The 113,308-nt window shown below is 77.3% G+C and carries 103 protein-coding genes, 5 tRNA genes, 1 other RNA gene, 3 pseudogenes and 1 riboswitch (2 of these 113 only partly in view); of the genes and pseudogenes, 49 read left to right on the top strand and 63 right to left on the bottom strand.

The annotated features are described in order from the left end of the window. Positions 1 to 27 carry the 3' portion of a phage holin family protein gene (locus Q0848_RS05810; protein ID WP_299035971.1) on the top strand. Its footprint begins 378 nt before the window's first position, so the window shows 27 of its 405 coding nt (coding positions 379–405); its start codon lies off the left edge, out of view; the stop codon is at positions 25 to 27. Between the two features lie 122 nt (positions 28 to 149). Further along, positions 150 to 1,124 carry an alpha/beta fold hydrolase gene (locus Q0848_RS05815; RefSeq protein ID WP_299035972.1) on the top strand — a complete coding sequence of 325 codons (975 nt, stop codon included), beginning with the start codon at positions 150 to 152 and terminating at the stop codon, positions 1,122 to 1,124. A 12-nt stretch (positions 1,125 to 1,136) separates the two neighbouring features. Here Q0848_RS05815 and Q0848_RS05820 read toward each other — a convergent pair whose 3' ends face one another. From Q0848_RS05820 to nth, 3 genes are read right to left on the bottom strand one after another with little or no spacing between them, the layout of a single operon-like run. Next, positions 1,137 to 2,402: a MarP family serine protease gene (locus tag Q0848_RS05820; protein WP_299035974.1), complete on the bottom strand. Its 1,266-nt coding sequence runs from the start codon at positions 2,400 to 2,402 to the stop codon at positions 1,137 to 1,139. Next, entirely contained in the window at positions 2,399 to 3,172 is a 774-nt protein-coding gene (locus Q0848_RS05825) for a CoA pyrophosphatase (protein WP_299035976.1), read from the bottom strand. Before Q0848_RS05825 ends, Q0848_RS05820 begins: the two co-directional genes overlap by 4 nt. Next, positions 3,169 to 3,885 carry an endonuclease III gene (gene nth / locus Q0848_RS05830; RefSeq protein ID WP_366146453.1) on the bottom strand — a complete coding sequence of 239 codons (717 nt, stop codon included), beginning with the start codon at positions 3,883 to 3,885 and terminating at the stop codon, positions 3,169 to 3,171. Before nth ends, Q0848_RS05825 begins: the two co-directional genes overlap by 4 nt. Before the next feature lie 200 nt (positions 3,886 to 4,085). Between nth and Q0848_RS05835 the strand changes: the two genes are divergently transcribed. Continuing rightward, positions 4,086 to 4,607, top strand: coding sequence for a hypothetical protein (locus Q0848_RS05835; protein WP_299035980.1), 522 nt, complete (start codon positions 4,086 to 4,088; stop codon positions 4,605 to 4,607). A 61-nt stretch (positions 4,608 to 4,668) separates the two neighbouring features. Continuing rightward, a complete protein-coding gene (locus Q0848_RS05840; protein WP_299035982.1) occupies positions 4,669 to 5,343 on the top strand; it encodes a Crp/Fnr family transcriptional regulator in 675 nt (224 codons plus the stop codon). 35 nt (positions 5,344 to 5,378) lie between these two features. Here Q0848_RS05840 and Q0848_RS05845 read toward each other — a convergent pair whose 3' ends face one another. From Q0848_RS05845 to Q0848_RS05870, 6 genes are all read right to left on the bottom strand, one after another. Continuing rightward, positions 5,379 to 6,161, bottom strand: a complete 783-nt coding sequence (locus Q0848_RS05845; RefSeq protein ID WP_299035984.1) for an MBL fold metallo-hydrolase — start codon at positions 6,159 to 6,161, stop codon at positions 5,379 to 5,381. Positions 6,162 to 6,241: 80 nt separating this feature from the next. After that, positions 6,242 to 7,123 (bottom strand): hypothetical protein, encoded by an 882-nt coding sequence (locus Q0848_RS05850; protein WP_299035986.1) that lies wholly within the window; start codon positions 7,121 to 7,123, stop codon positions 6,242 to 6,244. A gap of 87 nt (positions 7,124 to 7,210) precedes the next feature. Beyond that, complete coding sequence (locus tag Q0848_RS05855; protein WP_299035988.1) at positions 7,211 to 7,714, bottom strand: RidA family protein; 504 nt, start codon at positions 7,712 to 7,714, stop codon at positions 7,211 to 7,213. Positions 7,715 to 7,719: 5 nt separating this feature from the next. Beyond that, a complete protein-coding gene (locus Q0848_RS05860; RefSeq protein ID WP_171203742.1) occupies positions 7,720 to 7,875 on the bottom strand; it encodes a hypothetical protein in 156 nt (51 codons plus the stop codon). 106 nt (positions 7,876 to 7,981) lie between these two features. Then, the gene (locus tag Q0848_RS05865; RefSeq protein WP_299035989.1) at positions 7,982 to 8,842 is read right to left on the bottom strand and encodes an Fpg/Nei family DNA glycosylase; all 861 of its coding nucleotides are present in this window, start codon (positions 8,840 to 8,842) and stop codon (positions 7,982 to 7,984) included. A 494-nt stretch (positions 8,843 to 9,336) separates the two neighbouring features. Continuing rightward, the gene (locus Q0848_RS05870; RefSeq protein ID WP_299035991.1) at positions 9,337 to 11,166 is read right to left on the bottom strand and encodes a bifunctional UDP-sugar hydrolase/5'-nucleotidase; all 1,830 of its coding nucleotides are present in this window, start codon (positions 11,164 to 11,166) and stop codon (positions 9,337 to 9,339) included. 240 nt (positions 11,167 to 11,406) lie between these two features. On the opposite strand from Q0848_RS05870, the gene Q0848_RS05875 reads away from it, so the two are divergent. Together Q0848_RS05875 and Q0848_RS05880 are read left to right on the top strand one after the other, a co-directional pair. After that, positions 11,407 to 12,483 (top strand): ArsA-related P-loop ATPase, encoded by a 1,077-nt coding sequence (locus Q0848_RS05875; RefSeq protein ID WP_299035992.1) that lies wholly within the window; start codon positions 11,407 to 11,409, stop codon positions 12,481 to 12,483. Beyond that, a complete protein-coding gene (locus Q0848_RS05880; RefSeq protein ID WP_299035994.1) occupies positions 12,480 to 13,715 on the top strand; it encodes an ArsA-related P-loop ATPase in 1,236 nt (411 codons plus the stop codon). The genes Q0848_RS05875 and Q0848_RS05880 overlap by 4 nt, the downstream gene beginning before the upstream one ends. Positions 13,716 to 13,727: 12 nt before the next feature. Here Q0848_RS05880 and Q0848_RS05885 read toward each other — a convergent pair whose 3' ends face one another. Beyond that, positions 13,728 to 14,060, bottom strand: coding sequence for a WhiB family transcriptional regulator (locus tag Q0848_RS05885; RefSeq protein WP_366146454.1), 333 nt, complete (start codon positions 14,058 to 14,060; stop codon positions 13,728 to 13,730). Positions 14,061 to 14,433: 373 nt separating this feature from the next. Between Q0848_RS05885 and Q0848_RS05890 the strand changes: the two genes are divergently transcribed. After that, positions 14,434 to 16,764, top strand: coding sequence for a transglycosylase domain-containing protein (locus tag Q0848_RS05890; protein ID WP_299035998.1), 2,331 nt, complete (start codon positions 14,434 to 14,436; stop codon positions 16,762 to 16,764). A gap of 90 nt (positions 16,765 to 16,854) precedes the next feature. Here the strand turns inward: Q0848_RS05890 and Q0848_RS05895 are convergent, their stop codons facing one another. Then, on the bottom strand, positions 16,855 to 17,361 hold the full coding sequence (locus Q0848_RS05895; RefSeq protein ID WP_299036000.1) for a GatB/YqeY domain-containing protein: 507 nt from the start codon (positions 17,359 to 17,361) through the stop codon (positions 16,855 to 16,857). 26 nt (positions 17,362 to 17,387) lie between these two features. On the opposite strand from Q0848_RS05895, the gene Q0848_RS05900 reads away from it, so the two are divergent. From Q0848_RS05900 to Q0848_RS05910, 3 genes are all read left to right on the top strand, one after another. Continuing rightward, positions 17,388 to 18,347 carry a metallophosphoesterase gene (locus Q0848_RS05900; RefSeq protein ID WP_299036003.1) on the top strand — a complete coding sequence of 320 codons (960 nt, stop codon included), beginning with the start codon at positions 17,388 to 17,390 and terminating at the stop codon, positions 18,345 to 18,347. 128 nt (positions 18,348 to 18,475) lie between these two features. Further along, positions 18,476 to 18,549: transfer RNA gene (locus tag Q0848_RS05905), tRNA-Pro, on the top strand. 179 nt (positions 18,550 to 18,728) lie between these two features. Next, on the top strand, positions 18,729 to 19,757 hold the full coding sequence (locus Q0848_RS05910) for a PHB depolymerase family esterase (RefSeq protein ID WP_299036006.1): 1,029 nt from the start codon (positions 18,729 to 18,731) through the stop codon (positions 19,755 to 19,757). Between the two features lie 73 nt (positions 19,758 to 19,830). Here Q0848_RS05910 and Q0848_RS05915 read toward each other — a convergent pair whose 3' ends face one another. Next, entirely contained in the window at positions 19,831 to 20,952 is a 1,122-nt protein-coding gene (locus Q0848_RS05915; protein WP_299036008.1) for an aspartate-semialdehyde dehydrogenase, read from the bottom strand. Beyond that, positions 20,949 to 22,214 carry an aspartate kinase gene (locus Q0848_RS05920; RefSeq protein ID WP_299036010.1) on the bottom strand — a complete coding sequence of 422 codons (1,266 nt, stop codon included), beginning with the start codon at positions 22,212 to 22,214 and terminating at the stop codon, positions 20,949 to 20,951. Before Q0848_RS05920 ends, Q0848_RS05915 begins: the two co-directional genes overlap by 4 nt. 127 nt (positions 22,215 to 22,341) lie before the next feature. On the opposite strand from Q0848_RS05920, the gene Q0848_RS05925 reads away from it, so the two are divergent. After that, entirely contained in the window at positions 22,342 to 24,459 is a 2,118-nt protein-coding gene (locus Q0848_RS05925; RefSeq protein ID WP_299036012.1) for a methyl-accepting chemotaxis protein, read from the top strand. Positions 24,460 to 24,564: 105 nt separating this feature from the next. On the opposite strand, the gene recR is transcribed toward Q0848_RS05925, so the two are convergent. The 3 genes from recR to ffs form a co-directional block, all read right to left on the bottom strand. Further along, on the bottom strand, positions 24,565 to 25,164 hold the full coding sequence (gene recR / locus Q0848_RS05930; protein WP_299036014.1) for a recombination mediator RecR: 600 nt from the start codon (positions 25,162 to 25,164) through the stop codon (positions 24,565 to 24,567). A 70-nt stretch (positions 25,165 to 25,234) separates the two neighbouring features. Next, positions 25,235 to 28,492: a DNA polymerase III subunit gamma and tau gene (locus tag Q0848_RS05935; protein WP_299036016.1), complete on the bottom strand. Its 3,258-nt coding sequence runs from the start codon at positions 28,490 to 28,492 to the stop codon at positions 25,235 to 25,237. A 97-nt stretch (positions 28,493 to 28,589) separates the two neighbouring features. Then, positions 28,590 to 28,686, bottom strand: an RNA gene (ffs, locus tag Q0848_RS05940) — signal recognition particle sRNA small type. Between the two features lie 141 nt (positions 28,687 to 28,827). Here ffs and Q0848_RS05945 point away from each other — a divergent pair. Next, positions 28,828 to 28,910 (top strand) — tRNA-Ser (locus Q0848_RS05945). 148 nt (positions 28,911 to 29,058) lie between these two features. Next, positions 29,059 to 29,274, top strand: a complete 216-nt coding sequence (locus tag Q0848_RS05950; protein ID WP_299036018.1) for a hypothetical protein — start codon at positions 29,059 to 29,061, stop codon at positions 29,272 to 29,274. A 31-nt stretch (positions 29,275 to 29,305) separates the two neighbouring features. Here Q0848_RS05950 and Q0848_RS05955 read toward each other — a convergent pair whose 3' ends face one another. Then, complete coding sequence (locus tag Q0848_RS05955) at positions 29,306 to 30,316, bottom strand: 1-aminocyclopropane-1-carboxylate deaminase (protein WP_299036020.1); 1,011 nt, start codon at positions 30,314 to 30,316, stop codon at positions 29,306 to 29,308. A gap of 271 nt (positions 30,317 to 30,587) precedes the next feature. Between Q0848_RS05955 and Q0848_RS05960 the strand changes: the two genes are divergently transcribed. From Q0848_RS05960 to Q0848_RS05970, 3 genes are read left to right on the top strand one after another with little or no spacing between them, the layout of a single operon-like run. Further along, complete coding sequence (locus Q0848_RS05960; protein ID WP_299036022.1) at positions 30,588 to 30,887, top strand: type II toxin-antitoxin system VapB family antitoxin; 300 nt, start codon at positions 30,588 to 30,590, stop codon at positions 30,885 to 30,887. Position 30,888: 1 nt separating this feature from the next. Next, the gene (locus Q0848_RS05965) at positions 30,889 to 31,542 is read left to right on the top strand and encodes a LytR C-terminal domain-containing protein (protein ID WP_299036024.1); all 654 of its coding nucleotides are present in this window, start codon (positions 30,889 to 30,891) and stop codon (positions 31,540 to 31,542) included. A gap of 8 nt (positions 31,543 to 31,550) precedes the next feature. Further along, a complete protein-coding gene (locus Q0848_RS05970) occupies positions 31,551 to 32,021 on the top strand; it encodes a hypothetical protein (protein WP_299036026.1) in 471 nt (156 codons plus the stop codon). Positions 32,022 to 32,144: 123 nt separating this feature from the next. Here the strand turns inward: Q0848_RS05970 and Q0848_RS05975 are convergent, their stop codons facing one another. Then, on the bottom strand, positions 32,145 to 33,353 hold the full coding sequence (locus Q0848_RS05975; protein ID WP_299036028.1) for a calcium/sodium antiporter: 1,209 nt from the start codon (positions 33,351 to 33,353) through the stop codon (positions 32,145 to 32,147). A gap of 174 nt (positions 33,354 to 33,527) precedes the next feature. On the opposite strand from Q0848_RS05975, the pseudogene Q0848_RS19010 reads away from it, so the two are divergent. Both Q0848_RS19010 and Q0848_RS05980 read left to right on the top strand, forming a co-directional pair. Then, positions 33,528 to 33,662: pseudogene (locus Q0848_RS19010) on the top strand (DUF6338 family protein); the annotation flags it as partial. 17 nt (positions 33,663 to 33,679) lie between these two features. Then, positions 33,680 to 34,213: a DUF6338 family protein gene (locus tag Q0848_RS05980; protein ID WP_299036030.1), complete on the top strand. Its 534-nt coding sequence runs from the start codon at positions 33,680 to 33,682 to the stop codon at positions 34,211 to 34,213. Between the two features lie 232 nt (positions 34,214 to 34,445). Here the strand turns inward: Q0848_RS05980 and Q0848_RS05985 are convergent, their stop codons facing one another. After that, the gene (locus tag Q0848_RS05985) at positions 34,446 to 35,813 is read right to left on the bottom strand and encodes a PLP-dependent aminotransferase family protein (protein ID WP_299036031.1); all 1,368 of its coding nucleotides are present in this window, start codon (positions 35,811 to 35,813) and stop codon (positions 34,446 to 34,448) included. Between the two features lie 80 nt (positions 35,814 to 35,893). Between Q0848_RS05985 and Q0848_RS05990 the strand changes: the two genes are divergently transcribed. Further along, on the top strand, positions 35,894 to 36,622 hold the full coding sequence (locus Q0848_RS05990) for a pyridoxamine 5'-phosphate oxidase family protein (protein WP_299036033.1): 729 nt from the start codon (positions 35,894 to 35,896) through the stop codon (positions 36,620 to 36,622). A 66-nt stretch (positions 36,623 to 36,688) separates the two neighbouring features. On the opposite strand, the gene Q0848_RS05995 is transcribed toward Q0848_RS05990, so the two are convergent. From Q0848_RS05995 to Q0848_RS06020, 6 genes are all read right to left on the bottom strand, one after another. After that, positions 36,689 to 37,285, bottom strand: coding sequence for a hypothetical protein (locus Q0848_RS05995; protein ID WP_299036035.1), 597 nt, complete (start codon positions 37,283 to 37,285; stop codon positions 36,689 to 36,691). After that, a complete protein-coding gene (locus tag Q0848_RS06000) occupies positions 37,282 to 37,506 on the bottom strand; it encodes a hypothetical protein (RefSeq protein ID WP_299036037.1) in 225 nt (74 codons plus the stop codon). The genes Q0848_RS05995 and Q0848_RS06000 overlap by 4 nt, the downstream gene beginning before the upstream one ends. Positions 37,507 to 37,677: 171 nt before the next feature. Further along, a tRNA-Ser gene (locus Q0848_RS06005) sits at positions 37,678 to 37,767 on the bottom strand. 89 nt (positions 37,768 to 37,856) lie between these two features. Continuing rightward, positions 37,857 to 39,044, bottom strand: coding sequence for a winged helix DNA-binding domain-containing protein (locus tag Q0848_RS06010; protein ID WP_299036039.1), 1,188 nt, complete (start codon positions 39,042 to 39,044; stop codon positions 37,857 to 37,859). 10 nt (positions 39,045 to 39,054) lie between these two features. Next, positions 39,055 to 39,552, bottom strand: a complete 498-nt coding sequence (tadA, locus tag Q0848_RS06015; protein ID WP_299036041.1) for a tRNA adenosine(34) deaminase TadA — start codon at positions 39,550 to 39,552, stop codon at positions 39,055 to 39,057. A gap of 65 nt (positions 39,553 to 39,617) precedes the next feature. After that, positions 39,618 to 40,232 (bottom strand): hypothetical protein, encoded by a 615-nt coding sequence (locus tag Q0848_RS06020; protein ID WP_299036043.1) that lies wholly within the window; start codon positions 40,230 to 40,232, stop codon positions 39,618 to 39,620. Positions 40,233 to 40,268: 36 nt separating this feature from the next. On the opposite strand from Q0848_RS06020, the gene upp reads away from it, so the two are divergent. Further along, positions 40,269 to 40,904, top strand: coding sequence for a uracil phosphoribosyltransferase (upp, locus tag Q0848_RS06025; RefSeq protein ID WP_299036045.1), 636 nt, complete (start codon positions 40,269 to 40,271; stop codon positions 40,902 to 40,904). A 72-nt stretch (positions 40,905 to 40,976) separates the two neighbouring features. Here upp and Q0848_RS06030 read toward each other — a convergent pair whose 3' ends face one another. From Q0848_RS06030 to Q0848_RS06050, 5 genes are all read right to left on the bottom strand, one after another. Continuing rightward, positions 40,977 to 41,747, bottom strand: a complete 771-nt coding sequence (locus Q0848_RS06030) for a 1-acyl-sn-glycerol-3-phosphate acyltransferase (RefSeq protein WP_299036047.1) — start codon at positions 41,745 to 41,747, stop codon at positions 40,977 to 40,979. A 121-nt stretch (positions 41,748 to 41,868) separates the two neighbouring features. Then, entirely contained in the window at positions 41,869 to 42,396 is a 528-nt protein-coding gene (locus Q0848_RS06035) for a MarR family winged helix-turn-helix transcriptional regulator (protein ID WP_299036049.1), read from the bottom strand. 62 nt (positions 42,397 to 42,458) lie between these two features. Next, positions 42,459 to 44,606: an acyl-CoA dehydrogenase gene (locus Q0848_RS06040; RefSeq protein WP_299036051.1), complete on the bottom strand. Its 2,148-nt coding sequence runs from the start codon at positions 44,604 to 44,606 to the stop codon at positions 42,459 to 42,461. Between the two features lie 133 nt (positions 44,607 to 44,739). Continuing rightward, positions 44,740 to 46,998: a YhgE/Pip domain-containing protein gene (locus Q0848_RS06045; RefSeq protein ID WP_299036053.1), complete on the bottom strand. Its 2,259-nt coding sequence runs from the start codon at positions 46,996 to 46,998 to the stop codon at positions 44,740 to 44,742. Then, complete coding sequence (locus Q0848_RS06050; RefSeq protein WP_299036055.1) at positions 46,995 to 47,759, bottom strand: hypothetical protein; 765 nt, start codon at positions 47,757 to 47,759, stop codon at positions 46,995 to 46,997. Before Q0848_RS06050 ends, Q0848_RS06045 begins: the two co-directional genes overlap by 4 nt. Positions 47,760 to 47,942: 183 nt before the next feature. Here Q0848_RS06050 and Q0848_RS06055 point away from each other — a divergent pair, with 183 nt between their 5' ends. Then, positions 47,943 to 48,596, top strand: coding sequence for a DUF2231 domain-containing protein (locus tag Q0848_RS06055; RefSeq protein ID WP_299036057.1), 654 nt, complete (start codon positions 47,943 to 47,945; stop codon positions 48,594 to 48,596). 90 nt (positions 48,597 to 48,686) lie between these two features. On the opposite strand, the gene Q0848_RS06060 is transcribed toward Q0848_RS06055, so the two are convergent. Then, positions 48,687 to 50,474 (bottom strand): hypothetical protein, encoded by a 1,788-nt coding sequence (locus Q0848_RS06060; RefSeq protein ID WP_299036058.1) that lies wholly within the window; start codon positions 50,472 to 50,474, stop codon positions 48,687 to 48,689. A 306-nt stretch (positions 50,475 to 50,780) separates the two neighbouring features. Between Q0848_RS06060 and Q0848_RS06065 the strand changes: the two genes are divergently transcribed. After that, the gene (locus Q0848_RS06065) at positions 50,781 to 52,031 is read left to right on the top strand and encodes an isochorismate synthase MenF (RefSeq protein ID WP_299036060.1); all 1,251 of its coding nucleotides are present in this window, start codon (positions 50,781 to 50,783) and stop codon (positions 52,029 to 52,031) included. Positions 52,032 to 52,049: 18 nt separating this feature from the next. Here the strand turns inward: Q0848_RS06065 and Q0848_RS06070 are convergent, their stop codons facing one another. After that, positions 52,050 to 52,778, bottom strand: coding sequence for a haloacid dehalogenase-like hydrolase (locus Q0848_RS06070; RefSeq protein ID WP_299036062.1), 729 nt, complete (start codon positions 52,776 to 52,778; stop codon positions 52,050 to 52,052). 229 nt (positions 52,779 to 53,007) lie between these two features. On the opposite strand from Q0848_RS06070, the gene gndA reads away from it, so the two are divergent. Further along, complete coding sequence (gene gndA / locus Q0848_RS06075; protein WP_299036064.1) at positions 53,008 to 54,537, top strand: NADP-dependent phosphogluconate dehydrogenase; 1,530 nt, start codon at positions 53,008 to 53,010, stop codon at positions 54,535 to 54,537. 85 nt (positions 54,538 to 54,622) lie between these two features. On the opposite strand, the gene Q0848_RS06080 is transcribed toward gndA, so the two are convergent. The 3 genes from Q0848_RS06080 to Q0848_RS06090 form a co-directional block, all read right to left on the bottom strand. After that, complete coding sequence (locus Q0848_RS06080) at positions 54,623 to 55,495, bottom strand: triose-phosphate isomerase (protein WP_299036066.1); 873 nt, start codon at positions 55,493 to 55,495, stop codon at positions 54,623 to 54,625. Further along, positions 55,492 to 57,282: a dihydroxyacetone kinase family protein gene (locus Q0848_RS06085; RefSeq protein ID WP_299036068.1), complete on the bottom strand. Its 1,791-nt coding sequence runs from the start codon at positions 57,280 to 57,282 to the stop codon at positions 55,492 to 55,494. Before Q0848_RS06085 ends, Q0848_RS06080 begins: the two co-directional genes overlap by 4 nt. A gap of 97 nt (positions 57,283 to 57,379) precedes the next feature. Beyond that, a complete protein-coding gene (locus tag Q0848_RS06090; protein ID WP_299036070.1) occupies positions 57,380 to 59,698 on the bottom strand; it encodes a bifunctional diguanylate cyclase/phosphodiesterase in 2,319 nt (772 codons plus the stop codon). Positions 59,699 to 59,834: 136 nt separating this feature from the next. Here Q0848_RS06090 and Q0848_RS06095 point away from each other — a divergent pair, with 136 nt between their 5' ends. Together Q0848_RS06095 and Q0848_RS06100 are read left to right on the top strand one after the other, a co-directional pair. Beyond that, positions 59,835 to 60,629 carry an SDR family NAD(P)-dependent oxidoreductase gene (locus Q0848_RS06095; protein ID WP_299036072.1) on the top strand — a complete coding sequence of 265 codons (795 nt, stop codon included), beginning with the start codon at positions 59,835 to 59,837 and terminating at the stop codon, positions 60,627 to 60,629. Between the two features lie 185 nt (positions 60,630 to 60,814). Then, positions 60,815 to 61,252, top strand: a complete 438-nt coding sequence (locus Q0848_RS06100) for a hypothetical protein (protein WP_299036073.1) — start codon at positions 60,815 to 60,817, stop codon at positions 61,250 to 61,252. A 64-nt stretch (positions 61,253 to 61,316) separates the two neighbouring features. Here Q0848_RS06100 and Q0848_RS06105 read toward each other — a convergent pair whose 3' ends face one another. Continuing rightward, positions 61,317 to 62,339: an aldo/keto reductase gene (locus Q0848_RS06105; RefSeq protein ID WP_299036074.1), complete on the bottom strand. Its 1,023-nt coding sequence runs from the start codon at positions 62,337 to 62,339 to the stop codon at positions 61,317 to 61,319. A 309-nt stretch (positions 62,340 to 62,648) separates the two neighbouring features. Here Q0848_RS06105 and Q0848_RS06110 point away from each other — a divergent pair, with 309 nt between their 5' ends. The 5 genes and pseudogenes from Q0848_RS06110 to Q0848_RS06135 all read left to right on the top strand — a co-directional run bounded on the left by Q0848_RS06110 (position 62,649) and on the right by Q0848_RS06135 (position 66,476). After that, on the top strand, positions 62,649 to 63,632 hold the full coding sequence (locus Q0848_RS06110; RefSeq protein WP_299036075.1) for an ATP-binding protein: 984 nt from the start codon (positions 62,649 to 62,651) through the stop codon (positions 63,630 to 63,632). A gap of 75 nt (positions 63,633 to 63,707) precedes the next feature. Further along, positions 63,708 to 64,056 (top strand): annotated as a pseudogene (locus Q0848_RS19015) (phosphotransferase); the annotation flags it as partial. 43 nt (positions 64,057 to 64,099) lie between these two features. Next, positions 64,100 to 64,540, top strand: coding sequence for a hypothetical protein (locus Q0848_RS06125; protein ID WP_299036450.1), 441 nt, complete (start codon positions 64,100 to 64,102; stop codon positions 64,538 to 64,540). After that, the gene (locus tag Q0848_RS06130; protein ID WP_299036076.1) at positions 64,486 to 65,133 is read left to right on the top strand and encodes a winged helix-turn-helix domain-containing protein; all 648 of its coding nucleotides are present in this window, start codon (positions 64,486 to 64,488) and stop codon (positions 65,131 to 65,133) included. Before Q0848_RS06125 ends, Q0848_RS06130 begins: the two co-directional genes overlap by 55 nt. Next, the gene (locus tag Q0848_RS06135; protein WP_299036077.1) at positions 65,130 to 66,476 is read left to right on the top strand and encodes an MFS transporter; all 1,347 of its coding nucleotides are present in this window, start codon (positions 65,130 to 65,132) and stop codon (positions 66,474 to 66,476) included. Before Q0848_RS06130 ends, Q0848_RS06135 begins: the two co-directional genes overlap by 4 nt. Before the next feature lie 157 nt (positions 66,477 to 66,633). Here the strand turns inward: Q0848_RS06135 and Q0848_RS06140 are convergent, their stop codons facing one another. Beyond that, a complete protein-coding gene (locus tag Q0848_RS06140; RefSeq protein ID WP_299036079.1) occupies positions 66,634 to 67,140 on the bottom strand; it encodes a hypothetical protein in 507 nt (168 codons plus the stop codon). After that, complete coding sequence (locus Q0848_RS06145) at positions 67,137 to 67,412, bottom strand: helix-turn-helix transcriptional regulator (RefSeq protein WP_299036081.1); 276 nt, start codon at positions 67,410 to 67,412, stop codon at positions 67,137 to 67,139. Before Q0848_RS06145 ends, Q0848_RS06140 begins: the two co-directional genes overlap by 4 nt. Positions 67,413 to 67,878: 466 nt before the next feature. Here Q0848_RS06145 and Q0848_RS06150 point away from each other — a divergent pair, with 466 nt between their 5' ends. The 3 genes from Q0848_RS06150 (at position 67,879) to Q0848_RS06160 (ending at position 69,995) form a co-directional block, all read left to right on the top strand. Beyond that, positions 67,879 to 68,598 carry an ANTAR domain-containing protein gene (locus tag Q0848_RS06150; RefSeq protein ID WP_299036083.1) on the top strand — a complete coding sequence of 240 codons (720 nt, stop codon included), beginning with the start codon at positions 67,879 to 67,881 and terminating at the stop codon, positions 68,596 to 68,598. Beyond that, the gene (locus tag Q0848_RS06155) at positions 68,595 to 69,641 is read left to right on the top strand and encodes a GGDEF domain-containing protein (RefSeq protein WP_299036085.1); all 1,047 of its coding nucleotides are present in this window, start codon (positions 68,595 to 68,597) and stop codon (positions 69,639 to 69,641) included. Before Q0848_RS06150 ends, Q0848_RS06155 begins: the two co-directional genes overlap by 4 nt. A 123-nt stretch (positions 69,642 to 69,764) precedes the next feature. Further along, on the top strand, positions 69,765 to 69,995 hold the full coding sequence (locus Q0848_RS06160; RefSeq protein WP_299036451.1) for a hypothetical protein: 231 nt from the start codon (positions 69,765 to 69,767) through the stop codon (positions 69,993 to 69,995). A 244-nt stretch (positions 69,996 to 70,239) separates the two neighbouring features. Here Q0848_RS06160 and Q0848_RS06165 read toward each other — a convergent pair. From Q0848_RS06165 to Q0848_RS06205, 9 genes and pseudogenes are all read right to left on the bottom strand, one after another. Further along, positions 70,240 to 70,524, bottom strand: a pseudogene (locus tag Q0848_RS06165) (tyrosine-protein phosphatase); the annotation flags it as partial. A 63-nt stretch (positions 70,525 to 70,587) separates the two neighbouring features. Further along, a complete protein-coding gene (locus Q0848_RS06170) occupies positions 70,588 to 71,559 on the bottom strand; it encodes an aldo/keto reductase (RefSeq protein ID WP_299036087.1) in 972 nt (323 codons plus the stop codon). Positions 71,560 to 71,684: 125 nt separating this feature from the next. Continuing rightward, on the bottom strand, positions 71,685 to 72,128 hold the full coding sequence (locus Q0848_RS06175) for an STAS domain-containing protein (RefSeq protein WP_299036089.1): 444 nt from the start codon (positions 72,126 to 72,128) through the stop codon (positions 71,685 to 71,687). Positions 72,129 to 72,286: 158 nt separating this feature from the next. Continuing rightward, complete coding sequence (locus Q0848_RS06180; protein ID WP_299036091.1) at positions 72,287 to 73,216, bottom strand: RimK family alpha-L-glutamate ligase; 930 nt, start codon at positions 73,214 to 73,216, stop codon at positions 72,287 to 72,289. Beyond that, positions 73,213 to 74,079, bottom strand: coding sequence for an ECF transporter S component (locus Q0848_RS06185; RefSeq protein WP_299036093.1), 867 nt, complete (start codon positions 74,077 to 74,079; stop codon positions 73,213 to 73,215). The genes Q0848_RS06180 and Q0848_RS06185 overlap by 4 nt, the downstream gene beginning before the upstream one ends. Further along, complete coding sequence (locus Q0848_RS06190; RefSeq protein WP_299036095.1) at positions 74,076 to 75,890, bottom strand: ABC transporter ATP-binding protein; 1,815 nt, start codon at positions 75,888 to 75,890, stop codon at positions 74,076 to 74,078. The genes Q0848_RS06185 and Q0848_RS06190 overlap by 4 nt, the downstream gene beginning before the upstream one ends. Further along, positions 75,887 to 77,074 (bottom strand): CbiQ family ECF transporter T component, encoded by a 1,188-nt coding sequence (locus tag Q0848_RS06195; RefSeq protein ID WP_299036442.1) that lies wholly within the window; start codon positions 77,072 to 77,074, stop codon positions 75,887 to 75,889. Before Q0848_RS06195 ends, Q0848_RS06190 begins: the two co-directional genes overlap by 4 nt. Continuing rightward, a complete protein-coding gene (locus Q0848_RS06200; RefSeq protein ID WP_299036097.1) occupies positions 77,052 to 77,810 on the bottom strand; it encodes a hypothetical protein in 759 nt (252 codons plus the stop codon). Before Q0848_RS06200 ends, Q0848_RS06195 begins: the two co-directional genes overlap by 23 nt. A gap of 449 nt (positions 77,811 to 78,259) precedes the next feature. Beyond that, a tRNA-Arg gene (locus tag Q0848_RS06205) sits at positions 78,260 to 78,332 on the bottom strand. A gap of 216 nt (positions 78,333 to 78,548) precedes the next feature. Between Q0848_RS06205 and Q0848_RS06210 the strand changes: the two genes are divergently transcribed. Then, positions 78,549 to 78,636 (top strand) — tRNA-Ser (locus Q0848_RS06210). Between the two features lie 123 nt (positions 78,637 to 78,759). On the opposite strand, the gene Q0848_RS06215 is transcribed toward Q0848_RS06210, so the two are convergent. Then, entirely contained in the window at positions 78,760 to 80,241 is a 1,482-nt protein-coding gene (locus tag Q0848_RS06215; protein WP_299036099.1) for an LCP family protein, read from the bottom strand. 170 nt (positions 80,242 to 80,411) lie between these two features. On the opposite strand from Q0848_RS06215, the gene Q0848_RS06220 reads away from it, so the two are divergent. Then, positions 80,412 to 82,394, top strand: coding sequence for a penicillin-binding transpeptidase domain-containing protein (locus Q0848_RS06220; RefSeq protein WP_299036101.1), 1,983 nt, complete (start codon positions 80,412 to 80,414; stop codon positions 82,392 to 82,394). A gap of 80 nt (positions 82,395 to 82,474) precedes the next feature. Here Q0848_RS06220 and glgX read toward each other — a convergent pair whose 3' ends face one another. From glgX to Q0848_RS06235, 3 genes are all read right to left on the bottom strand, one after another. Continuing rightward, positions 82,475 to 84,523, bottom strand: a complete 2,049-nt coding sequence (gene glgX / locus Q0848_RS06225; RefSeq protein WP_299036103.1) for a glycogen debranching protein GlgX — start codon at positions 84,521 to 84,523, stop codon at positions 82,475 to 82,477. A 79-nt stretch (positions 84,524 to 84,602) separates the two neighbouring features. Next, positions 84,603 to 86,012 carry a nitrate/nitrite transporter gene (locus Q0848_RS06230; protein WP_299036105.1) on the bottom strand — a complete coding sequence of 470 codons (1,410 nt, stop codon included), beginning with the start codon at positions 86,010 to 86,012 and terminating at the stop codon, positions 84,603 to 84,605. Next, positions 86,009 to 86,668, bottom strand: coding sequence for a GntR family transcriptional regulator (locus Q0848_RS06235; RefSeq protein WP_299036107.1), 660 nt, complete (start codon positions 86,666 to 86,668; stop codon positions 86,009 to 86,011). The genes Q0848_RS06230 and Q0848_RS06235 overlap by 4 nt, the downstream gene beginning before the upstream one ends. 86 nt (positions 86,669 to 86,754) lie before the next feature. Here Q0848_RS06235 and Q0848_RS06240 point away from each other — a divergent pair, with 86 nt between their 5' ends. From Q0848_RS06240 to Q0848_RS06255, 4 genes are all read left to right on the top strand, one after another. Continuing rightward, positions 86,755 to 87,828: a TIGR03885 family FMN-dependent LLM class oxidoreductase gene (locus tag Q0848_RS06240; RefSeq protein WP_299036109.1), complete on the top strand. Its 1,074-nt coding sequence runs from the start codon at positions 86,755 to 86,757 to the stop codon at positions 87,826 to 87,828. Further along, on the top strand, positions 87,825 to 89,462 hold the full coding sequence (locus tag Q0848_RS06245; protein WP_299036111.1) for an alpha-amylase family glycosyl hydrolase: 1,638 nt from the start codon (positions 87,825 to 87,827) through the stop codon (positions 89,460 to 89,462). The genes Q0848_RS06240 and Q0848_RS06245 overlap by 4 nt, the downstream gene beginning before the upstream one ends. A 36-nt stretch (positions 89,463 to 89,498) precedes the next feature. After that, entirely contained in the window at positions 89,499 to 90,041 is a 543-nt protein-coding gene (locus tag Q0848_RS06250; RefSeq protein WP_299036113.1) for an anthrone oxygenase family protein, read from the top strand. 105 nt (positions 90,042 to 90,146) lie between these two features. Beyond that, positions 90,147 to 90,836: a bacteriorhodopsin gene (locus Q0848_RS06255; protein WP_299036115.1), complete on the top strand. Its 690-nt coding sequence runs from the start codon at positions 90,147 to 90,149 to the stop codon at positions 90,834 to 90,836. Between the two features lie 53 nt (positions 90,837 to 90,889). Here Q0848_RS06255 and Q0848_RS06260 read toward each other — a convergent pair whose 3' ends face one another. Next, positions 90,890 to 92,425 (bottom strand): cryptochrome/photolyase family protein, encoded by a 1,536-nt coding sequence (locus tag Q0848_RS06260; RefSeq protein WP_299036117.1) that lies wholly within the window; start codon positions 92,423 to 92,425, stop codon positions 90,890 to 90,892. A gap of 502 nt (positions 92,426 to 92,927) precedes the next feature. Here Q0848_RS06260 and Q0848_RS06265 point away from each other — a divergent pair. Continuing rightward, positions 92,928 to 93,086 (top strand): hypothetical protein, encoded by a 159-nt coding sequence (locus tag Q0848_RS06265; RefSeq protein ID WP_299036119.1) that lies wholly within the window; start codon positions 92,928 to 92,930, stop codon positions 93,084 to 93,086. Positions 93,087 to 93,136: 50 nt separating this feature from the next. Here the strand turns inward: Q0848_RS06265 and Q0848_RS06270 are convergent, their stop codons facing one another. Further along, positions 93,137 to 94,303, bottom strand: a complete 1,167-nt coding sequence (locus tag Q0848_RS06270) for a DNA glycosylase AlkZ-like family protein (RefSeq protein WP_299036121.1) — start codon at positions 94,301 to 94,303, stop codon at positions 93,137 to 93,139. A 283-nt stretch (positions 94,304 to 94,586) separates the two neighbouring features. Here Q0848_RS06270 and Q0848_RS06275 point away from each other — a divergent pair, with 283 nt between their 5' ends. The 8 genes from Q0848_RS06275 to Q0848_RS06310 all read left to right on the top strand — a co-directional run bounded on the left by Q0848_RS06275 (position 94,587) and on the right by Q0848_RS06310 (position 100,410). Next, positions 94,587 to 95,570, top strand: coding sequence for an LLM class F420-dependent oxidoreductase (locus tag Q0848_RS06275; protein WP_299036123.1), 984 nt, complete (start codon positions 94,587 to 94,589; stop codon positions 95,568 to 95,570). Between the two features lie 75 nt (positions 95,571 to 95,645). Then, positions 95,646 to 96,020, top strand: a complete 375-nt coding sequence (locus Q0848_RS06280) for a helix-turn-helix transcriptional regulator (RefSeq protein WP_299036124.1) — start codon at positions 95,646 to 95,648, stop codon at positions 96,018 to 96,020. Positions 96,021 to 96,106: 86 nt separating this feature from the next. Then, a complete protein-coding gene (locus Q0848_RS06285) occupies positions 96,107 to 96,841 on the top strand; it encodes a cation transporter (RefSeq protein WP_366146455.1) in 735 nt (244 codons plus the stop codon). Positions 96,842 to 96,944: 103 nt separating this feature from the next. Then, positions 96,945 to 97,328: a PGPGW domain-containing protein gene (locus tag Q0848_RS06290; protein ID WP_299036128.1), complete on the top strand. Its 384-nt coding sequence runs from the start codon at positions 96,945 to 96,947 to the stop codon at positions 97,326 to 97,328. An 88-nt stretch (positions 97,329 to 97,416) separates the two neighbouring features. After that, complete coding sequence (locus Q0848_RS06295; protein ID WP_299036130.1) at positions 97,417 to 97,854, top strand: DUF1810 domain-containing protein; 438 nt, start codon at positions 97,417 to 97,419, stop codon at positions 97,852 to 97,854. Positions 97,855 to 97,927: 73 nt separating this feature from the next. Next, a complete protein-coding gene (locus tag Q0848_RS06300) occupies positions 97,928 to 98,545 on the top strand; it encodes a hypothetical protein (protein WP_299036132.1) in 618 nt (205 codons plus the stop codon). A 288-nt stretch (positions 98,546 to 98,833) separates the two neighbouring features. Continuing rightward, entirely contained in the window at positions 98,834 to 99,595 is a 762-nt protein-coding gene (locus Q0848_RS06305) for a YcnI family protein (RefSeq protein WP_299036133.1), read from the top strand. A gap of 149 nt (positions 99,596 to 99,744) precedes the next feature. Beyond that, entirely contained in the window at positions 99,745 to 100,410 is a 666-nt protein-coding gene (locus Q0848_RS06310; protein ID WP_299036135.1) for a copper resistance CopC family protein, read from the top strand. A 102-nt stretch (positions 100,411 to 100,512) separates the two neighbouring features. On the opposite strand, the gene Q0848_RS06315 is transcribed toward Q0848_RS06310, so the two are convergent. The 3 genes from Q0848_RS06315 to Q0848_RS06325 form a co-directional block, all read right to left on the bottom strand. Continuing rightward, the gene (locus Q0848_RS06315; RefSeq protein WP_299036137.1) at positions 100,513 to 101,685 is read right to left on the bottom strand and encodes a ribonucleotide-diphosphate reductase subunit beta; all 1,173 of its coding nucleotides are present in this window, start codon (positions 101,683 to 101,685) and stop codon (positions 100,513 to 100,515) included. After that, a complete protein-coding gene (locus tag Q0848_RS06320; protein WP_299036139.1) occupies positions 101,682 to 104,693 on the bottom strand; it encodes a ribonucleoside-diphosphate reductase subunit alpha in 3,012 nt (1,003 codons plus the stop codon). The genes Q0848_RS06315 and Q0848_RS06320 overlap by 4 nt, the downstream gene beginning before the upstream one ends. A 143-nt stretch (positions 104,694 to 104,836) precedes the next feature. Continuing rightward, positions 104,837 to 105,008, bottom strand: a riboswitch (cobalamin riboswitch). 273 nt (positions 105,009 to 105,281) lie between these two features. After that, a complete protein-coding gene (locus Q0848_RS06325; RefSeq protein WP_299036141.1) occupies positions 105,282 to 106,292 on the bottom strand; it encodes an EamA family transporter in 1,011 nt (336 codons plus the stop codon). Between the two features lie 91 nt (positions 106,293 to 106,383). Here Q0848_RS06325 and Q0848_RS06330 point away from each other — a divergent pair, with 91 nt between their 5' ends. Next, on the top strand, positions 106,384 to 107,286 hold the full coding sequence (locus Q0848_RS06330; RefSeq protein WP_299036143.1) for a LysR family transcriptional regulator: 903 nt from the start codon (positions 106,384 to 106,386) through the stop codon (positions 107,284 to 107,286). Here Q0848_RS06330 and Q0848_RS06335 read toward each other — a convergent pair. The 7 genes from Q0848_RS06335 to xylB form a co-directional block, all read right to left on the bottom strand. Further along, on the bottom strand, positions 107,283 to 107,939 hold the full coding sequence (locus tag Q0848_RS06335; RefSeq protein WP_299036145.1) for a flavin reductase family protein: 657 nt from the start codon (positions 107,937 to 107,939) through the stop codon (positions 107,283 to 107,285). The genes Q0848_RS06330 and Q0848_RS06335 overlap by 4 nt on opposite strands. Before the next feature lie 125 nt (positions 107,940 to 108,064). Further along, positions 108,065 to 108,844, bottom strand: coding sequence for an SDR family oxidoreductase (locus Q0848_RS06340; protein ID WP_299036147.1), 780 nt, complete (start codon positions 108,842 to 108,844; stop codon positions 108,065 to 108,067). Between the two features lie 58 nt (positions 108,845 to 108,902). Further along, the gene (locus Q0848_RS06345) at positions 108,903 to 111,134 is read right to left on the bottom strand and encodes a heavy metal translocating P-type ATPase (protein WP_366146456.1); all 2,232 of its coding nucleotides are present in this window, start codon (positions 111,132 to 111,134) and stop codon (positions 108,903 to 108,905) included. A 112-nt stretch (positions 111,135 to 111,246) separates the two neighbouring features. Next, positions 111,247 to 111,468 (bottom strand): hypothetical protein, encoded by a 222-nt coding sequence (locus Q0848_RS06350; RefSeq protein ID WP_299036151.1) that lies wholly within the window; start codon positions 111,466 to 111,468, stop codon positions 111,247 to 111,249. Beyond that, positions 111,465 to 111,680 carry a heavy-metal-associated domain-containing protein gene (locus Q0848_RS06355; RefSeq protein ID WP_299036153.1) on the bottom strand — a complete coding sequence of 72 codons (216 nt, stop codon included), beginning with the start codon at positions 111,678 to 111,680 and terminating at the stop codon, positions 111,465 to 111,467. The genes Q0848_RS06350 and Q0848_RS06355 overlap by 4 nt, the downstream gene beginning before the upstream one ends. A gap of 128 nt (positions 111,681 to 111,808) precedes the next feature. Beyond that, on the bottom strand, positions 111,809 to 112,144 hold the full coding sequence (locus Q0848_RS06360; RefSeq protein ID WP_366146442.1) for a metal-sensitive transcriptional regulator: 336 nt from the start codon (positions 112,142 to 112,144) through the stop codon (positions 111,809 to 111,811). Positions 112,145 to 112,352: 208 nt separating this feature from the next. Then, positions 112,353 to 113,308: the 3' portion of a xylulokinase gene (gene xylB / locus Q0848_RS06365; RefSeq protein ID WP_366146457.1), read on the bottom strand. 511 nt of this gene lie beyond the right edge of the window; the window shows 956 of its 1,467 coding nt (coding positions 512–1,467); the start codon falls outside the window, past its right edge — the gene reads right to left on this strand; it ends in the stop codon at positions 112,353 to 112,355.

Here is a 113,308-nt window from a genome sequence, read left to right on the forward strand (position 1 = left end):
GTCCAGGCCCTCAAGGGCGTCCGCTGACCAGCAGCGACCCGCACCTCCCCCGGGCCCCCGGGGCGCCGTCAGCACCACCGGCGCCCGGGGGCCCGGCTGCGTCGGCCCCCTCCCGGGCCGCGGAGGCGGGCGAGGACCCCCGCCGAGACGTGGCGACCGCCGAGCTGGACGCGGCGGCCGACCCCGTGCTCGTCCCGGGGCCGTGGCAGCACCGGCTGGTCCCGGCCGGAGGCGCGCGCTTCCACGTCGCGGTGTGCGAGCCGTCGCCCGCGGCCCGGCCCGCTGGAGGCCTCGACCGCCCGCGGACCGGCTCCGGCGACGACCTCGTCGTGCTGCTGCACGGCTTCCCCCAGCACTGGTGGGCCTGGCGGCACCAGCTCGTCGCCCTCGCCGCGGCGGGCCACCGCGTCGCCGCCCTGGACCTGCGCGGCTGCGGGGCCAGCGACAAGACGCCCCGCGGGTACGACACCCCCACCCTGGCCGCAGACGTCGCCGGCGTCGTCCGCGCGCTCGGGGCCTCGCGGGCCGTCGTCGTGGGCCAGGGCCTGGGCGGCTCCGTCGCCTGGGCGATGCCGGCCCTGGAGCCCGCGACCACCCGCGCCATCGGCGTGCTGTCCGCGCCGCCACCCCCCACGACGGCGGCCCGCGCGCTGACGCCGCGCCACGTCGTGACGCACCGCCACGCGGTCGGGCTGCAGCTCCCGCTGGTCGCCGACCGCCGCCTGCGCGGCGACCTCGTGCCCGAGCTGCTCGCGCGCTGGGCGGGGCCGGGCTGGCCCAGCCCCGCCGAGGCGCGCCGCTACGCCGCCGCGATGGCTGCGCCCTGGGCCGCCCGGGCGGCGGTGGAGCGCCACCGGTGGGAGGTCCGCTCGCCGCTGCGCCGCGACGGCCGGCGCTTCCGCGCCGCGATCGACCAGCCGGTGGAGGTCCCCGTGCTGCAGGTCCACGGCGAGCTCGACGGCCTCGTGCCGCTGGCCTCCGCGCGGCCGCGGCCCGGGCGCGTCCCCGCCGACCACCGGCTCGAGGTGGTCCCGCGAGCCGGCCACTTCCTCGCCGAGGAGGCGCCGGAGCGCGTCACGGCCCTGCTGCGCGACTGGCTGGCGGAGCTGCCCGAGCGGTCCTGACGGACCGCCGGGTCAGGCCGCGACGCACTCCTGCGTGCTCACCGCACCGGTGGCCGTGGCGGCGACGTCGAGCACCTCGCGGGACTCCGCGAGCGTCAGCGCGTAGCCGGTCGAGGGGTCGTCGACCGAGCGGGCGAACACCACGCCCACCACCCGGCCGTCGAGGTCGAGCAGCGGCCCGCCCGAGTTGCCGGGCTGGACGTCGGCGCGCAGGGAGTAGACCTCGCGCGTGACGCCGGGCTCGCCGTAGACGTCCTCCCCGAGGGCGGTCACGACCTGCCGGACCCGCGCGGCCTCCACGTCGTACGGGCCGTCGAGGGGGAAGCCCACGACGGCGCCGGCCTCCCCCGGCGCCAGGACGCCGCCCAGGGGGAGCGCCGGGGCCCCGAGGTCCGGCACGTCGAGCACCGCGAGGTCGCGCTGGGGGTCGTAGACGACGACGCCGGCCGGCAGGCGACGCCCCTCCCCCGCCACCTGCACCGACGGGGACGCGACGCCCGCCACGACGTGCGCGTTGGTGACCACCCGGCCGGGGGCGACGACGAAGCCGGTGCCCTCCACGCCGCGCGCGCACTCCTCCGCCAGCCCCGTGACCTTCACGACGCTGCCCCGAGCGCCGTCCGCCACCGCCCGGGCCGCCGAGGACGCCGCGGGGTCGGGGGCCTCGACGGGCGCGATGGGCTCCTCGGAGCCGGTGAAGACCCGCGGGAAGCCCTCCGCCCGCAGCGCCGATCCGAGCTCGGTGAACACGGAGCCGGCGTCGACCGGGACGGCGCGCTCCAGCGCCGAGGCGATGCGGCTGTCCTCCACGGCGCGGCTGACGACGGGCGCGGGCGCCGCGCGCAGGGCCCCGGCGGCGAACCAGACGAGCGCGGCGACGATCAGCAGCGACATGACGGCGCCCAGGAGTCCGTCGAGGACCCGCAGGGGCTGCCAGGACACGAGGGCGCGCAGCCGCGAGCCGACGGCCACCAGGAGCGCCTGGCCGAGCAGCGCCGCCACCAGGACGCCCCCGAGGACGAGGACCACGCGCTGCCACGGCGGCTCCCACCCCGCCAGCGCGTCCGGCAGGAGGGCCGCCGCGAGCGCTCCCGCGCCGAGGAAGCCGGCGAGCGAGAGGACCCCGAGCACGACCCCGCGCCGGAAGCCCGAGAGCGCGTAGGTGACGGCGAGCAGGACGACGAGGACGTCGACGACGACCCCGCCGTCCCCGACCGCGGTGGCCAGGTCGCCGCCGACGCCGGCGAGGTCCCCGGCCGCGGCGAGGAGCCCGCTCACGAGGTCACCTCCGCCCGCGGCGGCGCGGGAGCGCTGACCCGCCGTGCGCCGTCCCACGGGCGCTCGAGACCGCCCGCCTCGAGGAGCGCCGACAGCAGCGCCGCGGTGAAGCCCCAGACGAGCAGGCCGCCGACCTCGAACCCCGGGCCCTCGCCGCGCTGGCGCAGGCCGTCGCTCCCGCCCGGCCCGGGCAGGCGCCGGTCCCAGGTGACGACGACGCGGCGGGCGGGGTCGCAGAGCTCCGCGAGCGGGACGCGCAGGACGCGCACCACCTCCTCCGGGGCGCCCGGCGCCACCGGCGAGGGCACCGGCTCCCAGGCGAGCACCGGCGTGACGGCGAAGCCCTCGGGCGGCACGCGCAGCACGGGCATGGTGGCCAGCACCCGCACGCCGCGCTCGTCCAGCCCGGTCTCCTCGCGCGCCTCCCGCAGCGCGGCGGCGACCTCGTCGGCGTCGGAGGCGTCCACCGCCCCGCCCGGCAGCGCGGGCTGCCCGGCGTGGGCGCGCAGCCCCGCGGCGCGCTCGATGACGAGCACGTCGCCCATCTGCTCGACGTCACCCAGCTGCTCGACGTCACCCGCCGAGGCCGTGCCCGGTGAGAGGCAGACCAGGACGGCGGCGCGCCGTCCCTCGCGGCGACCGGGCCGCCCCGCCGACGCGCGGCTCAGCCCGGAGAGCGCCTCGGCAGCCCGGGGCGCCCCGTCGACGAGCGCTCGGACCCAGCCGGGGACCTCCGCCTCGTCGCGCCCGTCCGCGGGTGCGGCGCTCACGCGCGCCCCCGGTCGCGCACGAGGGCGGCGGCGCGCACCGGGTCGGTCTCGCCCGTGCCGGCGGACGGGCAGTCGCGCTGCACCGGGCAGGCGCCGCACGCGGGGCGGCGGGCGTGGCAGGTGCGGCGGCCGTGGAAGATCAGCCGGTGGGACAGCAGGGTGAGGTCCCGCCGCGCGAACAGGGCGTCGACGTCGCGCTCCACCGCCACCGGGTCGGTCTCCTCGGTCCAGCCGAGGCGGCGGACCAGCCGGCCCACGTGGGTGTCGACGGTCGTGCCCGGGACGCCGAAGGCGTCTCCCAGGACGACGTTGGCCGTCTTGCGGCCCACGCCCGGCAGCGTGACCAGCTCCGGCAGCGTCGCGGGCACGCGGCCGCCGAAGTCGGCCACCAGCCGGTCGGCGAGCCGCACGACGGTGTCGGCCTTGGCGCGGAAGAAGCCGGTGGGGCGCAGGACCGCCTCCAGCTCGGCCCGGTCGGCCCCCGCGAGCGCCGCGGCGTCCGGCCACCGCGCGAACAGCGCCGGCGTCACCCCGTTGACGCGCTGGTCGGTCGTCTGGGCGGAGAGCACCGTGGCGACGAGCAGCTCGAAGGGGCTCGCGAAGTCCAGCTCGCACCGGGCGTCGGGGTAGCGCTCGGCCAGCGCGCGGTGGACCCGCCGGGCGCGGCGGACCAGCGCCAGCCGGGACGGCGGCGAGGCGGACCCGACCTCCAGCCCGGGGGCCGGCCCAGCAGCGGACGCGGGGGTCGGCGACGCGGCGGGCGCGCTCGGAGGGGGCACGCCACGACGATAGGCACGCCCTCTGACGATCGGCTGGGCGCACCCGCCGGGCGCTGCCGCCGTGGCCTCCGCGCACGGGTGAGCACGGCCCGCTCCGGCTCAAGGGCCGTCGCGGCGCCGACGACGAGTGGTGCATGGACGAACACCTCGACGAGCTGCGGCAGGTGCGCGCCGAGCTCGTGGCGCGCTCGGAGCGGCTGCGCCTGTGGACGCGGCTCGCCGGCGCGCGCATGGACCTGCTGACGGCCCAGGTCTGCCCTCCCGCGACGGCGGACGAGGTGGCCGAGGACGAGCTGTCCGAGCTGGCCGACCTGGTCCTCGGCACGGGGCCCGCCACGACCACGAGGGGCGAGGACCGCGTCGGCGCGCTCCTGGCCCTGCGCGAGGCCCGGCGCGACCTCGTCCGCCGGCGCGAGCACCTCGACGACCTCGTCTGCTGGTCGACGGCGGAGCTGCTGCTCGAGGCCGCCGCGCCCCGCGCCCGCGCCCGCGTCCCCGGCCAGCGGTCCGCCCGCCCCGGCACCGCCCCGCGCGACGCGCCGGGGGTCGAGCCCCGCCTCGGCGGCGGACGAGCCGCCTCGGCGCGCCTGGTCGTCGTCGCGGGCGCCGCGGCCGACGGCCCCGGCGCGGTGACGTCCACGGCCGAGACGGCCTGACACACTCCCCGCTGAGGACGCCGACCGACCGGCCGGCAGCGGCGAGGACGAGGGGGCGCACGTGGACGAGGTGGTCCGCCGCGCTCCTCTCTTCCGCGGGGTCGGCAGCGCCGCCGCGGAGGCCCTGCAAGCGTCCATGACGCGCGTCGACGTGCCGCGCGGCGGGGTGCTGTTCACCGAGGGCGACGAGGGCGACCGCCTCTACGTCATCGTCGCCGGCACGGTGAAGCTGGGCCGCCGGGCGCCGGACGGCCGGGAGAACCTCCTCGCCGTCCTGGGGCCCGCCGAGATGCTCGGCGAGCTGTCCCTGTTCGACCCCGGCCCGCGCACCGCGACGGCGACCGCCGTGACCCCCGTGGTGCTCGCGGGCCTCGGCCCCGAGGACCTCGAGCGCTGGCTGGACGGCCGTCCCGAGGTGGCGCGGCACCTGCTGAGGGCGCTGGCCCAGCGGCTGCGGCGCACCAACGACTCGGTCGCCGACCTCGTCTTCACCGACGTCCCGGGCCGCGTCGCCAAGGCCCTGCTCGACCTCGCCGAGCGCTTCGGCGAGCGCTCGGGCGCGCAGGTGCTGGTCCCCCACGGGCTCACGCAGGAGGAGATCGCCCAGCTCGTCGGCGCCTCCCGCGAGACGGTCAACAAGGCGCTCGCCGACTTCAGCGCGCGGGGGTGGCTGCGCCTCGAGGCCCGTGCCGTCGTCCTGCTCGACCCCGAGCGCCTGGAGCGCCGCGCGCGCTGACCGCCCTCGCCCGACCCGGCTCCGCGTCGGGCGGGTCACACGTCGGGCGTGCCGTCCTCCCCCGCGAGCGCGGCGAGCGCCGCCCTCGTGGAGCGCTCCGCGGCCGGGCGCAGGTCCTCGGCGAGGCCCGGGTAGACCACCGCCACCACGTCGGCGGCCGTGCGCGCGCCCCCCGCGACGGCCCGGCGCACCTGCGCGAGGCGCTCCCGGCGGTGCGCCGCGTACCGCGCGAGGACGGCGCCGGGCTCGCCCGGGAGCGGCCCGTGGCCCGGCAGGAGCGCCGCGACGGCGCGGCCCGCCACCACGGCGGACAGCCGCTCCAGCGTCGCGAGGTAGGCGCGGAGGTCGCCGTCCGGGTGCGCGACGACGCTCGTGCCGCGGCCGAGCACCGTGTCACCGGTGAGCAGGAGGGGCGGCCCGCCGGGCGCCTCGAGCAGCAGGCAGACGGAGTCGGCGGTGTGGCCCGGCGCCGCGACGACGACCAGCCGGCCGCCGGCCAGAGCCAGCTCGTCGCCGTCGGCCAGGCCCGGGGTGCCGGCCGCGGCGCCGCCCTGCAGCGCCGGGTCCGCCGCGCGCACGGGCGGTCCACCGGCGAGCGCGGCGAACCGGCGGGCGCCGGCGCTGTGGTCGGCGTGGCGGTGGGTCAGGACCACGAGCCCCACCCCGCCCTGCCCGGAGGCCGCCTCCAGCACGCGCCGCAGGTGCGCCTCGTCGTCCGGCCCGGGGTCGACGACGACCGCGGGGCCGGCCCCGGGCGCGCCGAGCACCCAGGTGTTCGTGCCGTCGAGCGTCATCGGCCCGGGGTTGGGCGCCAGCACGCACCGCGCCGCCGGCGCGACCCGACCTCCGCGCCAGGCGTCCTGGCGCGGAGCCTCCCGCGGGCCGGCCGCGCCCGGGCTCACACGAGGCCGACCGGGTCGGGGTGCTCGGGCAGCTCGGCCAGCAGGTGCAGGTCGTCGGGGGCGCCCGCGACGCGCGGCAGCACCTCGTCGAGGGACCGTCGCGTGCCGAGCAGGGAGGCGACGTCCGGGGCGGCGCTGAGCTCCTCGAGCGCGACCCGCGTCGGCGGCAGCAGCCGCACGCGCCCCTCGGCCTCGGCGTCGAGCACGGCCGAGGGCCGCCACCACGCCCCCTCCACGGCCTCCTGCTCGTGCCCGGGCGGGCCGACGTGCCGAGCCCGCGCACCGGCGGGCACCGCCGCGACGAAGAACCACGTGTCGTAGCGCCGCTCGGCGGGCTCGGGCGTCGTCCACCGGGCCCACGGGCGCAGCAGGTCGCTGCGCAGCGCCAGGCCGCGCCCGCGCAGCAGGTCCGAGAGCGCGAGCTCGCGGCGGGCGAGCGCCGCGCGCTCGGCGTCCTCGTCGGCCTCCGAGACGGGCAGGACCGTGGCGCCCGGGTCCGGAGCCTCGTCGTCGACCTCGGCGAGCAGGACGCCGCACTCCTCGTAGGTCTCCCGCACGGCGGCGCACACCAGGGACGCGGCGTCCTCGTCGGGGAGGCCGAGGCGGCGGCCCCAGCCCTCGACGGTCGCGCCGCGCCACGGCACGTCCGGGTCGGCGTCCCGCTCGTCGAGGCCGCCGCCGGGGAAGGCGGTGGCTCCAGGGGCGGCGGGCAGGCCGTCCGCGCGCCGCAGCAGCCAGACCTCGACGCCCGTGCCGGCCAGCGCCGTCTCGCGCACGAGCATCACGGTGGCCGCCGTGACCGGCTCGGCCGGCGGTTGGACGACGCCCCGCTCGACGGCGGCGCGCAGGTCGGTGGGCAGGGGGAAGCGTCGGAGCACGAGACGGACCTCTCGGGTCTGGATCTCTCGGGGCGGGGCCCCGAGCGCGGACCGGGGCGGGGCACCGGCGGGCGGCGCCCCGCGGGGTCAGCGGGTCGGGCGGGTGACGAGCGCCTGGAGCTCGACCTCGACGGGCGCGTCCAGCGGCAGGACGGCGACGCCCACCGCGCTGCGGGCGTGCGTGCCGGCGGCGCCGAGCACCTCCCCCAGCAGGGTGCTCGCCCCGTTGACGACCGCGGGCTGGCCCGTGAAGGCCGGGTCGCTGGCCACGAAGCCGACGACCTTGACGACGCGCACGTCGTCCAGCGTCTCGCCGTCGGCCAGCTGCGAGGCGACGGCGGCCAGCGCGTTGAGCGCGCAGAGGCGGGCCAGGTCAGCGGCCTCTCCGGGCGGGACGAGCGACGGGCCGCTCTCGTCGGCGGCCCCCTCGCCGACCTTGCCCGTCGTCACGAGCGAGCCGCCGCGGATCGGCAGCTGCCCCGACGTCCAGATGACGTCGCCGGCGCGCACGGCCGGCTGGTAGGCCGCCAGCGGCGGGACGACGTCGGGCAGCTCGAGGCCGAGCTCGGCGAGGCGCTCCAGCGCACCCACGCGGCTCAGCCCTTGGGGCGCTTGAGGTAGGCGACGAGCCCGTTGCCGTCGGGGCCGGGGACGACCTGCACGAGCTCCCAGCCGTCCTCGCCGAAGTTGTCGAGGATCTGCTTCGTCGCGTGGATGATGAGCGGCGCCGTCATGTACTCCCACTGCTGCATGGCCGCGACCCTAGCCGCGCCCGCCGACAGCCGCCGGGCCGCGCGCCCGGTCGCCCGGCCGGGCGCCGCTCCCGACGGCGGCCTCGACCGGTCCTCGGCAGGGTCCTCAGCCGGTCCCCGGCTCGGCGCGCACGGGCGGCTCCGGCTGGCAGCGCGGGCACCACCACGTGCGGCGCTGCTCCGGGTCCCCGGCCACCTCGGCGCGCACCCGCACCGTCGTCCCGCACCGCAGGCACGGCCTGCCGGCCCTGCCGACGACCCAGTGGGAGCGCCCGCGCCGGGTGTCCCCCGTCGTCACCTGGTAGGCGCCCGGTGCCGTGACCGAGTGCCGCAGCATCCGGGCGACCAGGGCCACGAGCGGCGGCAGGTCCACGTCGCCGACCGGCGTCCACGGGTCCAGCCCGCGCAGGAAGCACGTCTCGTCGGCCCACATGTTGCCGACGCCCGCGAGGTTCCGCTGGTCCAGCAGCGCCGCCTTGATCCCGCGCTCCGGCCGGGACGCCAGACGGCGCACGGCTTCCCGAGCCCCGCCGTCCGCCCAGCCCGGGCCCAGCAGGTCCGGGCCCAGGTGCCCGACGACGTCGTCCTCGTCAGCCGTGGGCACCAGCTCGACGACGGGCATCGACAGCGCGACGGCCGTGGGCCCGGGCGCGCCGTCCGCCAGCCCCGGCCCGCCGGTCGTCGCCAGCAGCACGCGCACGTCCGGCTCCACCCGTCGCGGGAGCACCTTCCCCGGCGCGAGCACCGTCCAGGACCCGTCCATCCTCAGGTGGGTGTGGAGCGTCAGCCCGCCGGACAAGCGCGTCAGCAGGTGCTTGCCCCGCGACGCCGTCCCGAGCACCGCCCGACCCGACAGGTCCGCGGTCGCGTGCTGGGGCACCCGCAGGTCGCTGCGCCGCACGGTCGTCCCGGCCAGCCTCGCGTCGAGCGTCCGCGCGACCAGGTAGACGCTGTCCCCCTCCGGCACCTGGCGATCGTCGCCGCTGCGCCCGGGTCCGGCATCCCGTCGTGCGCTGCGCCGGTCAGCGTGCGGGTGCGGGTGCCGCGGTGTCGGGTGCCCCCGGGGGGGGCAGGTGCGGGGTGGAGCCGGGCACGCTCCCGCACTGGCTCGGCGTGCCGTGGCCACCTCGTCCGCGGGTCGGGGCGCCGGTCTGACGTGCCCTCCGCGTCCCCGTCCCCACCCCCTCGTCGGGCGCTCACCCGGGCGACGGCTCACCGCCACCCGGCGCCCGGCAGCCCCGACGGATCGCACGACGTCGAGGGCCGCACCACGGAGACGACCTGAGGCCGGTGCCCGAGGGGACCGAGGAGGCTCACGAGCGGACGGGGGACGGTCGCGCGCAGAGCACGTCAGGCCGGCGCCCCGACCCCCCGCCACGCCCGACCCCGGAGCGCCGAGCCGGGGCCGGGGCGCGGGCGTCCCCCGACCGCGCCCCGGCCACCAGCACCAGCGACACCAGGTCAGCCGAGCAGCGGCACGCCCCCCGCCACGAGGCGCCAGTCGACCTGCGCGAAGTCGGCCGGGTCGATGGACCCGGTCTGCTGCGCGCGGTCGATGAGGAGCTGGCGGATGTCCTGCTGGCGGTCGTAGACGAGCGGGGCCTCGGCGACGTGCGGGAAGCCGCCGCCGCCGGAGCGGCGGTAGTTGTTCACGGCGAGCACGACCTCGTCGTCCGCGCCGAGCTCCTCGCCGTCGACGAGCAGCGGGCCGACGCGGGAGCCGGCCGGCCGCGCGAGGTCGATCTCGTAGCTGACGCCGGCCAGCTGGTCGAGGTTGTAGTCCGGCGTGGTCCCCGCGGACAGGGACGTCGGGTCGGCCGGGTCGGCGGGCGGCACCGAGGCGTAGTACTTCGCCGAGTACTCGAGGTAGTCGTGCAGCTGCGCACCCGTCATCCGCACGGCCTGCAGCGTGTTGTCGTAGATGTAGAGGCCCGCGACGTCGCGGATCGTCACCTCGCCGGCGGGGAAGACGGCGTCCGCGCGGAACGGCGCGGCCACGGAGACGACCGGCAGGTCGGCGTCGGGCGTGCCCTGCAGGCCGCGGGCGACGACGTCGCGCTGGACGTCGTGGACGAAGTCCATGATCGCGGTGTCCTGCCAGCGGGCGTCCCGGGCGCTCAGCTCGGTGGCGGACGTCGCGACCACCGTGTCGACGTAGTCGAGGGTGCGCTGGTGCCACGGCTGCATGAGCGCCGTGAAGGCCGGGTCCTCGGGGAAGTCGCCGGCGCGCAGCTCCTCGACCTCGGCGCCGGTGACGCGGTACTCCCCGCGCACGCGCTGCAGGTGCAGGTCGGCGGCCGTGACCGAGGCGCCGTAGCGGTAGGGCTGGGTCACCAGCACCTGCTTGCCCGGCGTCGCCTGCGACTCCACCCACGCCTCGGGCAGGTCGCGGTGGCTGTGGCCCGCGACGACGACGTCGACGCCGGGCACCTGCGCGGCGATGGCGTCGCTGACGTTCTCCGGCGGCAGGGAGGCGTCGTAGGAGGACGGGCCCGAGCGGCCCGAGTGCGAGAGCACGACGACGACGTCGGCGCCCGCCGCGCGGACCTCGGGCACGGCGCGCTGCGCCGCCTCCACCATGTCGCCGAAGGCGAGGCGGCCCTCGACGTTCTGGCGGTCCCAGACCTGCGAGCCCGGGGTCGTGAGGCCGACGATCCCCACGCGCACCGGGGCGCCGCCGCCGGTCGGTCGCACGCGCTCGATCGTCCAGGGGGCCAGGGCGGGCTCGCCCGTCGCGACGTCGGTCACGTTGGCGCCCAGCAGGGTCGCGTCGAGGTCGTCCTCGTAGGCGCGCAGCAGGTCCAGGCCGTAGTTGAACTCGTGGTTGCCGACCACCTGGGCGTCGTAGCCGATGGCGTCCAGCGCCGTCGCCATCGGGTGCTCCTCGCCGGTCTCGGTCACCGGGCCGGACGTCGCGGACCCGCGGGCGGCGACGTAGGTCAGCGGCGTCCCCTGGATCGCGTCGCCGTTGTCCACGACCACGACCGAGCGCTCGCCGCGGTCCTCGCGCACCGCCTCGACCGCCGAGGCCACGTGCGAGAGCCCCTGCTCGGAGCCCGCCGCGTACGGCTGGGAGCGGAAGTAGTCCCAGTCCAGGACGTTGCCGTGCAGGTCCGTCGTCGAGACGAGGGTGAAGGTCGCGCTGCGCGCGGCGCGGGCGCTGTCGACGTCGGCCGCGGCGACGGGCGCCGTCGCCGCGACGAGCACGCCCGCGGCCAGGGCGGCCACCGCCCCCGCCGCCCGGGTGCGCGCGCCGCTCCTGCCGCCTGCTGACTCACCGTTCGTGCCCACGGGTCCTCCTCGAGATCGCCTCCCCGAGGCGGTCGGCCCGGGGTCCGCCACCGCGCCGCGCGGTGGCGCGGCGTCCGGGCGGCGGCACCGTAGCCCCTTCGCCGGGTCTGCCCGGTGCGCGAGAGGTGTCCGAGAAGCGACGACCGGGCGTCCGGCGTCCCACCCCCGGTCCGGAGCCGATGCTCGCGCGCGCCCGCCTGCGCCCTGCGCCCCGGCGCACCCGTGCGTAGGTTGACCGCCATGCCGCCCGCGCCCGCTGCTGCAGTGCCCGGGGGCGACCAGCGCACCGCCGACGAGCGAGCCGGCGAGGACGGCCTGCTCTTCCCCGCCACCCGGCTCCACGTGGTGACCGGCAAGGGCGGCACGGGCAAGACGACGACGGCCGCGGCCCTGGCCGTCGCCCTCTCCCGCGGCGGTCGGCGGGTCCTGCTGTGCGAGGTGGAGGACCGCCAGGGCATCGCCCGACTCTTCGGGATCCCGCCGCTGCCCTACGAGGAGCGCACCATCGCCGCGACGGCGGGCGGCGGCGAGGTGCTGGCGCTCGCCGTCGAGCCGCGGGCCGCGCTGCTGGAGTACCTGACGCTCTTCTACAAGCTCGGCCGGGCCGGGCGCGCGCTCGACAAGGTCGGCGCCATCGACTTCGCGACGACGGTCGCGCCCGGCGTCCGCGACGTGCTGCTGACGGGCAAGGTCTACGAGGCCGTGCGCCGCCGGCGCCCCGGCCGGGGCGCCGAGCGCCCGCCCGCCTACGACGCCGTCGTGCTCGACGCCCCGCCCACCGGGCGCATCGGACGGTTCCTCAACGTCAACTCCGAGGTCTCCGGCATCGCCCGGGTGGGCCCGGTGGCCTCGCAGGCCGAGTCGGTGATGCGGGTGCTCCGCTCGGCCGAGACCCGCGTCCACCTGGTCACGCTGCTCGAGGAGATGCCCGTGCAGGAGACGCTCGACGCCGTGGCTGAGCTGGAGGCCGTGGGCCTGCCCGTCGGCGCCGTCGTGGTGGACCAGATCCGGGGCGACACGCTGCCCGTCCAGCTCCTCGACGACGCGCTGTCGGGGAGGGTGCCGGCCTCGGCCGTGCGCGAGGGCCTCGTCGAGGCGCGCGTGGTGCGCCCCGACGCGTCCGGCGCCTCCGTCGTCGAGGGCCTCCTGGCCGAGGCCGGCGAGCACGACGAGCGGCTGGCGCTCCAGGAGCGGGAGCACGAGACCCTGGCCGCGACGGGTCGGCCCCTCGTGGAGCTGCCCCTGCTGCCCGGCGGCGTCGACCACCGCGGCCTCGAGGTCCTCGCCGACCGGCTCACCGCCCAGGGCCTCGCGTGAGCGCCGGCGGCGACCGGGCGCCGGACGACGCGGAGCCCCTGCCCGTCGACGCCCTGCTCGACGACCGGCAGACCTCGATCCTGGTCTGCTGCGGCAGCGGCGGCGTCGGCAAGACGACGACCGCCGCGGCGCTCGCCGTCCGCGCCGCCGAGCGCGGGCGCCGCGTCGTGGTCCTGACGATCGACCCCGCGCGCCGCCTGGCGCAGTCGCTGGGGCTCGCCGAGCTGGACAACACCCCGCGCCGCGTGGAGGGCGTCGGGGCCGAGGCCGGCGGCAGCCTCGACGCGATGATGCTCGACATGAAGCGGACCTTCGACGACGTCGTCGAGGCCCACGCGAGCCCGGAGCGGGCGCGCGCCATCTTCGAGAACCCGTTCTACGAGGTCATGTCGTCCTCCTTCTCGGGGACGAGCGAGTACATGGCGATGGAGAAGCTCGGCCAGCTGCGGGCCCGGGCCAGCGCGCCCGGCGGGGACGGCAGCGAGCCGTGGGACCTCGTCGTCGTCGACACGCCCCCGAGCCGCTCGGCGCTGGACTTCCTCGACGCCCCGCGCCGCCTGTCCTCGTTCCTCGACGGCCGCCTCATCCGCGTGCTGCTCGCGCCGGCCCGGGCGGGAGGGCGGGCGTACGCCAGGGTTGTCTCGGGTGCCGTCAGCTCGGTCACCGGCGCCATGGCGCGCATCCTCGGCGCGCAGTTCCTCGACGACCTGCAGGCCTTCGTCGCCGGGCTCGACGCGGTCTTCGGCGGCTTCCGCGAGCGGGCCGAGACGACGTACGCGATGCTCTCGGGCCCCGGCACGGCCTTCCTCGTCGTCGCCACGCCGGACGAGGACGCCCTGCGGGAGGCGGCCTACTTCGTGCAGCGCCTGTCCGCGGAGCGGATGCCGCTCGCCGGGCTGGTGCTCAACCGCGTGCAGACGACCTCGCTGCCGCGCCTGTCCGCCGAGCGGTCCTGGGCCGCCGTCGTGCACCTCGAGGACCGGGCCGAGGACGACGAGGAGGACGGCACGGCGCCGGAGGCGCTGGCCCGGGGCGAGCACGCGCTCACCGCGGGCCTGCTGCGCCTGCACGCGGCGCGGATGCTCCGGCTGGAGCGCGAGCAGGAGCTCGCGGCGCGCTTCTCCCGCGACCACCCCGAGGTGCCGGTGGTGCAGGTCCCCGCCCGCCCGCGCGACGTGCACGACCTGGCGGGCCTGCGAGCGGTCGGCGAGGACCTCGGCCGCGCGCGCTGACCCGGCGGCGCCTCAGGCGCTGAGGCGCCCGGCCGGTCGAGCGGTGGAGACCCGAGGGGGCGAGACGCGGGGGCCGGGCACGTCGGCGCCGGCGAGGTGCTCGTCGCGGGCGGCGAGCAGCAGCTGCGTCCACGAGCGCACCTCGGGGCGCCGGCGCAGCAGGGCGCGGCGCTCGCGCTCGGTCATCCCGCCCCAGACGCCGAACTCGGTGCGGCTGTCGAGAGCGTCCGACAGGCACTCCGTGCGCACCGGGCAGGTGCGGCAGACCTGCTTGGCCACGTTCTGCTCGGCGCCCCGCACGAACAGGGCGTCGGGGTCACCGCCCCGGCAGGAGCCGTCGTCCATCCAGCTGCGGTCCACGGCGGGCCCCGCCGTCTCGCTGCAGATCTGCCCACTCGTCAAGGCGGTCATCGCCGTGCCTTCCCCGTCGTCGTGCTGTGGTGGTGCTCTCGAGCCGCCCGCTGCCGGACGGCTCCCCCGTACCGCGACGCTAGGGCGCGCCCCGGCGGCCGGGACAGGGCGCGGGAGGACCACTCGCGGATGAGATCTGCGCCTCGGGAGGGGTAGTCCTCCGTAGTCAGGACGGACTAGTCCCCAGGCGCGGGAAGGCCGATCCGCTCGGACGCGGCGCGCCCGCCCGGGTGGTGGTGCGAGGGCGCCCCCCACCCGGACGGCGGGTCCTCCGGGCCCCGCGGAGCCGGCACGTACCCTCGGTGGTATGGCAGGACACCCGAGCAGTCCGCCCGGGGGCGACGCGCCCCGGGAGACCCCTGACGCGCGCGCCTCGACCGCCCGCGAGGCCGGCCACCGGCCCACCGGCTCGGTGGGCTCGGTCGGCACCGGTCTGGCGACCCTCGTCGGCGGCGGGGTCGTCGCCGGCCTGCTCGTGGCGGGGCTGGCCGTCCCCGTCGTCGCCACGGCCGGCGCCGGCGCCGACGCCGCCGTGGAGACGTTCGAGGACCTGCCCACCCAGCTCGACCCGTCGGCGCTCCCGGTGCGCTCGGTCATCCGCTTCGCGGACGGCACGCCGATGACCGGCTTCTACTCCGAGAACCGCGTGCTCGTCCCCCTGGACGGCATCGCGCCCGTGATGCGCGACGCCGTCGTCGCCATCGAGGACTCCCGCTTCTACGAGCACGGCGGGGCCGACGCCCAGGGCATCGCGCGCGCCTTCGTGAACAACGTCGCCGGCGGCGACACGCAGGGGGCCTCGACGCTGACGCAGCAGTGGATCAAGAACGTGCTGCTGCAGCAGGCCCGCGAGGCGGGTGACGAGGAGGCCGTCACGGCGCTCACGACCCCGAACGAGGCCCGCAAGGTCCGCGAGATCCGCCTGGCGATCGCCGCCGAGGAGGAGTACACGAAGGACCAGGTGCTCGAGAACTACCTCAACATCGCGCTCTTCGGCGCCAACACCTACGGCGTCCAGGCCGCCTCGGAGTACTACTTCAGCAAGCCGGCCGCCGACCTCGAGCTCGCCGACGCCGCCCTGCTCGCCGGGATGATCCAGAACCCGTCGTACTTCGAGCCGACCACCAACCCGCAGGAGGCCGAGGAGCGCCGGGACGTCGTCCTGGCGCGCATGCTGCAGCTCGGCAAGATCGACCAGGCGCAGCACGACGCCGCCGCCGCCGTCCCCATCGCGGAGCAGCTGCGCATCAACCCGCCGGACAACGGCTGCGCCCCCGCGGGCGCCTCGGCGTACTTCTGCGACTACGCCGTCCAGACGATCCTGGCCGACCCCGCGTTCGGCGAGGACCGGGACGAGCGCGTCCGCGCCCTCTACCGGGGCGGCATCGACGTGACGACGACGCTGGAGGAGTCCCGTCAGGCCGCGGCCTGGGAGAGCGTCCAGGACACCGTGCCCGTCGACGACCCCTCGAAGGTCGGCGCGACGATCGTCTCCGTCGTGCCGGGCGACGGGCGGGTGGTGGCGATGGCGCAGAACCGCCGCTACGCGACCGCGCCGACCGACGAGCGCGGCTACACGAACCTCAACTACAACGTCGACGAGGCGCTGGGCGGCGGCCGCGGCTTCCAGCCGGGCTCGAACTGGAAGCCGTTCACCCTGGCGACGTGGCTCCAGGACGGCCGGACGCTGCGCGAGAGCGTCCGCTCCGCCTCCCGCGAGGCCGACTACAACACCACCCAGTTCACCTCCTGCGAGAACCTCGTCCCCGAGCCCTTCCCGATCCGCAATAGCGCGCCCACGGGCCGCAGCAGCATGAGCGTGCTCCAGGCCACCTACGACTCCGTGAACACGGCCTACATGGAGATGGGCAAGCGGCTCGACCTGTGCGACATCCGGGAGACCGCGCGCGGCATGGGTGCGCACCCGGCCTCGCCCACGTCGGTGCCGGAGTGGCAGGAGGGCGGCCTCGGCGCCTCGCCGGCCAACATCCTCGGCTCCGACCCCGTCGCCCCGCTGACCATGGCTGCGGCCTTCGCGACCTTCGCCAGCGGCGGCACGTACTGCCCGCCCCGCCCGCTCGAGAGCGTGGTCGACCGGGACGGGCAGCCGATCCAGCCCACGGTCGAGCCCTGCACGCAGCCGCTCGGCAACGACGACTACTCCAGCGAGGAGATCGCCAACACGGTCACCTACGCGCTGGAGAACGTCTTCACGCAGGGCACGGCCGAGCGCGTCGGCGGCATCGGCCGACCGGCCGCCGGCAAGACGGGGACGACGAACAACACGGTGCAGACCTGGTTCTCCGGCTACACCCCCCAGCTCGCGACCACGGCATGGGTGGGGCAGCCCGACGACCCGAACATCTCGCTGAGCCGTGAGCGGATCGACGGCGTCCGCCGCACCGTGTACGGCTCCACCTACGCCGCCCCCATGTGGAAGGACTACATGCAGGAGGCCATGGAGGGCCTGCCCGAGGAGGACTTCGGCTCACCGGACTGGAGCCTCGTTGGGTCGTGGCCGAGCAGCTCCTCCGACGACGACGACGCGAGCAGCTCCTCCTCCGGCTCGAGCAGCAGCTCCGGCAGCAGCTCGTCGGGCTCGAGCAGCTCCTCCGACGACGACGACGACGACGACTGACCGAGGTCGTCGCCGACGCGCCGAGGGCGCCCCACCGCACGCGGTGGGGCGCCCTCGGCGCGTCAGGACGGGTCCGCGCCCGTCCCGGGGTCAGCCCGCCCGGAGCTGCCGCCGCACCTCGGCGGCCACCCGGCCGCCCTCGGCGAGCTGGCCGACCCGGGGCCGCACGGCGCCCATCACCGAGCCCATGGCGCTCGGGCCGGTGCGCCCCGCGGCGGCGGCCGACGCGACCTCCTCGGCGACGAGCGCCTCGAGGGCCGCGTCGTCGAGCTGGGCCGGCAGGTAGGCGCCGATGACGGCCTCCTCGGCGGCCTCGCGCTCGGCGCGCTCGGCGCGGCCCGCCTCGGCGAAGGCCGCGGAGGACTCCCGGCGCTTCTTGGCCTCGGACCGCAGGACCGCCAGCACCTCCTCGTCGGAGAGCTCGCGGGCGCTGGTGCCGGCCACCTCGGCCGTGCGGACGGCGGTGAGGAGCGAGCGCAGCGTGGTGGTGCGCAGCTCGTCGCGCGCGCGCATGGAGGTCGTGAGGTCGGTCCGGATCCTCGCCGCGAGGCCGGCCGGGACGTCGTCGGGGCTCGTGCCCTCGCTGGGTTCGCTCATGACCGTGATCCCAGCACACTGACCCGGTGACGTCCTCCCCGCTGCGCACCGCCGCCCTGACCACCGCCGCCCTCGCCGGGGCGGGAGCCGCCGCCCTCGCCTGGGGCGCCGGCTACGAGGTCCGCGCGCCCCGCCTGCGCCGGGTCGAGGTGCCCGTCCTGCCGCCCGGTGCGGCGCCCCTGCGCGTCCTGCACCTGTCGGACCTGCACCTGACCCCCGAGCAGCGCGTGGTGCCGCGCTGGGTGGAGGGCCTGGCCGACCTCGAGCCCGACCTCGTCGTCGACACCGGTGACAACCTCTCCAGCCCGCACGCCGTGCCCTCGGTGCTCCGGGCCCTGGACCGCCTGCTCGACCGGCCGGGCGTCTTCGTCCTCGGGAGCAACGACCGCTACGAGCCGAAGAGGGTCAACCCGCTCGGCTACCTCGGGGGCCCGTCGAGCGTCGAGCCGGAGCGCGAGCCGCTGCCCACCGCCGACCTGGTGGACGGCTTCGTCCGGCGCGGGTGGGTGGACCTGGACAACGCGCGCACGACGCTCGCGCTGGGCGGCCTGCAGGTCGAGCTCGTCGGCGTCGACGACGCGCACATCGGCCTGGACCGCTACGACGAGGTACGGCGACCGGCCGACCCGACCGCCGACCTCTCCCTGGGCGTGCTGCACGCGCCCTACCGCCGCGTCCTGGACCCCATGGCCCGCGACGGCCTGGACCTGCTGCTGGCGGGCCACACCCACGGCGGGCAGCTCTGCGTCCCCTTCGTCGGCGCGCTCGTCACCAACTGCGACGTGCCGCGCTCGTGCGCCAGCGGCCTGCACCGCTGGCGCGCCGGCGAGGGACCGGTCCCGGCGCCGTCGCAGGGGGCCCCCGGCGCGACGGACGAGACGTGGCTGCACGTCTCCGCGGGCCTGGGGACGTCGCGGTACGCGCGGGTGCGCTTCGCGTGCCCCCCCGAGGCGACGCTGCTGCGCCTCGTCGCCCGCCCCGCCTGACGGGCTCGGACGAGCCGCCGCGCGCGCTGGCGGACGGGGTCCGGACGGACCTCGTGGCGGGTGTGCGGGCGACCCCCCGACCTCGGCTACGCTGTCTACCGGTCCGGCAGGCACGCCCGGCGGACCATCGGGGTGTGGCGCAGCTTGGTAGCGCGCTTCGTTCGGGACGAAGAGGTCGCAGGTTCAAATCCTGTCACCCCGACACGGCTCGAGGCCCGTGGTCAGCACCCGCTGGCCACGGGCCTTCGTCGTTCCCGGGTCCACGAGCCCGGCAGCAGCGGCCCATCCCCCGGGCCCGGACGGCGCCTGCCCTCCCTTGCCCCGGTGCGCCTCCGCGGTCACACTCCGATCCCCGCCTCGGCCGGTCGAAGGAGACCCCCCATGCGCACGCCCCCGCTCTCGGCTGCCGTGCTCGCCGCAGCTGTCGCCGCCTCCGCCCTCGCGGGCACCGTCCCCGCGGCCGCCGCCGACGCCGGCGGCGCGGCGTCGGCGTGCGTCCGCCCGAGCACGAGCGGCACCACGACGCTCGACGTCGCCTTCGAGGGCGAGACCTACCCGGTGCCCGTGCACGTGCCCGCGGACCTGCGCCCCGGGCCCGTCCCGCTCGTCCTGGACCTGCACGGCAGCAGCGCCAACGGCGTCATCCAGATGCAGGTGAGCGGGCTGTCCGAGGTCGCCGACGACGAGGGCTTCGTCGTCGCGGCGCCGAGCGGCGACATCCCGCTGGCGCCGTCCTCGCCCCCGCACCCGGCCGGCAGCTGGGCGTGGAACGTGCCGGGCGTGCCGACGACCGCCGGGCAGCTGCCGCCCCCGACGGCGCGCGACGACGTCGCCTTCCTCGCCCGGGTCGTCGACGTCGTCTCCGAGCGGCTCTGCACCGACGACCGCCGGACCTACGCCACCGGCCACTCGGGCGGCGGCCGGATGACCTCGACCCTCGGCTGCCGCCTCTCCGACCGCATCGCGGCGATCGCCCCCAACGCCGGCCTGCGCGCCGGGCGGCCCGACCCCGACGACGTCACCGTCCCCGAGGCGGGGGACTGCCGGCCCGAGCGGGCCGTCCCCGTCGTCACGTTCCACGGCCAGCAGGACGTCGTGAACCCCTACCAGGGCAACGGCGACCTGCGCTGGGGGTACACCGCTCCCCTCGCCGTCGCGACGTGGGCCGAGCTGGACGAGTGCCGGCGCGGACCCCGCACGACGGCCGTGAGCGAGCACGTGACGCTGACGAGGTACGTCGGCTGCCGCCAGGGCGCGGCGGTGCACTTCTACGACGTCGCCGACGGCGGCCACACCTGGCCCGGCTCCGACGGCCCGCCGCACGGCCCCGGCCTCGTGACCCGGGAGATCGACGCGTCGCGGATCATCTGGGACTTCTTCGAGGGCTACCGCCTCCGCGGCCGCCTCTGAGCCCGGACGCCAGGAGGCCGGCACCCCCGAGGGGGTGCCGGCCTCCTGGTGCGAGCGGGCTCGGGCGTGCCCGTCAGGCCGCCGTCAGCTCGGCCGCGACCAGCTCGGCGATCTGCGCCGTGTTGAGGGCCGCGCCCTTGCGCAGGTTGTCCCCGCACACGAACAGCTCGACGGTGTTCGGGAAGTCCAGCGCCTGCCGCAGCCGGCCAACGAAGGTGGGGTCGGCGCCCACGACGTCGGCCGGCGTCGGGAAGTCGCCGTTCTCGGGGTCGTCCACGACGACGACGCTGGGGGCCTCGACGAGGGCCTGCCGGGCCTGCTCGACGGTCAGCGACCGCTGGAACGTGGCGTGCACGGACAGCGAGTGCGTCGTCACGACCGGCACCCGGACGCACGTCGCGGAGACCTTGAGGGAGGGGATGCCGAGGATCTTGCGCGACTCGTTGCGGACCTTCAGCTCCTCGCTGGACCAGCCGCCGTCCTTGAGGGAGCCGGCCCACGGCACCACGTTGAGGGCGAGGGGGGCCGGGAACGGCGAGGGCGCCGAGCCGAGCTTGTCCTCCAGGGCGCCGCGGACGTCGCCCGAGCGCTGGCCGAGGGTGCGGTCGCCGCCGACGACGGCGAGCTCGTCGTACAGGCGGTCCACGCCGGGCTGCCCCGCGCCGGAGGCGGCCTGGTAGGAGGAGACGACCAGCTCGGTGAGGCCCCAGCCGTGGTGGAGGGCGCCGAGGGCGTCCATCATCGTCAGCGTCGTGCAGTTGGGGTTGCTGATGATGCCCCGCGGGCGGTTGCGCACCTGGGCGGGGTTCACCTCCGGGACGACCAGGGGGACGTCGGGGTCCATGCGGAAGGCGCCGGAGTTGTCGACGACGACAGCCCCCCGCTCGACGGCGACGGGCGCCCACTGCGCCGAGACCTCGTCGGGGACGTCGAACATCGCGACGTCGACGCCGTCGAAGACCTCGGCGGTCAGCTCCTGCACCACGACGTCCTCGCCGCGCACCCGGAGGACCGCGCCGGCCGAGCGCGCCGAGGCGACGAGGCGGATCTCGCCCCACACGTCCTGGCGCTGGGACAGGATCCCGAGCATCACGGTGCCCACGGCGCCGGTGGCGCCCACGACCGCGAGGGTCGGGCGGCCCTGCCGGGCGCTGTCGTCGGTGCTGCGCCCCGTGCTGCCGGACTGGGTGCTCATCGGCCGGTCCCTCCGTAGACGACGGCCTCGCCGTCGCTGCTGTCCAGGTCGAAGGCCGTGTGCAGCGCGCGCACGGCCGTGTCGAGGTCGTCGGCGCGCGTCACGACCGAGATGCGGATCTCCGAGGTGGAGATCATCTCCATGTTGATGCCCGCGCTGCTCAGCGCGCGGAAGAACTGGGCGGAGACGCCCGGGTGGCTGCGCATGCCGGCGCCCACGAGCGAGAGCTTGCCGATCTGGTCGTCGTACTGCAGCGACCCGAAGCCGACGTCGCCCTGGATGGCGGTCAGGCGCTGCACGGCCCGGGCGCCGTCGTCCATCGGCAGGGTGAAGGAGACGTCCGTTCGCCCCGTCGTCGCGGCGACGTTCTGCACGATCATGTCGATGTTGACGCCCTCCGCCGCGACGGCCTCGAAGATCTCGGCGGCCTTGCCCGGGCTGTCGGGCACCCCGACCACCGTGATCTTGGCCTCGCTGCGGTCGTGCGCGACGCCCGAGATGATCGCCTGCTCCACGGGGAGGTCCTCCATCGATCCGGTGACGGTGGTGCCGGTCCTGTTCGAGAAGCTCGAGCGCACGTGGATGGGCACGCCGGAGCGGCGGCCGTACTCCACGCAGCGGAGCATGAGCACCTTCGCGCCGCACGCGGCGAGCTCGAGCATCTCCTCGTACGTGACGGTGTCGAGCTTGCGGGCGCTCGGGACGATGCGCGGGTCGGCGGTGAAGACGCCGTCCACGTCGGTGTAGATCTCGCAGACGTCGGCGTCGAGCGCCGCGGCCAGCGCGACGGCGGTCGTGTCCGAGCCGCCCCGCCCCAGCGTGGTGATGTCCTTGGTGCCCTGGCTGACGCCCTGGAAGCCGGCGACGATGGCGACGTGCCCGTCGTCGAGGGCGTCGCGGATGCGTCCCGGCGTGACGTCGATGATGCGCGCGCGGCCGTGGACGGAGTCCGTGATGACGCCGGCCTGGCTGCCGGTGAACGAGCGCGCCTCGAGGCCCAGGTTGGCGATGGCCATGGCGAGCAGCGCCATGGAGATCCGCTCGCCCGACGTGAGCAGCATGTCCAGCTCGCGCGCCGGCGGCAGCGGCGAGACCTGGCGGGCCAGGTCGAGCAGCTCGTCGGTCGAGTCCCCCATCGCGGACACGACGACGCACACGTCGTCCCCGCGCCGGCGGGTCTCGGCGATGCGGCGCGCCACCCGCTTGACGCCCTCGGCGTCCGCGACGGAGCTGCCGCCGTACTTCTGCACCACGAGCGCCACGGGCGGGGAGTCTAGGGGCCCGCCCGCGCCGGCCCTCGCCACGTCCAGCCCCCGGGCGCCGGGGCCGTCCGAGTCCGAGGCGCCCCGCACCCTCAAGCGCCGGACCTCCCCGGCCGAGGAGGAGCGCATGACTCCCCTGCGCGCCCGCTCCGGCGGCATCCGCGCCCGGGTGACCCTGCTGCTCGTCAGCGGTGTCGCCCTGGCCTCCCTGCTCGTCGGCGGCATCGGCGCCCTGGCGGCCGAGAGCACCGGTGACGCCGTCAGCGAGGAGGTCACCGAGCTCACCGGCCAGCAGCTCGACCGCGTGACGGACGGCGTCTACGACGTCGTCTCCACGCAGGGCGAGTCCGTCTTCCAGAAGGTCTCGAGCGACCTCGAGGTGGCCCGCGACGTCCTGGAGCGGGCCGGCGGCCTGCGGACGGGCAGCGCGACCACCACGTGGCAGGCCGTCGACCAGGTGACCAAGGAGGCGCGGGCGGTCGAGCTCCCGGCCGTGCTCGCGGGGAGCACGCCCCTCGGGCAGAACACCGACCCCGACGCGCCCACCCCGGTGGTCGACGAGGTGCAGCGCCTCGTCGGCGGGACGGCGACGCTCTTCCAGCGGATGCCCGACGGCAGCATGCTGCGCGTCGCGACGAACGTGCAGACGACCGAGGGCCTGCGGGCGATCGGCACCTACATCCCCGCCGTCGCGGCCGACGGCACGCCGAACGCGGTGATCGCCGCCGTCGAGTCGGGCGAGACCTACCGGGGCGCGGCGTTCGTCGTCAGCGCCTACTACGCCACCGCCTACGAGCCGGTGCTGGACGCCGACGGCGACCTCCTCGGCATGCTCTACGTGGGCGTGCAGCAGGAGAGCGTCCCGGCCCTGCGGGAGTCGCTGCTCGGCACGACCCCCGGGGAGAACGGCTTCGTCGAGGTCCTCGGAGGCACCGGCGACAAGGCGGGCACCCTGCTGGTCACGGACCGCGAGGGCGTCGCGGACGCCTCCGAGGTCCTCGACGCGGACGGGCGCCCCTACCTGCTCGACGCGCTCCCCCTCGCGACCGAGCTGGCCCCCGGCGAGACCACCACGACGACCTACGAGGACGCCGCGACCGGGACGCACACGGTGCGCCTGGCCTACTACGAGCCCTGGGACTGGGTCATCGCCGTCGACGCCCAGGACAGCGACTTCGCGAGCGCCGCCGAGGCCGTCGACGCGGGAACGCGGGACCTCGTCCTGACCCTGCTGCTCACCGCGCTCGTCGTGGTCCTGGTGGCCGGCGTCGTCGCCGCCGTCGTCGGGGCCCGCATGACGCGACCGCTGGAGCACCTGCGCCGCAGCATGGACGAGCTGTCGCGGGGCGTCGGCGACCTCTCCACCCGCCTCGACGAGAGCGCCCCCGGCGAGGCCGGCGCACTGGCCCGCGCCTTCAACGCCTTCGCGTCCAAGGTCGCCACCACCGTCGACGGCGTGGTCCGCGTCTCCGGCCGCCTGCACGGCACGTCCCAGCACGTCGCCGAGATCGCCGACGAGCTCGGGGCCGCGGCGAACGCCTCCTCGGCCCAGGCGGGCAGCGCCGGCACGTCGGCGGGCACCATCAGCGCGGACGTGACGGAGCTCGCGGCCGGCGGCCGGGAGATGTCCCAGGCCATCGCCGAGATCTCCCGCAGCGCCGGGGAGGCCGCCGGGATGGCCGAGGGCGCCGTCCAGGCCCTGGACGAGGCGATGGCGCGGGCGGAGCAGCTGACGACCTCCAGCGCCCAGATCCAGGACATCGTCGCCGTCATCACCTCGATCGCCGAGCAGACGAAGCTGCTCGCGCTGAACGCCACCATCGAGGCGGCCCGGGCCGGCGAGGCGGGCAAGGGCTTCGCCGTCGTGGCCAGCGAGGTCAAGGACCTCGCGCGCGAGACGGCCGAGGCGACCGACGACATCGGGCGCCGGGTGGACGCGATCCGGCAGGACACCGGGGACGTGACGTCGGAGATGTCGCGGCTCGCCGAGGTCATCGCCGGCATCAGCCACCACCAGACCGGCATCGCGGGCGCCGTCGAGGAGCAGACGGCCACGACGGACGGCATGCAGCAGCGCATGGCCGGCACGGCCGTCGCCGCGGCCGACATCGCCGGCCGCCTCCAGGAGGTCTCCCGCACGGCAGCCACGACGGACGAGCGCGCCGCGCAGGCGCGCCGGACCGCCGCCGAGCTCGGGGCCCTCACCGACGAGCTGAGCGCCCTCGTCGGCAGCTTCTCGTCCTGACGGCCGGTCGGGCGCCCGCCCCGGTGGTGCGGGCGCCCGCCGTGCTCGCAGCGGCCGCCTCGGTGCTGCGGCCACCCCGGCGCCGGGGGGGTGGCCGGAGCTCGGTCAGACGTCGAGGAGGCGACGGCCCTCGAACGCCCGGCCGAGCGTGACCTCGTCGGCGTACTCGAGGTCGCCGCCGACCGGCAGGCCCGAGGCCAGCCGCGTGATGCGCAGGTCCATGGGCTTGCACAGGCGGGCGAGGTAGGTGGCCGTGGCCTCCCCCTCGAGGTTCGGGTCGGTCGCCAGGATCAGCTCGGTGACCACCCCGGAGGCGAGGCGCGTCATGAGCTCGCGCACCCGCAGGTCGTCGGGGCCGACGCCCTCGATGGGGCTGATGGCGCCGCCGAGCACGTGGTAGCGGCCGCGGAACTCTCGGGTGCGCTCGATGGCGACGACGTCCTTGGGCTCCTCGACGACGCACACGACCGTCGGGTCGCGGCGCTCGTCGAGGCAGATGCGGCACCGCTCGGCCTCGGCGATGTTCCCGCAGACCTCGCAGAAGCGGACGCGCCGCTTGACCTCGGTGAGGGCCGTCGCGAGCCGCTGCACGTCCTCCGAGTCCGAGGCGAGCAGGTGGAAGGCGATGCGCTGCGCGCTCTTGGGGCCGACGCCCGGCAGACGCCCGAGCTCCTCGACCAGGTCCTGCACCGCTCCCTCGTACACCCCGCGAGCCTACGCGCGCCCCGCAGCCGGCTCGGCCGGCCGGCCGCCGCCCCCGGCGACCGGCGCCACCTCAGCCGCCGGTCTCCTCGATGACGCGACCGCCGAGCAGCTGCTCCACCAGGCGCGCGCCCACGAGCCCGGCGTCCTCGGCGTCGGCGTCGTCGGGGCTGGGCACGTCCTCGGGGTCGGGCGCGTCGTCACCCGGTGACGGCGCTGCGGCGGGCGGCGCCGCGGCTCCGCCGGCCCGGGCGCGAGAGGCCGCGGCCGCGGCACGGGCCGCCGCCGCACCGGACAGCGCGGTGGCCGCCCCGGCGCGCGCCCCGGCGGGGTCCGCCGCGACGCCGGCGCCCGCCGTCGACGGGGCCGGCCCCCCACCGGCCGAGGCGGCGGACCTCGCCATCGCCGCAGCCGCCGCGCCCACCCCGGGACCGGCGCCCGGTCCCGCGGGACCCGCCCCTGGGGAGCTCGTGCCTGAGGCGCTCGTGCCTGAGGGGCTCGTGCCGGAGGCGCTCGTGCCGGAGGGGCTCGACGGCCGAGAGGACGTCCGGGCCCCCGCCCCGTCGTCGGGGCCGCTCCCGGCGGACGGACCGGCGGAGGACGGACCGGCGGAGGACGGACCGGCGGGAGACGGGCCGGCAGGGGCGCGACGCAGCGGCGCGTCGTCGCGCTCCGGCGGCGCGTCGTCGTCCGGCGGCTCCGCGGGGGGCAGGTCGTCCCAGTCCGCCGGGGGAGCAGGTGCGCTCGTGGACGCGCCCGGGTCCTCCCCGGGCCCGCCCGACCGCCGCGAGCGGGTGCCGGACGCCGCGCCGCGGCCGCCGGCGCGCGCCCGGGCCCCGGCGAGCGCCGACTGCGCCCCACCGGGCTCCGGCCGGCGGGCAGCAGGCGCCTCGCGCCCGGCCTGCCCGTCGCCGTCCTCGCGACGGTCGCCCCCGTCGGGCGCGCGACCACGGCCGGAGCGCCTCGCCTCCTCGGCAGCGTCGTCGCGCGGCGGCGCCGTCGCCTGCTCGGCGGGACCGGAGCCGACCGGGGACGCAGGCTCCGGGGACGCACGGACCGCGGACGCCGCGGCAGGGGCAGCACCAGCCTCGGGGTCCGCGGCCGCGCCACCGGCGTCCGTGGCACCGGCGTCCGGGGCGCCGGCGACGGACGCGTCCGCCTCGGGAGCGCTGACGGCCGAGCCACCACCAGCTGGGGCGCCGGCGTCCGGGGCCTCGACCCGCCGCCCGCCGCCCGGGGTCGCCGGCTCGGGCCAGTCCTCCTCCACCGGCGTCTCGGGCCGGGCCGGGGTCGCCGGCGGCTGCGGGCCCTGCCCGCTCCCCGCCCGCTCCGAGCCCCGGCCAGCCGGGTCAGCACCCCGGGGAGCGACCTGCTCGCCGCGAGCGGCGGGCCCCTGATCGGCCCGTCCTCGGCCTCGGGCACCACGGGGCTGCTCCTGCGGACCGGGCTCCTCGTCCTGGGCGCCCCCTCGCGGCGAGCGGGACCCGCGGGCGGACGAGGGCTCGCCGCCGCCCTGGGCCGGCCCGCCCTGAGCCGGCCCGCCCTGGGCCGGCCCGCCCTGGGCCGGCCCCCCGTGGCCGTCGACCACGGGCTCCACCGGCAGGTCCAGCCCGATCACGTCGACGAGCGCGCGCCGGACGACGTCCCCGTGCGGTCCGCGGCGGAACGTCTCCGCCAGGCCCGAGGACGAGAAGGCGAGGCGGACGGAGCCCCCCGTCACCTCGTGCACCCGGGCGTGCTGGCTGACGAGCGACCAGGTGGCCCGGCGGAGCACCGACACCCTCTCCAGCACGTCGACCCACATCCGCCGGACCGTGTCGACGTCGCCGCCGGACCCGCGCGCGGCCCCGGGACCCCCCGCGTCGCCGCCCTCCCCCGGGCGCGCGCCCCCGGAGGGACCAGCCGGCTGCGCAGGTGCGGGTGCCGCGGGTGCTGGCTGCGCCTCCTCCGGCGCCTGCCGTCCCTGCTCGCCCTCGCCGGCCTCCGGGCGCGGGACCACGGGCTGCGCCGGGGCCGGCGGGGCGTCGACCCGCTCCTCGGCGCGGGAGGGCGCCTCGGTCGCCCGCGCCGGGGCCTCCGGGGCCGAGGCGGCCTCCGGGGCGGGCCCGGACGCGGAGCGGACGCCGACCGGCCCGGTCGCGGGGACGCCGAGACGCCGCTCGAGGCGGTCCAGGCGCGCGCCGAGGCCCCCCTCGCCGGCGTCCGCGACCGGCAGGAGCAGCCGGGCGCACAGCAGCTCCAGGTGCAGCCGGGGCGACGTGGCCCCGACCATCTCCGTCAGCGCGGCGTTGGCGACGTCGGCGGCTCGGCTCAGCTCGGCGGCCCCCAGGGAGTCGGCCTGCCGCCGCATGCGGGCCAGCTGGTCGTCGGGCACGGCGCGCAGCACCGCGGCGGCCCCCTCCCCCACGGCGCGCACGACGACGAGGTCGCGCAGGCGCTCGAGCAGGTCCTCGACGAAGCGCCGCGGGTCGTGCCCCGACTCGATGACGCGGTCGACGACGCGGAACACGCTCCCGCCGTCACCCGCGGCGAGGGCGTCGACGACGTCGTCGAGCAGGCTGGCGTGGGTGTAGCCGAGCAGGGAGATGGCCCGCTCGTAGTCGACGCCCTCGGCGCCCGCGCCCGCCATGAGCTGGTCGAGCACGGACAGCGAGTCGCGCACCGACCCGGCCCCCGCCCGCACGACGAGCGGCAGCACGCCCTTGCCGACGGACACCCCCTCGGCCTCGCAGAGCTCCTCGAGGTAGCGCAGCAGGGCCTCGGGGGGCACGAGGTGGAAGGGGTAGTGGTGCGTGCGGGAGCGGATGGTGCCGAGCACCTTGTCCGGCTCCGTCGTGGCGAAGACGAACATCACGTGCTCGGGCGGCTCCTCGACGAGCTTGAGCAGCGCGTTGAAGCCCTGGGGGCTGACCATGTGCGCCTCGTCGACGACGAAGACCTTGTAGCGGTCGCGCGCGGGGGCGTAGGTGGCCCGCTCGCGCAGCTCGCGGGCGTCGTCGACGCCGCCGTGGCTCGCCGCGTCGATCTCGACGACGTCGAGGCTGCCGGGGCCGCCGCGGGCGAGCTCCACGCAGCTGGGGCAGACGCCGCAGGGGGTGTCGGTGGGCCCCTGCGCCGTCCCGTCCGGCCCGGCGCAGTTCAGGCAGCGGGCGAGGATGCGCGCCGAGGTGGTCTTGCCGCAGCCGCGGGGCCCGGAGAACAGGTAGGCGTGGTTGACGCGGCCCGTCCGCAGCGCCTGCATGAGCGGGGCCGTGACGTGCTCCTGGCCGATGACGTCGGCGAACGACTCCGGCCGGTAGCGGCGGTACAGCGCGAGCGTCGGTCCAGCCACGGCGACGACAGTAACGGCGCTCGCCGACACCCGGGGGCGGCGATCCGCACCCCCCGCGGGCGACCGCGGCAGACGGCTCCGGGCGCGCGGCCGGACGTGAGAGGACCCCCCGCGCACCCGCCAGAGCCCACCTGCCCTTGCTGCCTTCCGGCCCTGGGGGAGTTCAGCGGGGTGGCGCCACGCGAGGGGCCGCCGCCAACTGTAGGGGACGTCGCGCGCGGCCCGGAAGCCGTCCCGGGCGCGGGCCGCCCGGCGGACCCGCACGGCGGAACGCCACGGCGGCCCGGGGACGGGGGCGACGCGGGCACCCGCCCACCTCCGGTAGGCTCCTCCGCGGAGGATTCGCCTAGTGGCCTATGGCGCACGCTTGGAAAGCGTGTTGGGGAGACCCTCGGGGGTTCGAATCCCCCATCCTCCGCCTCGGTCGGCCCGCGGCACCGCGGACCGGCACCACGCAGGCCCCGTCCCCTCCGGGACGGGGCCTGCGTCGTCCTGCGGTGCTTCATTCGGGTGACCCGCCGGGGCGCGTGCAGCCCGTTGTCGGGCCCCCGTGGCACCGTCGTGCCATGGCCTCCTCCCGCGCCGCTCGCGCCACCCTGGAGCACTCCGCCTCCGCCGCCCTGGACGACATGGACTGCGCCGTGTGCGGCCGCTCCGTGCCCCACGAGCTCGTCGACTGCGTCGACGGCCACGAGCAGGACTGCCCCGACCGGGTGTGCACCGCCTGCGGCAGCATCCTCGTCGTGGGTCCCTCGCCGCTCGAGCTCCTGCGCTCCGCGTAGCCGGCCGGCCGGCCGCCAGGGGTCCTGCCTCTCAGGAGCGGAACAGCCCCGAGTAGGCGTTGAGCGCCGGCTGGCCGCCGAGGTGGGCGAACAGCACGTTCGAGTCGCGGGGGATGGTCCCGTCCTGCACCAGGTCGATCAGCCCGGCCATGGACTTGCCCTCGTAGACGGTGTCGAGGACGACGCCCTCGAGCCGACCCACCAGCCGGATGGCGTCCAGGGTGGAGTCCACCGGGACGCCGTACAGCTCCCCGGCCCAGCCCGCGAGGACCTCGATCTCGTCCTCGCGCAGGTCACGGCCGAGGCCGACCATGTCGGCGGTGCGGCGGGCGATGCGCGCCACCTGGTCGCGGGTCTCGGCGAGCTTCGCGGAGGCGTCGATGCCGAGGACGCGCCGGGGGCGCTCCTGCCCGGCGAACCCCGCGATCATCCCGGCCTGCGTGGAGCCCGTGACCGCGCACACGACGACCGTGTCGAAGAAGACGCTGAGCTCCCGCTCCTGCTGCTGCACCTCCTCGGCCCAGCGCGCGAACCCCAGCCCGCCGAGGGGGTGGTCCGACGCGCCCGCCGGGATGGCGTACGGCGTCCCGCCGGCCGCGCGCACGTCCTCGACCGCCTTCTCCCAGCTCGGCTTGAAGCCCACGCCGAAGCCGGCCGGGTCCAGGCGCACGTCGGCTCCCATGATCCGCGAGAGCAGGATGTTGCCGACCCGGTCGCTCATCGGGTCCGGCCAGTCGACCCAGTCCTCCTGCACGAGGACGGCCCGCAGGCCGAGGTGCGCGGCGACGGCCGCCACCTGGCGGGTGTGGTTGGACTGGTACCCGCCGATGGAGACGAGGGTGTCGGCGCCCTGCGCCAGGGCGTCCGGGACGAGGTACTCCAGCTTGCGCGTCTTGTTGCCGCCGTAGGCGAGGCCGCTGCTCACGTCCTCGCGCTTCGCCCAGACGCGGGCCCCGCCCAGGTGGGCGCTGAGCCGGTCCATCGGGTGCACGGGGCTGGGGCCGAAGGTGAGCGGGTGGCGCGGGAAGTCGCTGAGGGCCACGGTGGGTCCTTCCGCCGGGAGTGGTCTGCGGGCGCAGGCTCGTGCGGCCGCGGGGGCGGCGTCAAGAGCCCTGCGCCACCTCGGCCCGGCCCGTCCGCGGCCCGCCCCGTCCGTGCGGGCAGAGCCCCCCGCACCGCAGGAGCGGGCGGTCCGGTGGACCACGGCGGCGCAGCGGCCGACCCGTGGCCGGAGGAGCCCGCGCGGGCGTCGAGGACGCGCCGTCGCCCGGCGGACAGCGGGGACGCGGGGAGCCACGACCTAGAGTGGCCGGGTGATCTTCCGGGCCGTGGGCGACGGGCGCCCCTACCCCGAGCACGACCTGTCGACGACGCGGGCGTGGTCGGACGTCGCGCCCCGTCAGATCCGCCTGGAGGAGCTCGTGACCACGCGCCGCACCCTCGACCTCGAGGCGCTGCTCGCCGACGACTCGACCTTCTACGGGGACCTGTTCGCCCACGTGGTGCAGTGGCGGGGCGTCATGTACCTCGAGGACGGCCTGCACCGCGCCGTCCGCGCCGCGCTGCAGCAGCGGTCGACCCTGCACGCCCGCGTCCTCGTCCTGGAGGGCTGAGATGGCCGACGACCGACCGCAGGCGCCGCTGGGCGCTCCCGACCCCGACGAGGAGACCGAGGCGCTCCAGCGCGCCGAGCGTCGACGCCGGCGCACCCGAGCCCGCCAGAGCCTGGTCTTCGTCGCGATCTTCCTCGTCGTCCTCGGCATCGGCATCGGCGCGGCCGGGGTCAACCGCGGCTGGTGGGCGGGCCCCTTCGGGGCGGACGCGCCGGGCAGCGCCGAGCCGAGCGCCTCGTGCCCGACCGCGACGACCGTGCCGGTCGACGCGGCGGGCGTCGAGGTCTCCGTCCTCAACGCGACGACGCGCGCGGGCCTCGCCGGCGGGGTCGCCCAGGAGCTCACCGCCCGGGGCGTGGTCGTCGGCGCCGTCGCCAACGCGCCCGAGGGCACGCAGGTGCCCGGCGCCGCGCAGATCCTCCACGGCCCCGAGGGCGAGCGCGCCGCGCAGGGCCTGGCCAGCGTGGCCCCCGGCGCCGAGCTGGTCCGCGACGACCAGCGCGCCGGTCCCGCCGTCGACCTCGTCCTCGGCGAGGCCTGGACCCAGCTCGAGCCGGCGGACACCCCGCTGACCGCCTCGGTCGTCCCGGACCCGGCCTCGGTGCCCGCCGGGTGCCCGGCGGTGACGCCCGCCCCGACGACCCCGGCCCCCTGAGCCGGCTCGTGGACGGCCCGGCAGGACCGGACGGCCCCGCGCCGCCGCCGGACGGCCCCGCGCCGCCGCCGGACGGCCCCGCGCCGCCGCCGGACGGGGACGGCGCGCAGCCCGACCCGCCCGAGCCGGCGGACGCGGTGCCACCGGCCGGCGGTCGTGCCCGCGACCTCGTCCGCGGCCGCCGCCGCGCTCCGCGCACGCCCGACCCGGCGGGGCGGGCCCACCACATGGGCTCGGTGCCCGACCGGATGCCGGTCCTGCGTCCCGACGGCTCGCGCGGCACGACGCGGACGTCCGTCGTCCAGCTGACCGCCGCGACGCCGCACCGCCTCGAGCAGCTCGAGGTCGAGCTCGAGGCCGAGATGCGCGGCCTGGCCGCCGAGGGCCGCTACGAGGAGGCCGCCTGGGCCCGCGACGAGCTCGCCGCCACCCGTGGCGAGGTCGAGCGGCGTCGCGAGCGCGGGCGGTCCCGGGACTGATCTGGGCCCGGGACTGACCGCGGACCAGGGCTGACGTCGGGCCACGACCGACTCGCGCCAGGGCTGCCCGCGCCAGGGCTGCCCGCGGGCCGGGGCTGCCACGGGCGCCCGGCCCGGTCCCGCTCAGGGACGGCCGCGCCGCGCCCGGAGGACCGCCGCACCGCCGACCGCCACCACGGCGAGGACGCCGGCCGCGGCCACGGCCTGCAGGTAGGTCCCCAGCGCGGTGCTGCCCGACGCGTCGAGGACGAGGTAGCCGAGGTAGGCGCCGTAGGCGGCGAGGAGGAGTGCGCCGTCGCCGCGCGACAGCTCGGACGCCAGGAGGGCCAGCACCAGCAGCCCCGCCGCGGCCGCGACCATGACCGGCAGGTCCACGGCGCGTGCGCTGTCCGCGACCGGGACCCCGCCGGGGCTCAGGAGGCCGGTGAGGCCGAGGACGGCCCCGACGTTGAAGATGTTGCTCCCGACGACGTTGCCGATGGCGAGGTCGCGCTCGCCGCGCACGACCGCGATGACGGACGTCGCGAGCTCCGGCAGCGACGTCCCGACGGCGACGACGGTGAGGCCGACGACGAGGTCGCTGACGCCCAGGTCGGCCGCGATCGTGCTCGCCGCGCCCACCAGGAGCTGGGACCCCGCGACGAGGAGCGCGATCCCTGCGACGAGCAGCGCGGCGTCGCGCAGCAGCCGCCCGCGACCGGTGCCGGCGGCGCCGGGGCGGGGCGCCGCCGTCGCCCCGCTCGCGACCCGGACGCCGTCCGCCGCCTGCGGCCCCCGCGCGTGCAGCGCGCCGTGGGCCGCGGCGGCGCCCGCGACGCGCGGGCGCGCGGCTCCTGCGCCACCTCCGCCGGAGGCCTGCGCGGCGAGGGCGTCCGCCGCGGCGCGCTCCTCCCGGCGCGAGGCGACGACCGAGCGCGTCAGGTAGGCGACGACGGCGAGGAGGAGGACTCCCCCGTCGAGGCGGCCCACCGAGCCGTCCAGCGCGAGGAGCAGCGCGAGGACGCTCAGGCCCACCACGACCGGCATGTCCACCCGCAGCACCGGGCGGCCCACGGGCAGCGGCAGCGCGAGCGCGGAGATCCCGAGGATGAGCAGGACGTTGGCGATGTTGCTGCCGACGACGTTGCCCACCGCCAGCCCCGGGGCGCCGTCCAGCGTCGCCATCAGCGTCACCGCGAACTCCGGCGCGCTGGTCGCCGCGGCCACCACGGTCAGGCCCACCACCAGCGGCGACAGCCCGAACGCCCGCGCCAGGCCACCGCCCCCGCGCACGAGGAGCTCCCCGCCGACGACGAGCAGGACGAAGCCGAGCACGAGCTGGGCGGCGAGCATCACGAGCTCCTCAGGTGGGGCGGGTGAGCCGCGGCCCGGGAGGCCGCGGCCGCATCTTCCCGCACCGGGGGTGACCGACGCGGAGCCTCCCGGCTCGACGCCGTTGTCGGCCCCCCGGCCTAGCGTCTGCACAGACGAGCTGGACGGCGACGAGGGGGAGTCGTGCTGGGTGAGGTGCCGTCGTCGCTCGTCGGGCTGCTCCTCCTGGTCGTGGTGGTCCTTCCGGGGGCCGTCTGCACGTGGGCGTGCGAGCGGGAGGGCGCAGGATCGACTGTCGGCTTCGGCGATCGAGTCCTGCGCTTCGTCGCCGCGTCTGCGGTCCCGCGGTGGTGCTCGCCTGGCCGGAGCACCTCGTCTACCGCGTCGCCATCGCCGGCCGGGACGACTTGGCCGTCGGCCAGTTCGCCGTGCTGTGGCTCGGCCTGGTCGTCGTCGTGGCTCTCCCTGGCGCTGCTGGCACCGTCGTCGGAGGGCTGTGCGCGACGCGCTCGGACCGCAGCGGGTCGTGGCCCCGCCTCCGTCGCTGGTTGTCACCGGCGCACGAGGACCGCGTGCTCCGCCTGCTCCTCGGACGGAGTCCTGATCCGAGGGCGTGGGACTTCTTCTTCGCCGAGCGGCCGAGGGCCCTCCTCCGGCTGCGGCTCCCCGACGGCACCTGGCTAGCCGGGAGGTTCGCCGGGGACTCCTACGCGAGCGGGTTCCCCCACGACCCTGACCTCTACCCCGAAGAGGCGTGGGAGGTGGGCGGCGAGACCGGACGGCTGGGAGAGAGGGGCTCGGGGTACCCCCTCTACGTCGCCGCAGGTGCTGTCGAGCGGATCGAGGTGCTGGAGAGCAGCACCGCTGCTGAGGAGGCCTGACGTGACCAGCGCAGAAGCCACCAGCACCAGCGCTCGCACGGTCGACTTCCCGCGCCGCGGTGGGTACCGAGGCCGAGGAGACGCCCGGACGATGGGTCGTCCGAGGGACCTCCCTCCGGCGAGCTCCTACGTCGCGCCCGACCGCCGGCGCGACGACGAGCACGACGAGGCCCGGACGTCCTGAGCTCCTCCGTCCCGCCGCACCCGAGCACCACGGCGGCGCGCGGCGTCGTCACGCCTCGTCGGCCAGCGCGGCGGTGAGCACCCCCAGCGCCGGTTCCAGCTCCACCCGGCGGGGAGCGGCCCACCCGACGACGACGCCGGCGCTCCGGGACTCCAGGCAGCTGCCCGCCAGGCCGCCGAGGACCACGCCCGCGCCCGCCGCCGCGGCGACCACCCGCTCCTCCTGCGCCCGCGACGGCAGCGGCACGACCAGGTGCGCACCCGCGTCGTCGCCGACCGGCTCGCACCCGGACGCCAGCACCGCCGCGCGCACGAGCTCGCGGCGCGACGACAGCTCGCGCCGCAGCCGGCGCAGGTGGCGGGCGAGGTCGCCGCTGCTCGCCATCGCCGCCAGCACCCGCTGGCCCGCCCGGGGTGGCCGTGTCCCGGTCCGCGTCCGGGCGTCCAGCAGCGCCTCGCGCAGCGGCGCCGGGCAGACCGCCCACCCGGCGCCGAGGGTCGGGCTCACGGTCTTCGACGTCGTGCCGAGGTGCACCACCACGTCCGGCGCGAGCGCGGCGAGCAGCGGCAGGGGGGCGACGTCGTAGCGGAGCTCGCCGTCGTAGTCGTCCTCGAGGACGAGGAAGCCCTCCGCGCGGGCCCGCTCCACCAGACGGGTGCGGCGCCCCGCCGGCAGGCGCCCCCCGAGCGGGAACTGGTGCGCCGGGGTGCAGTAGACGGCGGCGACGCCGGCGGGGACGGCGTCCACCACGAGCCCGTCGGCGTCCACCGGGACGGGGACCGGCACGAGCCCGGCCGCCCGCAGCGCCCCGACGACGCGGCGGTAGCCCGGGTCCTCCACGGCGACCCGCGCCCCGCGGGGCAGCAGGGCCGCGACCTCGGCCACGGCGGCCGACGTCCCGGTGGTGGCGACGACGTCGTCGGGGTCGGCGGGCAGGCCGCGGTGGCGCAGCAGGTGGGAGCTCACGGCGGCGCGGAAGGCCCGGTCCCCCAGCGGGTCCGGGGAGGCGTCGGGCGGCTGGTCGCCGGCGGCCCGCCAGGCGCGGCGCCACGCGGCGCGCTCGAGCACCTCGGTGCAGGGCGTGCCGGCCCGCAGGTCGACCCCCGTGCGCGCGGCCTGCTCCGGCCGGCGCCGCGGGCGCGGCCGGCTGCGGGGCTCGTCGGGCGCGGGCGCGTCGACGACGAAGGTCCCGACACCGCGGCGCCCCTCGACCCAGCCCTCGGCCAGCAGCTGGTCGTACGCCGCCGCGGTCACCGTGCGGCTGACGCAGAGGGCCCGGGCCAGCTCGCGCGTCGACGGCAGCCGCTCCCCCGCCGCGAGGGTCCCGCGCACCGCGGCGTCGCGGAGCCCGGCGGCCACCTGCACGGGCAGCGGCTCGCCGGCGGCTCGGTCGACCACGAGCGGTGGGACGTCCACGCGCACCTCCCCGGTGGCCTGCCGGAACCGCTCGGTCCTGGCCCTCGCAGGATGCCACGCAGCCCGCCCAGGGTGGTCGCATGACCGCTCCCGCCCGCCTGTCCTCCGGCCCCCTGTCCCCCACTCCCCTGTCCCCCACCGAGCGCTCGACCGTCCGCCGCGGCGCCCGGCGCGCGCGCACCGAGCGCGCGGACCTGCACGCCGTGCTGGACGCGGGCCTCGTCGGCCACCTCGGCGTCGTCGTCGACGGCGCCCCGCGCGTCCTGCCGACCGCCTACGGCCGCGTCGGGGACGTCCTGTACCTGCACGGCTCGACGGGGGCCCGCTCGCTGCGGGAGTCGGCCGACGCGGAGGTCTGCTTCACCGTGACGCTCGTCGACGGCGTCGTCTACGCGCGCTCGGCCTTCCACCACTCGATGAACTACCGCTGCGCCGTCGTGCACGGCGCCGCGCGCGAGGTCACCGACCCGGCCGAGCGCGAGCAGGGCCTCACCGCGCTGACCGAGCACCTCGCGCCGGGCTCGTGGGACGCGACCCGCCGCCCGGACCGCCGCGAGCTGGCCGCGACGTCGGTGCTGGCGCTGGACCTGTCCGAGGCGTCCGTCAAGGTCCGCACGGGGCCGCCCGGCGACGACGAGAGCGACGTGCGCGCCGAGGGTGAGCCGGTGTGGGCGGGCGTGCTGCCGCTGGTGGCCTCCTGGGGCGAGCCCGAGCCCTGCCCCGAGCTGCCCGCGGGCGCGCGCGTCCCGGAGCGGGTGGCGCACCGCGCCGCCCCGGCGACGCCGCCGACCGGGGACCCGACCGCCTGACGCCCCGCCCAGCGGGTCGGCGTCACCGCGCGGCGGCGACCGACACACCGCCCGGCCGAGCTGCGGTCAGCGGTCAGCGGTCAGCGGGGGGTCGTCCTCGGCCAGCGCCGGCGTGCCCAGGTCGCGCTTGAGGTAGGTGTAGGGGAACGCGGAGCCGATGACGACCCACCCCTCTCCCGTGAGGGAGCGGACCCGGCCGCGCAGCATGGACACCCGAGCGTGCTCCCACTGCGTGGGCGAGCGCACGACGCGGTGGAACAGGGGACCGAACTCGACGCTGTGCCAGCCGTGGCGACCGGCGATGGCCAGCTCGCCCATCTCGGTGAAGGCGGTGACGGGGCCGAGCACCCGGGAGCCGTCGTCGAGCTCGTCCCCGGACGGCTCGGCGCGGGAGGCGAAGCGCTTCTGCACGGCCTGCTTGCTCATGCCCAGCCTGCCGCCGAGCGCCGCCCAGGTCACCCCAGCCGCCCGGGAGGAGGCGACGGCCTCGGCGAGCAGCGCGCGGGACTGCGCCTCGACGGCGGCGGCGACGGCCACGAGCCGGAGGTGCTCCTCGGCCGTGCGGGGCTCGGCGGCCACGTCGAGCCGGCCGATGGCCTCGGCCAGGACCTGCGCGGTGCGGTCGGCGTCGATCTCCGGCCGGACCGGCTCGGCCTCCGTCATCGGGGCGGGTCGCCGTGGGTCTCGGACGGGCGCCATCCGCCGTCGCGGCGACGGATCGAGGCACCCCCCGCGGTGACGAGCACCAGCATGACGACGAGCACGGCGACGCTCGCCCAGAGCGGCGGCTCCACCAGGGTCACGAGGAGGCCGAGGAGGGCGGCGAGGCCCAGGAGGGCGAGGCCGGTCGACCACGTGCGGCGGGGGTCGGGGGAGGAGGTCATGCGTCAACCATATGTTGACGCCCCGCGGGGTTGTCAACCGAAGGTTGACCCCCGTCGCCCGGTCGACTGGCGCCCGGTGACAGAGCGCGCCCGCGGCGACCCCCGACGCACGAGACCCGCCCCGGACGGGTCCGGGGCGGGTCTCGTGGCGCCCCTCGCGGGAGGAGCTGCTGGCGGTGGCGGTGGGATTTGAACCCACGGAGGAGTTGCCCCCTCACACGCTTTCGAGGCGTGCTCCTTAGGCCGCTCGGACACGCCACCGCCGCGAACAGTACCGGCGGTCCGCCGTGGGGCCCAAACCGGTGCGCCGCCGCCGAGCTCGCGCCACCACGCCGGCGCCGGGGTCGGGCTCAGGCGGGCAGCGACGCCCCCAGCCGGACGACGTCGTCCGCGACCGCGGGAGCCATCTCCGCGAAGGGCGCCGCCACGACGGCCGGCCCCGTGCGCCGGCCCGTCCGCTTCCACGTGGCGACGGCGCGGCCCTCGGTCACGACCGTGCCGAGGAACACCCCGTTGCCCCCGGGGACGACCCGCTGGGCGTGCTCGGCCGGGACCGTCGCCGACCGGTCGGCGTAGCCGAGCACCACCTCGTCGAAGCCGGGCAGCAGCATCGTGCGGCGCGCGTCGTCGCGGCAGGCGGCCAGCCGCTCGGGCGTCTGGGGGTCCATCAGGTGCTCCACGCCCCCGACGTCCACCGCCTCCAGGTGCGGGCGGGCCAGCGCGACGCCCGCGCGGACGTCGCGCGCCACCAGCCCGCACCAGCGCGCGAGGTCGGCGGCGGTCGCCGGGCCGTGCGAGGCGAGGTACCGCCGCGCCAGCTCGCCGAGCGCCTCCTCGTGCTCCAGGCCCCGCGGGGCCGGCACCCACTCCTCGCGCAGCACCAGCGCCTGCTCGTCGGAGCCGCCGACCAGCGGGCCCCAGCAGGTCGTCCCGGTCTGGGAGATCGTCCACAGCAGGTGGTAGCCGCGCTGGGGGACCCGCCGGTCGCCCCCGAGGACCCCGGCCTCCTCCCACCGCGCCAGGACGGCGTCGCGCGGGAGCGCCCCGCCCCCGCGCAGGGCGTCGACGACGACCTCCCGCGCCCGCTCGACCAGCGCCTCGTCGAGGCCCAGCGCGGCGCGGCGCGCCGCGGCCCCGCGGATCTGGCGCTCGGTCGTCAGCGCGAGCAGCCAGCCGAGGTCCTCGGCGGCGACGAGGTGCAGCGTGCCGCGCATCGGCCAGGAGCGGACGACGGTCCCGGCGTCGAGCGCAGCCCTGACCCCGGCGAGGCCCGGCCCGGGGCCGACCGCCCCGGAAGGGCCAGCGTCGTCGTCGGCGTCGGCGTCGGCGTCGGCGTCGGCGTCGGCGTCGGCGTCGGCGTCGGCGTCGGCGTCGGCGTCGGCCGTGCGCAGGGCCGTCGAGACGAGGGCGCCGCGCAGGTCCTGCGCCTGCGCGGCGAGCAGCCACCGCACCGCGGAGGCCGCGTCCGGCTCGCGCGGGCCGGCGAGCCGCTGGGCCACCAGGCGCAGCAGCGCCACCTCGGACGCGTCGACGGGCACGGCGCTCGTCCTACTCCCCCGGTGGCTCCCCGGTCCAGACCCGGGGGTCGTCCGACGGCGCGCCCCGCTCGCCGGCACCCCGCCGCTCGGCGAAGAAGGCGCGCAGCAGGTCGCCGCACTCGTCCTCGCGGACGCCGCCCACGACCTCGACGCGGTGGGGCAGCCGGCGGTCGCGGACGACGTCGAGCACGGAGCCCGTCGCCCCCGCCTTGGGGTCCCAGGCGCCCAGGACGAGCCGCTCGACGCGCGCCAGCAGCAGCGCCCCGGCGCACATCGTGCAGGGCTCCAGCGTGACCACGAGGGTGGCGCCCTCCAGGCGCCAGGTGCCCGCGGTGCGGGCGGCCTCGCGCAGCGCGAGGACCTCGGCGTGCGCCGTGGGGTCGCCGTCCGCCTCGCGGCGGTTGGCGCCCTCGCCCAGCACCGCGCCGTCGGGCCCGAGCACGACAGCGCCCACCGGCACGTCACCGGTGGGCGCCGCGCGCCGCGCCACGTCGAGCGCCAGCCCCATGAGCGCGGACAGGTGCCCCGGGGAGCCCGCGGGCGGGTCGTCCGCCCCGCCGCTGCGGGAGCCCGTCAGCGCAGCGCCTCGAGCAGCTCGTCGAAGCCGCAGTCGGCGCCCAGCTGGGCCAGGGCGCTGTCCGGGTCCTCGGGCGAGCCCTCGGTGACGGCGAGCAGCCGGGCCCGGTCGACGCCCAGGTCGGACAGGATGTCCGGGTCGCCCGACCAGGGGGCCAGCCCCGGCGTCTGCGAGTCGGGCTCCGCCTCGCTGTCGTCGGCCTCGACCGGGGCCACCGCCGCGGCCTCCACGCCGGGGCCCTGGGTGCGGCTCGCGGGGTCGGTGACCTCCTCGGGCGCCTCCTCCGGCTCCTCGCCCAGCTCGGCCTCCATGTCGGCCGCGGGGGCGACGAGGTCGCCGTAGTGGCTGCGCTGGGAGGCGGCCAGGTCGGAGACGAAGAGCCGGACCTCCTCGTCGACGTCCTCGGTGGCGGCGAGGGAGTCGCCGTCGAGGCGGGCGACCGCGAACCACTCGTCCTCGTGCTCGAGGACCGCGAGCGCCGTGCCGCCGTCGGGCGCCACGCCGCGCAGGACGTCCGCGAGGTCGTCGAGGTCCGTCACGTCCTCGATGTCGACGTCGTGGGAGCGCCAGGCTCCCGCCTCGCAGGTGATGACGGCCGTGAAGTAGGACATGGGGAGAGATGGTGGCGCACGGCTAGGGTCGACGCCATGCGCCTGCACATCGCGGACCACCCGCTCGTCGCCCACAAGCTGACGGTGCTGCGCGACCGGGGCACCGACTCCCCCACCTTCCGCCGTCTCGCCGACGAGCTGGTGACGCTCCTCACCTACGAGGCGACGCGCGACGTGCGCACGGCCGAGGTCGCCATCACCACGCCGGTGGGGCCGACGACGGGCACCCACCTGACCTCGCCCAAGCCCCTCGTCGTGCCGATCCTGCGCGCCGGCCTGGGCATGCTCGACGGGATGACGCGGATGCTGCCCACCGCGGAGGTCGGCTTCCTCGGGATGATCCGCGACGAGGAGACCCTCCAGGCGACGACGTACGCCAACCGCCTGCCCGACGACCTCTCCGGGCGCCAGTGCTACGTGCTGGACCCGATGCTCGCGACGGGCGGCACGCTCGCCGCCGCCATCGCCTACCTCTTCGAGCGGGGCGCGGACGACGTCACCGCCATCACGCTGCTAGCCGCCCCCGAGGGCCTCGAGGCGCTGCGCCAGGCGATCGGCGACGACGACCGCGTGCAGGTCGTCACGGCCGCGGTGGACGAGCGCCTCGACGAGAACGGCTACATCGTCCCCGGGCTCGGGGACGCCGGGGACCGGCTCTACGGCGTCGTCTGAGCCGGGGCGGCTCCCCCGCCGCCCGGTCCGTCCAGCCCTCGCGCCCCCGGTCTGCGGCCGGGGCGGGCGGCGTCAGAGCCCGCGGGGGCGCTCGATCTCCGCGGCCTCCTCGGGCGTCGGCGCGCTGCCGCCCAGGTGGGCGGGCAGCCACCAGGCGTGCGGTCCCGGGTGGGCCGTGTCGGGGTGGGCGGCCTGCAGCTCGTCGAGCTGGACCTGCATCCGGCGCCGCAGCTCGACGGCGCACTCCTCCACCGTCCGGGGCGTCACCTCGATCGGCTCGCCGACGCTCACCGAGACGGTCTGGCCGCGGGAGAGGTCGCGGGGGTTGCCCTTGCCGACCAGGCGCTGGGTGCCCCACACCGCCGTCGGCAGCACGGGCACCCTCGCCGACGCGGCCATCCGCAGCGCCCCGGACTTGATCGGCTTGACGGTGAACGACCGCGAGATCGTCGCCTCGGGGAACAGGCCGACGATCTCGCCGGCCGACAGCGCCCGGAGCGCCGCTCGCAGGGAGCCCGACCCCGCCGAGCGGTCGACGGGGATGTGGTGCATGCCGCGCATCAGCGGCCCCGCGACCGGGTGGCGGAAGATGCTCTCCTTGGCCATGAACCGCGTCAGCCGGCGGTGGGCCTCCCACGGGCCGAGCCCGGCGAAGATGAAGTCGGTGTACCCGACGTGGTTGCTCGCGAGGACGGCGCCGCCGGTCGCGGGCACGTTCTGCAGCCCCTCGAGGCGGGTCGTGATGCCGAGGACCTTGAACCCGGTCTTGGCGAGCCGGATGACCGGCGGGTAGACGCGCTCCGGAGGCCGGCGGGCGCCGTCGGCGCTGCGGGAGGTGCTCATCCCGCGGACAGTAGTGCTCCACCCGCACGGCAGCGCCCGGGGCCGCGCGTGCGCGGCGGCGCGGGGTCCGACGGCCGCGGGACGCCGCCCGCCCCGGCCCCCCGCCGCGCCCCGCGGCGGCTCAGGCCTCGCCGCACTCGTCGCGCCGAGCGCCGTGCGGGGTGTGCTCGAGCGCCCCGAGCACGGCCTGGCAGATCTCCCCCAGCTGGGCGCGCTGCTCGTCGGTGAGGGGGTCGAAGACCACCCGCCGCACCTGCTCGACGTGGCCGGGGGCGGTGCGCGACAGCACGTCCCAGCCCTCGTCGGTCAGCGCGGCCACGGCGCCCCGGCCGTCGTCGGCCGCCCGCGAGCGCTGGACCCAGCCCTTCTCCTCGAGCCGCGTGACGGCGTGGGAGATGCGGCTGGGCGAGGACGTGGTGATGGCCGCCAGCTCGCTCATGCGCAGCCGGCGCCCGGGCGCCTCGGAGAGCATGGCGAGCACCGTGTAGTAGGTCTGCGGCATGCCCGCCTCGGCGCGCATCTGCCGGTCGAGGCTGACGTGCAGCAGCTGGGTCATCGCGAGCAGGTCGCGCCACGTGCGGTCCTCGGTCGGGTCCAGCCACCGGGGCTCCGCCCCTGCACGCCCCGCGGGCACCTGCGCCTCGTCCACGTCCCCATCCTCGCAGCGCGCGGGACGCCGTCACGACCTCGCGCGACGACGACGTCGTCGGCTCAGCCGGCCTGCAGCGGCAGCCGGGCCAGCGCCGGGTCCTCGGCGACGGGCGCGGCGCCCGCCGTCGACGTCGTCGTGCGGCCGGAGCCCTCGGCCTCGGAGGGCTGCCCGACGGCGCCCGTGGCGATCGGTGCGGTGATCCAGCGCTCAGGGATCCCGAACCCGTCGACGAGCAGGCGCGCGTCGGCGCGCACCTCGCGGCACAGCTCGTTGACGGCGGCCACGACCGCCTTGCTGCGGCCGGGGGTGAGCCAGCCGTGCTCGAGGTACCAGGCGCGCTCGCGCTCGACCACCGACAGCACGTGCAGGTCGCCGACCCGGGCCAGGACCTCGGCGGTCGCCTCGTCCTCGCACTCCTCCTCGGCGGCCACCAGGGCCTCGACGACGACCCGGTCGACGTGCGCCCTGGCCGCCGCGAGCAGGTGGTCCTGGGCGTCGTCGAAGATCGCGGCCGCGTCGGCGCCGGGCGCCTTCGCGCGCCGCAGCCGCCGCGCCACCCCGACGAGCAGGTGCGCCTCGCGCTCGACGAGCAGGCGCATCTGCCAGCCGCGGTCGCGCAGGTCGGCGTCGTCGTCCCGGCCGGGCGCCGCCTCGAGCAGGCGCTGCACCGCGGCCCGGGCCGACGTGCGGTCCAGCACCCGGTCGAGCACCTGGTCCGCGACCGCCCGGACCGTGCCCCAGGTGCCCAGCTCGCCGAAGTCCTCGGCGTAGCCCGTGAGCAGGCCCTTGCCGACGAGCTGCATCAGCACGGTGTTGTCGCCCTCGAACGTCGTGAAGACGTCGGTGTCGGCCTTGAGCTGCGGCAGCCGGTTGGCCGCCAGGTAGCCCGCACCGCCGCACGCCTCGCGGCACGTCTGGATGGTCGACGTCGCGTGCCACGTGGCGAGGGCCTTCAGCCCGGCCGCGCGGTTCTCCAGCTCGCGCTGCGCGTCGTCGGAGACCGAGCCCTCGGGAGCCGACTGCAGGTCGTGGAGGCGAGCGGTCAGCTCGTTCTGCGCGAGCTGCAGCACGTAGGTGGTAGCGAGCGCCGGCATCAGCCGCCGCTGGTGCGCGCGGTAGTCGAGGAGGACGACCTCCTCCTGGGCGCCGTCGGCCCCCGGGCGGGTGAACTGGCGGCGCGTGAGGCCGTAGCGGACGGCGACGGCCAGGGCCTGCTGCGTGGCCGCTCCCGCGCCCGCGGCGATGCACACGCGGCCGCGCACGAGGGCGCCGAGCGTGGTGAAGAAGCGCCGCCCGGGGCTCTCGATGCTGCTCGAGTAGGAGCCGTCCGGCGCCACCTGCGCGAAGCGGTCCAGCAGGTCGGCGCGCGGGACGCGCACGTCGGTGAAGCGGATGCGGCCGTTGTCGACGCCGTTGAGGCCGGCCTTGGGGCCGTCGTCCTCGACCTCGACGCCCGGCAGCAGCGCGCCGTCTGCGTCGCGCAGCGGCACGACGAAGCAGTGCACGCCCCGGCCCCGCGGCTCCTCGCCCGGTCCACCGGTGACCAGCTGGGCGAAGACGGACGCCACGCGCGCGTGCCGGGCCGCCCCGCCGATGTAGTCCTTGCGGGCGCCGTCGTGCGGGGTCGACAGCACGAACTCCTCGGCCTCGACGTCGTAGACGGCCGTCGTCTCGAGGTTGGCGACGTCCGAGCCGTGCCCCGTCTCGGTCATCGCGAAGCAGCCGACGGTCTCCAGGGCGATCGTCGCCGGCAGGTACCGGCGGTGGTGCTCGGCGCTGCCGAGGCTCTGGACGGCCCCGCCGAAGAGCCCGAAGTGCACGCCCGACTTGATCATCACGGACAGGTCGCCGAAGCCGAGCATCTCGAACTGGACGACGCTCGCCCCCAGGTCCCCGCCCCCGCCGACGGCGCGCGGGAAGCCGTGCGCGGGCGAGCCCGTGGCCGCCAGCTGGCGCACGACCTCGAGGACCTCGTCGCGGTAGACGTCGAGCGGCGCGTGCGGGTCGGTGGTGAACAGCGACTCGGGCAGCGTGGCGCGGGCCTCATCGCGCACCCAGCCCCACCGCCCGGCCAGGAGCGCGGTCAGGTCGGCCGGCGCCACGGAGCCCCCGGGGCGCTGCTCCGGGAGCCGGCCCGTCCGCTGCTGGTCGGGACGCTGCTGGGCGCGGCGACCGGCCCGCCGGCTCGCCTGGGTCGTCTGGCTCATGGGAGGCCTCCCTCGCTGGGCGCGGCCCGCCGGGCCGCCGAGCAGGTGGGCGCGTCCTCGCGCCCGAGGCCGGCGCCCCTGGAGCGCGCTCCTAAGTTACCGGCCGGTAACCACTGTAGACCTCCGGCGGCGCTCACCCCAGAGCGGGGCGCAGGTCCGCCGCCCGGACCACCCGTCCGCGCCGCGCGGCGAGCGCGGAGGCGGTCAGGCCGAGCAGCAGGTAGCCGAGCAGGACGGCCACGGCGACGAGCACGGGCCGCGCGGAGCCGCCCGCCACCAGCGAGCGGAAGGCCTCCACCGCGTAGCTCATCGGCAGCACCTGGTGCAGCGCCGCGAGCGGGGCGGGGAGGGTCTGCCACGGGAACGTGCCGCCCGAGCTGACGAGCTGCAGGACCAGCAGGACGAGCCCGATGAACTGCCCGGTGAGCCCGAACCACGAGACGAGGGCGTGCACGACCGCGACGAAGGCGGCCGAGGCCAGCAGCAGCAGGGCGAGCAGGCCGACGGGCGAGGCGGGCTCGAGCTGCAGGACGGCGACGACGACGACCCACAGCAGCACCGCCTGGACGACCCCGACCGCCGCGGGGGGCCCGTAGCCGCCGAGCGCCACCCCGAGGGCGGGCCGGCCCGCCGCGGCGGCCCGGCGCGAGAGCGGGCGCACGAGGAGGAACAGCACGTACCCGCCGATCCACAGGGCCAGCGCCATCAGGTAGGGCGCGAGCCCCGCCCCGTAGCTCTCGACCGCGGCGTCGCTGGCGCTCGCCGTCGCGACCGGGTTCGCGATGGCGCCCACGGCCCGCTCGCGCTCGTCCCCGTCCAGGTCGGGCACCCCCTCGGCGCCCTGGACGAGGCCCGCCTGCAGGGACGCGGCCCCCTCCTGCGCCTGCCCGACGCCCGTGGCGAGCGCGCCGGCGCCCTCGGCCAGCTGCGCCGAGCCCGCCACGGCCTGGTCCTGCCCCTGGGCGAGCCGGCCCGCGCCCTCGGCCAGGGCGGACGCGCCCTCGTCGAGCGCGCGCGCGCTGCTGGCCAGCGGCCCCACGCCCTCGGCCAGCCGGCCCGTGCCGGTCGCCAGCGCGTCCGCGCCCTGCGCCGACGCGGCGACGCCCTGCGCGAGGGCCGGGGCCGCGCCCGCGAGGGCCGCGGTGCCGTCCGCCACCTGCGCCGAGCCCTCGGCGAGGGCGCCCAGGGCGGCGTCCGCCTCGGCGACCTGCCCCTGGGCCTCGCGCACCGGCTCGACGAGCGCGTCGGTCTGCGCGAGGACGGCCGCGACCTGGTCCCCGGTCAGCCCGAGCTCGACGAGCTGGGCCTCCAGGTCGGCGCGCGCGGCGTCCAGGCCCCCGACGGCGTCGGCGGAGGCCGTGGCGAGCGCGTCGGCGGTGCTGGCGACCTGGGCGTTGCCCTCCGCGACGGCGGCGGCGCCGTCCGCCAGCGCCCGGGTCTGCGCGGGCAGCTGGGCCGTGCCCTCCTGCAGCTGGCCGAGCCCGCCCGCCAGGGCGCCGGCGCCCTCGTCGAGCTGCTCGACGCCGCCGACGAGCTGGTCGACGCCGCCCACGGCGGCGCCGGTGCCGTCGGCCAGCTGGCCCGCCCCGGCGGCCAGCCCGGTGGCCCCCTCGGCCAGCGCGCGCTGGCCGGTGACGAGCGCGTCGGACCCCTGCGCGAGCCCCTCGGCGCCCTCGGTGGCCTGGCCCAGCCCCTCGGCCAGCGCCCCGGCGCCGTCGGCGGCCTGCTGCAGCTGCTGGCTGACGGTCGAGAAGCCCACGAGGAAGGAGCTCGCGGCCTGCTCGCCGACCTGCGCGGCGACGGCGTCCTGGGTGGCGGCGACGACCCGCTCGGCGATGGTGCGCCCGAGGTAGCTGGTGGCGTCGTTCGTCGTCAGCTGGAGCTGCGCCTGCCGCGGCGGGGCCGGCTCGCCCGCGGAGACCGCCTCCTGGACCGAGGCCAGGTCGGCGGAGAAGGTCGCGGGCACCAGCAGCGAGGCCTCGTAGCGGCCCTCGCGGACGCCCTCGGCGGCATCGGCCGCGTCGGTGCGCTGCCAGTCGAAGGTGCCGTCCTCCTCCAGGTCCCCCGCGAGCTGGGAGCCCACCGACAGCAGGACCCCGCCCGTGGTGGCGCCCTCGTCCTCGACGACGAGCGCCGCGGGCACCTGGTCGAGCCGCTCGTAGGGGTCGTGGTTGGCCCACAGGTACAGGCCCGCGTAGAGCACCGGCACCAGCGCGAGGGCGACGACGGCGAGCCTCGCCATCGGCGAGGCCAGGAGGCGGTGGACCTCCGCGCCGGACGAGGCCCGGGCTGCCGCCAGGACCCCCGGCCGAGGGGCGCGCCGCGGGCCGTCGTCCGCCGGGGCGTGGTCGTCGGCGGGGGTCTGGCCGCCCGCAGGGGTGTGGTCGCTCACAGGGTCGCCTCCACGGAGAGCTCGGTCGGGCGCGGGGGCAGGTCGTCGGGGCGCTCGGCCCGCGGGACGCCGGAGGCGGCGCGCAGGTCGCCGGGGCGCAGGAGACCGGCGCCCTCGACGACGGCGGCCTCGGCGCGGGCCACGAGGACGGCGACCGCGAGGCCGCGCCCCGCCAGCTCGCCCGCGAGGTCCCACCAGCCCCCGGCCTCCCGCGCGTCCCCGCCGCCGCGGTCGGGGCGCGCGAGGACGAGCGCCTCGACGGCCGGGCGCGCGGCCGCGAGCTCGGCGAGGGCGCGGGTGCGCGTCGCCGGGGGCAGGTCCCGGGCGGGGACGTCCGCGACGTCGGCGAGGCCGAGGTCGTCGAGCCAGGCGCGCGCGTCGCCGCGCGACGCCGGGCGGCCCGCGGCGCGCAGCTCCTCGGCGACGGCGGCGCGCAGCGGCAGCGCGGGCTCGGGGTCGGTGACGCCCGGGACGTCCACGACGGCGGTGCGGCGGCGCAGCTCGTCGCGGCCCCAGAGGCCGACGTCGTGCCCCGAGACGAGCAGGCGCCCGCGGGTGGGCAGGAGGCGGCCCGTCAGCGCGAGGGCCAGCGCGACCGGCGCCTGCCCGTCGTGCCCGGCGTCCACCGCCACGAGGGCCCGCCGACCGGCGGCCACGAGCACCCCCGTCGCCGGGAGGACGCTCGCTCCCCCCACCTCGACGGCGACGTCCTGGGCCTCGATCTCCATGCAGAACTCCTCGGGCTCCCCGCTGCTGCGCACCGGTCTGTCCCGGCGCCCCGGCCCCGCGACGGCCCGGCGGGCGCGCGGAGCGGCGGTCACGACGGTACGGCGGTCCCGGTGGCGCTCCGTCGCGGCCCGGCGGGCGCGCCCGTCGCGCAGCGACGACAGTGGTCACGGGATCAGGCCCGCGCCGCACGGGGCGGGCCGGGGAGGACGAGACCCGTGGACGACACGCAGAACGGCACCACCAGCAGCAGCGCCCAGGTCACCGAGGGCGCACCGGCCACCGAGCCGCGCCCCCTGGCGGTGCGGCTCATGAAGCGCCTCGAGGGCGCCACGTGGCTCGACAAGACCGTGGACCTGGAGCAGAAGCTCGCCGCGAAGGCGCTCACCGCCTCGCCGTCGCTCCTCGCCCTCCTGCGCGGGCGGCCCGTCGGCCACGCCGTGCACCCGCCGATGACGGACGTCCCGATCGGCTCGTGGGTGTCGGCGTCGGTCCTGGACCTCGTCGGCGGCCGCTCGGCCCGCCCGGCGGCGCGGCTGCTCCTCGGCCTCGGCTGCCTGTCGGCCCTGCCGACGATGCTCACGGGCACCGCCGAGTGGATCGGCACCAAGGAGGGCGACAAGCGGGTGGGCTACGTCCACGCCGTCGCCAACGGCACCTCGCTGGCGGGCTACGCCGCCTCGTGGTGGGTGCGCCGCGACGACTCCCGCCACGGGCTCGGCGTCGCCCTCGCCCTGGCGTCCGGGGCCGTGGCCGGCATCGGCGGCTACCTGGGCGGGCACCTGTCCGTCGCCCGCGACATCGGCACGCGCGACCCCGCCTACGTCGACACGCCGGGCGCCCGCGAGCTGTACAGCCCCCACCGCGACTGACCGCCCGACCAGGCGCGAGAGCGCCCGCGCCCCGAGGGGCGCGGGCGCTCTCGCGTCTGGGGCCCTCTCGCGTCTGGGGCGGCCGGCGCGCTACTGGTAGGAGACGAAGTCGGGGAGCGCCTCGACGTCCATCGTCTCGGCGGGCGTCATGGTCGGGACGTCCTCGTCGTAGAAGTTCTTCCAGCCCCAGCGCATCCCGGCGGGGGCGTCCTGCTGCAGCACCCGGTAGGTGTCCAGCTTCTGGCCCGGCGTGCCGTGGCCGTCGGCGTGCACGAGCGGCACGAGCTCGTCGTGGGACATGTCGAGCCGCTCGCGGTCGACGATCATCCGCGTCTGGAACTGGTGCAGCAGGAAGACCTTCGGGGGCAGGTCGTTCTCGGCGGTCAGCTGCGCCAGCCAGTCCCCCACCTCGTTGACCTCGTCGACGCCCACCTGGCCGACCTGGCGCAGGTGCACCTGGTCGGGGCGCAGGCGCCACTCCGGGTCGAGCGCCAGACCGACGTGCGGGTAGGTGAGCAGGCTCTCGTAGCGCTGCGCCTGGGTGAGGAAGTCGCTGCGGCCGGGCTGCAGGTCCAGGACGACGTACACGCCGGCCTCGCCGGCGGCCTCGACCCACGGGCGGATCTCCTCGGGGGGGATCTCGTAGGAGTAGTCGCCGTCCTCCCCGGCGGAGGCGGACGCGACGGTCGTGATCAGCTCGAAGGTCGGCACGACCGGGTCCTCGACCAGGTCGTCGTACTCCGACGCGACCTCCTTCGCCCGCTCGATCGCCGCGTCGAGGTCCTGCTCGCCCAGCACGCCGAGCGAGGGCGTCCCCGGGGTGCCGTAGAGGGCGATCATGTGGCGCCCGGGGAAGGGCACCTGCCCGCCGCCGGGGAGCTGGACGCCGGTCTCGACGACCGCCATGCGACCGGTCAGCCGGTCGACGTCGCCGAAGGCGGGCGACAGGGCCAGCACCGAGGCGGGCGGCGCGGCCGAGATCCGGTCCACGAGCTCGACGTCGGCGCGGGGGTCGCCGCCGGGCACGTCCTCGACGGTCGCGCCCGCGGCCCGGGCGCTCGCCGCCGGCGCGAGGTCCACGGGCTGGCCGGTGGACAGCGCCACGAGGCCCTCCCCGGACCCCTCGGCGGACGGCGCCGGGCTCGCACCGGCCTCGTCGGCCTCCGCGCGCCCCGGGGCGTCGACGTCGGCGGTCGCCGCGTCCAGGACCTCGGCGTCCAGCGCGCCCTCGGCCCACGTCCGGGAGGCGTCGTCGGCGGCCAGCACCTGCTCGGCGCCCAGGCGCTCGACCTCGGCGACCACGGCGGCCGGGTCGGCGCCCGGGGCGAAGCCCGCCGGCGAGTCGCCCTCGGCCGTCTCCCCCGGGGCACCGCCCTCGGCGCCAGCGGTGGGCGACGCCGAGGCGTCGTCGGTCGGCGACGCCGTGGCGCTCTCGGCAGCGCCGGTCGACGACGCGGCCGCGCTCCCGGAGGGCGAGGGGGACGCCGCGGGCTCGGGCTCGGGGGCCGCGACCACCAGGAGGGGGACGCCGAGCTCCTCCGCACGGGCGCCCGCCCCGGCGACGTCCGCGGCCTCGTCGACCACGACCACGACGGGCGAGGAGGTGAACAGCGCCTCGCTGGCGGGCACGGAGCGGTCGCCCTCGGCGTCGAGGACGGCCACGGCGGGCACGTCGGCCAGCTCGACCACCGGCTCGTCCCCGCCGCCGAGGAGGCCGCCGCCGCTCCCGCCGCCGTCGGACCCGCCGTCGCCGGACCCCGACGTGCAGCCCGTGACCAGGACGAGGCCGAGCGCCCCGGCGGCCGCCGCCCGGGCGGATCGACGGAGCCGCCGGCGACGAGGCTGCGGCGGGGTCGAGGTCGAGGTGGGAGTCGTCACCCGCTCGACGGTATCGGCCTCACCCGCCCGGCCGACCCCTCCGCGGCCTCGGGAGGCTCGGTCGCGAGTCCCTTCCGCACCGGCCCGGCCGCGGACGTCGTCGCCGGCTCCCCGCGAGCGGCTCCCGGCACGACGGGTCGGCGACGGCTCCCCGCGCTGGTCGACCACCCGGCGGGCAGGACGGCGACGACGGGGCGGCGAGCGGGTCCTCGAGGCGCTCCGCGGCGTCGGGCGCGGCGCAGGCCCCGCCGGGTGACGGCGCGGGCCGGCGTCGCCCGGGGCGCCGGGCGGGGGGATGATGGACCCGTGGCGGCAGGCGGCGGGACGACCCGGGTCCAGCGGGGGACGCCGCCCGTGGCCCTCCCCCGCACCGGCGAGCGCACCGCCGTCGACTCGCCCGCGTCCCTGCTCGCCGCCCTGCGCCCGGGGCGGGACGCCCTGTGGTCCTCCCCGCGCGGCACCGTGCTCGCGCAGGGCGCGGCCGAGCGCCTCGACCTCCCCTGGACCGCCGACCTGCCCGGCGCCGTGGCCGACCGCCTGCGCGCCGTGGCCGCCGGGGGCCGCGGCGAGCCGGTCGTCGTGGGCGCCCTCCCCTTCCGGATCGGGGACACCGCCTCGCTCGTGCGGCCCGAGGCGCTGCGACGGGCTCCCGGCCGCCTGAGCCCGAGCGGTCCGGCGCGAGCCGCCCAGGCGGTCGTCCACGAGCAGCCGGCGCCGTCCGAGGACGCCTACCGCGACGCCGTCCGCAGCGCGCTGGACCTCCTCGCCGCGGGAGCGCTCGAGAAGGTGGTCCTCGCCCGCGCCCTGGACCTGCGCACCGAGGGCCCCGTCGACGTCCGGGCGCTGGTCGCGGCTCTCGCCCGCCACGACGAGGAGGCGCGCGTCTTCGCCGTCCCCCTCGCGCCGGGGGCACCGGCGCGAGGCGACGGCGCGCCCGGGGAGCCCCGGGTGCTCGTCGGGGCCAGCCCCGAGCTGCTCGTCTCCCTGACCGCCGGGCGCGTGCTGGCGACCCCGCTCGCGGGCTCGACCGCCCGCTCCTCGGACCCGGTCGAGGACGCCGCCCGCGCCCGCGCCCTGCTGGCCTCGGACAAGGACCGCCGCGAGCACGCCCTCGTGGTCGAGGCGATGGTGCGCTCCCTGGGGCCCTGGTGCTCCGAGCTCGCCGTCCCCGACGGCCCCGAGCTCGTGGCCACGCCCACCGTCTGGCACCTCGCCACCCGCCTCGAGGGGCGCACCGCCGACCCCTCCACCACGTCCCTGCACCTCGCGGGCGCGCTGCACCCGACGCCCGCGGTCGGCGGCACGCCGTCCGGTGCGGCCCGGTCGGCGATCGAGCGCCTCGAGCCGGTCCCCCGCGGCTACTACGCCGGCGCGGTGGGCTGGTGCGACGCCGCGGGCGACGGCGAGTGGGCCGTGACGATCCGCTCCGGCGTCGTGCGGGGCAGCGCGGTGCGCCTGCACGCGGGGGCCGGCATCGTGCGCGGCTCCGACCCCGACGCCGAGCTCGCCGAGACGACCGCCAAGCTCGCCCTCCTGCGGTCCGCGCTGGGGGCCTGAGGCGCCGAGCCCCTACGGCTACCGGCCACCGGCGTCGGGCGGCGCGGCGGTCCCGGCCCAGCGCAGCACCTCGACGTCGTCGCCGAGCGCGCGGCGCAGCCGCCGCAGGTCGCGCCGGCTCGGGTCGACGACGTGCGGGACGCGCGCGGCCCGCAGCAGCGGGACGTCGCGGGCGCTGTCGGAGTAGGCGTGGTCCACCGGCAGCACCACCCCGGCGGCCTCGAGCGCTCGCATCTTGCCCGGCCCCCGCGCGTGCAGGACGGGCTCGGGGAACCGCCAGCGGTGCCGCACGAGCGTCGAGGCGACGACCTCGACGTCGCCCAGGCCCATCACGGCGCAGACCTCGCGGGCGAGGGGCTCCGCGCACCCGGTCGCCACGACGACGCGGTCGCCGCGGCGCAGGTGCTCGCGCACGCGCTCCACCCCGGCCGCCGCCACCCGACCGCCGTCGGCGTCCGCGTGGACGGCGGCGACGCGCCGCGCCTCCTCGGCGAAGGCCCCGTCGTCCAGCCCGAGGCCCGCGAGCCAGACCAGGCCCCGCTCGGCGACCGAGCGCGTCGGGGGCAGGACCAGGGCCGGAGCCCACAGGGGCGCCGCGACGACCGCGGCCAGCAGCCGCAGCCGGTGGCGGGAGAGCAGGTGGCGCAGCAGCGCCGCGAAGGCGTCGCCGGCCACGAGCGTCCCGTCGAGGTCCACGACGACGACCTCGGGGACGCCGCCCGCTCCCGCCCCCGCCGCGTCGCTCACGCCCGCGATGCTGCCAGGGGCCCCGGAGTCGTCGACGACGTCGGGCTCGGGCGCCGGGTCGCGGCCGGGACGGCGCGTCGGCACGACGGGCGCCCGCGCGTCCGTTCCGCGACCCGTCCCGGCACCGGCGCACCCGGTCCGGCACGATCGACGCCAGCACCACCCGCACCGCCACGACGAACCCCCCACGGGGCGCGGACCTCCCGCCCCGGTGATCCCGGGAGAACGCATGCCAGGCACCACCGAGACAGCCAGCACCTCCGCGGCGAGCGGCACCGGCGGCGAGCAGGACCTCGCCGTCATCGGCGTCACCGGCCTGGCGGTCATGGGCCGCAACCTCGCCCGCAACATCGCCCGGCGCGGCCACGCGGTCGCCGTGCACAACCGCAGCTCCTCGCGCGTCGACGAGCTCATGGCCGAGAACGGCGACGAGGGCGACTTCCGCCCCTCGCACTCCCTGGAGGACTTCGTCGCGTCCCTGGCGAAGCCCCGGCGCGTGATCATCATGGTCAAGGCCGGCCCCGCCACCGACGCCGTGATCGACGAGCTGGTGCCGCTCCTCGAGGAGGGCGACATCGTCGTCGACGCGGGCAACGCCCACTTCGAGGACACCCGCCGCCGCGAGCGCGACCTGCGCGAGCGCGGCCTGCACTTCGTCGGCACCGGCGTCTCCGGCGGCGAGGAGGGCGCGCTGCTCGGGCCGAGCATCATGCCGGGCGGATCGAAGGAGTCCTACGACGCGCTCGGGCCCATCCTCGAGAGCATCGCCGTCGAGGTCGACGGGACCCCCTGCTGCACCTACGTCGGCCCCGACGGCGCCGGGCACTTCGTCAAGATGGTGCACAACGGCATCGAGTACGCCGACATGCAGCTGATCGCCGAGGCCTACGACCTGATGCGCCAGGGCCTCGGGCTGTCCCCCGCCGAGCTCGCCGACGTCTTCGACGAGTGGAACTCCGGGGACCTCGAGTCCTTCCTCGTGGAGATCACCGCGCGCGTGCTGCGGCACACCGACGCGCGCACGGGGAAGCCGTTCGTGGACGTCGTCGTGGACCAGGCCGAGCAGAAGGGCACGGGCCGCTGGACGGTCCAGTCCGCGCTCGACCTCGGCATCCCCGTCACCGGCATCGCCGAGGCCGTCTTCGCGCGAGCGCTGTCCGGCGCCGCCGGGCAGCGGAAGGCCGTGCTGGACAAGGGCCTCGCGGGCCCCAGCGGCGGCCGCCTCGAGGGCGCCGACGCCGAGGGCTTCGTCGACGCCGTCCGCCAGGCGCTCTACGCCTCCAAGGTCGTCGCCTACGCCCAGGGCTTCGACCAGATCACCGCGGCCAGCGCCGAGTACGGCTGGGACGTCGACCGCGGGATGATGGCGACGATCTGGCGCGGCGGCTGCATCATCCGCGCCCGCTTCCTGGACCGGATCAAGCAGGCCTACGACGCCGACCAGCACCTGGCGTCGCTGCTGCTGGACGACTACTTCGCCTCGGCCGTGGCCGACGCGCAGGACGCGTGGCGCCGCGTCGTCGTGACGGCGATCCAGCTGGGCATCCCCGCCCCCGGGTTCTCCAGCGCGCTCGCCTACTACGACGGCCTGCGCCGCGACCGGCTCCCCGCCGCGCTGGTGCAGGGGCAGCGAGACCTGTTCGGCGCGCACACCTACCGCCGCGTCGACGCCGAGGGCACCTACCACGTGCTGTGGTCGGAGGACCACTCCGAGGAGCGCCAGGACGTCGGCGACCAGGGCTCGCACAACCCGCACTGACGAGCGCCCCACGAGCAGGGCCCGCCGCTCCCGCGGCGGGCCCTGCTCGCGTCGGCGGCCCTCGGCACGAGGAGGGCTGCGGGGCTCAGCCGGCGGCCGCCACCAGGGACACCAGGCGCAGGAACCCGTCCGCCTCCCACGCCGCGCGGCCCACGAAGAGGCCGTCCACGCCGGGCACGCGCAGCAGGTCCGGCGCGCCGTCGGCGTCCACGGAGCCGCCGAAGAGCACCCCGGCGACGCGGTCGCCCACGTCCGCGACGAGCGGCTCGACCACCTCGGCGACCTCCTCGGGCCGGGCCGGGCGCCCCGAGGCGCCGATGGCCCACACGGGCTCGTAGGCGAGCACCACCCGCGCGGCGTCGGCGGCGTCCAGCCCGTCGACGACGAGGCGCACCTGCTCGAGGACGTGGTCGACCGACCCGCCGACCGAGCGGACGGCCGCAGACTCCCCGACGCACAGCAGGGGCACGAGGCCGTGGCGCAGAGCCGCCCGCACCTTGAGGGCGACGCGGGCGTCGGTGTCCCCGAAGTGCTCCCGGCGCTCGGAGTGGCCGATCTCGACCAGCTGCGCCCCCGCGTCGGCCACCTGCGGGACGGAGAGCTCGCCCGTCCACGCCCCGGCGTCCTCCCAGTGCGCGTCCTGCGCGCCGACGAGGACGTGCGGCGCCTCGCGCGCGAGCAGCGCGGAGACCTCCGCCAGCGCCGTGGCCGGCGGGACGACGAAGACCTGCGGCGAGCTCCCGCCCGGTGAGCCGCCGTCCTGCGGACCGCCCGGACCGCCCGGGCCACCCGGCGCGCCGGCGCCGCGCTCGGCCAGGCCGGCCGCCACCGTCCGCGCCCACGCGAGCCCCTCGGCGCGGGTCTTGGTCATCTTCCAGCTCGTGCCGATCCACCGGGTCCCGCGCGGCGGCAGCGAGACCTGCTGCAGCGCAGGGGCCTGCGCGCCCCCGGGGCTCACGAGGAGGTCTCCGCGGGCCCGCGCCCGGCGTCCCGCCCGGCCGGCCCCACGGCGCCGGGCGCCTCGTCGGCGGAGAGGTCCCCGACGACGGCGCGCACGACCATGCTGAAGGACAGCGCCCCCGGGTCGGGCGTGCCGACGCTGCGGTCGCCGTGCGTGCGGGCGCGGCCCACCGAGGCCGAGACGTCCGCGGTGGCCTCGGCCGCCTCCACGGCGGCACGGGTGGCGGTGTCCCACGCCGCGCGCAGGCCCTGGTCGCCCGCGCGGGACTCCAGCGCCTCGACGAAGGGCACGATCGCGTCGACCATCGTCTTGTCGCCCGGGCGGGCCCCGCCGAGGCGCAGCACGGCGTCGACGCCGGCGCGCACCGCCGTGACGACGTCCTCCTCCGAGGGCGCCCGGTCGTCGTCGAGCGAGGAGCCCGCGGCCGTGAGGGCCGCGCCCCACAGCGCCCCCGAGGTGCCCCCGGCGCCCTCGGACCACGCCTCGCCGGCGCGCACGAGCACGGTCCGGCAGCCCGCGCCGGCGTCCACGGCGCGGCGCGCCGCGTCGGAGGCGGCGCGCAGACCGCGGGCCATGCCGATGCCGTGGTCCCCGTCCCCGGCGACGGCGTCGAGCTCGCCCAGCCGGTCGGAGGCGGCCACGACGACGTCCCGCGCCGCGTCCACCGCGTCGGCGACGCGGTGCGCCGCCCGCTGCGAGGGCTCGGCGGCCGGGGGCACCTCGGCCTCCTCCTCGTCCTCCACCGGGGGCACCGGCTCCACGTCGGCGGGCGCTGCCGAGCGCCGGTACGCGGGGGCGTCGCAGGCCGCGCGCCAGTGCTCCTCCAGCTCGTCGTCGAGGAAGGCGATCGTCAGCGAGGCCCCGGTCATGTCCAGGCTGGTGACGAGCTCGCCCACCTCGGGCCGGACGACGACGAGCCCGGCCTCGCGCAGGCGCTCGTCGACGCGGCGGTGCAGGACGAGCAGCTCGTCCTGGGAGCCGCCGCCGAGGCCGTTGAGCACGACGGCGACCCGGCCCCGGTAGCCCTGCGGGCCGTCCCCGCGCTCCGGCTCCTCGGCGAGGACGCCGTCGGCGAGCAGGTCGGCCACCCCGTCGGCCGCCGGCAGGTCGCGCTCCTCGAGCCCGGGCTCGCCGTGGATCCCGAGGCCCACGCCCATGCGACCCCGGTCGATCGTGAACAGCGGCTCGCGGGCCCCGGGCAGGGTGCAGCCGGACAGCGCCACGCCGAGCGTGCGGGTGCGGTCGTTGGCGCGGCGGGCGAGCGCCTCGACGGCGTCGAGGTCGAGCCCCGCGGCCGCCGCGGCGCCGGCCACCTTGAGCACCACGAGGTCCCCGGCGATGCCGCGGCGCTCGTCGACCGAGTCGGGCCCGGCCGAGGCGATGTCGTCGGTGATGGCGATCTCTCGCACGTCGACGCCCTCGCTGCGCAGCATCTCGGCGGCGAGGCCGAAGTGGAGGACGTCCCCGGCGTACTTGCCGTAGCCGAGGAGCGCACCGCCGCCGACCTCCGCGGCGCGGACGACGGCGCGGATCTGGGACGCCGACGGCGAGGAGAACATGCCCCCGCAGGCGGCGCCGGCGGCGAAGCCCTCCCCCACCCAGCCGGCGAAGGCCGGGTAGTGCCCGCTCCCGCCGCCGACGACGAGGGCGACCGAGCCCTCCGCGCCGGGACGGGCGCGCACCACCCCTCCGCGGACGCGCCGCAGGTGCTGGGGGTGGGCGGCGACCAGGCCGTCGACGGCCTCGTCGGCGAAGTGGTCGGGGTCGTTGACCAGGAGTGTCACGCGCGCGCCTCCATCGGCTGGCGGGAGGGCGTCGCGGGCCGCGACGCCGAGGCCCTCCCCATCCTAGGAAGGGAGCGGCCCGGACGTCGCCCCGCGGTCAGGGCGCCGGGACGCCGGCTCCGGCGTCCGCGGGGACGAGCGGGTGCAGCAGCGCCTCCATGTGCTCGGCGGCCAGGGCCGGGGAGAACAGGTGGCCCTGCCCGTACCGGATCCCCAGGTCCACCAGGAGCGCGCGCTGGTCGGCCGTCTCGACCCCCTCGGCGAGGACGTCCAGGCGCAGCGCCCGCGCCATCGCCGCGATGCCGGCGAGCAGCCCGAGGTCGTCCTCGAGCGAGGTGACGAGCGAGCGGTCGAGCTTGAGCAGCGAGACGGGGAAGCGCTGCAGGTACCCCAGCGACGTGTAGCCGGCCCCGAAGTCGTCGAGGCTGATGCGGACGCCGGCGCGCTGCAGCGCCTGCAGCTCCCGCACGACCTGCGGCGAGGCGGGCACCTGCTCGTGCTCGGTGATCTCCAGCCGCAGCATCCGCGACGGCACGCCGTGGCGGCGCAGGAGGCGCTCGACCCGCGCGTCCAGCCCTCCCTCCACCAGGCTCGCGGGCGTCACGTTCACGCTCACCGGGACGGCGTCCAGCCCCGCGCGCAGCCAGCCGCCCACCTGGCCGAGCGCGAGGTCGAGCACGTGCGCGTCGACGTCGACGTCGCGCCCCATATCGTGGGCGACGGTGAGGAAGTCCACCGGCGGGAGCAGCCCCAGGTGCGGGTGGTGCCAGCGCACGAGGGCCTCGGAGCCGACGACCTCACCGGTCTCGAGCAGGACCAGCGGCTGGTGGTGGACGACGAGCGCGCCCACGCGGGCGGCCGGTGCGCCCTCGAGCACCAGGCGCAGGTCTCCCGCGAGCCGCTGGCGCCGCTGCACCTGGGTCCTCATGCGCGGGCGGTACGTCGTCACCCCCGCCTTGCCGGCCGCCTTGGTCTCGTACAGGGCGATGTCCGCGCGCGTCAGCGCCTGCGGCAGCGTCGACGGCGCGACGACGTGGACGACGCCCACGCTGGCGCTGCCCCGCAGCTCGTGGCCCGCCACGGACAGGGGCTGCTGCACGGCCGCCACGAGCCGCGCCGGCACCTCGTCGTGGACCCGGCGGCGCTCGGCGCCCGGCGCCCCGCCGGCGGGCGAGCCCGGAGCGCGCGGCACCGGGGTGCCGGGCAGCAGGACCACGAACTCGTCCCCGCCCAGCCGCGCGACGACGGCCCCCGACCCCGCCGCGCGCACCAGCGCCGCGGCGACGGCGCGCAGCAGCTCGTCGCCCACCTCGTGCCCGTGCGTGTCGTTGACGGCCTTGAAGTCGTCGAGGTCCACCAGGCACAGCAGGACGCCGTCGGGGTCCTGGACCAGCCGGCGGAACGAGGCGTCCAGGCCGCGCCGGTTCCGCAGCCCCGTCAGCGCGTCGTGGTCGGCGGCGCGCTCGCTCGAGCGCAGGGCCTCGACGCCGCGGAGCATCCCCAGCGCGGCGATCACCGCGCCCGCGCCCACGAAGGCGCTGGTCGGCAGGCCCCCGGGCGTGGCCGAGGCGCGCTCGACGAGCCACAGCGCGGGGGCCACCCCGACCAGGGGCACCAGCCCGAGCAGCTGGACGGACGCGGCGCGGCGTCCCACCTGCGGGCCGCCGTCCAGCCCGCGGGTCATGGACGGCAGCAGGGCGGCGCCGCCGAGCACGACGAAGCACGCCGCGCCCGCGGCCTGCAGGGGGCTGCCGGGGCCGGGCCCGTCGGGCACCACCGCGCCGGCCAGGTGGTAGCCGAGCCCCAGGACGGCGCCGAGCACCAGCAGCCGGGTGGAGACGGCGAGGGAGGAGCGGGAGGAGACGAAGCGGAGCACGAGCGCGAGCAGGAGGACGTCGAGGGCCGCCGTCGCGACCCCGAGCCCGGACGTGCCGACCTCGGGGGCGCCCGGGGCGGGGGCGCCGAGGCGGGCGACGAGCTGGGCCGTGGCGAGGACGACGACCGCCACGAGCAGTGCCCGCTCGAGCAGCGGCCCGGGCGCCAGGTGGTCGCGCAGGCGCCCGCACCGGCGCGGGCCGGTGAAGAGCCGGGCCACGAGGGCCGCGCCGATGAGCTGGCCGGCGACCATGGCCTCCAGCGGAGCCGTCCGCACGCCGTCCGGGGACAGCGCGGACCAGGTCTGCGCGCCGGCCCAGCACGTGAGCATGAGCCCGATCGCCGTCCACGCGCGGCGGCGGGCGGGGCGGTGGACCACCACCCCGACGGCGACGGCCGCCACCGAGGCCCAGGCGGCGCCCACCAGCAGGGCGGGGCGCAGCGCCGGCACGAACAGGGCGCAGACGGCGACCCCCGCGGCGACGAGCAGCACGACGCCGGCGGCGGCGGTCTCGGCGCGTGGACGGGTGCACCCGGGCACCGCGCACCTCCCCGCTGGGACGGCGGTCGCCGGCCCTCCCACCGTCGATCGGCCGCGCCCGCCCCGCGACTGAGCCGTGGGCCGCGGCACCGCCCGTCCGGCCCTCGCGGAGCCGGCCGGCGATAGCCTCGCGGCCGTGCGGCTGGACGGGGCGACGGCGCTGGTCACGGGTGCGGGCAGCGGGCTGGGGGCGGCGACGGCGGCCGAGCTCGCCCGGGGCGGGGCGCGCGTCGTGCTCCTGGACCTGCACGCCGACGCGGCGGCCCGGAGCCTGGGCGCCCTGCCGGCCGGGCCGGCGGGCGCTGCGGCGCACGTCGCCCTCGCCGGGGACGTGACGTCCGAGGAGGACGTCGCCGCGGCCGTGGGGGCCGCCGGCTCGGTGCCCGGCTCGCCCCTGCGCGCGGTGGTGCACTGCGCCGGCGTCGGCACGCCGGGCAAGGTCCTCGGCCGGCGGGGGCCGCTGCCCCTGGCCGACTTCGAGCGCGTGCTGCGCGTCAACGTCGCGGGGACCTTCAACGTGCTGCGGCTCGCGGCGGCGGCGATGGCCGGCTCGGAGCCCGTCGGCCCCGACGGGGAGGAGCGCGGCGTCGTGGTCCTGACGGCCTCGGTGGCGGCCTTCGACGGGCAGGTCGGGCAGCCGGCCTACGCGGCGTCGAAGGCGGCCGTCGCCGGGCTGGTGCTGCCCGCCGCCCGCGAGCTCGCCGCCTCGCGCATCCGGGTCCTGGCCGTCGCGCCCGGCGTCTTCGCCACCCCGATGGTCGCCGGCCTGCCCGAGGAGGCGGTGGCCGACCTCGAGGCGGGCGTCCCCCACCCCGGCAGGCTCGGACGGCCCGAGGAGTTCGCCGCCCTCGCGCGCCACCTCCTGGAGAACCCCTACCTCAACGGGGAGGTCGTCCGCCTCGACGGCGCCCTGCGGATGCCGCCGGCCTAGCGCCCCGGCGGCCCCGAGCCGCGCCGGGCGCCCGGACGGTCGGGGGGCGGTGACCTCCGCGCCGTCCGGCGGCGAGCGCTGCTCCGCCCCGCGCGCCCCGACCCCTGCGCCGCGGCGCTCGGCCGGGGTCCGCCCGCACGGGCGTGCGCCGTGGCATCGTCGCCCATGACGCTGAGGGAGGACCTGTGACGACGAGCGACGACCCGCCCCCGGGCGAGGCGACGGACGGCGACGACGCCCGTCCGCCGTCGGACGACGGGCGCGCCCCGCGCCGGCGCGCCTGGCCGTGGGTGGTGGCGACCCTGGCGCTGGTGGCCGTCCTGGTGGGCGTGGGCGCCGGCGTCTTCGCCCTGCTCGACCGGACCTTCGGGGCCGACGAGTCCGCCGGCGGCGGCTCGGTGGTCGTCGAGGAGGGTCTGTCCGAGGGCGACGCCTACGGGGACAACCCCGACCTCGACGCGCTCTGGGACGCGTGCGAGGACGGCGACGGCACCGCCTGCGACGACCTGTACCTGCAGTCCGCCCTCGGCTCCGGCTACGAGGGCTTCGGCTACACCTGCGGCGAGCGCCTGGGGGAGGCCGAGGAGCGCCCCCTCTCCTGCGAGGAGGTCACCAGCGGCTGACCGCCGAGGACGGGGCGGACGCCCCCGCTCCGCCCGGCGCGCGGCCGGGCGGAGCGGTGCGTCGTCAGTCGAGGGTGCGCGTGCGCTGCTGGACGCCGGCGGGGCCGTAGGGGTAGTCGGCCGGGGTCGGGGCGCTGGCGTCGTCGAGCTTCGCCGTCTCCACGTCCGTCAGGTGCAGCCCCACGGCCCCGAGGTTGCCCTCGAGCTGCTCCGGCGTGCGGACGCCGAGGATGACCGAGGCCACGCCGGGTCGGTCGTGCAGCCACGCCAGGGCGGCCTGGGCCATGGTCACGCCACGACCCTCGGCCACCTGCTGGAGGACCTCGAGCACGGCCCACGTCTGCTCGCTGCCGCCGCGCTTGTCGTAGGCCTCCATGCCGCGCTGGGGGTCCTCGCCGAGCCGCGTCGCGCCCTCGGGGCGGGCGTCGCGGCGGTACTTGCCGCTGAGCCAGCCCCCGGCGAGCGGGCTCCAGGGCAGCAGCCCGAGGCCGCCCGAGAGGCACGCGGGGACGATCTCGTACTCGGTCTCGCGGACGAGCAGGTTGTACTGCGGCTGGTGGCTCACCAGGGGGAACCGCCCGGCGGCCAGCGCGACCATCGTCGCGGTCTGCCAGCCCGTGTAGTTCGACAGCCCGGCGTAGCCGATCTTGCCCGCGCGCACGGCGTCGTCGAGGAAGCCGGCGGTCTCCTCCATCGGCGTGACCGACTCGTGCGCGTGCACCTGGTACAGGTCCACGTGGTCGGTGCCGAGCCGCTGCAGCGAGCGGTCGAGCGAGCGGCGCAGGTTGCGCCGCGAGCCCCCGGCGTCACGGGGCTCGACGCCGCGGCTGGGGAAGCGCCCCTTCGTGGCGAGGACGACGCGGTCGCGCCGCGAGCTGCCCTGGGCGGCCATCCAGCGGCCGATGATCGACTCCGACAGGCCGCCGGCGTAGACGTCGGCGGTCTCCAGGACGACGCCGCCGGCGTCCACGTACTGCGACATCATCCGGTGGGACGTCGCCTCGTCGGCCTCCGCGCCGAACGTCATGGTGCCGAGCGAGTAGGTCGAGACGGCCAGGCCGCTGCGACCGAGGGTGCGGTGCTCCATCGCGGTGCTCTCCTCATCGGTGGGTGTCCGACCACCCTCCCGCGCGCGGGCGGCGGTGGCGACGCGAAGCACGCGCCGTCCTCGCCGTCGCCGTCAGCCGCGCCCGGCGCGTCGGGGACGTCGTCCGCCGCCGCGCGTGGGAGGAGGACCGAGGCCGCTGGTGGCCGGGCCGGTCGAGGAGGTGCACGTCCACCACGAGCAGCAGACACCCGTTCGGGTGATGACAGGGTGGCGCGCACGCCGTTGTCGTCCGATGTGTGCCGAGTCGGGCACCATGCTCGTGCTGGGAGCGGACGTCCAGGGGGCTGCGTGACCGATGATGCGCGGCCCGTCGCCGCGGGCGCTCGCCCGGTGAGCGCCGACCTCGGCCGGATGACCCTCGGCCCGCGGGCCGGTGCCGCCAGGTCGGCCCGTCGCTTCGTGGAGGACCAGCTGGTGGGCGCCGGCCTGGAGCACCTGGCCGACGACGCGGGGCTGCTGACGACGGAGCTGGCCGCCAACGCCGTCCTGCACGCGCGCACCGACTTCGACGTCGTGGTGCACCGGGTGGCCAGCGGGGCGCGGGTCGAGGTGCGTGACCGCTCGAGCGTCCTGCCGGTCTTCACCGCCCCCAGCGCCACCGCGATGAGCGGGCGAGGGCTGCTCCTCGTGCAGACCCTGGCCGCCGCCTGGGGCAGCGAGGTGCTCCCGGTGGGCGGGAAGTCCGTGTGGTTCGAGCTGGCCGAGACGGCCGTCGTGGCGGACCTCGACCTCAGCGTCGACGACCTCCTCGCGGCGTGGGCCGACGAGGAGCCCGCGCCGCAGGTCCCCGTCCCTCGTCTCCCGCCCTCCGAGGCCGCGAGCGGCCGCCACGTCGTCGTCGCCGACGTGCCCGCGCAGGAGCTGCTGGCGGCCAAGGAGCACCTGGACGACCTCCTGCGGGAGCTGCAGCTGGTGCTGCTGGACACCGGCGACGGGGGCGAGGACCACTCGCCCTCGACGCAGCGGACGGCGGAGGTGGTCGCGCTTGCCCGCCGCCTGGACGCGGCGGCGCGGGCCTTCGACGTCGTGCGGCGCCAGGTGCGCGAGCAGGTGAGCCGGGCGGTGGCCGCCGGCCTGGCCCAGGTCACGCTGCGCCTGGAGGCCTCGCCGGGCGACGGGGCTGCTGCGGTGGCCTACCGCTCGGCGGTCGAGGCCGCGGAGGTGCTGGCCCTGGAGGGCGCCCTGCTCACCACGACCGACGACCTGGGTCGCCACGGCGCGGTGCGCCGGGACTACCTCGACGACTTCATCGCCCAGGTGGGCCACCGCTGACGCCCGAGGACCGTCGGTGCGCCCCCGGGTCGGGGAGGTCACGACCGCACCGACGAGACGACCGAGCACCCGGGAGCCGTCGCGGCTCCCGCGTGGGACGGGCCGCCGGTGTGGGTGCACGGCGACCTGCATCCCGCGGACGTCGTCGTCGCGGACGGGACGCTGGCGGGCGTCGTCGACTTCGGCGACCTCTCCGTCGGCGACCCGGCGGTGGACCTGGCGGCCGCCTGGGTGCTCCTGCCGGCGGGTGCGGCCGCACGCTTCTTCGCCGCGCACTCGGAGGTCGATGAGGCCACGCGCCGGCGGGCTCGCCGCGCTCGAGTCCCTCTTCCTGATGCTGATGGGTCAGGACGGGGACCGCGGGAAGCCCGCGTGGGGTCCGGCGGGACGGGCAGCGCTCGACCGGGTCCTCGACGGGTGCTGACGCGACTCCGCGGGGAGGACCCTCGACACGCCCCCTGGTCGCCGTGGTCCTCCTCGGGCCGGGCAGCGCGGCGCTGCCCGGCCGCGGCGACCCGCCGGTCGTCGCCGACCCGCCGGTCGTCGCCGACCCACCCGCGCCCGTCGTCGCGGTCGGGCTGTTCGTGGTGGTGCTGGTCCTGGCGCGGATCGAGCACCGCGAGCTGACCCGCGACCCCGAGGGCGACCTCGTCCCCTCCCCGCTCGCCGCGGACCCCGGGCGGTCGACGCCTGCGGGTGCCCGCGCACGGCGAGCCGCCCTCGCGCCCGCCCTCCTGGTCCCCGCCGTCTGCGTCGCCCTCGCCTCCCTCGGCTGGCCGCTCCCCCGACCACGCAGTCGGCGAGATCCGAAAGTATCATTGCGCAACGTCGGCTTCGGATCTAGGTTCGCGGCATGGCACCCCGGAAGCCGAGCCGACGCCTCGAGGACGTCCAGGACCTGCGCGTGATGGCCCACCCGCTGCGGGTGCGCCTGTACTACGCGCTCACCGCGCTGGAGGCCGCGACGGCCTCGCGGCTGGCGGAGTCGGTGGGCGAGTCCCCGGCGCTGGTCAGCTACCACCTGCGCCAGCTGCGCGACCACGGGTTCGTCGAGGAGGCCCCGGACCTGGTCAGCGACCGCCGGGAGCGGTGGTGGCGCCCGTCCACCGAGGGGTTCCGCTTCTCCCTGCCCGAGGCCGGTGACGTCCCCGAGGCCCGCGCTGCGGCGGTCGCGCTGCAGCGCACCGCCCTGGCCAACCAGCTCGAGCGGCTGGAGTCCTGGCGCGACGAGCAGCCCTCGTGGGGGCCGGCGTGGTCCGAGGCCGCGGTCTCCTCCGACACCCTGATGCGGCTGACCCCGGACGAGCTCACCGCGATGGACGACGAGCTGCACGCGGTCCTGCGCACCTACCGGGAGCGGGCCCGCGACCGATCCCCCAGCACGACGCCCGACCAGGACACGGCACCCGAGGCCGCCGAGGCACCCGAGCCCGGCCGAGGAGCGCCGGACGGGCGCGAGCACGTGTTCCTCTTCCTGCACGCCTTCCCCTTCCGGCCATGACCACCACCGCGCCGCCGACCAGGGCGGCCTACCGAGACCTCAACGTCCTGCGGTGGACCACCGGGCTGTTCCTGAGCCTGCTCGGCGACCAGGTCTTCTTCATCGCCCTGGCCTGGACCGCCACCCAGGTCGCCACCCCCTCGGTGGCCGGGCTGGTGGTGGCCGCCGGCGCCGTCCCCCGCGCCGCGCTGATGCTCTTCGGCGGCGCCCTGGCCGACCGCGCCGGCCCCCGCCGGACCGCGCTGCTCAGCGACGCCGCCCGCACCGCCGTGATGCTCGTCGTCGCCGCCGTCCTGCTCCTCGAGCCGCCCTCCGCCGCCGTCCTGATCGCCCTCGCCGTGGCCTTCGGGACCATCGACGCCGTCTTCATCCCCGCCGTCGGCGCCATGCCCGCCGCCCTGGTCGAGCCCACCGAGCTCTCCCGCGTCACCGCGATGCGCCAGGCCGTCCACCGCGCCACCACCATCGCCGGTGCACCCCTGGCCGGGTGGCTCATCGCCGCCAGCAGCCTGTCGGTCGTCTACCTCGTCTGCGCCGGGCTCTTCGCCGTCTCCGTGGCCGCCCTCGCCGCCACCCGCACCCGACCCCCCGCCCCGCCCCCTCCCCCGGCCCCGACCTCGGCCCCTGCCTCGGGAGCCGCCCCGGCGGACGCCGGAACCGACCAGCCACCCACGGCAGGCGGGGCCCCCGACCAGGCGCCCCCGGCGACCCGCTCCCCCGCACGGGGACTGCTGGTCGACGTCACCGCCGGCCTGCGCTACGTCCGCGGCCACACCCTCCTGCTGCCCCTGCTCGTGCTCACCGCCGTCGCCGAGCTCGGCTTCGTCGGCGCGGTCAACGTCGGCCTGCCCTTGCTGGCCGACGCCTCCGGATGGGGACCTCAGGGCGTCGGCTGGGTCCTCGGCGCCTGGGGCGCCGCCGCCGCCCTGGCCTCGGTGGTCCTGACCCTCACCGGCTCACCCCAGCGCGCCGGGCTGGTCGGCATCGCCTGCCTGCCGCTCATGGGCGTCTCCCTCGCCGCCATCGCCCTGGCCCCCTCCCTGAGCACCGCGGCCGCCGCAGCAGCCCTGCTCGGGCTCGGCTCCGGGATCATCTCCCCCGTCTTCGGCGGCCTGGCCCTGGCCGCCGCCGACGCCCACCAGGTCGGACGCGTCATGTCCGTCCTCAGCCTCGCCAGCTTCGGCGGCGCCCCGCTCGCCCACGCCGCCACCGGCGTCCTCGTCGACCTCACCGACGCCACCGCGCCGTTCCTCCTCGGCGGGGCCGTCGTCACCGTCACCGGGCTCGTCGCCTTCGCCGTGCGCCCGGTCCGCACCGCCCGACCCGACGGCAGCACCGCCTGACCGGGCGACCCGGCTCTCGGCGACCGGGCGCCGCCGTCCACCTCGGCACGCCCCCTCGCCGGCGAGGAGTCGGCGTGGCGACGTCCTCGCACGGCGCGGAGGCGGTCTCCGACCTCGAGCCGGACCACTCGCTCGGGCCGACGTCGCGAGCAGGCGGTCAGGGCGAGACGCGTCGGGCCCGGCGCCCGCCCCAGGCGAGGAGCGCGATGGCGACGGCGGCACCGACCAGCATCCCCCAGAGCGTGCCCTGGCCGAAGGAGCCCTCCGGCGCCGCCCGCACCACCCCGACGCAGAGGGCTGCGAACAGCACCACGAAGACGAGCATGCGCCAGCGCAGCACCGTGTAGCCCTCGGCGGCCCCCAGGTCCAGCCCGCGCGCCTGGGCGAAGCCGATGACCACCCCGGATGCCAGCCCCGCGGCGAGGAACATGACCAGCGCGTACGGGATGGCGGTGGCGCCCCCGACCCACACCGAGACCACGGCGGCGACGGGGAGCAGCCAGAGCACCAGCTGGAACCCGACGGCGCTGGCCTCGTTCCAGACGTCGCGCTGGTGCTCCTCGTCGTAGAAGGGGCTCCCGAGGTCGCCGATGCGCTCCGCGGTGCGCACGAACCACCCCTCGCGCACCTCCGCGGTGCCGTCGGCCTGCAGGTGGTCCCTCATCGGTTCTCCTCGTTCCGGCTGGCCTCGCCAGCACCACCGGTCGCGACCCCAGCGGCCGCGCCGTGTCCGAACAGCTCCTCCACGCTGCGCCCCAGCCGCTCGGCCAGGGCCAGGGCCAGGTACACCGACGGCGCGTAGTCGCCGGCCTCGACGGCCACGACGGTCTGACGGGTCACCCCGGCGGCCGCAGCCAGCTCGGCCTGGGTCAGGCCCATCGCTGTGCGTGCACCTCTGACCTCGTTGCTGCGCCCCTGCGCAGACCGTCGTCCCACGTGCAGAGTGTCTGGTCTACCCGACACCGTGTCAAGTAACGTCGACAAGCGCCGGGATGGGGGCGACCGACCGCCGGGGTCTCGTCCGTCCCGCCGGCGCCCCGAGGCGGACGACGTCGCTGGTCACCACGCCTGGCCGTCGCCGTCCGGGCCCGGGCCGGCTCCGCGGAGAGGGCGACCACCCACTCCCGGCATCTCGGGCGGGTGCGCCTATCGTCAGCCGTGCAGGTGTGGTCGCACGCGCGTCGATGTCCTCCCGGGACCGCGCGCCGGCCACGGGCGTCGAGCCGACGGCGCCGCAGGAACGGCGACGCACCGCGGGGACGGCGGCGTCGCCCCCCGGAAGGTGCACCATCATCGACGACGCATCCCGGCGACGGCCGCCGGCTGACCAGAGCACGCCCCCCGGCCCCCGGAGACCAGCGCGGCCGGCGCGGCGCCTCGACCGCTCAGGTCGGGTGCGGCCGTGAGCACGAGCGGCCCTCCCGGCCACGACCCCCTGCGCGCACCGCGCGGCAGCACCGCTCTGCGCCCCCCGGCGGAGATGGAGCTGGCCCGGCAGCTGGCCACCGAGGCCGGCGCCGACCGGGTGTCCTTGGCCCTGTTCGCGGGGCCGCACGACCGGGCGGTGGTCCACGGCTCGGATCCCGTCCTGGTCGCCCTCGACGACATGGACGAGACCGTCGGCCAGGGCCCGACCCACGAGCTGCTGGCCACCGCGGCCCCCGTGACGGTCGAGGACCTGCACGCCGACGACGACCGCTGGCCGCTGCTGAGCGCCACCTTCGCCGTGCCGCCGGAGCTGCGCGGCCTGCTGCTGCTCCCGCTGCGCGGGACCGGCCCCGGCGCCGGTGGGCGCGTCGACGTCTTCGGGGCCCTCGTCCTGGCTCGCGACCGGTGCGGCCCCTTCCCCCTCAGCGGGACCACCACCGCGCTCGGCGCCGCGACGCTGCTGGCCACGATGGTGATGGTGCGCGCCCTGCACGAGGACCCCGACACCGGCGACGACAGCCTGGACGACCTCATCGACCCCCGGGTCGACGTCGTGACCCGCGCCGTCGGGGTGCTCGGGAGCAGCCACGACCTGCCCCACGGCGAGGCGCGCCGGCACCTGCAGGCCCTGGCCTTCACCACCGGGCGGACGCTCCACCAGACCGCCGCGCGCCTCCTCCGGGACGAGGCATGAGCACCGCCCGCACCGGCGACCACGCCCCCGACCACCCGGGCACGACCTCGCCCGCGGGCCTGCTGTCCTTCGAGGAGGCCAGCGCACGGGCGCTGGCCTTCCTGGACCAGCAGCTGCCGATGGCCATGTGGGCCATCACCCGCTGCGACGGCGAGGACCAGGTCTTCACCGAGGTGCGCACCCGCGACTACGACGTCCTGCCCCACCCCCGCGTGTCCTGGGAGGGCTCCCTGTGCCGGCGCATGGCCGGCGGCGCCGCCCGGGTCGCCGCCCGCACCAGCGAGGTGCCCGAGTACGCCGAGTGCGTGCCGGTGGAGAAGTGGCCCGTGCGCGCCTACGTCGGCGCTCCCATCCGCCTCGCCGACGGGCCGGTCCTGGGCACCGTCTGCGGGTACCACCCCACCGAGCTCGAGCAGTCCGCCCTCGAACGGGTCCAGCCCGCCGTCGAGCTCGTCGCCGACATGCTCGCCCAGACCCTGCTCGCCCAGACCCTGCGCGAGCAGGCCCTCATCCGCGAGGCCGAGCTGCGCCGCCTGGCCACCCGCGACCACCTCACCGGCCTGTCCACCCGTGCGGTCTTCCACGAGCGCCTCACCCACGCCCTGGAGCTGCACGACGCCACCCGGCGGCCCCTGAGCGTGCTGCTGATCGACGTCGACGACTTCAAGACCGTCAACGACACCTACGGCCACGCCGCCGGCGACGCCCTCCTCGTGGCCGTCACCACGTCCTGGACCGCCCACCTGACCCCCGGCAACACCCTGGCCCGGCTCGGCGGAGACGAGTTCGCCCTCCTCGTCGAGAGCGGCTACGACGCCGCCGAGGTCACCCAGCGCATGAAGCCCGTCCTGTCCCAGCGCCTCGACATCGCCGGCACCACCAGGACGGTCACCATCAGCGTGGGCCTGGCCCACCTGCCCGCCGAGGCGCCGACCCCCTCCGCAGCCGGGCTCCTCGCCCACGCCGACGCCGCCATGTACGCCGCCAAGGGCTCGGGCGGGGCGCGCCTGGTCCGCTACGACCTCCGGCTCCCCTCCCCCTGACCCGCTGCCGGCTCGGGGCGCGACCCTGGCAGCACGGGCCCGCTGCCACCGGCTCGTGGGGCAGCCCCGCGCCGACAGACTGCCGTCGTGCCGAGACGCCCCGCCGCCGCCAGGGCCTCCGCCGTGATCTCCCTCGCAGTGGCCCTGGCCGCCGCTGCGTCCCTGCCCGTCGCCCACCGCGTCGACCCGCTCGCCCCCCTGGTCGCGCTGCTCCTGGTCCCCGCCGGCGGGCTCACCGCCCTCGCTCTCGGCGTCCGCGCCGGCTCGACGCTCCTCGTCGTCGCCGGCGGCCTCGTCGCCCTCCTCCTGCTCCCCGTCGGCTACTACGCCGCCGTCCTCCTCGGCGGGCCGTGACGGAGCGGGTGCCACCTGACGCCGATGTCCACCAGCCCGCCGACGACGAGCGCAGCGGCCGCTCCTCGCCGACCTCCGACAGCGCCGCGCGGACATCCCGCCGGTGATCAGCTACCGGTGACAGCAGGCTCTCGGAGCGGCCTTCCTGCGCAGTCGCCAGCATCCTGGCGCGGAGCTCCGCCTCGTCGCCGGGCCGCAGTCCAGCAGCTCGGAGCCGACCGAGGGGGTCGGCGGTCCGCAGGAAGTGCCGCATCGCAGCAGCGGCGTCGGGAGAGCCCTGCGCGGCCAGCACCCGCTGGGTCTCCTCGCGCTCGTCCGGTGCACCGGCGGCCCGCGCGACCGGCCCCGCGAGCCGACGCTCGGTGTCGGCGTAGTCCGCGACGATGTCGTCGACGCCGACCTCGCACACCAGCAGGACCAGCGCGACGACCAGGCCCGTGCGGTCCCGCCCCTTGGCGCAGTGCACTTCGTCCCGATCGGACGTCGGCGGGCCCGAGGTGCCCCGTCGACCCGCCGGTCCAGATGCCACCAGACGAGGGCGCGGTCGACCGGCGGCGCTGCGCCACCGGCCGACCGCGCGAAGGGGGCGGGCTCAGGCGAAGCCGGCGTTCTCCCGCGGGGTGTAGTGCTCCTCCAGGCGCGCGGCCTCGGAGTCGGTGAGCTCGAGCTCGACGGCGGCGACGGCGTCGTCGAGGTGGTGCGGCTTCGTCGTCCCGACGATCGGCGCCGAGACGGCCGGGCGGCGCATCACCCACGCCAGGGCCACCTGCGCCGGCGGCACGTCCCGCTCGCGGGCGACCTGGGCGACGGCGTCGACGATGCGGCCGTCGTCGTCGCGGTAGAGCTTCTTCCCGAACTCGTCGGTGTCGCTGCGGGAGGTCTCGGAGTCCCAGGCGCGCGTGAGCCGGCCGCGCGCCAGCGGGCTCCACGGGATGGCGCCGACGCCGGTGGCCTCGCAGTACGGCAGCATCTCGCGCTCCTCCTCGCGCATGAGGAGGTTGTAGTGGTCCTGCATGGAGACGAAGGGCGTCCAGCCGTTCCGCTCGGCGGCGCGCTGCATCTGCGTGAGCTGCCAGGTCCACATCGAGGACGCCCCGAGGTAGCGGGCCTTGCCGGCGCGCACGACGTCGTGCAGCGCCTCCATCGTCTCCTCGACCGGCGTCGCCGGGTCGAAGCGGTGGATCTGGTAGAGGTCGACGTGGTCGGTGCCCAGCCGCCGGAGGCTGTGGTCGACCTCCGCCATGATCGCCTTCCGCGAGAGGCCGGCGCCGTTCGGGCCGGGGCGCATCCGCCCGTGCACCTTGGTCGCGATGACGACGTCGTCGCGAGAGGCCATGTCGCGCAGCGCCCGCCCGACGATCTCCTCGCTCGTGCCGTCGGAGTAGACGTTGGCCGTGTCGAAGAAGGTCACGCCCGCCTCGAGCGCCCGCTTGATGGACTCCCGGCTCTCCTCCTCGGGCAGCGACCACGGGTGCCCGCCCCGCTCGGGGACGCCGTAGCTCATGCAGCCCAGGGCGATCCGCGAGATCTCCAGCCCGGTGGTGCCCAGCCTCGTGTACTGCATGCCCGACCTCCTGCGTCGCCGTCCGCCGCGCCCGGTGGCGCGCGGTGCCGCGGGCCAGGGCACCACGCCCCGGGCCCCCGCGCGAGGGGAGGGCCTCGCCCGGCGAGTGCTGCGAGGAGGGCGGATCAGGCGGTCGGGCTCACGCCGTCCTCGGAGGGAGCGGCGCGGTGGTCGAGCACCCCGCTGGTGGCGTGGTCCCCGGCCCCGCCGAGGCCCCCGTCCAGCGCGTGGTCATCCGCTCCGTCGCACGAGGGGCGCAGCTCGAAGAGCGACTCGACGCCGAGCATCTCCAGCAGCTGCCGCACCTGGGGCGAGGCGCCCAGCAGCGCCGGCCGCTCCGTGGGGGCGTCGCGGCCGCGGGGCGCCGCCACGCGCAGCATGAGGCCGAGGCCCTGGGTGTCGACGAAGCTCACCCCGCTGACGTCGATGGTGCGCACCCACGAGAGGTCGTCGCCGCGGCGGTCGAAGGTCTCCACGGCGGACATGTCGACGTCGCCCTCGAGGACGAGCAGCCGCTCCTCAGGGCGCGCCACGACGCGGCCGGCGTCCTCCCTCGGCCTGCTGGTCATGCGTCTCCCGTGGTCCACCGGTGCGGGTGCTCGCCGGTCGTCTCCACCGAGCGTGCAGCGCGCGGCCGCGCTACGCCGTACACCACGGTAACCGCCGCGGGCCCGCACGCGGCACGTGGTGCTCGGCGCAGGCGCGGTCCGGAGCCGTCCGGGCGCCGTCAGGAGCGTCTGCCCGCCTCCCCGGGCGGAGCCAGACGGGTGAGGACGGCTGCCGCGAAGGCTTCCGGCGCACCGGGTGCCACGTCCAGGAAGAGCGACGGCTCGGCCAGCTCGAGCTCCAGGAGCAGGGGCCCGTCCGGGGAGGGCAGCAGGTCGACGCGGGCGTACAGCGGGACCCCGCCGGTCCGGGACACCACGACGTCGAGCGCACGGCGCGCGACGTCGAGCTCGGCGTCGGACGGCTCCCGCGGCGTGATCTCCTCCGGGGCGAAGAGCCCCTCCACCGGGTCCCCGGAGGGCCGCAGCAGCGGCCCCTTGCGCACGGCGTGCAGCACCTCGCCCTCGACCAGGACCACGGCGGTCTCGCCGTGGACGTCCACGCCCTCCACGTAGGGCTGCACGAGCGCGACGCGCCCGCTCCCGTGGACGGCGCGCACGTGGGCGCGCGAGCGGTCGGCCTCGTCCGGCCGCAGGCGGAGGGTGTCCTTCGACCCCGCCGAGACCGCGGGCTTCACGACGTGCTCGCGGTCGGTGAAGGGGTGGTCGTCCCCCTCGCCGGGGGCGAGGAGCACCGAGGGCACGACCGGCAGACCGGCGGCGCGCAGGTCCTCCAGGTAGGCCTTGTCGGTGCTCCAGCGCAGCAGCTCCGGCGGGTTCGCCAGCTCCGCCACGGCGGCGACGCGCTCGGCCCAGGCGAGGAGCTCCGCCCGGCGGGGCACGTAGTCCCACGTCGAGCGGACGACGACGAGGTCGGCCGACGCCCAGTCGACGTCGGCGTCGTCCCAGACGGCGGGCCGCGCCTCGACCCCGAGGTCGGCCAGCGCGGCGAGGACCGCCCGGCCCTCCCCGTCCAGGTCGGCCATCTCGCGGCACGTGGCCAGGAGCACGGTCGGGCGGCCGGGAGCGGTACCGGGAGCGGGAGCCGTCACGGGCCCATCCTCCCCGAGCCGTCGGCGCGGCCCGGCGCGGGCGCCGGGGTCGCCGGCGCGACGGAGAAGGACGCGCGCCGCACGACCCGTCGCAGCCCGCCGAGCACCGCGGGCCCGACGACCAGCACGGCGACGGCGGTCGTCACCGCGCGGCCCGCGTCCCACCCCAGCGAGGTGAGCGCCGAGTACAGGAGCAGCCGACCCAGGTTGTCGGCGAGGGCGTCCCCCGCGACGTAGGAGATCCCGGTGCCGGCGGTCGCGAGCGGCCAGCCCCACAGGTTCATGAGCAGGCCGAACCCGAAAGCGGCGACGACGCCGTAGCCGGCGAGCAGCAGCACCTCCGCCCGGCCCCGGGGGCGCTGCGGCAGCAGGCCCGCGCCCAGCCCCACCCACCCGGCGGCCACCATCTGGAACGGGAGCCAGGGGCCGACGCCGGCGGTGAGCAGCGCCGAGGCGAACAGGGACGTGCAGCCGAGGACGAAGCCGAAGCCCGGGCCGAGGACGCGGCCGGCCAGCACGAGGAGGAAGAAGACGGTCTCGACGCCCACGAGCCCGGCGCCGAGCACCCGCAGGCCGGCGTTGACGGCGGACAGCACGCCGAGCAGCGCGAGCGCCGAGACGTCGATGCCGCCGTCGGCCAGCTCGGCGAGCACGACGGCGACGAGCACGGGCAGGACCAGCGCGAAGAGCAGCGGCGCGCTCGCGCTGCCCGCGAGCGCCGCCCCCGCGGGCACGAGCAGCGGCCAGGCGAACATCACGAGGCCCGCGAGCGAGGCGACCGCGAGCACGAGCGCCGAGCGCGGCCGCAGGCGCACCGCCGCGACGCGCCGCCCGGACGCGCCGGCGCCCTCGTGCGCGCTCACGAGCGGTCCCCCGCCGGCTCGGCGCCCGGAGCCGGTCCCGCGGCGAGGGCGGCCCGCACCTGCTGCGGCGTCAGCCACGGCTGCGGGGCGAGCACCTTGGCCGTCTGCGGGGCGAAGGCCGGGGAGGAGGCGACCACCTCGGCGGTGGGGCCGTCGGCGACGACCCGCCCCTGCGCCACCACGACGACGCGGTCGGCGGCCGCGGCCACGAGCTCGACGTCGTGGGTGGCGAGGACGACGGCGCGCCCCTGGGCCGCCAGCTCGCGGACCACCTGCCCGACACGGCGCTTGGCCTCCTCGTCGAGCCCCCGCGTCGGCTCGTCGAGCAGCACCACGCGCGGCGTCGCGGCGAGCTGGACGGCCAGCACGAGGGCCAGGCGCTGGCCCTCGGAGAGGTCGCGGGGGTGGCGCTCGTCGGGGACGCCCGGCGCCACCTCGTCGAGCAGCGCGCGGCACGTGCCCCGGGGTCGGCCGGACTCGGCGTCCGCCTGGGCGCACTCCTGCCCCACCGTCGGCAGGTAGAGCAGGTCGCCCGGCGTCTGCGGCACCAGGCCCACGAGGGCGCGGGCGCCGGCGGGCGGCAGCGCTCCCGGGTCCTGCCGCCCGTCGCCCGTCGGCCCGCGCGCTGCTGCCCCCGGACCGCCCGCCGCGGCTGCGGGACGGCGCTGCCACCAGCGGCGCCGTCCGACGGAGGAGTCCATCGCGGCCCCGTCCCCGAGCACGCCCACCTCCCCGCGGGCGCGCGGCCCGGAGCCCTGCCAGGCCCACAGGAGCGAGGACTTGCCGGAGCCGTTGCGGCCCATCAGCGCCACCACCTCGCCGGCGTGGAGGTCGAGGTCGACGCCCGCGACCGCCCGGACCCGCCCCGCCCCCGTGCCGTGCACCACCACGACGTCGCGCGAGCGCAGGAGCGGCGGCCCGCCGGTCCGCCCCGGCGTCGCCGGGAGCGGCGGCTCGTGCCCGGCGAGGGCCTGCGCCAGCGGCCCGGCGAGGCGCCGGGCGTCCCGCACCGACAGCGGCGGCGGGTCCCACCCGGCCGCGCGGGCCAGCTCGACGACGGGCGGGGCGCCGTCGTGCTCGCGCATCATCGCCGCGGGCGCGCCGTCGCGGACGCGGCCGTCGCGGCCCACGAGCACGACGCGGTCGGCGTGCTGGACGACGCGCTCGAGCCGGTGCTCGGCCACGACCACCGTCACCGCCAGGTCGTGGACGAGGCGGACGAGCGCGGCGAGCACCTCCTCGGCGGCGCCCGGGTCCAGCGCGGAGGTCGGCTCGTCGAGCACGAGCACCCGGGGCCCGGCCGCCAGCACGGAGCCGATGGCCACCCGCTGGGCCTGCCCGCCGGACAGCGTGCGCAGCGGCCGGTCGCGCAGGTCGGCGACGCCGAGGAGGTCCAGCACCTCCTCCACGCGGCGCCGCATCGCCGGCGCCGGCACGGCCAGCTGCTCCATCGCGTAGGCGAGCTCGTCCTCGACGGAGTCGGTGACGAAGCCGGCCACCGGGTCCTGGCCGACGTGCCCCACCAGGTGGGCGAGGTCGCGCGGCGGGGTCCCGCGCGTCGACACCCCCACCACGACCACCTCGCCGGCGAGCTCCCCGCCGGTCAGGTGGGGCACGAGCCCGCTCACCGCGCCCAGCAGGGTCGACTTGCCGCTGCCCGTGGGGCCCGCGACGAGGCACAGCTCCCCCTCGCCGACCTCCAGGTCGACGTCGCGCAGCGCGGGCGCGGGCGCCCCCGGGTAGGTGAGCGTCACCCGGTCGAACCGGACGGCCACGGGAGGGCGGGCCGGGCGGCCCGCGGGGACGCTCACGACGCCCCGCCGCGCAGCGGGGAGGCAGCCCCCGCAGGGCGAGCAGGCGACGACTCGCCCTCCGACGCACGACCCGCAGGGCGAGCAGGCGACGACACGCCCCCGCGGCGCGGCGCCAGGACGGCGGGCAGGACGGCGACCAGCACCGCGGCGAGGCCGAGCAGGCTCGGCTCGGGCCAGACGGGCGGCGCCGTCGACGGGGCCAGGGCCGCCGGGTCGAGCGCGGCCGCGAGCGCCATGGCGCCGGCCGAGGTGGCGCCGACGGCGGAGACGGCCCACTCCGGGCCTCCCCACGGGTCGGGCCGGTGGGCGGTGCGGCGCACGCGCGCCGAGGCGAGCCGCAGCCCGAGGACGGCGAGCGCCGCCCCGGCGAGGAGCACCGGGACGCCGGCCGCCGCACCGGCGGTCGGGTCGAGGAGGCCGAAGAGCCCGAGGCACGTGCCGAGCAGCCCGGCGACGAGCAGCGCGCCCGACGCGCGGCGGGTGCGGCGCGGGACGCCGGCCGTGCGCCCGTACCCCCGCACGGCCATCGCGCCGGCCAGCGACAGGGAGCGGTCCAGGGCGTCGGCCAGCACGGGCGACAGGACGGCGGGCAGGGCCCGGACCCCCTCGGCGCTGCCCGCGCGCAGCCGCCGGGCCCGGCGGACCCGGCGCACGCTGTCGACGAGCTGCGGCGCCGACGTCAGCGCGATGACGACGGCCGTGGAGACCTCCGCGAGCGCCCCGGGGACGGCGCGCAGGAGCCGGCGGGCGTCGGCCAGGCAGTTGGCGGCGCCGACGCAGACGAGGACGGCGGCCAGGCGCAGCCCCTCGTAGACGCCGGCGAGCAGCGAGCCCGCGGTGATCGGCCCGAGCAGCGTGACGCCGGAGACGAGGTCGGGCAGCGGGACCCGCGGCAGGTCGAGCACGACCGGTCCGCTGCCGAGCCCGGTGCCGCCGAACAGGACCCGGAAGAGCACGCGCACCGCCACCACGGCCGCCGCGAGGACGAGGTAGTAGCGCAGGTCGAGGCCGGAGGCGGCGTCGTCGCGACGGGCGGCGACGACGAGGCACGCGACGGCGACGACGCCCAGCAGCAGCAGGGGGTCGGAGGTCCGGCTGGCCGCCGCGGCCAGCCCCAGCGCCCACAGCCACCAGGCGCCGGGGTGGAGCCCGCGGCGCTCAGCTCTCGTGGGACCTGCGATCGTCCATCTCCTGCTCCACCTGGCGACGGCGGTAGCGCCCGCCCAGGACGATGGCCAGGACCACGAGCACCGCCACGACCACGATGATCGCGATGGTGACGACGGGCACGCTCTCGTCCGCCGACTCCCCGACCTCCTCGGCCTGGGCCTCGTCCGCGCCCTCCTCGCCCGCGACCGGGAGGCCGGCGACGGCCGCCGGGTCCACGCGCGGGGCCGCTCCGACCAGGTCGTCGCCCGACAGCTCCGTCCACGACCACGCCTCCACGCCGCCCGCCTCGGGCACGCGGTCCGCGGCGCCGACCTGGCTGGCCGTCCACTCGCCGTCGCGCGGGGCGTAGTAGTAGGCCCAGTAGCCGTCGGTCGTGCAGTCGGCCTGCTCGGGGGCGGGCACGGACTCGATCGTGCAGACGAAGCCGGGCTGGCTCTCGGTCGCGGTGAACCCTGCCTCCTCCAGCGCCGTCAGCCCGTCGGCCGCCTCGAGCGCGCACCCGGCCGTCGGCTCCGCGAGCTCTCCGCCGGCCAGGCCCTGCGGGTCCACCAGGACCGTGGCGCCCTCGCCCTCGGGGCACGCCTCGCCCTCGAGCTCGGCCTCCCCGGCGGCGGTCGGGGTGCTCGTCGCCGTGCTGGTCGCGCCGGCCGTGGGGGTCGCCGCGAGCACCGGGCCGGCGCCGAGGGACACGAGCAGACCGGTGGCGCCGACGAGGGCGGCGAGGCGGCGGGAGGGGGCAGGGTGCACGGAGGGCCTCTCGGGAGGAGCCCGCGAGACGGCGCCGACCCGCCACCCGACCCGGGGCGCGCAGGCGCGCCGGGCACGAGGGACCGACCGGGCTCCGCCCCGCAGACCACGGCGGGGATGGCGGGAGCCGCGAGCCCCCGACGGGCGTTCCGGCTCGCGACGGCCCGGCCCGGGGCCGGTCGTCGCCCACGGCTGCGGGTCAGCGCCGGCGTCCGACCGGCTTCCCCCGCGCGGGGACGGGCAGTTCTCGCGCGGAGCCTAACGTCCGCGCCGCCGCCGGCGCTCGTCGTCGACCGCCGGGCGAGCGCCCCGCCGAGGGCTCCCGGACGTGCGCACCCCGCGCAGAGCGTCTGGACGGGCCCGGCGCAGGACGTCACGACAGACCGAGACGACGACGGCCCCACCAGCACGTCTGCTGGTGGGGCCGTCGTCGTCGCTGTCTCAACGAGTGCGCCCGGAGGGACTCGAACCCCCAACCTTCTGATCCGTAGTCAGATGCTCTATCCGTTGAGCTACGGGCGCGTGACCCGTTCCCAGGCCGAGAGAGACAGTACCCGCTCCGGGGCGGAGGTCGAAATCCGGTTCTCCGCCGGCCCCTCGCGCGCTGCGCGCGCGGGCCTCCGGGGCCCGGCGCGACGGCTCGACCGGCGGTGCGGCGCGCGGCCGGCGGACGGCCGTGCGCCGCACCGGCCGAGGGCGCTTTGCGGGCGGGCCCGCGGCGTCTGTACCCTCGCTCGCGGAGGCGTCGCCTAGTGGTCTATGGCGCCCGCCTGCTAAGCGGGTTTGGGGTGATACCCCATCGCGGGTTCAAATCCCGCCGCCTCCGCACTCGAACGGCGCACGACCCCCGGGTCGTGCGCCGTTCGTCCTCCGGAGCCCCGTGCCGCGCAGGCCCCCCGTGCCGCGCAGGCCCCCCGGCCGCGCAGGCCCCCGCGCCCCTCTCGCCGGGTCAGGCCTCGCAGATGTCCTCGGAGGCCGAGCGCGCCTCGATCGCCGCCGACGGCTCGCTGCGGTCCGGCAGCGGCTCGGCGCCCAGCCGGTTGGGCACCTCGACGACGTCCGGCGCCCCCGTCCCGAGCGTCACGACGACAACCCCCTGCAGGCTGGGGTCCTCCACCACGTTCGCCCCCGGGAAGGCGGCGGCGACCGTCTCGGCGGCGTCCTCGGCCCCCGTCGGGTAGCTCACGCGCACGCCCTGCAGCACGCCGGCGTCCGCGTTGCCGGCCACCCGCACGTCGAACCCCTGCAGCTGGAGGTCCGACTGCGCCTCGCCGGCGCGGCCGCCCTCCCCCGTGCCGTTGTAGACCTCGACGGCGATCGAGCCCGGCGAGACGGTCAGCGGCGGCGCGGTCTCCGCCGGAGCGGGCTCGGGCTCCGGCTCCGTGCCGGGAAGGGGCGCGTCGGCGCGGATGCTCGCCCAGAGGTCCTCCGCCTCCGGGGCCCACTGCAGCCGGTTGGGGTCGGGCGCGTACTCCTCGAAGGGCACGGTCACGAAGGAGACGTCGTCCGGGCGCAGGCCCGAGGCGCTCTGCGCCAGCTGCGTCAGCTGCCCGACGCTGTCCAGCCCGGGGTCCGTGGTGAGGGAGTTCGTGGCGGCGTCGAGGAAGCGCACGAGGCGGTCCGGGCGCAGCAGGATGCCCGCGCTCGTCACCTCCTGGACGACGGAGGACAGGAACTGCTGCTGGCGGCCGATGCGGCCGATGTCGCTGCCCGAGGTGCCCGGGATGTTGTAGCGGGCGCGCACGTAGGCGAGGGCCTGCTCCCCCGACACGCGGCTGACGCCGGCCGGCAGGTCGAGCTTGCTCTTCGGGTCCTGGACGGCCTCGGGCAGGCACACCTCGACCCCGCCCAGGGCGTCCACCACGTCCTGGAAGCCGTCGAAGTCGATGACGGCGAAGTGGTCGATGCGGATGTCGGTGTTCTTCTCGACCGTCGCGATGGCGCACGCCGGGCCGCCCTCGGCCAGCGCGGAGTTGAACATGGCCACCCGCTCGCGCCCGGCGTCGTCCGGGTCGCCGCACGGCGGCACCGTGACCATCGAGTCGCGCGGGATGCTCACGGCGACGGCCCGGTCGCGGTCCTGCGAGAGGTGCACCAGCAGGGTCGTGTCCGACCCGCCGCCGCCGATGTCCCCGCCGAAGCCGGCGCCGCCCTCGGCCAGCTGCGAGCGGTCGTCCGACCCCAGCACGAGGATGTCGAGCGGCCCGGTCGACCCCTCCGCGGTGGCCTCCTCCTCGGGCCGGTCGTCCCCCAGGAGGGCGTCCACCTCGACCGAGGTGATGTTGCCGTCCAGGCGGGTCACGACCGCGGCGCCCGCGGCGCCGCCGACGACCACCGCGCCCGCGACCACCGCCGCCGTGGCAGCAGCGGCGCGCCGCGCCCGGGATCGGGCCCGGACGTGGCGGCCGGCGGCCGTGCGCTGCGCTGTCATGCGGGGCGAGACCTCTCCGTGGTGGTGGTCCGACGTCGGCCCGGGCGCCGGAGGGGACCCGCTCGGGCGCCGGCCGGAGGAGCGGGTGCGTCCTGTCCATGCTACGGGGAGCATCGGCCGGCCCTCGGGGCCTCTGGAGCCCCGCCGCCCGGGGTGGCACAGTCACGGGGGTGCAGCGACCCAGCCGCCGGGCGACCGCCCTCGCCGTGTCCGGTCTCGTCGTCGTCGGCGCGGGCGCCGGCGCAGCCGTCGTCGGGGCCCAGCGCGCCGCCGAGCGCGACCGCGACGACGCCGCCCGCGCGGCCGCGGAGGAGGTCGTCGCGGCGTGGGACGCGGGGGACCTCGCCGCGGCCCCGGTCGTGCTGGAGGGCGGCGGTGGAGCCGGGGCCGTCGCCGCCGGCTACGAGGCCCTGACGAGCGGCATGGGGGGCGCGCGGCCCGCGGTCGAGCTGGTGGACGTCGAGCGCGAGGACGCCGCCGCCACCGCCGACCTCGAGGTGACGTGGCCGCTCGGCGAGGGGTGGACGACGGCGACCTCGCTGCCGCTCGCCGTCACCGGCGACGACCGGGAGGCCTCGGGGTGGACGGCCACGTGGTCGCCCGCGGTGGTGGCGCCGGCGCTCGAGACCGGCGACGCCCTGCGCCTGGACCGCGTCCGGGGGCAGCGCGGGGAGGTCCTCGACCGCGACGGGCAGCCGCTGGTCACGGACCAGCCGGTGGTCGACGTCCAGGTCGACCCGGCCCGCGTGGACGACGCGGACGCCCTGGCGCAGCGCCTGTCCGCGGAGCTGGGGGTGGACGCCGCCTCGCTGGCCGAGCGCATCGCGTCGGCGCCGGAGGGCCAGGCGGTCTCGGTCATCACGCTGCGCCAGGCCGCCTGGGACGAGGTCTCCGGGGCCGTCGGCTCGCTGCCGGGCGTCCAGACCCTGCCGGGCGAGCGGCCGCTGGCCCCCACGAGCGGCTTCGCCCGCGACCTGCTGGGCGTGCTCGGCGACGCGACGGCCGAGCTCGTCGAGGACTCCGACGGCCGGCTCGCCGCCGGGGACACCACGGGCCTGTCCGGCGTGCAGCGCCAGTACGACGAGCGCCTCGCCGGGACGGCGGGCGCCACGGTGGTGCGGGTGCCCGAGGGCTCGGAGGACGACGCGGCGGGGCAGACGCTGTTCTCCGCCGGCGCCGTCCCCGGCCAGGACGTGCAGCTCTCGCTCGACCCGCAGGTGCAGGTGGCCGCGGACGCGGCGCTGGCGCAGGGCGTCGGGGACGGCGGCAGCGGCGCGCTCGTCGTCGTCGACGTCGCCACCGGTGACCTGCTCGCCGTGTCCTCGGCGCCCGCGGGCGGCTTCGACCGGGCGCTGCAGGGCCAGTACGCCCCCGGCTCGACGTTCAAGACGGTCTCGACGCAGGCGCTGCTGGCCGCCGGCGTCACGCTCGACGAGACCGTCGCGTGCCCGCCGACGACGACGCTCAGCGGGCGCACGTTCCGCAACGCCGAGGGCTCCGCCCTCGGCGACGTCCCCTTCGCCGTCGACTTCGCGCAGTCGTGCAACACCGCGTTCGCCTCCCTGGCCGACCGGCTCGAGGCCGGCGCGCTGCCCGCGGCCGCGCTGCCGATGGGCATCGGCGTCGACTGGGAGGTCGGCGTCCCCGCGTTCACCGGCCAGGTGCCCGAGGCGGGCGGCGAGGACCTGCAGGCCGCCGAGATGATCGGCCAGGGGCAGGTGCTCACCAGCCCCGCCGGCATGGCGGTGGCGACGTCGACGATCGCCCGCGGGTCGTGGCTGGCGCCGCGCGTGGTGCTCGACCCCGCCCCGGAGGCGAGCGCCCCGCCGCCCGAGCCGGTCGCCGACCTCGGCGTCGTCCGGGACCTGATGCGTCTCGTGGCGACCGAGGGCACCGCGTCCGAGGCGCTGGCCGGCGTGCCCGGCGGGCCCGTGGGCGCCAAGACGGGCACCGCCGAGGTCGGCGAGCCGGGCGCCGACGGCGCCTACGCCACGAACGCCTGGACGGTGGCCCTCCAGCCCGGCGCCGGCCCCTCGGGGACCGACGGCGAGGGCGTCGCCGTGGCGGTGGTCGTCGAGGGCGGCAGCGCCGGCGGGGCCGTGGCGGCGCCCGTGGTCGCCGACCTGCTCACCGCGCTCGCCGAGCAGGGCTGAGCGGGCGCGAGCGCGACGGGGCGCGGGTCACCGAGCGGTGGTGACCCGCGCCTCGTCGCGCCCGACGACGCCCGCCGGCGTCAGGCCGAGCGGAGCAGCGTGAAGGAGCGGTCGCGCACGAAGAGCTCCTTCACCCGCTTGCCGACCTCCTGCTCGGGGTCGCTGGAGACCGCGAGCTCCCAGTGCCCGGCGGGGGCGTCGGGGACGGTGAAGTCCACGGGGCCGTCGGCGGCGTTGAGCAGGAGCAGGAACGAGGAGTCCTCCTCCGCCCCCTCGCCCGGCGTCATCTGCACGCCGAGCGACTTGGCGTTGGCGTCCTGCCAGTCCTGGTCCTCCATGTCCGCGCCGTCGGCGCGCAGGAGCCGCACCGAGCGGGTGCCGGGGCCCTCGTCGCCGTACCAGCGCGGGCGCAGCACGGGGTGCTCGCGTCGCAGGGCCACGAGCTGCGCCGTGAAGGCCTGCAGCGCGGTGTCGGCGTCGGCCCAGTCGTACCAGGAGATCTCGTCGTCCTGGCAGTAGGCGTTGTTGTTGCCGCCCTGGCTGCGCGCGATCTCGTCCCCGCCGAGGACCATGGGCACGCCGGCCGACAGCAGCAGGGTGGCCATGAGGTTGCGGCGCTGCCGCTCGCGCTGGGCGTCGACCTCGGCGTCGGCCGTGGGGCCCTCCGCGCCGTTGTTGTCGCTGCGGTTGTCGCTCTCGCCGTCCTGGTTGTCCTCGCCGTTGGCCTCGTTGCGCTTCTCGGCGTACATCGTCAGGTCGGCCAGGGTGAAGCCGTCGTGGGCGGTGATGAAGTTGACGCTGCACAGGGCCGAGCGGCCCGCGCCCTCGTAGACGTCGGGGCTGCCGGTGACCCGCTGCGCCAGGGCGCCCAGCGCGCCGTCGGCGCCGCGCCAGAAGTCGCGGACGTCGTCGCGGAACTTGCCGTTCCACTCCGACCACCGCGCCGGGAAGCCGCCCACCTGGTAGCCCGCCACGTCCCACGGCTCGGCGACGAGCTTGGCCCGGGCGAGCACCGGGTCCTGGTGCACGAGCGAGAGGAACGCGCTGTGCACCTCGGCGTCGCCGTCCTGGCGCGTGAGCGTCGTGGCGAGGTCGAAGCGGAAGCCGTCGACGTGCATCTCGGTCACCCAGTAGCGCAGCGAGTCCATGATCAGCTGCAGCGCGGCGGGGTGGCCCACGTTGAGGCTGTTCCCCGTGCCGGTGGTGTCGAAGTAGGACGCGGGCTGGTCCTCGACGAGCCGGTAGTACGAGCCGTTGTCGAGGCCCTTGAGCGACAGGGTCGGCCCGAGGTGGTTGCCCTCGGCGGTGTGGTTGTAGACGACGTCGAGGATGACCTCGAGGCCCGCCGCATGCAGCGCCTTCACCAGGGCCTTGAACTCCGCCACCTGCGCGCCGCCGTCGCCGGCCGAGGAGTACTCGTTGTGGGGCGCCAGGAAGGCGATGGAGTTGTAGCCCCAGTAGTTGCGCAGCCCCTTCTCGAGCAGGTGGCTGTCCTGGGCGAACTGGTGGATCGGCAGCAGCTCGACGGCCGTGACGCCGAGGTCGACGAGGTGCTGGATCGCCGCGGGGTGGGCCAGGCCCGCGTAGGTGCCGCGGATCTCCTCCGGCACGTCCGGGTGCTGCTGCGTGAAGCCCTTGACGTGCACCTCGTAGACGACCGTCTCGGCCATGGGCGTGCGCGGCGGGGCGTCGTCGCCCCAGTCGAAGTCGTCGTCCACGACGACCCCGCGCGGGCAGGAGCCCGCCGAGTCGGCGTCGTTGAGGGTGTCCGGCGCGTCGTGGTGGTGGCCGAAGACCTCCTCGCCCCACGTCCACATGCCCTCGACGGCGCGCGCGTACGGGTCGAGCAGCAGCTTGTGCGCGTTGTGGCGCAGGCCCTTCGCGGGGTCCCACGCGCCGTGCACGCGCAGCCCGTAGCGCGTGCCGGGCCCGCCCCCGTCGACGAGGCCGTGGAAGACGTGCCCGGTCCGCTCGGTGAGCCGGACGCGGCGCTCCTCGGTCGGGTCGTCGGCGGTGCCGAACAGGCAGACGTCGACGGCGTCGGCCGTCTCGGAGTAGACGGCGACGTCGAGGACGCCGTCGCGCCACGTGGCGCCGAGCGGGTAGGGGCGGGAGCGAGGAGGAGTCACAGGCAGTGATCCTGCGACGCGGTGCGCGGCGCCGCGACTCGGTGCGCAGGACGTGCGCGGACGTCGCCCCGGACGGGCGTCAGGCGCGCCAGAGCGGGCGGCTGCGCCAGACCCGGGCCAGCGGCAGGACGTCGACGCCCCGCTCCCGCAGGTCGCGCCAGGCCAGCCGCCGCGTGCGCACGATCATCACCACCCCGAACCCCCAGACCAGGTACTGCAGGCCGAAGGCCGCGCGGAAGTCGCCCAGCGCCGGCACGGCGTCGCCCGCCAGCAGGTCGAGCACCACCCCGATGCCCAGGATCGTCAGCAGCGACGCCGTGAAGCCGCCGGTGTTCACCACGCCCGTCGCCGTCCCGAGGCGGTCGGGGGGGTTGTAGGTCCGCGCGAAGTCGAAGCCGACCATCGAGCCCGGCCCGTTGACCGACAGGACGAGGACGAGCACGGCCACGAGCCCCAGGGGCGCCTCGCCCGGCCAGGCGAGGACGACCGTCCACGCCAGCGCCGTCGTCCCGATGATGCCGAGCACGAGGTAGGAGCGCCGGAGCGGGTGCAGCGCCGTGAGCCGGCCGACCACCGGCCCGGTGGCGATGCCGCCCGCCACGAGCAGCGTCAGCATCGCGCCGGCCTCGACGGGGGTGAGCCCGAGCCCCTGGACCATGAACGGGTAGCCCCACAGCAGCGCGAAGACCATGCCGGAGAACTGCGACGTGAAGTGGCACCAGAACCCCAGCCGCGTGCCCGGCTCGCGCCACGCGCCGACCAGGTCGCCGCGCACCTCCGCGGGCGCCCGGCGGCGGCGGACGACGGCGACGTCCGGCGGCGCGTCCCGCAGGACGACGAGGACGAGGACCGCGACGAGCGCGCCGACCCCCGCGGCGCCGCCGAAGGCGACCGACCAGCCCGGCCCCGCGAGCACCGCGGCGAGGGGGATGGCCGACAGGACCTGCCCGAGCTGGCCGAGGATGCCCGTCACCTGGGTGAGGACGGGCACCCTGCTGGCCGCGAACCAGGCGGGCACCAGCCGCAGGACGCTGATGAAGGTCATGGCGTCGCCGAGCCCGACGAGCACGCGGCCCGCGAAGGCGCCCGGCACGTCCGTGACGACGGCGAGCACCGCCTGCCCGGCCACCATGGCCGTGGCCCCGGCGACGAGCAGGCGCTTGGTGCCGAACCGGTCGACGAGCACGCCGACGGGCACCTGCATGCCGGCGTAGACCACCAGCTGCACGACGGCGAAGACCGACAGGACGGCCGTGCCGGTCGAGAAGCGCTCCAGCGCAGCGGGTCCGGCGACGCCGAGGGACGTGCGGTTGAACACGGCGATGACGTAGGCCAGGACGCCCACGCTCCAGACCACGTAGGCGCGGGCCCGGGTGCGGCGCGGGGACGGGGTCGAGGCCCCGGCGCCCGCGGGGGCCGCGGTCGCGGGTCCGGCGCCCGCGGGGGCCGCGGTCACGGGTCCGGCGCCCGCGGGGCCGGGGCGGCTCACCGGACGCCCCGGAGCACGTCGCCCGCCCCGCGGACGTGCTCGGCCGCCAGCCGCGCGAAGGCCTCGGCGTCCCCCGCGGCGAGGGCGTCGCGCAGCGCGGCGTGCTCGCGGACGGCGCGGTCCTGCCGGGCCGTCCCCATGTCCATGCTGGCCACGCCCATGCACAGCTGCCGGTCGCGCAGGGAGGCGTACAGGCGTGAGAGCACGGCGTTGCCGGCGGCGTCCACGAGCGTCTCGTGGAAGGCGCGGTCGGCCTCGACGAGCGCCGCGGCGTGACCCTCGGCGCGGGCGGCGCGCATGGCCGCGAGGTGCTCGTCCAGCAGCGGCAGGACGCGCTCGCGGTCCTCGACCGCGCGCGGCGCGGCCCACCGCTCGACCAGCTCGCGGGCCTCCAGCACGTCGCGGGCCTCGGTGTCGCTCACGGCCAGGACGAGCGCGCCGCGCTTGGGGAAGAGCTGGACCAGCCGCTCGGCCTGCAGCTGCAGCAGCGCCTCGCGGACCGGGGTGCGGCTGACGCCGGTGCGCTCGGCCAGCTCGCCCTCGGTGACGAGGGTGCCGCCGGGGTAGGTGCGGTCCAGGATCCCGGCCTTGAGGTGGGCGTAGACCCGCTGGGAGGCCGGCGCGGGAGGGGCGTCGGGAGGAGAGGTGGGACACATGATGCATCTATGGTGCCCGCCACGACCGGGTGACGGCGCGCGCGTCCACCCGGCGGACGCCGCGGCGGGCACTACCGTCCCGGGCCGTGACCGTCGTCGGCTTCCACGCCTCCCACGAGCAGATCCCGCCCAGCCGACTCCTGCGCGACGTCGTGCGGGCCGAGGAGGTCGGCTTCAGCGCGGCCATGTGCTCCGACCACATCACCCCGTGGAGCAGCGACCAGGGGCAGTCGGGGTTCGCCTGGAGCTGGCTGGGCGCCGCCCTGACGAGCACGAGCCTGACCTTCGGCGTCGTCCACGCGCCGGGGCAGCGCTACCACCCGGCGATCAGCGCCCAGATGGTCGCGACGCTGGCCGAGATGTTCCCGCAGCGCTTCTGGGCCGCCCTGGGCACGGGCCAGCTCATGAACGAGCACGTCACCGGGACCCCGTGGCCGACCAAGGACGAGCGCGACGCGCGCCTGGCCGAGACGGTCGACGTCGTGCGCCGCCTGCTCGCCGGCGAGGAGGTCACCCACCGGGGCCGGGTCGACGTCGACCGCGCGCGGGTCTGGAGCCGCCCGCCGGTCGAGGCCGCCCCCGCGCTGCTCGCCGCCGCCATCAGCGCCCGCACCGCCGCGTGGGCGGGCAGCTGGGCCGACGGGCTCATCACCGTCAACTCCTCCCCCGAGGTGCTGCGCGAGGTCTCCGGCGCCTACCGCGACGCCGGCGGCCGCGGCCCGCTGTGCCTGCAGGTGCACGTCGCCTGGGCGCCGAGCCGCGACGAGGCGCTCGCCCTCGCCCACCACCAGTGGCGCACCAACGTCTTCGGCTCGCAGGTGCTCTCCGAGCTGGCCACCCCCGCCCAGTTCGACGACGTCGGCCGCCAGGTCACGCCCGCCGGCGTCGACGGGCCGGTCGTCGTCGAGCACGACATGGGCCGCCTCGCCGAGCGCCTGCACGAGATGGTCGACGTCGGCTTCGACCGCGTCTACCTGCACTTCGTGGGGCAGGACCAGGACGCCTGGCTCGACGCCGCCGGGCGCGACCTCCTGCCGCAGCTCGGCGTCACCGCGCCGGAGCCGCTCGTGGGGACCACCGGGCCGGGCACGACGGCCGGCGCGCTGGCGGAGCGGACGCCGCGCCCCCTCGCCGCCGCCCTCGAGGGGGCGGGGGCGTGAGGCTCACCACGACCGCCGACGAGTGGTGGACGACGAGCGTCGGGTACTGCCTCGACGTCGAGCGCTTCGCCGACTCCAGCGGGGACGGGCACGGGGACCTCGTCGGCCTCGGCCAGCACCTGGACCACCTCAGCCGCCTCGGCGTGGGGTTCGTCTGGCTGCAGCCCTTCTACCCCTCGCCCGAGGGCGACGACGGCTACGACATCACCGACTACTACGCCGTCGACCCCGAGACCGGCAGCCTCGGGGACTTCGTCGAGGTCGTGCGCGCCTGCCGCGAGCGCGGGATGCGCGTGCTCGTCGACCTCGTCGTCAACCACACGTCCGCCGAGCACCCGTGGTTCCAGGACGCGCGGTCCAGCCGCTCCTCGCGCTACCGGGACTGGTACGTGTGGCGCGACGAGCCGGACCCCGCGGACGAGGGCGCGCAGAACGTCTTCCCCGACGCCGAGGACTCCATCTGGTCCTACGACGAGACGGCCGGCCAGCACTACCGGCACCGCTTCTACAGCTCCCAGCCCGACCTGAACACCTCGAACGAGGAGGTCCGCGACGAGATCCTGCGGATCATGGGGTTCTGGCTCCAGCTCGGCGTGGCGGGCTTCCGCGTCGACGCCGTGCCGTTCTTCGTGGAGACGGCCAGCCGCACCGGTGACGCCGACGACGCCGGCGACCCGGACGGCACGGGGCCCGAGGACGCCGGCCAGGGCGGCGAGCACTCCGAGCACCTCGACGAGTCGATGCGGATGCTCGACGTCATGCGGACCTTCCTCGCCCGCCGCAGCAGCGAGGCCCTCATGCTCGGCGAGGTCAACCTGCCCTACGAGCAGCAGGCGGACTTCTTCGGCGGCATCGGCGACCGCATGACGATCAACTTCGACTTCACGCTCAACCAGTCGATGTACCTGGCGCTCGCGCGCGGGACCTCCGAGCCGCTGCGGCGCACGCTCGCCTCGCGCCCGGTGCTCCCCGACGGCAAGTCCTTCGGGGTCTTCGCGCGCAACCACGACGAGCTCACCCTCGACCAGCTCTCCGAGGACGAGCGGGCCGAGGTCCTCGCCGCCTTCGGCCCCCGGGAGGACCAGCAGCTGTTCGGGCGGGGGCTGCGCCTGCGCCTGCCCACCATCCTCGACGGCGACCGGGCGCGGATGGAGATGGTCTACGCGCTGGTCTTCTCGGTCCCCGGCGTCCCCGTCCTCTACTACGGCGAGGAGGTCGGCCAGGGCGAGGACCTCTCGGTGCCCGGCCGCGTCGCCGTCCGGACGCCGCTGCGCTGGGACCGCGACGCCCCCACCGGCGTCGCCGCGCAGGAGGCCGACCCCGGCTCGCTCCTGCACGCGATGCGCCGCCTCGTGGCCTGCTACCGCTCCCGCCCCGAGCTCGGCCCGGGCGTGCTGCAGCTGCTCGACGTCGGCGACGAGCGGGTGCTCGCCTCGGCGAGCACGTGGCGGGGGCGCACCACCGCGGCGCTGCACAACCTCGCCGACGCGGAGGTGGAGGTCCGCCTGCCCGGCGACGTCCTCGACGGCGACGTCGTCGACCTCTTCTCCGGCGAGCCCGTCGAGGTGCCCGCCGACGGGCTCGCGCTGACGCTCCCCCGCTACGGCTACCGCTGGCTCGGCGACGGGGCCTGAGCGCACCGGGAGGACCGGCGCGGGGATGATGCGCGCGTGGACGCCTCCGCCGCCCCGGCCGCCCGCCTCGGCCACGACCTCGCGACGGCCGCGCTGGTGCTCGCCGTGGCCGTCGACCCGTTCACCGGGCTCCGCCGGCGCGCGGGCTTCGCCGAGCTCGTGGTCCACCAGCAGCGCGCCGACGCGGTGATGCGCCGGGCGGGGCCGGTCCCGTCCGTGGCCTCGGCGGTCGCCGGGCTCGGGGCCTCGGCGGTCGTGGTGCGCCGGGAGCCCGCGGAGGCGGCGCTGCGGTCGGCGTCGGTGCTGGCCGTCGCCGCCGCGGTGGTGCTCACCGTCCGGGTCCACGTCCCGATCAACGAGCAGCTGCGCACCTGGAGCCCCGAGGTCGAGGTGCCCGGCTGGCGCGAGACGTGGGGCGCCTGGGAGCGCGCGCACGTCGCGCGCCGGGCCCTCACGGCCCTGGCGGGCACCCTGGTCGTCGCGGCGGCCGCCGTGCCGACCGGCGGCGGTCGTCGTGGGTCGCCCTGGGCGGCGCGGCAGCAGCAGCCCCGGAGGACCGCGTCGACGGCGTCCGCGTGACCGGCTCGCTGCCGCGAGCGGTGCTCCGCCCCGCGCACGCGGTTGCCGCCCCTCGAGGACTCCGTGAGGGTGGGCGGCTCGAGGGGGTGGTCACGTGGTGACGAGGTGTGGCTGTGGTCGTACGTGGGCGTCATGGCGCTGGGCGCCGTGGTGTTCGGGGTGTGGGCGCGGAACCCGCTCGGCGTCCCCCGCGTCGAGTACGTCGTCGCGGCCGCGATCCCCGTCTGGTCCGGCACCTGGTACGCCGTGATGGCGCTCGGCGGCGGGCAGACCGAGGTCGCGGGCCAGACGACGTACTGGGCCCGCTACGTCGACTGGGTCGTCACCACGCCGCTCCTGCTGGTGGCCCTCGCGCTGACCGCGACCCACGCGCTGCCGCGGTTCCCGCGGCGCCTGGTCGCCGCCCTCGTCGCCGCCGACGTGGTCATGATCACGGCGGGGGCGCTGGCGGACCTCGCCGAGGCCGCCGCGTGGCGCTACGCGCTGCACGGCCTCGGCTGGCTGGGTCTGGTGGCGGTGCTGGCGCTCGTCTGGGGACCGCTGCGGCGCCTCGCCGAGCAGCAGCCCCCCGCCATGGCGGCGGCCTTCCGCCGGGTGGCGCTGCTGCTCAGCCTGCTGTGGCTGGGGTACCCGCTGGTCTGGCTCCTCGGCCCGTCCGGCCTCGGCCTGGTCGGCCAGACCACCGACACCGCGCTGTTCGTCCTGCTCCCCGCGGTGTCCAAGGTCGTGTGGAGCGTCGTCGACCTGACGGAGCTGCGGACCCTCTCCCGCCGCGGCGAGCTCCGCGTCGCCTGAGCTGCCCCCGATCCCGCCCCGTCGCCGCCCGCGGGGGCGGCGACGGGCGGGGGTCACGGCGCGTCGCTGCCGCGCTGGCGCTCCTGCTCGACGAGCGCCTCGAGGTCCTTGAGGCGGTGCCGGCCCTGCAGCGCGCGCCCCATCCGGAAGTTGCCCTCGAGCCGCTCGGCGTTGCGGTCGAGGAACCACCAGTAGCCGGCCGTGAAGGGGCACGCGTCCTCCCCGACCCGGACGGTGGGCTTGTAGCGGCAGGGCTTGCAGTGGTCGCTCATCCGGTTGATGTACGCCCCGCCCGAGGCGTAGGGCTTGGTGGCCATGAGGCCGCCGTCGGCGTGCTGGCTCATGCCGATGACGTTGGCCGCCATCACCCAGTCGTAGCCGTCGACGAAGCTGCGCTGGAACCACGCCATCAGCTCCGCCGGGTCCCAGCCGCGCTGGAGGGCGTAGTTGCCCAGCACCATCAGGCGCGGGATGTGGTGGACCCACCCGCGGTCGCGGACCCCGCGCAGGGCGGAGGAGAGGCAGCGCGCCTCGACGGCGTCGGCGTCCAGTTCCCAGAACCACTGCGGGATCGGCTCGTGCGCGGCGAGCGCGTTGCGCTGCGTGTAGTCCGCCCCGGCGTACCAGTAGACGTGCCAGATGTAGTCGCGCCAGCCGATGATCTGGCGCACGTAGCCCTCCACCGACGCCAGCGGCGCGTCGCCGGCGCGGTGGGCGTCCTCGGCCCGCTCGACGCACTCCAGCGGGTCGAGCAGCCCGAGGTTCATGGGCGCGGACAGCATCGAGTGCGCCATCCACTCGTCGCGCTCGAGGATCGCGTCCTCGTGCGGGCCGAAGGCCGGCAGGCGGTGGTCGACGAAGTCGTCGAGCGCCGCGAGCGCCTCGGCCCGCGAGGCCGCGAAGGTGCGGGGGCCGTCGCGGCCGACGAAGGAGACGTCGCCGTCGGCCTCCCAGCGGTCGAGGTCGGCGCGCACCTCCTCGTCGATCTCGTCCTCGACGGGCAGCCAGACGCCCGGCAGCCCGAGCGTCTCGGCGCCCTTCGGCGGGGGCTCGCGGTTCTCGTGGTCGAGGTTCCACGTGCCGCCGACGGGCTCGGCGCCGTCCATGAGGACGCCGTGCGCGCGGCGGGCGCGGCGGTAGAAGTCCTCCATGAGCAGCTGCTTGGTGCCGTCGGCCCAGCGGCGGAAGTCCTGCCGGCTCGTCGCGTAGCCCCGGTCGGGCAGCACCTCGACGGCGGGCAGGTCGCCCGAGCCGTCGAGGGAGCGCACGAGGTCCTCGGCCTGGCGCGACGTGGGCGAGCAGACGCTGAGCGGCAGCGCCGTCCGCGGCAGCCTCGCCAGGCCCTCGGCGTAGGTGTCGGTGCGGTAGTAGGTGCAGCGGTCCCCCAGCTCCGCGGCGCGGTGGCGCATCGCCGACAGGATCAGGTGGGCCTTCTGCCGGTGGAAGCGGCGGCGGGTGAACACCTTCCGCGACTCGATGAGGAGGACCGGCTGCTCGCCGTCGTCGCCCGGGTTCTCGACGTCGCCCAGGAAGTGCGGGCCGAGCTGGTCGCCGAAGAGCCAGCGGGTCGGCCCGGGTGCTGTCGCCATGGACGAATGCTCAGCCAGAACAGGCCCGCACGCCCGCCGGTCGCGCCGCCAGGTCCAGCCCTCCCCACCCCGCACTCCGTCGTCAGATCCCCGGGGAGGGGCCTCTCCTCCCGCACTCTGTCGGCAGATCGCGCGGGAGGGGCCCCTCCTCCCGCACTCTGTCGGCAGATCGCCGTCGTGGACGCTTGCGGTCGGCACAGAGTCGACGAAGTGCGGGGGTGGGGGGAGCCGCCGCGGTGCCGGGTGGAGCGCTCGCGCGTCTCGCGGTGGCCGCTGCGCACGTCGACGCCGGTCGAGTCCGACGTCCGTCATGATCCCTCGGCCAGGATGCTGCGGATCGTCGGACTCGAGCCGCCCGCGTGCGATCGCGGCATACTCCAAGATCTCCGGGCTGGGGTGCGCGGACGCCGCCTGGACGCTGGAGATCGACCTCGACGCCCGCTTCGCGTCCTCGGGCGCCGGCACCGACGGCGCCCGTCCGAGCGACCCCCTGGAGGGCACGATGAGCACGACCGCCGACCACCGCACCGCCGGGTGCTGCGACGCCGCCCACGACGAGCTGCAGGTCCCCTTCTGGATCCCCATGGCCTGCTTCGGGCTGGGCGCCGTGTGGGCCCTCGCGGGAGTGGCGGTCGGGTGGGCGGTGACGCGAGGCCGCTGACCCGCGAGCTCCCGGACGCCGGGGCTGCCGGACGCCGGGGCCGGTCCGGCTCAGCCCTGGACGTCCAGGCGGACGTCGTCAGCGCCTCGCGCGACGCCGACGCGGCGGGCCTCGTCCTCGAGCGCCGCGCGCACGGCGGCCGACAGGTCACCGACCGCCGTGACGGTGATGTCGTCGCGCCGCCCGCTCGCACGACGCGAGCCGGCCTTCGCTCGCCAGGTCCCCACGACCTCGGGGCCGGCGAGGACGACGCCCGGGTTGCCGAGGATCCGCCACACGTCCTTGCGCAGCGCGGTGTCCGGGACCGTCACCTCCCGGTCGCGCGACTGCAGCCACGGGTCGCCCGGCGGCAGGAGGCGCACGGACGCCGCCGCGCGCTCCTCGACCGCCGGGTCCTCCAGCAGCGCCACGACCGAGGGCGTCGCCAGCGCCCGCCGGCCGTCGACCTCGACCGGCACGAGGTCCTCGGGCAGCGCCGGGCGCAGCGCACGGACCGAGGTCCCGGCGAGCGCCGCCAGGTCGCCCGGCGAGGCCGGGCCGTGCAGGTCGAGGAGCCGGCGCAGGTGGGCGGTCGCCGCGGCGGCGTCCGGGCCGTCGCCCTCCGGCCAGTCGTCGAGCGACCGCAGCACGAGGGTCCGCGCCGAGGTGTCCAGCGCCAGGCCCGCCTGGAAGGCGGTCGGCTGGAAGACCAGGGAGGTCACGTGCTGGGCGTCGCACGGGCGGCACCAGTGGGTCAGCTCGGCGGGCACGCGGTCGCTCACCCCCCGGCTCAGGTCGCCCTTCGCGACCGACCCGCCGTGCTCGGCCGCCACAGCCCGCGCCGCCGCCGTCGCGAGGCGCCAGGCCTCGAGCCCGAGCGCCCGCCCGGCGGCCGCCTGGGGCGAGGTGAGCCGGGCGCGCACGTCCTCGTCGGAGCGCGGGTGCAGCGCGCGGGCCAGCGCCGGGAGGTCGCCGACCCGGTGCACGTGCGGGGCGCCGCGGGTCGCCCACACCAGCGGCAGCGGGCCGCCCGCACGCCCGACGTCGTCGAGCGGGCCGCGGGTGCGCGCCGACGCAGCCACCCGCGCGGAGCCGTACGGGGTGTCCGCGAGCCCGACGTCGAGGACGGCGAGCTCGGCGACGGCGTCGGTGCGCGCGTCGAGCTGCTGGGCCACGAGCCGAGCCGACAGCGCGCGGCGCCGGGTCACGGGCAGGGCGGGGACCGCGGGGCCAGCCACCCGGCCGACGGTAGGACGCGCGGGGCGCGCGGAGAAGGGCTCGCGCCGGGCGACCTGCAGAAGTCCCGGTGGCCCGGCGTCACCGCAGGCCAGCGCGCTGCGGTCGCCCGCACGGCGGACTTCGGCAGGTCGCCTCGCGCGACCCGCCCCGCAGCTCGCCGACGGCCCAGGTCGGCGCCGGGGGCGCGCGCACGGCGGACGTCGTGGCGGGAGAGGGACGGAGCGCCGGTCCCGGCGGCGCGTTCGCGCCACGGCGGGTCGCCGCAGGCATAGCGTCGCGGCCATGCGCTTCGGACTCTTCGTGCCCCAGGGCTGGCGGCTCGACCTCGCCGGCCTCGACCCCGCCGACCACTGGCCCGTCATGAAGACCCTGGCCCAGCGCGCGGACGCGGGCCCGTGGGAGTCGGTGTGGGTCTACGACCACATGCACACCGTCCCCGCGCCCACGCAGGACGCGACGCACGAGGCGTGGACGCTCATGGCCGCCTTCGCGGCCGTCACGCAGCGGGTGCGACTCGGCCAGATGTGCACGTGCATGGGCTACCGGAACCCCGCGCTCCTGGCGAAGGTCGCCGCCACCGTGGACGTCATCTCCGGCGGCCGGGTCGAGATGGGCATCGGCGCCGGCTGGTACGAGCACGAGTGGCGCGCGTACGGCTACGGCTTCCCCCGCGCCGGCGAGCGCCTCGCGATGCTCGAGGAGGGCGTCGAGGTCATGCGCCAGCTGTGGACCGAGGGCGTCGCCACCCTCGACGGCGAGCACTACCAGGTGGACGGCGCCATCTGCCGCCCGCTGCCGCTGCAGGACGGCGGCATCCCGTTCTGGGTCGCCGGTGGCGGCGAGAAGAAGACGCTCCGCACGGCCGCGCGGTACGCGCAGTACACGAACTTCGACGGCTCGGCCGAGGGCTTCGCCCACAAGTCGTCCGTCCTCGAGGGCCACTGCCGCGACCTCGGGCGCGACTACGGGGAGATCACCCGCTCGGCGAACTACAACGTGGTCATCGGGCGCGACGAGGCCGAGGTCGAGGAGCGGCTGGCGCAGGTCCGCGCCCGGGTGGCCGCCGTCCTGCCCGAGAAGGCGGACGAGGTCGTCGAGGGCCTGCGGAGCGGACCCGCCGTGGGCACGCCCGAGCAGGTCGTCGAGGCCCTGCGCGAGGTCGGCGACCTCGGGATGACCTACGCCATCACCTACTTCGCCGAGGCGGCCTACGACACCTCGGGCCTCGAGCTCTTCGAGCGCGAGGTCGTCCCCGCCCTCGCCTGAAGGCGGGCCGTCGGCAGGCGAGGGCGGGCCGGCGCGCACGGCCGTCGGTACACGGGGGCGTGTACCGTCTCGGTCGTGGACACCCTCACCCCGGCCGCGGTGCTGGCCCGCTTCGGCCACGCCCTGTCCGACCCGACGCGCGCCCGGGTGCTGCTGGCCCTGCGCGACGGGTCCGGCTACCCCTCGGACCTCGCCGACGACCTGGGGGTGAGCCGCCAGTCGCTGTCCAACCACCTCAGCTGCCTGCGGGGCTGCGGGCTCGTCGTCGCCGTCCCGGAGGGCCGGCGGGTGCGCTACGAGCTCGCCGACGGCCGCCTCGGCCACGCCCTGGGAGACCTCGTCGACGCGGTCCTCGTCGCCGACGCGGCCTGCCCGCCGGGCAGCGCGAGCACCGGGGCCGCCCGCAGGACGGCCGACCGGCTCGCCACGAGCGGCGGGGTGGCGCCGTGAGCCCCGACCGCCAGCCGACCACCCCCCTCCGGCTCGAGGACGACACCTGCTGCGGCGGGGCCCGCGCGACCGCCGCGGCGGCGCGGCTGACGCCCGAGCGCACCGCCCTCCTCACCCGCCGGGTGCGCTGGGTCGTGGCCGCGACGATCACCTACAACGCCGTCGAGGCCGTGGTCGCCCTGACCGCCGGGCACCTGGCGTCGTCGTCCGCGCTCGTCGGGTTCGGCCTGGACTCGGTCGTCGAGGTCCTGTCCGCCGCGGCGGTCGCCTGGCAGTTCGCCGCCCCCGACCCCCGCACCCGCGAGCGCGCGGCGGTCCGCACCATCGCGATCGCGTTCTGGGCCCTCGCGGCCTTCGTGGCCGTCGACGCCGTCCGCACCCTGCTCGGGGACGCCGAGCCCGACCGCTCGCCCGTGGGCATCGCCCTCGCGGCGGCCAGCCTCGCCGTGATGCCGTTCCTCAGCTGGTTCGAGCGCCGCACCGGGCGGGAGCTCGGCTCGGCCTCGGCCGTCGCCGACTCCAAGCAGACGCTGCTCTGCACGTACCTGTCGGCGGTGCTGCTCGTGGGCCTCGTCCTCAACGCGACGCTCGGGTGGTCGTGGGCGGACCCGCTCGCCGCCCTCGTCATCGCCGGCCTCGCCGCCCGCGAGGGGCTCGAGGCGTGGAGGGGCGACACGTGCTGCACGCCGGTCGTCGCCCTCGCGGCACCGGCTGCGGACGAGGCGGCGCACCGCGGGAGCCAGGACGCCTGCTGCTCCCCCGCGACCAGCGGTGCGGCGCAGCACGACGACGCCGACGGCTGCTGCTCGTCCGGGCGCTGATCCCTCCCACCGCGCGGACCTCACCACGCCGTGTGGCGGCCGCGCGCGCGTGGCACGCTCGTCCTCGCGGGGCGCTGCCCCGCTGACACCGCGAGGAGATGCCGTGCCCACTGTCGTCGTCGCCGTGGTCGGGGGGTTCATGACCCTCGCCGGGATCGCGCTGCTGGTCCTGCCCGGGCCGGGCATGATCCTCGTGGCGGCCGGCCTGGCCGTGCTGGCGACGCGCTTCGCCTGGGCCAAGCGGCCGCTGGGCTTCGCCCGCACCCGCGCCGAGGCGGGCATGCGCCAGGTGGCCAACCGCCGCAGGGCCACCCTGGTCGCGCTGGGGTCGGCCGCGGTGTCGCTCGCCATCGGGGTCCTCGCCCTCCGCGGTGTCGACCTGCCGTACATGACGGGGCTGACGGGTGCGCTCATGGCCGCCAGCGGTCTCTTCCTCGTCGTCACGGTCCTGTGGGCGCGGCACGCGGGGAACCGCAAGCCCGTCTGACGCGGCCGGCCGGGGCAGGCGCTCCGGACGCCCGGACGCCCGGGCGCCGGGGCTGGCGTGCCCGGGCCGCCGGTCGGAGCATGGGGCGATGAGCGAGACCACGGACCTGCAGCGCTTCGTCGACGCCCAGGACAGCGGCGGCACCTACGAGCAGGCGCTCGCCGAGCTGCGCGCCGGCCGCAAGCAGGGGCACTGGATCTGGTTCGTGCTCCCCCAGGTGGCCGGCCTCGGCCGCTCGGGCACGGCGCAGCACTACGCCCTCGCCGGGCTCGCGGACGCGCGCGCCTACCTCGCCCACCCCGTGCTCGGACCCCGGCTCCGCGAGTGCGCCCGGGCGCTGGCGGACCTGCCCGGCAGCGACCCCACCGCCGTGCTGGGGAGCGTGGACGCCCTCAAGGTGCGCTCGTCGATGACGCTGTTCGCCCGTGCCGCCGACGCCTCCGGGGAGGACGCCGAGGTGTTCCGCGCCGTGCTCGCGCAGTACTACGGGGGCGAGGAGGACGAGGCGACCACGTCCCGCCTCTGAGGCGCGCACCCGCAGGTCACCCCGGCCGAGGGGCGCACCCGGTGACGCACGGTGCCCGGCGTAGCCTCGCGTCGTGGACCAGGGGCACGAGCGGGCGCTGCAGCGGCTGCGCGCCGCGCTCGTCGCCGCGCTCCTCCTCGCCCTCGCCGCGGGCGCCCACGTCCTCGGCGGCGGCGACCTCCCGGACCCGCTGCTCCTGGCCCTGACGGGCGCCCTGGTCCTCGCGGGCGCCTCCGTCCTCGGCCGGCGGCGGCTGCGGCACCGGACCCTCCTGCCCGTCCTCGGGCTGGGCCAGGTGCTCCTGCACTCGGCCTTCGCGGCCCTCGCCGTCCCGGCGCAGGCGCAGGCACCGACCCAGGCCGCCTCGCACGGGCACGGGCTCGTGGTCCCGCTGGGGCCCGGCCCGGTCGACGCCGCGGTCGAGGCCGCCTCGACCGGCATGGTGCTGGCCCACGTGCTCGCGACGCTCGTCACCGCGCTCGCCGCCGTGTCAGCCGACCGCGCCTGGGCCGTCGCCGTCGCCTGGCTCACCCGCTCCTTCCCCGCGCTGCTCGTCCTCCTCGCCGGTGTCGTCGACGGCCCGGCCCCGAGCGCCCGCCGCACGCGCGCCGTGCGCACTGCGCTGCCGCGCGCCGTCGTGCTCAGCACGCGGCCGCGGCGCGGCCCGCCGGCGCTCGCGCCGGCCGTCTGACCTCTTCTCGCTCCTCGTCCCCCGGCGACGCCTCGCCCTCGGGCGGTCCTGCTCGCCGGCACCCCGCGCACGGGGAGGACGAAGTCCGCGACCGGCGTCCGCGCACGCCGCTGACCTGCGCAGACGCTGCGCGACGAGGACTTCGTCCTCCCCTGCAGCAGCCGCTCCCGCTCTGCCGGGGCCTCCTGCGCCCCTGGCGCGGACCCCGGACACCTCGCCGACGCCCTCGGGCGCCGCACCCCCGCCTCGCCGCCGGCCCCGCCGGCCGCTGCACCTCCTGGAGGACCGATGACCACCGCTCCCCGCACCAGCCCCACCCACCTCGCCCGCTCCAGCGCCACGGGTCTGCTCGTCGGCGCCCTCGTCCTCGGGCCCGCGCTGGCCGCCTCGGCCCACGTGCGCGTGAGCGCTGACGACCCGGCGGCCGGCGGGTACGGCGTCCTGACCTTCCGGGTGCCGAACGAGTCCGACACCGCGGGCACCGTGTCGCTCGCGGTCGACCTGCCGACCGACACCCCCCTGACCTCGGTGAGCGTCGAGCCCGTCCCCGGCTGGACCGCCGAGGTCGTCCGGGGCGAGCTCCCGGACCCGGTGGCGGTGGAGGGCGGGGAGATCACCGAGGCGCCGCTGTCGGTGACCTGGACCGCCGACGAGGGCGTGCAGATCGGGCCTGGCGAGTTCCAGCGGTTCACCGTCTCGGCGGGCCCGCTGCCCGAGGAGGGGACCGACGTCGTCCTGCCGGCGACGCAGACCTACTCCGACGGCGAGGTCGTCGCCTGGGACGAGCCGGCCGTCGAGGGCGAGGACGAGCCGCAGGCGCCCGCCCCCGTCGTCACCACCACCGCTGCGGCCGGTGGGGACGCGGCGCACGCCGGTCACGGAGCGGCGGCGGAGACCGACGCGACGCCGGACACCAGCGCGGCGGCGTCCGGCGCCCAGGGCGCCGACACCACCGCTCGCTGGCTCGCCGGCGGCGGGCTGGCGCTCGGTCTGCTCGCGCTCGTCGTCGCCGTCTCGGCGCGGACCTCGCGCGGTCGGGTGGCACGGTGAGGCGGGACCGGCCGTCGCGCCGACCCGCACGCCCGACCACCCCGTCCGCGGGCCGCCCGGTGACGAACGACTGCACGAGCGTCCTCCCGCTCCCCGCGCCCTCCCCCGCCGCGGGTGCCGCCCCGCGTCCCTCGACCTCAGGAGCCTCCGTGACCACCGCCCGACCGACCGCTCCCGCCGCGCCCTCCCCCCGCGACCCTCGGGGACGCGGCGCCCGTGCGGCGCTCGTCACCACGGGCGCCCTGGCGGGCGTCCTGCTCGCCGCGCTGCCGGCGTCGGCGCACGACCGCCTGGTGAGCTCCGACCCGGAGAGCGGCGCCGTCCTCACCGGGGTCCCGGCGGAGGCCGTGCTGACCTTCTCCTCCGAGGTGCAGGAGCTCGGCACCGTCCTCGAGGTGCACGACGACGCCGGCGGGCTGGTCAGCGACGCCGAGACCCAGGTGGAGGGCCGCGACGTCGTCATCGCCGTGCCCGCCGACCTGGGCGCCGGCGACTACGAGGTCGTCTACCGGGTGACGTCCTCCGACGGCCACCCGATCAGCGGCCAGGTGCCCTTCACGCTCGACGTCGCGGCGCCGGCGCCGACCAGCCCGACCACGACGGCGCCCGCTCCCCCGGCTGAGCCCGCGCCGACGACGAGCGCCCCCGCGGCGCCGCCCTCGTCGGACGTCGTCGACGGGTCCGACGCGGCGACCACGTCGGCGGAGGCGGACGGCGGCGTCCCGTGGACGGCCGTCGGCGTCGTCGCGGCGCTCGTCGTCCTGGCGGGGATCGCCGGCGCCGTGCTCTCCCGCCGCCGGCCCCGCACGCGCTGAGACCGGGCGGCCGCGCCGCACCGACGGGAAGCAGACGACGACGGCCCGACCACCTGGCAGGTGGTCGGGCCGTCGTCGCGTGCGCTCAGAGCCGGTGCGGGGTCAGTCCCAGCTGAGGCCGCCGCCGGTCTGGTACTCGATGACCCGGGTCTCGAAGAAGTTCTTCTCCTTGCCCAGGTCCATCACCTCGCTCATCCACGGGAACGGGTTGTCCACCGGGGCGTAGACCGGGGCGAGCCCCAGCTGGCCGCAGCGGCGGTTGGTGATGAAGTGCATGTACTGCTCGCACAGGTCGGCGTTGAGGCCGAGCAGGCCGCGCGGCATCGTCGAGCGGCCGTAGGCGACCTCCAGCTCGCACGCCTCGGTGAGCATCTGCCGCACCTCGGCCTGGAACTCCTCGCTCCACAGGTGCGGGTTCTCGGCCTTGATCTGGTTGATCGTGTCGATGCCGAAGTTCAGGTGGATCGACTCGTCGCGCAGGATGTACTGGTACTGCTCGGCGATGCCCACCATCTTGTTGCGGCGGCCCAGCGAGAGGATCTGCGCGAAGCCGGTGTAGAACCACATGCCCTCGAAGATCACGTAGAAGGCGATGAGGTCGCGCAGGAACTGGGTGTCCGTCTCGGGGGTGCCGGTGCGGAAGTCCGGGTCCTCGAGGGCCTGGGTGTACTGCAGCGCCCAGGAGTCCTTGTCGGCGATCGAGGGCACCTCGCGGTACATGTTGAAGAGCTCGCCCTCGTCCAGGCCGAGGCTCTCGCAGATGTACTGGAAGGTGTGCGTGTGCACGGCCTCCTCGAAGGACTGGCGCAGCAGGTACTGGCGGCACTCGGGGTTGGTCAGGTGCCGGTAGACCGCGAGCACGATGTTGTTCGCCACGAGCGACTCGGCCGTCGCGAAGAAGCCGAGGTTGCGCTTGAGCATGAGCCGCTCGTCCTCGGTGAGGCCACCGGGGCTGTTCCACAGCGCGATGTCGGCCTGCATGGACACCTCGGTGGGCATCCAGTGGTTGCCGCAGCCGGCCAGGTACTTGTCCCAGGCCCACGTGTACTTCATCGGGAGCAGCTGGTTGACGTCGGCGCGGCCGTTGATCATCCGCTTCTCGGAGACCTCGACGCGGCCGCCGCTGCGGTCGAGGCTGCCGAGGCCGGTGGCCGACGCCGTCCCCGCGGACGGGTCCGGCGAGACGGCCGTCGCCGCGTCGCCCGACGTGCGTGCGCCGGGGACGAACGGGGCGGGGGGCGTGGTGGCGGGAGCGTCGTCCCAGTCGAGCGTCACTGGCAGGCCTCGCACTCGGGGTCGTCGATGGAGCACGCCGCGGGCTGCGGCGCACCAGCGGGCACGACGGCGGCGGGCGCCGTCGGGGCGGACATGACCGGCGCCACGGGGAAGGACGCCACTGCCGCGGCCGCAGGCGCACCGGTCACCGGTGCGGCTGCCACCGGTGCGGCGGGGGCCACGGCGACGGCGTTGAGCCGGCCGTCGGTGCCCTTGAGCGTCGACTTCTCGACGTGCGTGCGGCTGGAGCTGCGCAGGTAGTACGTCGTCTTGAGCCCGCTGCGCCAGGCGCTGCGGTACAGCTCGTCCAGGGTGCGGCCGTTGGGCTCGAGCACGTACAGGTTCAGCGACTGCGCCTGGTCGATCCACACCTGGCGGCGCGAGCCGGCCTTGACCAGCCACTGCGGGTCCACCTCGAAGGCGGTGGCGTACACCGCCTTCAGGTCGTCCGGCACCCGGTCCACGGCGCCGAGGCTGCCGTCGTAGTACTTCAGGTCGCTGACCATGACGTCGTCCCACAGCCCGCGCTCCTTCAGGGCGCGCACGAGCGAGGTGGACACGACGGTGAAGTCGCCGCTCATGTTCGCCTTGACGTACAGGTTGCGGTACTGCGGCTCGATCGACTGGCTGACGCCCACGATGTTGCTGATGGTCGCCGTCGGCGCGATCGCCATGATGTTGCTGTTGCGCACGCCGACCCGCTGCACGCGCTCGCGCAGCGAGGCCCAGTCCTGGCGCTCGGTGACGGGCTGGTCGAGGTCGCCGCCGCGGGCCTGCGCCACGCGGGCCACCGAGTCGTGCGGCAGCACGCCCTGGCTCCAGAGCGAGCCCGGGAAGGACTCGTAGGCGCCGCGCTCCTCGGCCAGGTCCGCCGACGCGCTGATGGCCGCGTGGCTGATGGCCTCCATGCTCGTGCCGGCGAACTCCACCGCCGCCTCGCTGGCGTACGGCAGGCCGAGCGTGAACAGCGCGTCCTGGAAGCCCATGAGCCCCAGGCCGACCGGGCGGTGCTTGCGGTTGGAGTTCTCCGCCTGCGGGATCGTGTAGAGGTTGATGTCGATGACGTCGTCGAGCATCCGGACGGCCGTCTGGACGGTGCGGCGCAGCTTCTCGACGTCGAGGCCCTCGGGCGACACGTGCTGGGCGAGGTTGACCGAGGCGAGGTTGCAGACCGCGACCTCGTCCTTGCTCGTGTTCAGCGTGATCTCGGTGCACAGGTTCGAGGAGTGCACGACGCCGGCGTGCTGCTGCGGGGAGCGCAGGTTGCAGGCGTCCTTGAACGTGATCCACGGGTGGCCGGTCTCGAAGAGCATCGTGAGCATCCGGCGCCACAGGTCCTTGGCGCGCACCGTGCGCGAGACGCTGATCCGGCCGGCGGCCGCCTCGGCCTCGTAGTGCTCGTAGCGCTCCTTGAAGGCCGTGCCGTAGAGGTCGTGCAGGTCGGGCACCTCGTCCGGCGAGAACAGCGTCCACTGCCCGTCGGCCTCGACCCTCTGGAGGAAGAGGTCCGGCACCCAGTTGGCCGTGTTCATGTCGTGCGTGCGCCGGCGGTCGTCACCGGTGTTCTTGCGCAGGTCCAGGAACTGCTCGACGTCGATGTGCCACGTCTCGAGGTAGGCGCAGACGGCGCCCTTGCGCTTGCCGCCCTGGTTGACGGCGATGGCCGTGTCGTTGGCGACCTTGAGGAACGGGACGATGCCCGAGCTCTCGCCGTTGGTGCCCTTGATGTAGGCGCCGGTGCCGCGCACGGGCGTCCAGTCGTTGCCGAGGCCGCCGGAGAACTTCGCGAGCAGGGCGTTGTCGCGGATGCCGGAGTAGATCGAGTCCAGGTCGTCGTCGACGGTCGTGAGGAAGCACGAGCTCAGCTGCGGCCGCACGGTGCCGGCGTTGAACAGCGTGGGCGTCGAGGTCATGACGTCGAAGCTGGAGAGCGCCTCGTAGAACTGGATCGCCCGCGCCTCGCGGTCGTCCTCCTCGAGCGAGAGGCCCATGGCCACGCGCAGGAAGAACGCCTGCGGCATCTCGAAGCGGACACCGCCGGTGTGCAGGAAGTAGCGGTCGTAGAGCGTCTGCAGGCCGAGGTAGGTGAAGGCCAGGTCGCGCTCGGGGTGGATCGCCGCACCCAGGCGCTCGAGGTCGAACTCGAGCAGGCGGGGGTCGAGGCGCTCGTCCGCGACGCCGTGGCGCACGTAGTCCGCGAAGTAGTCCGAGTAGCGCTCGGCCATCTGCGCCTGGCTGGCCTGCTGCGGCTCGCCGGCCAGCAGGGTCAGCACCTCGGTGCGCAGGACGTCGAGCAGGAGCCGCGCGCTGACGCGGCTGTAGTCGGGCTCGGTCTCGACCATGGAGCGCGCCGCGAGGACGGGCGCCTGGGCCAGCTCGGCGGCGGTGATGCCGTCGTAGAGGCTGCGGACCGTCTCGGCGAGCACGGCCGAGGCGTCGACGGCGGGGTCGAGGTCGGCGCACGCCTCGCCGATGACCAGGCGCAGGCGGTCGACGTCGAGCGGGGCCTGCGAGCCGTCGGGAGCCGTGACGCGCAGGTCGGGGATGCGGGCGCCACCGGGCATCTCGGGCAGCGCGAGCCCCTGCTGGTCCGGGGTCGCGGAGTCGGGGTCGGGCAGGGCGGCGGCCGCGGCGCGCAGGCGGGCGTGCTCCTCGCGGTAGAGCACGTAGGAGCGCGCCACGCGGTGCTCGCCCGAGCGCATGAGGGCGAGCTCGACCTGGTCCTGGATCTCCTCGACGTCGACGGAGCGGCCGGCGCCGTAGCGGCGCTCGAGGGCGGTGACGACCTGGCCGGTGAGGACGTCGACGAGCTCCCGGACGCGGCTGCTGCCGCCGGCGCCCTGGCCCTCGACGGCGAGGAACGTGGCGCGCATGGCGGCGGAGATCTTGGCGGGCTCGAACGCCGCGACGCCGCCGTCGCGCTTGAGGACGGCGATGCGGGCGGGCTGCCCGGCTGCGGTGGTGGGGGGTGCGGCGGCGGGCACCGGCCGCTCGGCGGTCTGGGTCATCGAGCTGTCTCCTCACGAGCCGTGTGTCCGGCGCTGCGGGGAGGAGTGCCGACGACGGCGCGCACGGGGGCGCGCCTGCGTCGCCACGAGCCCACCCACGAGGCTCCGGACGGCGCGCACCGGCCGGCGCGCGCACCGGAGGCAGGTCTTCGGACTCGCGGGCGCGGGTGCTCGCGCACCCACCTACCGGCCGTCGCTTCCCGGGCTCCCGCCCAGTGCTGCACCCGGCGCCCGGCTCTCGTCGGGCACCGGTGACGGCTCTCGTTCCCGCTCACCGCTGCGGGGCAGTCCCGGACTCCCACCGGGTTCCCTCTTGCCCCGGCCTTCCCTCGTCACGCGGACTCGGGGGGCCGGACCTCCAGCAGCGCTGACACTACATGCGGGGGGCCGGTGGCGCGAAGGCCCCCAGATGTCGTGTCGGCGTGTCGCCCGTCGTCCACAGGCGGTCCCCCCTCCGAGGACCGCTCGTCCCCCGGTTCTCCCCCGTCCGTCCACCTGTCGTCCCCAGGCGCTGCACGCCGGGGCCGTGACCGGAGCCGCCTCCGCCGGACGCCGCGCCCGTCGGTCGGGCGCGGCTCCGGCTCCCCCTCACGGGAGGGGCGGCGTCGGCGAGGCGGGGGTCAGGGGCTCCCCACCCGGCGCTGCGGGACGACCGACCGGCCCAGCTCCGCGGGAGACCGGCCGGGCTGCTGCGACATCGAGGAGCGGTCGCGAGCGCCCCCTGCGCGGCGGCGCGGCGCCGACGAGGACGCCCGCGACCACGACCGCGCCGAGGGCGACCTCGACCAGCGGCGTGCGGTCGCCGAGCAGGAGCCACGAGGAGGAGACGCCGGCGACGGGCACGAGCATGGAGAACGGGGCGACGACGCCCGAGGGGTGCCGCGCGAGCAGCGCCGTCCAGAGCCCCGACCCGACGACGGTGGCGAGCACGACGACGTAGGCCAGGCCCGCCAAGGCGAGCAGCCCGGTCCTGCTCGCGGTGGCGGTGGTGACCGCGGTGGCCACCCGCCCGGGCCCCTCGAGCAGGAGGGAGGCGGCGGCCATCGGCAGCGGCGGGACGACGGTCATCCACAGCACGAGGTGCAGCGGGCGCGGCGGGGCGGCGAGGCGGCTGGAGAGGTTGCCCAGCGCCCACCCGAGCCCGCCGGCGAGGGTGAGCAGCACGGCGAGGACGGGCGCGCCGCCGTCGGCGGCACCTCGGTGCACGGCGATGCCGACCAGGCCGGCGACGGCGACGAGCACGCCAGCAGCACGGCGGCCGGTGAGCCGCTCGCGCAGCAGCACCGCGCCCAGCAGCACGGTGAACGGCGCGGAGGACTGCAGGACGATCGAGGCCAGGCCGGGCGGCATCCCGACGTCCATGGCGGTGTAGAGGAAGAGGAACTGCAGGACGCCGAAGCCGAGCCCGTAGCCGAGCAGCCAGCGCAGCGGCACCTGCGGGCGGGGCACCAGCAGGACGGTGGGCACGGCGAGGAGGGCGAAGCGCAGCGCCACCAGCAGCAGCGGCGGGAAGTGCGCGAGGGCGAGCTCGGTCGCCGGGAAGTTGAGGCCCCACAGCAGGGCCACGAGGCACGCCAGGGCGCGGTCACGAAGAGGCACCTCGCCAGCCTCGGGGTGCGACGTCCGTGCAGTCCATCGACATCTCCGTCATCGACGCTTCAGCAGCGCTGAACGGTGCGACGCTGCTCCCGTGGACGTCGACGCGCTGGCCGCCCTGGCCGCCCTGCGCAGCCAGGGCGGCGTCACCCGCGCCGCGGCGGTGCTGCACGTGAGCCCGTCGGCGGTCAGCCAGCGCCTGGCCGCCCTCGCCCGCGCCGCCGGCACGCCCCTGACCGAGCGCGACGGCCGGCGCCTGCGCCTGACCCCGGCGGGCGAGGCGCTGGCCGACGCCGCCGTCGACGTCGCCGCCGCGCTCGAGCGGGCCCGCACCGCCGCCCGGGCCTCCCTGGACCGGCCGACCGGTCTCGTGCGCGTCTCCGCCTTCTCCAGCGGCGCCGAGCTGCTCCTGCCCGGGCTGCTCACCCGCCTCGCCCGCTTCCCCGGCGTCGAGGTCGCCTGCTCCGACGAGGACGTCGCCCTGGACGCCTTCGCCGCCCTGACCGACCGGCTCGACGTCGTCATCGCCCACCGCCCCGAGAGCGACCCCGCCTGGACGGCGCTGCCCGCGCAGGTCCGCACCACCCCGCTGCTGCGCGAGCCGCTCGACGTCGCGGTCCCGCTGGACCACCCGCTGGCCGACCGGGCGTCGGTCACCCCGCGCGACCTCGTCGACGAGCCCTGGATCGCCGTGCGCGAGGGCTTCCCCGTCGCCCACGTCTCCCAGGCCGTCGGCGGCTCCCACGGCCCGCAGCGGGTCGTCCAGCGCATCAACGACTTCCACGTCGTCCTCGCCCTGGTCGCGGCCGGCCACGGCATCTCGCTGCTGCCGCGCTACACCTGCGGCTCCCACCCCGGCGTCCGGCTCCTGCCCCTCACCGGCGTCCGCGCCGGCCGCCTCGTCGACGCCCTCGTGCGCCCGGACAAGGCTGAACGCCCCCTCGTGCGCCTGGTCCTCGGCGAGCTGGCGGCGCTCGCGGCGGAGCTGGCGCCCTAGCGCGCCGCAGGAGGGCGACCGGAGGCCGGCCGGTCCAGGTCGAAGCGGTTCTGCTCGTCGAGGGTGAAGTAGGCGCTCGGTCCACCGGCGCGCAGCACGGGGTCGGCCAGCGCGGTCTGGTAGACGCCGTCGACGAGCAGCGTGCGGTCGATGTGCACACCGACCACCTCGCCGAAGACCACGCTGGTGCCGGTGAGCTCTCCCGCGGCGGTGCGCAGCGCGACGACCTGCGTGAGGCGGCACTCGAAGACGGTCCGGGACTCGGCGACGTGCGGGACGTCGACGACGCGCGAGGGCGCCGGGGTCACGCCGGCCAGGGCGAACTCGTCGACCTCCGGGGGCTCCGGCGCCGCGGTGGCGTTCATGGCCTCCGCGAGGTCCCGGCTGACGAGGTTCCAGCAGAACTCGCCGGTGGCCTCCACGTTGGCGAGGGTGTTCTTGGCGCCGTTGCTGGCGAAGCCGATGATCGGCGGCTCGTAGTTGAACGCGGTGAAGAAGCTGTAGGGCGCGAGGTTCAGCACCCCGCCCGCCGAGCGGCTCGAGATCCAGCCGATCGGCCGGGGGGCGATGATCGCGTTGAACGGCGAGTGCGGGAGCCCGGTCCCCGCGGCGGGCTCGTAGAAGTGGACGTCCCGGTCGGCCCGAGCGGTCATCGACGCCTCCTGCGCTCTCCCCCGTGCAGCTGAGCCCCCTTCGTACACGCCGGGCGCGGCTCGCCCGCCGCGGGGACGCGCCGTGGCGCGCGAGCGCGGTCCGCAGCGCCCTCGAGGAGCGCGGCTCAGCGCGCCGACCAGCCGCCGTCCGAGCCGATCGTCTGCCCGGTGACCCAGGACGCCTCGTCGCCGAGCAGCCAGGCGACGAGCCGCGCGGTGTCCTGCGGCGTGCCCCAGCGCCCGGAGGGGCTCGCCGCGGCGACGGCCGCCCGGGCGACGTCGTCGGCGTAGCCGGTGTCGACGGGTCCGGGGTCGACGCAGTTGACGGTGATGCGCCGCGGCGCCAGGTGGACGGCCAGGCTCCGCGTGAGCCCGTGCAGCGCGGCCTTCGACGCGATGTACGGCAGCTCGTCGGGCATCGCGCCGTGGTGCTGGCCCGAGGTGAACCACAGGAGCCGCCCGCCGGGGCGCTCGTCGTCGTGCTGGGCGGCGAAGGCCTGCGCCAGCAGCAGCGTCGCCCGGACGTTGACCGCGGACGTCAGGTCCAGCTCGGCGGCGGTGAGGTCCTCCAGGCGCTGGGCGCTGCTGCGGGCGTGGTTGGCGACGAGCGCGTCCACGTGGCCGAAGGCCTCCCGGGCGGCCGCGACGAGGGCCTGCGGCGCCCAGGGGTCCGCCAGGTCGCTGGAGACGTGCTCGGCGCGGGCGCCGTCGCGGCGCAGCTCGTCGACGAGCGCGGCGGCGCTGCCCTCGTCGGCGCCCCAGGGCTGCTCGGCGTCGTGCGCCTCCCAGGAGTGCACCAGCACGGCGGCGCCGTCGGCGGCCGCGCGGCGGACGACCGCCGCCCCGATGCCGATGCGCCGGCTGGCACCGGTGACGACGACGACCCTGTCCCGCAGAGGCTGCACCGAGCGACCCTGTCCTCTCCTCACCGAGCGGAGCAAGGGAGTTCCGCGCCCGCCGCGGTCAGACGGCGCCGGACGTCGAGCGGAAGCGGCGCAGCCGCAGGCTGTTCGTCACGACGAAGACCGAGGAGAGGGCCATCGCCGCGCCGGCGACCATCGGCGTCAGCAGGCCCGCCATGGCCAGCGGGATCGCGGCGACGTTGTAGGCGAAGGCCCACACGAGGTTGCCGCGGATGGTCCGCAGCGTCGCCCGAGAGAGCCGGACGGCGTCGGCCGCCGAGCGCAGGTCCCCGCGCACGAGCGTGAGGTCGGAGGCCTCGATCGCCACGTCGGTGCCCGTGCCGATGGCCAGGCCGAGGTCGGCCTGCGCGAGCGCCGCGGCGTCGTTGACGCCGTCGCCGACCACCGCGACGACGCGCCCCTCGCCCTGCAGCCGGCGCACGACGTCGACCTTGCCGGCGGGCATGACGCCCGCCACCACGTCCTCGACGCCCACCTCGGCGGCGACCGCCCGCGCGGCGGCCTCGTGGTCGCCGGTGACGAGCACCGGGCGCAGGCCCAGCGCGCGCAGCTGGCGCACGGCGTCCGCGGACGTCGGCTTCACGGTGTCCGCGACCACCAGCAGCCCCCGCGCGACGCCGTCCCAGCCGGCCGCGACGACGGTCTGCCCCTTCGCCTCGGCGCGGGCGCGCGCGGCGGTGAGCTCCTCGGGCAGGGCGAGCCCGCGGTCGGCGAGCAGCGCCGGGCGCCCGACGAGCACCGCGCGCCCCTCGACCGAGCCCTCGACGCCGAGCCCGTCGAGCGAGGCGAAGCCGGCGACGTCGGGCAGCCCGCTCCTGCCGTCCTGGCCCGCCGCCGCAGCGATCGCGCGGGCGATCGGGTGGTCCGAGGCCGCCTCGAGCGCGCCAGCCGTGCGCAGCACCTCGTCGCGCTCCTCCCCCGGTGCCGCGACGACGTCGAGCAGCGCCATGCGCCCCGTGGTCACCGTGCCGGTCTTGTCCAGGACGACGACGTCCGCGCGGCGCGTCTGCTCGAGCACCTCGGGGCCGCGGACGATGACGCCCATCCGGGCCCCGCGCCCCGTCCCGACCATGAGCGCCGTCGGCGTGGCCAGCCCCAGCGCGCACGGGCAGGCGATGATCAGGACGGCGACCGCCGCCGTCATGGCCGTGGCCCACCCGGCGCCCGCGCCCAGCCAGAAGCCGAGCGTCGCCACCGCGAGCGCGACCACGACGGGCACGAAGACGGCGGACACGCGGTCGGCCAGGCGCTGGATCTGCGCCTTGCCCTCCTGGGCGCGCTCGACGAGGGCCGCGGTCTGCGCGATCTGGGTGTCGGCGCCGACCCGCTCGGCGCGCACGACGAGCCGACCGCCGGCGTTGACGCCGCCGCCGGCGACCGCGTCGCCCGGGCCGACCTCGGCGGGCACGGGCTCCCCCGTCAGGGCGGACACGTCCACCGCCGAGGCGCCGTCGACGACGACGCCGTCCGCGGCGACCTTCTCCCCCGGCCGGACGACGAAGACGTCGCCGACGCCCAGCTCCTCGACGGGCACGCGCACCTCGACCACCTCGCCGTCGACCTCGCGGCGCACCGCGACGTCCTTGGCGCCGCTCTCGAGCAGCTCGCGCAGGGCGGCGCCCGCGCGGCGCTTGGAGCGGCCCTCGAGGTAGCGGCCGGCCAGCACGAACGTCGTGACGCCGGCGGCGGCCTCCAGGTAGATCGACCCGCTGCCGTCGGCCGACCCGGCGAGCCAGGTGAACCCGTGCGTCATGCCGATCTCGCCGGCGCTGCCGAGCACCAGGGCGTACAGGGACCAGGCGAGCGCGGCGAGGGTGCCGACGGACACGAGCGTGTCCATCGTCGCCGCGCCGTGGCGCAGGTTGGTCCACGCGGCGCGGTGGAAGGGCCACCCGCCCCAGGCCACGACCGGCAGCGCGAGCGCCAGGGAGACCCACTGCCAGGCGGGGAACTGCCAGGCCGGGACCATCGCCAGGACGATCACGGGCACCGCGAGCACGGCCGAGACGACCACGCGGCGGCGCAGGGCGGTCAGCGGGTCGGCCTCGTCGACCGCGATCTCGGCGCCGGCGGGCTGGTGCTCGCGGGCGGTGTAGCCGGCGGACTCCACGGCCGCGACGAGGACGCCCGTGTCCGTGCCCGCGGGCGCCGTCACGCGCGCCCGCTCGGTCGCGTAGTTGACCGTGGCGCTGACGCCGTCGAGCTTGCCGAGCTTGCGCTCCACGCGGGCGGCGCAGGAGGCGCACGTCATGCCGCCGATGGCGAGGTCCAGGCTGCGGACGTCGGCGGCGTCCGCGGACGCGGCGGCGACCTGGTCGCGGTGGTCGGTGGCACGGGCCACGGGGCACCTCCTGGTGCGGGCGGACGGCGGGCTGGCGGGGGCGTCAGCCGTGGTCGGTGTCGTGCTCGGTGGTCGAGTGCTGCTCCGGCGCGGGCGGCTCGCCCGGCGGGGAGACCGGCCCCACGAGGGCGCCGAGGCCCAGGCCGGCGCCGAGGACCCCGACGAGCAGCAGCCCGAACAGGCCCAGCGCCCGGCCGGGGCGGTCGGCGGGCGCCCCGTCGCCCTGGCCGTCCGGGGCCGGGGCGGGCCCGGTGGCCGGGCTCACGCCGGGGCGGGCGTCGCGGAGTAGCCGGCCTCGGTGACGGCGTCGGCGACCATCGCGTCGGTGACGTCGTCGCCCGCCGTCACGACGAGCGAGCCGGAGGCCAGGTCGACGTCGACGCCGGAGACGCCGGGCACCTCGCCGACCTCCTCGGTGACGGAGCGGACGCAGTGCTCGCAGGTCATGCCGGTGACGGCGTAGGTGGCGGTGCGCATGGCGTCCTCCTGGGACTCGCGGTGGGTGGTCGAGCAGGTGCGCGGGGGTCTGGTGCCCCTTAGACCCGGGCCTTCGACGACTCCGGTGGCGGGGCGCCTCATGGCCGACGTCGGACGGCGCGGGGCGGTCAGCTGCGGACGAGGCGGGCGATGGCCTCGGAGGCCTCGCGGACCTTCGCGTCGCCCTCGGGGCCGCCGGTGGCGACGGCGTCGGCGACGCAGTGGGCCAGGTGCTCCTCGACGAGCCCGAGCGCGACGTTCTGCAGCGCCCGGGTCATCGCCGACACCTGCGTGAGGATGTCGATGCAGTACTTCTCCTCGTCGACCATCCGCTGCAGCCCGCGGGCCTGCCCCTCGATGCGGCGCAGCCTCTTGAGGTAGTCCTCCTTGTGCTGCATGTAGCCGACGTGACCGGCGCCGTGCTCAGCGCCGTCCCCCGTGCTGACCGTGTCCGTGGTGGTCATCGCACCCCTCTCGTCGGCTACACCCTACCCCGGTGGGGTATCTGCACAACGAGTTCTGCCCACCGTCTGTTCCGCGCGGCTCCCCCGAGGTGTGGTCCGGCACCGCGGAACCAGCGCACCCCCGGGTCGCCACGGCCGCACGTCGCCCGAGCGCGGGACGCGGGGAGGGCGACGTGGCCGCACGTCGCCCTCCCCCTCGAGGCCCGGGTCAGCGGTCGGTGAGGTCGCGCACCTGGGCGTAGCGCTGGCGGACGGCGAGGCCCGCGGCCGGGTCGGCGGGCGCGTCGAGCGAGACGCTGTCGCCGTCGCGCGCCCCCTCGCCCCACTCCGGGGCCTCGGCGCTGCCCAGCGCCACCCACGCGGCCTGCCGGGCGGCGCCGTCGGCGACGTACTCGGCCGGGGGCGGCACGATCACCGGGCGCCCGAGGACGACCGGGGCGATCTGCCGCAGCGCCTCCGAGCGCGCCCCGCCGCCGACGAGGACGACCCGGTCGACGCGCGTGCCCTGCTCGACGAGCGCGTCGATGCCGTCGGCGAGCCCGCACAGCAGCCCCTCGACGGCGGCGCGCGCCAGGTGGGCGGGCGTCGACGTCGCCAGCGTCATGCCGTGCACCGCGCCGGTGGCCCCCGGACGGTCGGGCGTCCGCTCGCCCTCGAGGTATGGCACGAGCACGAGGCCGCCGGAGCCGGACGGCGCCTCGAGCGCGAGCTCGGAGAGGCGACCGACGTCGACGCCGAGGATGCTCGCCGTCGCCGTCAGCACGCGCGCGGCGTTGAGCGTGCAGACGAGCGGCAGCTGCCGGCCCGTCGCGTCGGCGAAGCCGGCGACGATGCCGCTCGGGTCCACCGGGGCGGTGTCCGACGGCGCGGAGACGACGCCCGACGTCCCGATGGAGACGACGACGTCGCCCGGCCGGGCGTCGACGCCGAGGGAGGCGGCGGCGTTGTCGCCCGTCCCCGCACCGAGCTGCGCGCCGGGCGCGAGCCCGCCCTCGACACCGCGGCCGGCGCTCTCGGCTGGGCCGAGGACGCGCGGCAGGTGCGGCAGCTCGGCGCCGGCGTCGCGGCGCAGCGCCCGGCGGAGCAGCTCCGGCACGTACTCGCCGGTGGAGGCGTTCCAGTAGCCCGTGCCGCTGGCGTCGCCGCGGTCGGTCGCGAGCGCCT

The sequence above is a fragment of the uncultured Pseudokineococcus sp. genome, assembly GCF_947495735.1.
In the GTDB taxonomy this organism is placed as follows: domain Bacteria; phylum Actinomycetota; class Actinomycetes; order Actinomycetales; family Quadrisphaeraceae; genus Pseudokineococcus.

Bases quoted from the DNA above. Each gene is read 5' to 3' on its own strand.
- Q0848_RS05835 (WP_299035980.1), top strand. From the start codon at position 4,086: ATGGACGAACACCTCGACGAGCTGCGGCAGGTGCGCGCCGAGCTCGTG.
- Q0848_RS05860 (WP_171203742.1), bottom strand. From the start codon at position 7,875: ATGCAGCAGTGGGAGTACATGACGGCGCCGCTCATCATCCACGCGACG.
- Q0848_RS05875 (WP_299035992.1), top strand. From the start codon at position 11,407: ATGCCGCCCGCGCCCGCTGCTGCAGTGCCCGGGGGCGACCAGCGCACC.
- Q0848_RS05885 (WP_366146454.1), bottom strand. From the start codon at position 14,060: ATGGACGACGGCTCCTGCCGGGGCGGTGACCCCGACGCCCTGTTCGTG.
- Q0848_RS05890 (WP_299035998.1), top strand. From the start codon at position 14,434: ATGGCAGGACACCCGAGCAGTCCGCCCGGGGGCGACGCGCCCCGGGAG.
- Q0848_RS05895 (WP_299036000.1), bottom strand. From the start codon at position 17,361: ATGAGCGAACCCAGCGAGGGCACGAGCCCCGACGACGTCCCGGCCGGC.
- Q0848_RS05910 (WP_299036006.1), top strand. From the start codon at position 18,729: ATGCGCACGCCCCCGCTCTCGGCTGCCGTGCTCGCCGCAGCTGTCGCC.
- Q0848_RS05915 (WP_299036008.1), bottom strand. From the start codon at position 20,952: ATGAGCACCCAGTCCGGCAGCACGGGGCGCAGCACCGACGACAGCGCC.
- Q0848_RS05925 (WP_299036012.1), top strand. From the start codon at position 22,342: ATGACTCCCCTGCGCGCCCGCTCCGGCGGCATCCGCGCCCGGGTGACC.
- Q0848_RS05950 (WP_299036018.1), top strand. From the start codon at position 29,059: ATGGCCTCCTCCCGCGCCGCTCGCGCCACCCTGGAGCACTCCGCCTCC.
- Q0848_RS05965 (WP_299036024.1), top strand. From the start codon at position 30,889: ATGGCCGACGACCGACCGCAGGCGCCGCTGGGCGCTCCCGACCCCGAC.
- Q0848_RS05975 (WP_299036028.1), bottom strand. From the start codon at position 33,353: ATGCTCGCCGCCCAGCTCGTGCTCGGCTTCGTCCTGCTCGTCGTCGGC.
- Q0848_RS05990 (WP_299036033.1), top strand. From the start codon at position 35,894: ATGACCGCTCCCGCCCGCCTGTCCTCCGGCCCCCTGTCCCCCACTCCC.
- Q0848_RS05995 (WP_299036035.1), bottom strand. From the start codon at position 37,285: ATGACGGAGGCCGAGCCGGTCCGGCCGGAGATCGACGCCGACCGCACC.
- Q0848_RS06000 (WP_299036037.1), bottom strand. From the start codon at position 37,506: ATGACCTCCTCCCCCGACCCCCGCCGCACGTGGTCGACCGGCCTCGCC.
- tadA (WP_299036041.1), bottom strand. From the start codon at position 39,552: ATGGGGCTGGCGCTCGACGTGGCGCGGCGCGCGGCGCCCACCGGTGAC.
- Q0848_RS06020 (WP_299036043.1), bottom strand. From the start codon at position 40,232: ATGTCCTACTTCACGGCCGTCATCACCTGCGAGGCGGGAGCCTGGCGC.
- upp (WP_299036045.1), top strand. From the start codon at position 40,269: ATGCGCCTGCACATCGCGGACCACCCGCTCGTCGCCCACAAGCTGACG.
- Q0848_RS06030 (WP_299036047.1), bottom strand. From the start codon at position 41,747: ATGAGCACCTCCCGCAGCGCCGACGGCGCCCGCCGGCCTCCGGAGCGC.
- Q0848_RS06040 (WP_299036051.1), bottom strand. From the start codon at position 44,606: ATGAGCCAGACGACCCAGGCGAGCCGGCGGGCCGGTCGCCGCGCCCAG.
- gndA (WP_299036064.1), top strand. From the start codon at position 53,008: ATGCCAGGCACCACCGAGACAGCCAGCACCTCCGCGGCGAGCGGCACC.
- Q0848_RS06105 (WP_299036074.1), bottom strand. From the start codon at position 62,339: ATGGAGCACCGCACCCTCGGTCGCAGCGGCCTGGCCGTCTCGACCTAC.
- Q0848_RS06130 (WP_299036076.1), top strand. From the start codon at position 64,486: ATGGCACCCCGGAAGCCGAGCCGACGCCTCGAGGACGTCCAGGACCTG.
- Q0848_RS06135 (WP_299036077.1), top strand. From the start codon at position 65,130: ATGACCACCACCGCGCCGCCGACCAGGGCGGCCTACCGAGACCTCAAC.
- Q0848_RS06140 (WP_299036079.1), bottom strand. From the start codon at position 67,140: ATGAGGGACCACCTGCAGGCCGACGGCACCGCGGAGGTGCGCGAGGGG.
- Q0848_RS06155 (WP_299036085.1), top strand. From the start codon at position 68,595: ATGAGCACCGCCCGCACCGGCGACCACGCCCCCGACCACCCGGGCACG.
- Q0848_RS06170 (WP_299036087.1), bottom strand. From the start codon at position 71,559: ATGCAGTACACGAGGCTGGGCACCACCGGGCTGGAGATCTCGCGGATC.
- Q0848_RS06175 (WP_299036089.1), bottom strand. From the start codon at position 72,128: ATGACCAGCAGGCCGAGGGAGGACGCCGGCCGCGTCGTGGCGCGCCCT.
- Q0848_RS06215 (WP_299036099.1), bottom strand. From the start codon at position 80,241: ATGACAGCGCAGCGCACGGCCGCCGGCCGCCACGTCCGGGCCCGATCC.
- Q0848_RS06235 (WP_299036107.1), bottom strand. From the start codon at position 86,668: ATGTGTCCCACCTCTCCTCCCGACGCCCCTCCCGCGCCGGCCTCCCAG.
- Q0848_RS06260 (WP_299036117.1), bottom strand. From the start codon at position 92,425: ATGGCGACAGCACCCGGGCCGACCCGCTGGCTCTTCGGCGACCAGCTC.
- Q0848_RS06265 (WP_299036119.1), top strand. From the start codon at position 92,928: ATGAGCACGACCGCCGACCACCGCACCGCCGGGTGCTGCGACGCCGCC.
- Q0848_RS06275 (WP_299036123.1), top strand. From the start codon at position 94,587: ATGCGCTTCGGACTCTTCGTGCCCCAGGGCTGGCGGCTCGACCTCGCC.
- Q0848_RS06295 (WP_299036130.1), top strand. From the start codon at position 97,417: ATGAGCGAGACCACGGACCTGCAGCGCTTCGTCGACGCCCAGGACAGC.
- Q0848_RS06305 (WP_299036133.1), top strand. From the start codon at position 98,834: ATGACCACCGCTCCCCGCACCAGCCCCACCCACCTCGCCCGCTCCAGC.
- Q0848_RS06320 (WP_299036139.1), bottom strand. From the start codon at position 104,693: ATGACCCAGACCGCCGAGCGGCCGGTGCCCGCCGCCGCACCCCCCACC.
- Q0848_RS06335 (WP_299036145.1), bottom strand. From the start codon at position 107,939: ATGACCGCTCGGGCCGACCGGGACGTCCACTTCTACGAGCCCGCCGCG.
- Q0848_RS06355 (WP_299036153.1), bottom strand. From the start codon at position 111,680: ATGCGCACCGCCACCTACGCCGTCACCGGCATGACCTGCGAGCACTGC.
- Q0848_RS06360 (WP_366146442.1), bottom strand. From the start codon at position 112,144: ATGACCACCACGGACACGGTCAGCACGGGGGACGGCGCTGAGCACGGC.